The organism is Paenibacillus sp. JJ1683 (genome assembly GCF_053006485.1).
The window spans coordinates 5087501-5202843 of record NZ_CM129820.1; the positions used below are offsets into that span (position 1 = coordinate 5087501).

Genomic DNA, 115343 nt, shown 5'->3' on the forward strand with positions numbered 1-115343 from the left:
GCAAAATGAGAAATGCGGGCTACAATTTGGGGTTTACAACCTAACTTATTGTCACAAAATAAATGAGCGCCTCGCTGCTGCAGCGGAAACCCACAAGCTGGACAATGATCTGGAACCACAATTTCCTCTCCATCGTTCTCAGATGTTACTTTTCCCAAAATCTCAGGAATAACATCGTTTGAGCGACGAATAAACACACGTGCCCCCAAAGCAAACTTCAGGTTTTTACGCTCGATGTCACCAGCATTGTTCAGCGTACAATTTTGTACAGTGACTCCCGCCAGCTCTACCGGTTCTACCCTAGCCAGTGGAGTGATCTTCCCGGTTCTTCCTACATTCCACTCGACCGAGTTAAGGACCGTAGTCGTTTCCTCTGCTTCGAACTTATAGGCCACCGCCCAGCGTGGGAATTTATCAGTATATCCGAGAACCTCACGTGTGCGCATATCTGTAATTTTCAATACTGCCCCATCAATAAGATAGTCCAATCCCGCACGGGATTCTTCAATCTCAATCAGTTGCTCCATTACATCATCAAAATTATCAAAGTAAGTCAGGTATGGGTTCACCTTGAAATGATTTTCACGCAGGAAGGCCATCATCTCCTGGTGGCTGTTAAACTGGATACCGTCTGCATATCCCACGTTGTAGAAAAATGCATTCAGTCGGCGTTCTGCTGTCACTTTGGGATTCAAGTTGCGCAAAGCACCAGCTGCGGCGTTGCGTGCATTTTTAAGTGGGTCCGCGGCAGTCTCATTATATTTGGACAGTACAGAAAGATTCATGATTCCTTCTCCCTGCACTTCAATTGTTCCATTTCGAAAAGGAATTGTAAGTGGAACGGATTTAATCGTCTTGACCTGTGCCAGTATCCCCTCACCTACCACACCATTACCACGTGTGGAAGCCTGCACCAGTTGTCCATCCGTGTATGTCAGGTTCAGCGTCAGTCCATCAAATTTTAGTTCTATCGCATAGCCGGGGGATGGCAAAGGTTGCTCTGGGTTCTTGGTATTATAATCATTGACTAGCTTCACGACACGCGCATTCCATGCACGCAGCTGCTCCATATTCTGAGCTTTATCAAGGCTCCATAATGGAGCGAGATGGCGATGCGGTGTGAAGCCCTTGAGGATCTCCCCGCCCACACGCTGTGTTGGCGAATCCGGCAGTACAAGACCGCTTGTCTGTTCAAGAGCTACCAGTTCGTCATAAAGCACATCATATTCTTTGTCGCTGATCTGGGGATCATCCAATGTATAGTAGTGATAGTTATATGTGTTCAGTTCAGCAACAAGCTGCTCCATCCTGTGCATTGGGTTCATGCAGGCGTATCCCTCCGGGAACTTCATTAGGGCAGAGGCCTTAGCCAAGCTGCCCTATGAGGTTCGAGATTTAATAATATTTAAGATTATTCTACTTTTGTAATCGGTGCAAAGCCAGCTAACAGTCGTTTAACCCCTACTGGAGCCGGGAAAGCAATCTGAAGCTCCATATCATTGCCCGTTCCTTTTACAGCTACAATGGTTCCAATTCCCCACTTGCCATGCTGTACCTTGTCTCCGGCAGCAAAAATGGATGCCCCCCCTGTCGAAACAGACGGAGTTGGTTTTGCAGGTGAGGAAGTGGTCACTGTTACGCGGGGCGACGCGGAAGCAGACGAGCCACTACGGCTCATCGTATCAAACGAGCGCTCTCCACCAAAGTTGCTGCCACTGCTTTTGCCCAGTCCGCGACCACCATAAGATCCGCCTACATTGCCTGAACGACGGTAACGATCACGCTTGATGACCGTATCCTCTTTTAACTCATCCGGAATCTCTTCGAGAAAGCGGGAAGGCGGGTTAGCTGTGGTACGTCCAAACAGAGTGCGCATCTGAGCGCATGTGAGGAACAACTGCTCCTCAGCACGGGTAATCCCGACATACGCCAATCTACGCTCTTCCTCCAGCTCTTCATTATCCAAAAAGGCCCTGCTGTGAGGGAATACCCCTTCCTCCATACCAACGATAAATACGATAGGAAACTCCAGTCCTTTGGCGCTATGCATGGTCATTAATACAACCGCATCACTCTGCTCCTCTTCATCGTCATTCATGGAATCAATATCGGCAATGAGAGCAAGATCAGTCAGGAAGGAGACAAGCGACTTGTCTTCCGTCCCTTTTTCAAATTCCATAGTTACCGACAGAAACTCATCAATATTCTCCAAACGCGAGCGTGACTCGAGTGTATTCTCGTTTTGTAGTTCCAATCGATATTGGGTGGTTTCCAGCATTTTTTCGGTCAACTCAGTAACTGACAGGTAATCCACCATCCGACTTAAACCTTCAATCATATCGTAAAACTCTACAAGCGCATTGCGCGTGCGTCCAGCAAAGCCCAAATCATCAACCACTTGAAGCACACGGAAAATCGAAACCCCACGTTCCGCCGCGGCTGCCTGTAATTTGCCAACCGTTGTGTCGCCGATGCTTCGTTTGGGTACATTAATGATTCGGATCAGGCTGATATCGTCGTCAGGATTGGACAGTAGGCGAAGATACGCCAGCAAATCCTTAATCTCTTTACGATCATAGAACTTGATTCCGCCCACGATTTGGTAAGGGATATCCGATTTGATCAAAATTTCCTCGACCACCCGAGACTGGGCATTCGTACGGTACAAAATGGCATGATGGCTATAGGTTTTGCCCGCCTTAATATTCTTATGAATTTCTGAGGCGATAAAATAGCCTTCGTCATGCTCGGAGTCAGCACGATAAACCTTAATCTTGGCGCCGCCTTCTTTGTCGGTCCATAGTTTTTTTGGCTTGCGGCCTGTGTTTTGGCCAATGACTTCGTTAGCTGCATTAAGAATATTTGAAGTTGAGCGATAATTCTGCTCCAGCAAAATCGTGCGTGCTTCCGGGTAATCCTCTTCAAAGTTCAAAATGTTGCTAATATCCGCACCCCGCCACCGATAGATAGATTGGTCGCTGTCACCTACAACACATAGCCGATGATGCTTGTCAGCCAGCATTTTGCACAGCATGTACTGCGCGCGGTTCGTATCCTGATATTCATCAACATGAATGTATTGAAATTTCTTCTGGTAGAAATCAAGTACCTCGGGCACTTCTTTAAAGAGCTGAATCGTTGCCATAATCAAATCATCAAAATCAAGAGAGTTGTTGTTTCTGAGCCGTTGTTGGTACTTGGTATATACCTTCGCCACAATTCCTTCAAAATAATCGCCAATCTTGCGCTCATACATTTCGGGAGTGACCAGTTCATTTTTAGCCGTACTCATCATAGACTGAACCGCTTTGGGTTCAAACTTTTTGGTATCTATATTCAGGTCCTTCATACAGCTTCGGATGACAGACAATTGATCCGTAGAATCCAAGATGCTGAAATTGGAGGTAAATCCGATCCGCTCGATATCCCGGCGTAAAATACGCACACACATGGAGTGAAAGGTGGATACCCACACATCTTTCCCCTGCGGACCAATCAGCTTAGATACGCGATCCTGCATTTCACGCGCGGCCTTGTTCGTAAAGGTAATCGCCAAAATCCCCCATGGAGCCGTCTTGCGGGTCGCAATGAGGTAAGCTATTCGGTGCGTGAGCACCCGTGTCTTACCACTGCCTGCGCCAGCCATAATTAGCAGAGGACCATCTACCGCCTCCACGGCCTGACGCTGAGGCTGATTAAGGCGAGCTACCGCCTCGTGTATATCTATTGATTGCATGCGTGCATGCTCCTTTCCCTAAGCTTTCATATATTCACGCTCTATACTTCCAATTTCACAGCTATCGTCTCCAACGCTTTCGCCAAATCACGATAAATAATGTTTCCTACTACAATGGTGTCACAAACAGCTGCTGCTTGTAACGCGGTAGTTTTATCCACGATCCCTCCTCCGTATAAAACACGAGATCGCTCCGTACCGCGATGTATTTGTTGTACCAGTTCCATATCTCCAAAGACACCGCTATATTCCACATATACAATCGGTAGATGCATAAGCTTGTCAGCAATCTGTGCATATGAAGCGGCAGCAGAAGCACTCAGCGAAGTTTCCGCACTAGTAAGCTTAGCGACGGTGGAATCACCGTTCAAAACAATATATCCTTCCGTCACAAGCAAATCCCAAGGGATCATATAACCAAATTGCTCAATCGCACGTTGGTGCTGCCCCATAATCCAATTACTGTCAGCGGTATTCAGCACCATGGGAATCATATATAGATCAAACCCCGGCACCACAGCTTCCAGATCGGATACCTCAAGCACACACGGCACCTCATAACGCCGAACCCGCGACAGCAAATCCACCGTATTTTCATAGGTTACGCCTGATGAACCTCCCACCATAATAGCGTCTGTACCAGACATACACACGGCATCAAGCGCCTCATCATTCAGTTCCTTGTCAGGATCAAGCTTAAATACATGCCTCCATGATTGAATTGAATCTGCCAACACACATTCCTCCAGCATCCATTGCTTTTGTCATCATCCAGACGAGCCGAATTCCAATATCCAAAAGCGTTCTATGCTAAGTCTATGACAGTGCTTAAAAGGTGTCAATGTTCGTATCAAATGGGAACACCGAGTTCAGACAGCTCATGGTCTCAGCGCATACAACCAACTGCGTCTACGAAGTTCTTTTTCCGTTAAAACGTCAGTATAAAAACCTCTTACACCCATCTGTTCGTACTCAGTGGCGTCCTTCAACTCGTTAATCGTATTTACGTAGCACACTGCCCCTGCCTGACGCAAACTTTCCACTAAGGCACCACTCACGCGATTTTCTGGTAAAGTTACTGCTGTTATATCATGCTGTTGGACAAATTGAATGATCTGGTCATCCGTGTCTTCTGTAGCATATAGCGTATAAATGATGGATGTATAAGGATAGATACTCCGCAACGTTTGCAACATTTCTCCATTATAAATTTGAGGGACAATACGAGACAGAAGTTCGGGATTTTTCTCCTGAGCCTGATGGGTCAGTTGTGCAAATAACTGTTTGATTTGGGCAGGGTCCTGCTCTTTCGTATCGGTCACAATATAGGCATCCGGGTAGTTTTCCAATAAATCCAATACATCCTTCCAATCAAGTGGAGTATAAGAACCGTGTATGGGGGTGTTTTTAAACTGATGATAGCTCCAAGGCTTTCCGCCCTGCTCTGTAGCAACTGCGTATTCCTGTTGCATTTGTTTGGTAAAGGATTCTGTCCATTCATGGCGCGCCACCAAATGTCCATCCGAAGTAAACATCAGGTCGACCTCGAATACACGGCTACCTTTTTTGTAATTTTCCACAAACGCTTCACGCGCATTGGTATAGGCCAAACCATCAACGGCTCCCATGGCATGCGAAATCACACGGTGTGTGGTAAAGCCAGTATGTTCTTCAGTAGATTGTCCTTTGTAAGCCAGTAAAAATGTACCGATTATCATTAAAAGAATAACTGCAGCAATCACTCGTTTCATAGGGTGTCACATCCTTTTCGTACAGGTCAATACCCTACATACACCTACTCAAAACAGCCCTATATCAGTTGAACTAAAAAATCAGCTATATAGACACAAAAACACCCTCCGGCTAAGCCGAAGGGTGACTCTGGATTAATATGCGTTTTTGAAACCATTGCGAATCGTGCGAAAAATAATTTTAATATCGAATAAGAGCGACCAGTTCTCAATATAGAAGATGTCATGCTTAATCCGTTCCTCAATAGATGTATCTCCGCGCAAACCGTTACTCTGTGCCCAGCCTGTAATTCCAGGACGAACATGATGCTTCACCATGTATTTTGGAATTTCCTCACGGAACTGATCCACATAATAGGGCCGTTCCGGACGTGGGCCAACGACGCTCATATCACCCAACAGTACGTTGAAAAACTGTGGCAGCTCGTCGAGGCTTGTTTTACGAATAAACGTACCAAAACGTGTGCGTCTTGGGTCATTAGCAGTCGTCCAGCCCGTATCTTCTGTTCCAGGCGGCAGTACCTTCATGGAGCGAAATTTGTACATCCGGAAGGTGCGACGGTTCAAGCCTACTCGCTCCTGCTTAAAAATAATGGGGCCTCTCGACGTGACCTTCACACCAATCGCCACAGCTAGCATAATCGGAGAGGTCAGAATAATCGCAAATAAAGAAAATAAAATATCGAACAGACGCTTAAACAATCGATTCCCTGCTACATCCAGTGGAATATCCCGTACATTAATCATCGGCATACCTGCAAAGTTGTCAAAGTAAGGTCGTGCCGGCAAATAATCAAAGAAATCGGGAATAATAAGCGTGCGCACTCCAGCCTTTTCACACATGTTGATAATCTTGGGATACTTATCATGAGCATCCAGCGGCAGCGCCAGAATGACCTCATCAATCATCAGGCGCGACAGCGTTGCCTCCAACTGATCTAATCCTCCAAGAATCGGGCGAAAATGTGCCTCTTCCTCTTCACTCCAATGCCGTTTATCATCTAGAAATCCCACTACTTCATAGCCTAAATCAGGATACTGTCCAAGATTATGATAAAATCGTTGGCCCAAAGAACCCGCTCCAAGAATGAGCATGAATTGCTTATTGTATCCTTTTTGACGGAGGACTTTAAGAACTTGCTTCAAAAAATATCGATAAAACAAAATAATCAGTACATTACCAATCATATAGATCGCCAGGTAGGACCGCGAAATGTCGATTTGCTTCACGAAGAACATCACACTCAACAACACAAACAAGCCCACAATATGAATCTGTGTGACGCGAAACACGTCATCTGCAAACCTCTTTTTGCGTTTTGGTGAATAGAGCGAGAATAACATTCCCAGTACTACGGCAATCAGACCGTATATTAAGCTCCACCCTCCATATACTTGAATAGGAAGTGGCTCTTTATAAGTGATCCATTCACTTTCAAATTTGAAAAACCAAGCGATCAGAAAGGATAACTGAATGACCGCGAAATCCGCCACAATATATAATTGGGTTAAAAAACGCTGATTTCTGCGTATCATGCTTTCACCTCAGTACGAGATTGTTCTCCGCCGTCCGGCTTAACCGGTGCAGACAACTTATTTTTAAGAAAAGCCATTCCAAACTTCACCGTAATTCCCGCATATACAGCCATGTTGGTGAACCAGCTGTACTGCTGCTTATAATGCTTTCGATGGAATACCCACATAGCTCTATGAAACTCATAAATAATTTTCAAAGGACGACGGCGAGCGCTGCCTCCTTTGATATGAATAATATATGTGTGTGGGTAGTAGTAAATGCCCCAACCAGCTTGTTTAATCCGGTAACACCAGTCTATATCCTCACCATACATAAAAAAGGTTTCGTCCAATCCGCCAACCTGGTCAATCGTCTCCCGACGCACCAGCATAAAAGCCCCTACCAGCACATCTACAGGATACTCATCATCCGGGCTTAGATGCCCAAGCTGATATTGGTTGTACTTTGGGTTATCCGGGTAACGCTTCGACCAACCGAAAGCATAGTAAAAAGACGCAGACGGCGTTGGAAACCCTCGCTTACAAGCCTTGTCTAGCGAGCCATCTGGCAGGATGACCTTACAGCCCGATGCCCCCATCTCCGGGTGCGTATCCATAAATTGAATCATTGTATCCAGCGTATCCGGCTGCACCAACGTATCGGAGTTCAACAGCAATACATAACGCCCGCTAGCTACTTCCATGCCCTGGTTGTTCGCCTTGGCAAACCCTGTATTATCCTTATTGGCTATCAACATAATTTCCGGGTATGCAGCACGAATAGCCTCAACAGACCCGTCACTGGAGTGATTATCGATAACAATCACTTCATATCGATACTGCGTCTTTGACGCATACACCGACTGCAAACAATCCAGCGTCAATCGACATGTATTATAGTTGACGACCAGTATGCTTACATCCATATTTAAAACGCTCCTGACAAATTCAGTAATCTATTCTACTATCGCCTATTATAGCATACCGTGCAGACCACGGGGCGCAAAAAAGCACATAACTTGTAACCTTGCATAGTTAGTAGAATTTCGCAAAATTCGATTCCAACTGCTCCAAAGTGCAAATATAGACAAACGAAACCATTTGGAACTATATATTGTTCATTGGAAGTCGATTATTAGATTTTTGTAAAATCCTCGGTTGAGGTCTAAATTTCATCGTGGTAAGATATACATGGAAAAAGGGCTGGTGCCAGCCAGCCCCGCGCAACCAACGCTCCAAGAGCGGACGGTTTTGGAACAATCAGGCCGAAAATAGACCCTTCCTTGCGGGGGCGGTCTATTTTCGTTTGTTAAACTCTAACAGTGTGACGATTAACGCCCCGAACGTCAGCATTAAACTGAGCGCCTCAAACACTGTCACAGGCTTCACCCCCCTCCTCGGGAGAGTTAGCCGACCGCCCTTGTCAGCTCTATCGGTTGCACGTTTCAATTATACTATATATTTCCAAAAAAGAACACGCATTCGATGGGTTTTTAGTGAATTAAAGGTACTATGTGCATTAAACCTAATTTCGTTAACAATCTTTCAAATTTGTTCATCTTTTTGTAATACAGCGGGTGCTGTTACATAAAAGCCTGTTTCATTCGCTAAAGATCATTTAACAGTTAGTAGCCAAATAGCCCCTTCTCCATTTTATGAAGAAGGGGCTGGCCTATTTAAAGAATCTCAGTAATTATCCTGACTATCACGGTCGCTTGTCTTTCACTTTCGTCCTAAAGCCTCATTTTTTGGAAGGAACATACTTATCTCTTAATTTTAAAAAAGGAATTTCAATACAATAGTACAAAACAGTTGAAATTATAAGTGTTAAAATAAGAGAACAAAATAATAATAAAAATTTTACTACTATTGAATTATGGGATTCAAGCACAACAGACGAGAATTTAAATATAGGAAAATGCACTAGATATATAGAGTAACTTATTTTGCTTAAAAGTGTAATTGCCTTTCTAAAAACACTGGAACTAGTCCTATTTAATTTACTCTGTTCAAAATAAGCTATAATAACAGCACATGAAAGAGAAACGACAAAAAATAAAAAAGTTCTGCTATAAAACGAATTATTTATAATATTCCGGGTAATACCATCATAGACATATTGCATTCCAAAGTAATATAAGATAATTAGACTTGCTATTAGGTATATCTTGCCTCGAGCAACCTTTGTATAAAACTTTACCCAATAAAATTTTATATTGGCTAATAACACACCAATTAATAGGCTATCCAGCCTAATCGGTATTTGTTTTCTTACTCCTTGATCCCAAGATGGATCGTAATTAATGACGTAAACAATTCTCAATATATTAAAAAATAACAAAATAAAAATACTGGAAAATATCAAAACTTTTTTATTTGAATTACTTAGCTTAGAAATAAACAAAAAGACTATTGGACATAACAAGTAAAACCACTCTTCTATAGAAAGGCTCCATGAAACAGGAAAAAATAATAGCTTCCCCGCTTCAAAATTTTGTAAAAACAACATCGTTTCTAGGTTAAATTGACTTGAATCTAAGATGTATAAAATAAGAATAACGAAATAATATACAGGAATAGTTCTCAACCATCTTCTTACATAAAAGTTAGGGAGAGAGTTCCAACTTCCACTATGAAATATGTCTCTTATTAGAATCGAACCAATTAAAAAGCCACTTAAAACAAAGAATATTTCTACTCCTAAGTAACCGAATACATATAAGATTCCTAGTACATTATAATCCAGAAAAAACCAAGATAGACTATGACATATTAAAACCATTAAAATAGCCGTGACCCTTGATATATCTAAACCAAAATTCCTATTCATTAACTCTAACCTACCTAGCTTCATCAATTGTTGTCAAAATTAAAGTCAATGACCGGATCTCCCCAATTAGAAATTATATTAATACTATGATGAATTACTACCCTATCGTAAAGTTCTGCACAGAAATACTAGCATAGACTATAGAGTTGAAGTGACAAGAATGTACAATTTCACCCTACTAATTAATCTCATATTGACACTTCCTCTGAAGATTTCTTCGGCATTCCGAGTAAAGTTAACATTCAAACCATTCAAAAACAGAGCACATATTGAAATAAAAATTTAGTGGTTATAAAAGAAAAAAGAGGCGTAACCCAGCGCCTATCTCCTAATAAATTCAATTAAAACCTTAGTAAACAAGGAAAGTATGAAAAATAAAAGGACGCCCATTGCAATTCTAACAAAGCTGAAATTTCCCTCAATATTATCCCCAAATCCAGTTTTCAATACGGGGACGATGTAAGGATCACTTGAATTTGAATTTAGCCGGATTCCCTGATCAGTCGTATCCATATTCTTCATTTGATTGATTTGTGAATTATCAATCATATTTATTACTCTTTTAGTATTTGATTTTATTAACCTAACAGGGCCTAAATAAACCTGGCCTGGGTAGGAACCAAAATCAACTCGGAATCTTTCAATATGTGAGACTGGTAACTGAATAACTATTTTTTGAAAATTTTCATTACTATATACCTTTTGAAGTACTGAATTCCTTTCGTCAAACTCCGCTAGCTTTGTTGTATAGTAAATTTGCATATCTATTTCCTTTGATATTTTTGCATATAATTCTAATTTTATGCTATTATCCTTATAAAAATTAGGAAATAAGAATACAGATATTAAAATAATAATCACCGATATGATAAATTTAATCACTATTTGCTTGTAATTATACTTTATCTTATGGATAAGCTTACGAAGTGTAACAGAAATGAGAAGGAGATCAATAAAACCATCTTTAGCTTCTTCTTTAAAAAAGTTTCTGTACATATAATTTGAAAAAGAAACGCTTTTTTTATCTATCCATTTAGCATAAATAACAGATATAAAGAAAATGATTGGAATAGATATACTTATAGTAAAGACAAAACACCAAACATATGGAATTTCACGTTCCAAAAGGAGGTAATAAAAGACATTTTTTGAAAAGTAAAAAATAATCGCATTGTGTATAAGATACATAGAGAAGGATATTTCCCCAATAAAGTTCATAAATTTCGAAGAGAATATCGTTTTTAATGTGGATGAATTAAGCACGACTAAAAGGATAATAAATGCACCTATCGAATGATAAAATGAGTCGGCACCCTCTAACTTACTAAAGAAAGCATAGATTGTGTCATTCAACTTAATTGAATTATCCATTTTTTCTAATTGGTTAGGATAAGAACCTAAAAGCAATGCTAAGATAAGAAGTGTCCACTTTAAAAGTCTATTCTCAATTACACCTAATTTACTAGTATTGTTGTAATGAAAATCACATAATAATAAACCAAGTACAAAACCCAAATAGTATGTTTTCCAGAATAAGAGAATAAATAAGAAATAAAAAAAGATTCGGTTCCTGCTTTTCCCGAACAGTGCACAGAATAAAAATACAATAAAAGAGCCCATAAATTCAAAACTCATCGTCCACAAAACTACATTATAATTGGCAGTGTGAGAAAAAAAACTACCAATAAAACCTTCGTATAGAGCCTTGTAAATATTGGGTTCATCCTTTTCAAACATCCTGAAGCAAAAATAAAAGATCAACACTGAGAAAATCACCGGAATTACTAATCTAAAATATCTTTTTATAGCACTTTCTGTAACTGCACTTAAATCCTTTGTCTTAAAAAACTTAATACTTAATACAAAACCACTTAATACAAAGAAAATACAAACAGCAAAATTCCCATTGTACAAAACATTCAGGGGAGTGCTCACAAAAAGCAATTCTGATTTTGCTGGAGTGTTAATGTTGTTTAGGGTCCCATATATTGACGAGGGATAAAAAGTCCCTAAAAAATGAAATATTACCACGACAAATGCTGCAAATCCACGTAGTCCTTCTAAATACTTTAACTTCATAACTCCCCCTGAAAGTTTAAACAGTATATTCTGTGTTGTATATTCTTTATCTCTAAATCATTGCAATTTACAATGTTTACCTCTAAAATGCAATTAACTCCTTTAAAAATTGTTGCAATCCTTCTCTCCAAGGACGTAAATCGGTTAAACCATTAGCACGGATGCTCATATGATCTAATACAGAATTAAATGGGCGCGGGGCAGGCCTTGGGAACTGCTGGGTAGTGCAGGGTTCTAACTTTGAGGTCATTTTAATGCCTAGTATGTCTTCTGCATCCTTGAATATTGCCTGTGTAAACTCATACCATGAACATGATCCTTTATTTGAAGCATGATACACTCCGTATTTTTCAGTCTTAATTATTTCATTTAGAAAATCCACAAGATCTACCGTATATGTCGGACTGCCTATTTGATCATTCACAACCTGAAGCATAGGCTTCTCCCGCCCCAGTTCTAACATAGTCTTTACAAAATTGCTGCCGTTAATTCCGTACACCCATGAAGTCCTTACAATAAAATAGCGAGAAGATAACGATTGAACTAGTATTTCTCCCGCTCTTTTTGATTTACCATAAACAGTTTGGGGATTGGTATTGTCATATTCTTGATAAGGGAGCTTTGAAAAACCATCAAATACATAATCAGTGCTGATATATACTAACTTTGCTCCCACTTTTTCTGCAGCCAAGGCCATATTGCGGGTTCCGTATGCATTTATTTTATATGCTTTATCAATATCATTTTCTGCAGCATCCACTGCAGTGTACGCAGCACAGTGAATTATTACGTCTGGTTGATAATTCTTCGAAATTCCTATGGCCTGCTCCAAATTAGTAATGTCCAGCTTCTCTCGGTCACACGGCAAGACATCGTAAGCCTGCTGCTTTTGGAAAAACTCACAAACTTGACTACCTAATTGACCAGCTGCTCCCGTAACAAGGACCTTCATATTAAATGTCCTCCAGCCTATGCCCATATTGTTTTTTATAATATTCTTGATAAGCTCCCGATTGGATACGTGTCCACCAATCTTTGTTCTCCAGATACCAACGAATTGTTTCTTTAATTCCCGTTTCAAAAGAATGCTTAGGCTTCCAGCCGAGTTGATTCATCGTTTTGTTTGGGTCTATACCGTAGCGACGATCATGACCAAGACGATCTTCTACATAGCTAATAAGTGATTCCGGCTTACCGAGTTCCTCAAGCACGGTCTTGACAATGTGAATATTGGTTCGTTCATTATTGCCTCCGATATTATACACTTCACCTAATTCACCCTGATGAATAACCAGATCAATTGCACTACAATGATCTTCTACGTAGAGCCAGTCCCGAATATTCATTCCATCGCCATAGATTGGAAGCTGTTGTCCGTTCAATGCACGCGAAATCATTAGTGGTATCAACTTTTCTGGAAATTGATAAGGTCCATAATTGTTCGAACACCGTGTAATATTAACAGGCAGACCGAAGGTCTCATGATACGCACGAACAAGCAAATCACCGCCAGCTTTAGATGCTGAATACGGGCTATTAGGCTGAAGAGGAGTTTCTTCTGTAAATAAACCTGTTTCTCCGAGAGAACCATATACTTCATCTGTTGAAACCTGCACGAACTTAGAAACTCCATACTTTTTGGCAGCCTCCAGAAGCACTTGTGTCCCTACTACGTTTGTTTTCACAAAAATATCAGGTTCCAAAATACTACGGTCCACATGTGATTCAGCAGCAAAGTTAACAACAATATCGATTCCCTGCTGCATTAACCGGTCCATTGCATGTACATCAGTTATATCTGCCTTCACAAAAGTATGATTTTGATTTTTTTCGATTGATTTGAGATTCTCAAGATTCCCCGCATATGTTAGAGCATCTACATTTACTATATGATAATGTGGATATTGCTTCAGCATATACATAACAAAGTTACTACCAATAAATCCAGCTCCGCCAGTGACAAGAAGTTTCATAAAAACCCTCCAATTTTAATTTCCCTTAAATTTCAAAACAAATAAGCTTATCTTTAATTAAAATTTAAATCAGCCTCAGCAAGAACGGGATGTTTCTCATCTTTTTCAGAGAGTATTGCCTGTGAAATAGGCCAATTAATATCCAAAGCTGGGTCATTCCATAGAATCCCACGATCATGCTCTGGCGAGTAATATTCATCAACCTTATAAATTACCTGTGTATTAGGAGTAAGGGTGCAAAACCCATGTGCAAAACCCTTTGGAACCAATAATTGACGTTGATTGTATTCGCTCAAAATCACTCCTATCCATTTACCAAAAGTTGGCGAGCTATGACGGATATCTAAAGCAACGTCATAAATTGCTCCAGAAATAACACGGACTAGTTTAGTTTGGGCTTTAGGTTCAAGTTGATAATGCAACCCGCGTATCACGCCTGGTTCAGCAGATAAAGAATGATTATCTTGAACAAAGGTACAATCGATTCCCTTTTCTTTTAACAATTGCTCATTATAACTTTCCATAAAAAATCCTCTATGATCCCCATGAACTACGGGCTCTATAATTTTTACATCATGTAACTTTAAAGAGTTTACTATCATGAGTAATCCCCCACTTATTTATATTGTATAGATTCCATGCTTAGTTTTTTTATTATATGATACTGCTCAATAATTGTGTTTTTAGGCTTTGAACCATTTATATATGAATAATCATCCTTTTTAATTTATGAAAAGCATAATAGATTCCTTTAAATACAAGCCAGTATTGAATATAAATATAGCGACTGGCTTTTACATGTTGTGTTTTTCTTAGCTTTTTTCTTTCTTTAAGCCCTTCCTGCACTCCTTCAACATAATAATTGGCTAGGCCCTTTTTTTTAAAGAACATATATTTAAATAAGTGTCCTATTATCAAACAAGGCATATTAATAGCCAGTTGAAAAAAGGGCATGTTCTTATATATAAGATATATATTATTTCTCGCCGATAGTCTTACTTTAATAGGAGAGTACCCACCACCAGTAGTTGCACTACCGATATGATATATTTCAGCTGTTGCGCAAAATATATTTTTATAGCCCATCAGTTGTGCCCTGTACCCAATATCTACATCTTCAAGATATGCAAAAAAAGCCTCATCAAATAAACCAATCCTGTCAAACAACTCCCTCCGGTATATCGCAGCACCTGCACACGAACTAAAAACTTCAACATTTTTATTGAAGTGCTTGATTGATTGACCATTCCCTTCTTGGTAAGCCCATCCGAAAATAGTGTATGCGTCACCTGAATCATCTATCTTATCCTGATCATTATACATGATCATCTTACTCGAACAAGAAAAAGCAGTGGAATTCTCCTCCATACATGTAACCAAACATCCAAGCCAATTCTCTTTTGCTACTGTATCGTTATTAAGCAGTACAACAAATTCACCGTTAGCTTCTCGGATCCCAGCATTGACTGCCCGGCTAAACCCTGTATTTCCTTCCATACTAATTATTTGTATTTCATCGAACAATTCCCTTGCGACAGTAACACTATTATCTTCAGAATTGTTATCAACTAAAATCAGTTCATAATCAGTATAAAGTTGTTTTTTTAATGAATTAATACAGCCTGGAAGAAACTTAGCACCATTATAATTAGGAATAACAATTGATACTCTCATTAGATTTTCCTTCTTAAAAAGTTGTAAAGATCGTTTACTCCTTCTTGCAAGCTTACCTGAGCTTCAAAACCTAAGTAGCGTTTAGCTTTCGACGAATCTAGTATACTACTTTTGACATCGATACTTCGCTCACTTAGAAAATTAATATGCGCCTTGATTTTCGATACATTTTCAACTTCATAAATTATATCTAATAGCGATACTCCCACACCTGTACCTATATTAAATATGGGCTCTGTATCATAAGAATCAGGGCTATACTGCAAGGCAGATACGATTGCCTGGCAAACATCTGAAATTTGAATATAATCCCTGACAATTTCCCCATCTCCGTATATAGAAATAGGCTCTTGGTTTAAGACATGCTGCAAAAATATTGAAATAGCCCCTATCTTCTTTTCCGGATTTTGTCCCCTGCCATATGGATTAGCAACCCTAAGTATAATATTTTTCATACCAAATAGTTTATTATACATTAATAGGATTCTTTCTATAGTCAGTTTCATTATTCCATAATGATTCAAAGGTACACACGGCATATCTTCATTTAATAGTTCCGAAGAGTTATTACCATATACCGTTCCTCCTGAAGAAACAAAGACTATTTTTTGGATTCCTTCGTTTTTTGCAGCTTCAACCATTTCCAATGTTTTCACCACATCTTTTTGATAAGAATCTTCAATACTTACCATTGAAGAAAATGGAGTAACACTGCTTATCAAATGTATAATGGTATCATGTCCCTTTAGAATATTTCTGAAGTCAGTCTCTAAAAAAAAATCCCCTTCAATTATATTATAATTTTCATCAGGCAGTTTTTTGCTTTTTAAATTTCTATCATAAAGTGTGGTGCTCACGTTTTCTCTACAGAGTCTTTTAATCAGTTCTGTGCCTATAAACCCAGCTCCACCAAAAACTATCGTACTCATTAGGATTTTTCCTCTCTACATTTTTAAAGTCACCAGTACTACAACTGGTGACTTTAAAAAAAATTTAGAAAACATTGAAATATTCTCGGGCAAAGTTACGCATGCTGAATTGTTTAAAAAGCAGAGCAGTATTACTTTTTAATTCCTCATACTTTTGGGAATCATTTTGTAATGTTAACATTGAAGTGTATATATCATCCGTATTAACTATTCCTTCGTCGTTTAACTCAAGTAATATTCCCGCAAATTTATCAACCTTTTCCGAATAGATCATCTGTTTAATTTCACCAATATTCGTTGTAATGACAGGCTTGTTGTAAGCTAAATATTCTATAATAGAGTTAGGTAGACTCTCAGAGATGAAATAAGTTGGTAATAATGCAACATCAAAAATCTTAACCCAACCGATCCATTCAGAAGGCTCATGTAAATTCATTACAAAATGCAAATAATCAATATCTTTATATTTTTCTTTAAGCATTTTGGAGTATTCACTCTCGCCAACAAGAATAAGATGACTTCTAGATTGATTTTTGTTATTTAATTGAATAAGAGCTTTAATACTCTCTTCCCAGCCCTTCTCTTTAATGGCTCGGGACACTAGACCAAAAACAAATTCCCCTTCTCGTATACCAATACTTTCTTTATTTTTTGAAGGAATACTTTGTAGGTCATATCCATAGTACACTTTTTTGATTTTACTGCTATCACTTATGTTAACTTCACTAAAAATTTTCAAATTTTTATTCGTAGCATAAATGATATGATTTGCACGTTCTAATACATTAGGAACCAACTGCAAGAAGTCATTATCCCAATCAGGGTTCTGCAACAATGCCTCGTAACAACCATGCATAGATAACACCCAATTAATTGATGTCATCTCTTTAACAGCCAAGTAAGTAATTTTATCAGACCACCAAATATGAGAATTAATTGTAGTTATATTAAATTTTTCAATATATCCTCTTAGTTCTTCCGGGTCCCCTTTGCTTGGTAAAATTTCAACTGATGGAGAAACCATTTTTAATACACTTTCCTCCAACAACCAGGGTCTTGCATTATAAATGTATACCTTCTGAAAAGAAGCAAAAAAATTAGCAAGCCTTATAACTAGCATTTGTCCTCCACCAACTTCAAAATCGGGAGTTACAAACAATATTTTTTTCTGTTCACACAAATAATTTACTTGACTACTTTTTTGGAACGCTCTATCTTTCAAGGCTAAATACATTTCTGATAATTCATCATTATCGAGAATATTTTTGCTTCCATATCCTTTACAGCCTAGTCTTTCATAATCCTTAGCCACCTGTTCAACAAAACTTCCTACTATATCCAGAGGCAATTCGTAGTTATCAATAATAAAGTTTTTGATCCTTAATATCTCTTTATAAAGTTCTTGTGTTTGCTCATTTACACTAATTATACTTTGTGAGTGTCTACGATGATAGTTTAACACTTCAGGTGTGAAATAAATTTTACCTTGTCGTAGAAGATAGAGATAAGCAAACCAGTCTCCGCCAATTTTATAATCACTTAGTTTTTCTGAAATCCCCTGTAAAGCAGAAGCCCTCATTAACACTGCACTAGCATTGGGTATCGTATTCTTAATAGCAAGTCCTTGAACTAATTCATCTTTTCCATTAATACAATATGGTACTCGCCATTTTTCTACAGATAAGTCATCAGTATATTGTGTGTAATGATAATTCACTTTATTGGAATGCTCATCTATTATTTGTGACTGGGAATACGCCAAATTCACTTCCTGATCTGAAAATGACGGAAGTAATCTCTCCAAAAGAACAGGTTCGCACAGATCATCTGCCTCAGCAATCCAGATTATATCTCCTGAAGCCTCCTGAATGCCTCTAATCCATTGACCAAAGCATCCAATGTTCTCTTTATTAACGATAATCTTATGCTTTATTGAAGTTTGCTCTAACATTCTTTTAGCCAATTCTACGCTATTATCCTTAGAGACATCATCAAGGAAAATAATTTCATATGGAGTTACTGTCTGATTAATGATGGAACGGAGTCTCTCTTCAATAAAAGATTCATAGTTATAATTAGGTACTATTACCGATACTTTCAAATCAGGAATTCGATAAACCTCAGAGTTGATACTACTTAAAATATCACCAACATATTTAGTGAAATTAAATTTTTCTTCAATAACTTCATGTCCTTTTTGTACAATTGCGTCATAGATATCTTTATTCTTTAATATCCTCATAATCTCCTGAGCCATCAAATGAATATCAGAGTATGGAGTTGCTCTAACCCCTAATTCAGTTATAAGCTCGGCCATTCCACCATTGTTTTCAAAAGTAACTACAGGCGTTGCATTGTCTATTGCTTCTAAGGCTATGGATGGAAAAGGGTCTTCTCTAGATGTGAGAACAAACATATCTGCCGCTTCGAAGATAGGAAGTGGGTCCTTTTGGAATCCCATCATATGAATATTCTTTTCAATCTTCAGAGTCTGTGCATCATGCATTAACCATCTCTCTAATACTTGTTCTGTACCACCCATCCATACAAAATGAATATCTTTACAATTACAATTTAAAATCAACTCTCTAGCTAAGGAAAAAAATGAATCAAGACCTTTTCTCAAGTCACCATAACCACAGCCAAGTAGAATGGTTGAACTTGTACTAATCCCCAGTTCCTCGCATAATTTATCTTTTGCAGAGTTCTTGTTTAACCGATGTAACCTCTTCTTGTATATTCCCTGAGGCTTAATGAGTACTCTGTCTTCATGAAGATCAAAGTACTGTTGAAAGCTATTTTTAACAAATTGATTAGGGAATACAATTTTTGATGCATACCGTGCTGCATTGTTGGCAGCCTGCACAAAATTATAAGTTTGAATAGAAGTAGGAAGTTCATGAATAAGTGAGATGGTTTTAATTTCATTTTTCTCCAAAAGTTCAACAAGAATACTAGAAACCACAGAATTCGCAATACAATAAGTTACTCCACGTTTTCGAATAGACTTAATAATCCGGGATACTTCCGTTTCATTCTCCAAATTAGACAAAGAGTTTTGATGTAAGTTTATTACATCAGCTACATCTGAAAAGTCCTTCTCAAGCGGCCCTCCTTTAAGCAAAATTGCTATGACCTGCTTGTGATAGACCTCTTTTAATACTCGAATCATATTTAAAGAAAGTATAGAAGCTCCAGCATTTTGAGCATCGTGTACAATAAAAAGTATACTATTAGTGGAAGCATAGGATAAAGGACTAAGTATGAGTTCATTACCCATCACTATAATATTATCCTTGGGATCATTGTGATATAACTTCTGCTTAACCTTTTGCAAAGCTGGCTTTAGTCCTGCTGTTCTTATTTCTTGCACAAATTTTCCCCGCAAATGAGGTTGAAATTTCACAAGTCTATTTAATTTCAAAGAATATTGTTTTATTTTATTAAATTTGTATTCGCTCTTTGTGATTCCTATAAGTTCAAGCTGACTGATATTAAAAGTATATTCAGTAGAAATACTTATAATAATTTTTTTAATATTAAAATCTGTCTTCAAATAAAAGGAAATACTCTGTCCCGAAAAAGCTCCTACCTCAAATACCTGAGATTCCCCATTCGTTCCATAACAATTTAACACAATACTACCTTGGTCATTATCATTATATATATTATATATAAACTTCAAAAACTTAATATCTTTTTTCACTTCAAACGTTATTTCTGCAGCTTTATCAGCTTCATTGATATTTAAAGTAGCATCTGCATTAACATTTAAATTATCAACGTCACTGAGCTTAAATATGATGGAACTTCTTAGCATATTATTTTTAACTGTATTTCTATCAATTATAGAAGTTATAAGGTTGATCTTTTCACTCAGTAACATTAACGCACACCCAATTTCTTAATTTTAGAAATTAATTTCCAACTCCTAGAAGAGTGGATTTGATTTAATTGTAAAGACTGTTTTTCTATTTCTTTCTTCAACTCTTCAATTTGAAGAGACAGAGTATTAGTGAGTTTCACATGTTCATCCGCTCTCACTTTGCTCTCTTCATTTAAGAATCCCAGCTCGTCAACAAGATTTATATTTATTGCCTCTAAATTTTCAATTTCCCGCTTACATTGTTCGATTTCATTGATATATTCTTTTTTTTCATTTGATAAAGACGATATTAACCCTTGAGCGGATAGTAATTGATTTTCAACAATCTCTTTATCTTTTATTAAATTTGCTTGGTTATTTAATAATTCCGTAGTGTAATTATATTGGTCTATTTCAACATCTAGCATAGCAACATTCAAAATTAACTTTTCTATGTTAGAATTTCCTCTAGGCTTTTCAAAGATAAATTGAGAGTCTTCGTGAAAGAACAATAGAAAACCATTAAATTGATAGTCGGCGTTATTTTCATAACCTTCCACTTTTAGTACTGATCCATCGCTCATATGAAGTTCAACTCTATCTACTCTCAATGAACAACTCACATTCAATGGATCAAATCTTAGTTTTTTTATTTGCTCATAATCTTTAACATCAAACTCTATTACACCATTATATTGCTGTGTATTAATAATAGTTTGATTTTCACTGAAACCTGCCCCTGTGTCTATATATAACTGAGAATAATAGTAGTTACTTTTGGCGGAAATATTTTTAAAGAATGCTGTACCAGAATGAGTTCCCTTTTTACCCATTACAAAAATATACTGATAGACATCTCCTAAATGCCGATTTTTAAGATATGAAGCTACTGAATTAGGCAAGCCATCAAAGTAACTGCCGATTTCTGTTTCGCCCACTTTTTTTATAACAGCTTCTTCACTTACTGTCATCAGATTGCACTCATCAATCATTCCCAATAATGTATAATAGGTGAAAAAGCGGACATGTGTATCATCAAGAAGCCCAGTACTTCTGTATTTAAACTGATTTTTCATCATATCAATAATGACACTATTATGGGCAATATTTGGTATCGAAAGTAAAATCGCTCCATCATCTTTTAGCAGATTGACAGAAGCGCTAAGAACTCTCTTAGGGTCATACAAATGTTCCAGTACATCTGCAAAAATAATGTAGTCGAACTGGATTTCCCTAAATTTATCCAACCACTTCATTTCTTCAATATCTCCAACAATTCCATCTTTGGCATATTGAAGAGCTCTCTCAGCCGCATCTTGGTCAATTTCAACAATGTATACATCACATTCAAGCTTTTCTTTCATGTAACGGGTAAGACGCCCTGCGGCAGGGCCAAATTCCAATATAGTTGCATGCTTTCTGATCTTTTTTGAAATCAGTGCCAACGAATTATTCGAAGTCAGGTCCAATTCAAAATCATATTTCATTATGATTATCCTTTCGTACTCCAAGAATGGGGTAATACGCAAAGACCTTCAGCAATATAAGCAGCTTTAACAAAGAACTCACAGACCTGGGCCTTATAATCAATCGGAATATGAGCGTTTCTTTCAAATAAAGCTACATCAAAGTAGTAACTCCCTCCTAAAAGATTAAAATCAGTGTATTCTAAATATATGGTATTGTAACCTTTATTATATATAATATTTTCTTCATCCAACAAAGTATTTAAACCACAAACATATATGTTATCTATTGAATGTACTGCAACGCCTATCACAATATCCACTACATCATCATTCATTACATAATCTATTTTAAGGGTACATTTTTTTCCGTATGTTATATCTGATATTTCCTCTGCATTTTCATTTAACAATGTAACCTTTTCAATAAAACCAATTACATCTTTATTTAATACTCTTTCGTTAATATCGGCGCCAAAAACTTTGCCTTTCGCTCTGTCATCGCCATATTTTAAATAATCAGTGTATCGATCACATATGGTCTCCGTGTCACCTTGAGCTTCTATTTTACCTTCGTTTAACCATATTGCCCTGGTACAGTATCGTTTAATGCTATTAATGTCATGAGAAACAAATAGTATAGTTTTACCTCTTTCTCTAAACTCATTAAATTTATCCATACATTTTAATTGAAACTTTAAATCCCCAACCGCTAAAGCTTCATCGACAATCAAAATTTCCGGTTCAACATTAATAGCGACCGAAAATGCTAATCTTGCAAACATACCGCTCGAATAAGACTTTACAGGTTGATGAATAAAATCGCCTATATCAGCAAATTCAAGTATTTTATCAAGTTTTCTCTCCATTTCTTCTCTTGAAAAACCCATGATCATACCATTTAGAAACACATTCTCGATTCCAGTATACTCAGGATTAAAGCCTGTTCCCAATTCAAGCAAAGCGGAGATTTTTCCATCGACAGTAACTTCACCAATTGAGGGAGAGACTACTCCAGTGATAATTTTCAACAGAGTTGATTTTCCAGAGCCATTTTTCCCGACTAAACCAACAATTTCTCCCTTACTTACTGAAAGAGATACATCATTTAGTGCATAAAATTCTTTATGATACTTCTTTTTCCGTATACTTAAAGACTCCTTTAAACGGTTAATAGCAGCATCATATAATTTATAGACTTTTGATACGTTAGTAACTGAAATTACTGATTCACCCATAATTCAACACCATCCCTACAATACATCAGCAAAATGAGGCTTCAATTTTTTCATTATGAACACCCCTACTATGAACAACAAACAAGTAAGTGCCCAATAGTAAACTGACTGATTATACCTATCCCAAAACCAAACTTTATAAATCAGAGAGTCCCTATATCCTTCGGCAATATAATAAGCCGGGTTAATTTTCAAAATCCATCTGAATTGAGTCGGAAGCATATTCTCATTCCAGAGTATCGGTGTAAGCCACATCCCAAACTGCAAAACCAAACTAATAATCTGCCCCAGATCTTTAAAGAAAAGAATTAATGAACTTGTTATTAACGACATGCTATAAACTAAAGCGAATGCAGCTAATGAGTAATATAATAACTGTAAATAATATACATCCGGAAACAAACCGTACACTCCATATATAAGTACAATGATTAAAATGAAAAACAAATGTACGTAAGCACTTGATAGAATTTTCATAAAAGGAAGAACTCTTATCTGAAAAACAACCTTCTTCACAAGATAATTATATTCTAAAAGAGCATTAGTTGAATTACCTAATGATTCAGCAAAAAAGAACCATGGAACAATTCCAGCAATTAGCCAGAGGATATAAGGTACATTTTGAACAGGACCTGAACGAAATCCCACTTCAAATACAAACCAATAAATCAAGACTGTTATAATTGGCTGAACAAAGGCCCAAATAATCCCTAAATAAGAACCAGCATATCTAGTTTTAAAATCGTTCAGCGAAAGACGATAAATCAGTTCTTTGTTCTGATAGAGTTCCTTCAGAAGTCCAAACACTTCTTTTCTTATTTTCAAAAGCAAACATAACAGTATAGATAAAACAAGAGAAATGCCGAGGCAAATAAAGTGCTTTACCAATGTATTATCTTCTAATATCCTCTCCTTATTATTCGGAGGAAGCGAAACATAAACATACGGGTCATTGCCAGCTGTTTCAATTCTTACTGCTGAATCAAGGATATCATATCTAGAAATCTGGTTACTTTTCTTCGTTGAAATATTATTAATGCTAAACTCATAATTTTTAAGCAGTGAGGCTATTTTAAAATCAGACACCGTCAGTAAAGATGGTTTACTTCCTAAATCCAATCTAATCTTATTAATATCGGTATTTAAACGAAACTTCAACTCCTGACTTACACCAGGAGTTGAATAGAGCAATGACACCGAGTTATCTTCGCTTAATACAGAACCTTTTTTTGTATCCATTAGGTAAACTTGGAAACCATCTTCGATTTTGCTTTTAACCGACATCTTTAAGTACATAGTAGTGGGCGTCTGAATAAATAGATTTAGCAGAACGGAGAAGACCAGCATACTGATCACAAATACAAGACCCCACTTCACTTTCAAAGAGAACCGCAAGTAGATAACCCCTTTTTCAATTTTTCATCAGATTGACAATGTCATAAGCTAACTTTGCTACTCTCAGCTAAATCAAGCAGATACTTTCCATAATCAGTTTTCATAAGCGGTCTAGCTAAATCGGAAAGCTGACGATTGTTAATGTAGCCCATACGATAAGCTATTTCTTCAATGCTAGATATATATAATCCTTGTCTCTTTTGTATAGCTTCAACAAAATTGGAGGCTTCTAACAAAGATTCATGAGTACCAGTATCTAACCAAGCCATACCTCTTCCCATAAGCTCTACTTTCAGACTTCTATTATTTAAGTACTTATCTATAACAGAAGTTATTTCAAGCTCTCCACGTGCTGAAGGAGTGACTTGTTTAGCATAAGCCGCAACTTTACTATCGAAAAAATAAAGACCTGGAATAGCGTAATCAGATTTTGGATGCTCAGGCTTCTCTTCAATTGATAAAACGTTAAAATCATTGTCAAATTCTACAACTCCATATGCTCTTGGATCTTTCACATTGCATCCAAAAATTATGGCTCCCTCAGTGAGTTCGGATGCTCTTTGTAGCGTCTTACTAAAGTTTAGTCCATAAAAGATATTATCCCCAAGGACAAGAGCTACAGGATCCCCATCTATAAAAGATTCCCCAATAATAAACGCTTCAGCTAACCCGTTAGGCTTCTCTTGAACGCTGTATTCAATCGAAATGCCTAGTGCCCCGCCATCTCCGAGAAGCTCCTTGAAAAAGGGTATATCCCTAGGGGTAGATATAAGCAAGATTTCCTTTATACCCGCTAACATCAACACAGATAAAGGGTAGTAGATCATAGGCTTATCATAAATTGGAAGCATTTGTTTTGAAACGGCTCTAGTCAGAGGATAAAGCCTTGTTCCTGAACCTCCAGCAAGAATAATTCCTTTCATTAATAACTCTCCTTTTTTAAATTTTCACAACAAGATCCAGTAACATTCTCATTTACTCAACAACGCTTGAGCAAAAAGTACCTCAACTATCATATTTGTGCTAAAATATTGACGTATCTACAAGAAAAGGAGATTGTAAACCTTGTCGAATCCAGTATACGGGAAACAGGCCAAAACGTCGACCCGTGACGATAAAAGGCCGGCTATATTTTGGGTGTTAATTGTTGGCATGATTTTGTTCTTAGCTTGGGCCCCCTTCCAGGCTGCACTTTTTAATGGTCAAATGCTCGACTTTGAGAAGCCTCTGTATTGGGCTTTGATCATCAGCACGATTCTATTAATTTTAGGAATCGTAACCTATTATAAAAAATTCAAGCTAGAAGAGCAAAGGGATTGGCTAGCTGTACTAGTATTACTGCTTCCTCTGACCTATGTGCTCTCACTGACGTCAGCAGCTTCGCATTACCTGGCCATGAATATGGTGGTGGTACAATGCATATATGCTGCCCTGTTTATCATTTCAATCTATCTACTCCAGGATCGGTTAGGCAATAAGATTATTCACAACCTGATTATGACTGTTGCTTATATCATCGTAGGTTTTGGCTTCATTAACTGGTTCGGACAGTGGGTACTTGCCGGCAAGATGGTAGGCTGGTTTAGCCAATATGTGTATCAGTATCGCTATACCAATGCAGTTATGACAGATACAAATGGTCTCCGGCTGACATCGGTGTTCCAATATGCGAATACATATGCGGCCTTCCTAATGGCTTTCCTATTCGCTGCCGTTTTCTGTCTGATGAAATCAAAACTATGGTATGGCAAGGCTATTCATGGCTTTATGTTGGTGCCTATTCTGGTCTCGCTATTTCTGACTTTATCACGGGGCGGTCTGGTTATGCTGCCTGTCGTGTTCGTGCTGCTCTTGCTTTTCCTTAACCCTGCACGCCAAATTATATGGATTTTACATTGCGCCATTGCTGGTGTAGCATCAATATCTATCTTGGCGCCGATTACAAATATGGGATTACAGCTCAACAAGACCTACAACGGTGGAGAGGCGGCCAAAGGATGGGGATTACTTATTGGAGTCTCTCTGGCTGTAGCTGTCGTACTGTGGCTTGTTGAACGTTATCTGGCACCAAAGCTGGAAAATGCCCTCAAAGGGTGGAGCTCAAGGAAGTTATCCAACCTGTGGTTGCCTGTCGGGTCAGTTGTGGTGATTGGCTTGTTAGCTTTTCTGTTAATGGGAACTGGCTTGCGCAGCGTACTGCCGGAGAACGTTCAAGTTCGGTTAGAAAACATCAATTTCCGCCAGCATAGTGTGCTGGAACGACTTGTATTCTATCAGGATGCTGCCAAATCAATTAAAGATCACCCTATTATCGGAAGCGGTGGTGGCGGATGGGCTACTTTGTACGAAAAGTACCAGGATTATCCTTATAGCAGCCGTCAGGCCCATAACTTTTTCATGCAGTACCTGGTTGAAGTAGGCATCTTCGGTTTTATAATTTTAATGTCATTCATCATATATATTTTCTACAAATATATTCGCAGCTATATCAGGCAAAATGATGAAGAGCGGGATTCTCACTTTCTGTATCTTATTCTGGCACTCTCAATCTTACTTCACAGCTTGCTGGACTTTAATATGAGTTACGTGTTCATGGGCATACTGGTATTTGCGAGTCTAGGCGGTATGGCCGCTGCCATGGACAGCAAGCCGCTTAAACGTCTGTCTATGAGTGCTTCAGGATTCCGCATCCTGTATAGTGCAGTCATTGGCATTCTAAGCATCGTTGTGCTTTTTGCAGGGCTCCGCTTCGTGCAATCAGCCAATGCTGCCACAAATGCCAAACAGATTATGGCGGTAAGCACATCATTTGAGGAAATTCAAAGTGCTATTAATAAAGATTTGGAGCTTCGCCCTACACATCCAGATTCGGTAATAAGATTGGCTGCACTATACAAGAATGTGTATGATCAAACAAAAAAAGAGGAATTTTATAACGCAGCGATAGAGGTACTAAATACGGGCCTGAAGGCAGAACCGTATAATAAAATCATGTTAAACTCCAAAGTTAACCTTTTACAAGCAAAAGGTGAGAATGAACAGGCTTTCAGTATTTTGGATAATAATATTTCCAACTTTAACTGGGACAATGACTGGTACAATATGTTGATTACCCAAGCTTATACTATTGGTAATAAGTCACGTGAGCAAAAAGACACCGCAAAAGAACAGAGGTATTTCCAAGCAGGTCTTGCTGCTTATCAGCAGGTTTTGGATAGGGTAGCCCATCTTAAGACGATTCCACCTGAAATTGAGTTGCCACGTACTTTTGAAGTAACACCAGGCATTGCGCTCAGTACGGGCAAAATTGAGTTCATGTCAGGCAAGCCTGCTGAGGCTGCAAGCATCCTCAAAAACGGCCTGAAGGACGACCTGAGCGATTCTACAAATCGTGAGGTTGCTCGCTATTACGTGGCCGCCCTTCAAAAACAGGGCCAAAATGACGAAGCTTTATATAAGAAACTGATTCAAGCTGATCCGAAGGAGAAGGAGCAGATTGAACAGTTGAAATCGGAGAAATAGTAAGAAAAAAGAGACTGGCAGATGATTTTACATCACCTGCCAGTCTCTTTTTTTACATTGAGGAAGCATAGTTTGGTTTAGTGAGATGTTTATTTTTGTTCATCAATCTCTTGAATAACCTGTCTCATATAAGCCAGTACTTCATCCTTAATCTCGTTATGCTGTAGAGCATAATGAATGGTCGTTTCGATGAATCCCAGCTTCTCGCCAACGTCATGGCGATTGCCATCAAATTCATAAGCTAGAATAGGGCTTTTTTCTCCTAGCTTGGACAATGCATCTGTTAACTGAATCTCCCCGCCTACTCCTGCGGATTGCTGACCTAGGATATCGAAAATATCCGGCGTCAAGATATAACGTCCCATGATGGCCAAATTGGATTTAGCCTCTTCCTTCTTCGGCTTTTCCACTAATCGTTCTGCCTCAGAGATTTTGGAAGTAAGTGCATGACCTTCAACAATTCCGTAACGATGTACCTCGTTCCAATCGACTTGTTTTACACCTACAACAGAACGCTGATACTCATCGAACACATCAATCATTTGTTTGAGACATGGATTCTCAGATTCAACAATATCATCTCCTAAAAGTACGGCAAAAGGTTCGTCACCGATAAACTTACGTGCACACCAGATGGCATGTCCTAAGCCTTTAGGCTCCTTTTGACGAATATAGTGGATGTCGGCCATCTCTGATGGTTTACGCACTTCATTAAGCAGGTTCCATTTTTCCTTCGAGGTCAAATTATGCTCCAACTCAAAGGAGTAATCAAAGTGATCCTCAATCGCTCTTTTACCTTTACCTGTAACGATAATGATATCCTCTATGCCAGATGCAACAGCTTCTTCAATGATATATTGAATGGTTGGTTTATCTACAATAGGAAGCATCTCTTTGGGCATCGCTTTCGTAGCAGGAAGAAAACGGGTCCCTAATCCCGCAGCAGGGATAATTGCTTTACGGATTTTCATAGGTTAAAACTCCTTTGTCTTCAATATAACGGATAGGTATACTGTCTATGATTATAACAGGTAGATGGATAAATTTAATAGGTTAAAGAAGAAGACATCTTCTCTTAAAGAGAACATGTCTTCAATCTCTACTTACTATATGATTATATTATGTTTCTAAAATATATTTGGCTCCTGAACAAATATACAGTTATTCATATTTACTTCACCAGTTGCCCACGTGTAACCCCTAGCTGATTCGTCGCTTTCAGCGTCTTCCATACTTGTGTTCCGCTGATTTCACCGCGCAAAGCACGGTTATAGAGATCAATAACCTCATGAACTTGCTCTGGTGTCTCCTCCAAAAATTCCACGCGGTAACGGGACACGCCTAGTTCTAGGAAGTTAGACAGGTATTCCGCGCCTGATTGCTCAATCGCGTTGTACACCGTATTACGGCATCCTTCGTCCACACGAACCGGGTGAGACATCCCAATACGATCACGCAGGGATGCGCGATGATCCTCACATGGACGACCACAGTTGGTGTAGTCTGTGCCTTCACTCATAAAAGTACAATACACGCAGTGTTCGGTATGGAACATCGGTAAATGCTGCTGGATGACGATCTCCAGCTTGTCGGTACGTGTACGTCCCAGCATATCGACCATCTGTTGGATGTTCAAATCATATGACGGTGTCACCAGGTCGCAGCCGGAATCCAGGAACAGGTCAGCCGCTTTATGGTTGGCGATATTCAGCGAGAAGTCGCCAATCAATTGCGGATGATGTGCATCCGGGTTCTCCAAGCGGTGACGCATGTAAAAATACAATGCTCCCGGATTGCGTACCAGCACAGCATCCGGTTGCAGGCGCAGGATATTGTTGTGATATCCGTTTTCGCCTGGCATGTGAATACGCGGAGTCACCAGCGCAATTCGGCGCCCAGCGCCGTGCACAGCCTCTACGGCTGCCGGGAATTGCTTGATGAACTCGAAGTCGGCGTAGATGAACTCCACGCCGGCCTCAAGCGCAGCCTCCACCTGAGGGAGGCTGCGGCACAGCGCGGTCAGCTCTGCCTGACCACGTGCCACAGACGATGCCGGAGCTGCTGCATCGCCATACACCTCTACAGCCCGCTTCGTGTATACGGGCGGTTTGGGACGCTCGCCCGCGAGCAGTTCCACCGCCTGACGGCGGATGCTGTTCAGCTCGCGCATGGGTACGATGACGTCCCCATGCAGATGGACGTCCAACTCCTCCAGCTGGAACACGGTTCCGCCCAGTCGGCCGAACTGCTCTTCGAGCAGTTCGTGCGTCATCGGACGCTTCTGGGCGACTTCAAGTTCCAGCTCAGAGTCCACGCGGACCGTTGTGCCTTTCTGCACGTCGGTCCACCATGTTGACAGCGGCTGTCCTGGGGAGCCGCTGACCCGCACATGTACCGGGAAGACACGGTACGGCTTTTCGGTTTCGTATGACTGGCGCAAACGCTTGTCCAGCGCCGGGTCGTTGGTCTTCCAAATACGGTCGCCCACGTGCACACGGCGCAGATCCACATCGTTGCGTCCCGCTACGATGTCAACGATCCATCCTTCTCCAGCTTCGCCTTCAATCTTCACGCCCTTGCGGCGGATATCGTATACGCGTCCGCCTTCTTCTTTTTGCGTAGGATCTCCTGCATCGAATACAATACCATCGCCACGCTTGAGCGGGGCGTCGATACGGCATACTACACCATCACGTAGGATTTGCTCCACTCGGCCCAGATACACGCCCCGGCTTTTCGGGAACGTACCGTCCACCAGCTTTTTGTTATTCGTTCCTTCCAGAAACCCGTGTGTAAAGCCGCGTGAAAAGCTCTGCTGCAGCTCGCGGATATCTTCTTTGCTCGTCTTGGACGTATCGCCATCAAAATACTTGTCAATGGCTTTACGATATTTGCTAACCACATTCGCTACATATTCAGGCGTTTTCAGTCGCCCTTCGATTTTAAAGGAAACCACACCTGCATCGACCAGTTCTGGCATCAAATCAATGGCTGCCAGATCCTTGGGGGATAGCAGATATGTCACATCGGCCATCGGCTTTTGCTCTCCATCCACCATCAAATCGTAAGGCAAACGGCATGCCTGTGCACATTCACCACGGTTTGCAGAGCGTCCGCCCCACATTTCTGAAGTCAGGCATTGGCCTGAATAAGATACGCACAACGCTCCATGCACGAATACTTCCATCGGAAGCCTTGCTTGATCGCCAATTTTTTGAATCTGTTTTAGATTATTTTCACGCCCCAGCACAACCCGTTCCATGTTGTACGGCTTCGTGAATTCTACAGCCTCCGGCGAGGTAATCGTCATTTGAGTAGAACCATGGATCGGAAAATCCGGCGAAATGTCACGAATCATTTTCACCAAGCCCATATCCTGAACAATTAGGGCATCGACACCGGCATCAATACAGGCATCAACCAGCTCTTTAGCGTCCTCCAGCTCATTTTCAAATACTAGTATATTGAATGTCAAAAAGCCCTTAACTCCGTAGCTATGCAAAAAGGCCATAATTTCGGGCAATTCATCCATGCGAAAATTATTCGCCCGTGCCCGTGCATTGAACTTTTCCACTCCAAAAAAGATCGCATCGGCTCCGTTCGCTACCGCCGCACGCATACAATCCCAGTCACCTGCTGGTGCCAGAAGCTCGACATCTTCTCTTCGTACTGCTGATTTCATTATTGCCCTCCCTATATGCTGAAAACGAATGGTCCCTCATTGGAGCATCGTTGTTTTCAGGGCAGCTATGCTGCTTACTTGGTAATCTCATTAATGTTCCATCCACTCATTCCAAAGCTGGTTATGTTCAGTCAGGGATATGGAAACCTACTAAGAATCTTATTTCTTAAGCCTATCTGTCTCTATCATCTTGTCCGATCATTCACACGCTGAACCATCGGTCCCTTGCCTGAAACGCATCCAACTCAAAAAATCCGCATCACAAACATCTGCGGCAGAAATTATTCTTATCTTGTAACTAATCTAGTGTACCAGACTGCGCCCCAAGCTTCTACACTTTCCAAGCGATTCCTTTAAAAATATAATACTGAAATACAAAAACACCTCCAATCCCGGTCAGCGGTGCATTGGAGGTGCGTCATCATACCATTAACTAGGCAAAGCTATACTTCGCAAGCATTTCTCCCCAGGGTGATATTCCTTCCTCCCTGAAACCAGATTTTCTGTATAGCTTTCTAGCAAGTTCATTGTCTGGTTTATATCCAATCATGATCATATCAGTCCGATTACTGGCTTTCCTTATTTCGTCAATAACCAGCAACATTGCATGGTAACCATGGCCTTGGCCTTGAAATCTTTCGTCAATCATAAATCGGTAAATCCAGTAATTCCCGTCATCCGGGTCTAAACCAAACATCGTAAAACCAATCAATACGTCATTATTATAAATCGCTCTAGATAAAAACCCATCCAAAAACTGACATTCCGCAATTGAGTAAAGGTTAGATACCATAAACCTTTGTTGCTCAGGGCTCGGTTGAAGTTCAGCACATTCTTCCCAATTACTTTTGTCGACTGCCTTTAGCGTAATTATTTTCGGATTCCCCCTATACTTCGCCTTCCATTTTTTCTTATTACCAAAGCTTACTGACCTTGCCGCACGAAACAGCTGCATGTTAAAGCTAGGTCGTATTATAGCAAAAAGGCAGAATAAGCCTCGTAAAAGTAGCAGCCTTCGCACTTCCCTGCTTACTTCACTCTTTAAAAGATTAGGGATATTTGGCGGTGGCCAGCGAAGCGGGCCATTTGAATCCGAAGAAGCGCGAGCGTTCGCCTTTGACCTGGGATTCTTACTATTCAATCCTTACACAATCCAAGAATCCCGGGTCAACAGCGATCGTAGGATCAAATGGCACGCGTAGCCTCTTCCCACTACAACTCACTGATCTTTTACCCACACCTTCTTACTTCACAAAACTAAACGAATTCAACGTCGAATCCAGTGCGTTGGACTGTACACCCGTGTTGTTCGCATCGTTTAATGTAGTTGTTACGGTATATGTTTTACCGTTATGTTCCAGAACGATTTGGCGACCTGTATAACCGATGCCTTCCTCCACACGGTGGAATGTAAAGGACACTGCCGGAACTCCAGCAAACGTTACGTCCTTAACTTCCTCCACTTTGAGGTTTTTATAGTTTTTGGCTTGTTTATCATAGAAGTCTTTAAGCTGGGACACCGTTAATTCAAAGGTTTGGTCGTTGTCGATTTTGATAGAAAAACGTCCTCCGGTAAATTGATACTCTATATCGCCCAATTCAAATTGATCGCTAACCGCGGTCCAATACCGTGGGATATTTACTGTATATTCATATGCTTTAGACGTCTTTTTGATCGTTTTCGTTTTGTCCGCCAGATAGTCATCCTCTTCCAACTGTCCAAAGTTATTCGCTACCGTTTGGAAATCGATTTGAAGCGAAGAAATGAGCGCGTTGAACTGGTCATTTCCCTTGCTTACCTTTTCAGGCACTGCGTATTCAGCCAGGTAGCGATATCCATTTTGCTGAATCAGCACATTGTACTCCTTGACCCATCCATCCCCAAAATTATAGCGGTACTCCTGTACTAATCCCTGAACACCTGCAACCTCCAGCGGGTACGTCTTTTGTGCCTCGTATGCTGTGGACACAAATGAATCGCTCAGCCATTTTTGCAGTTGCTGACCCCAGTTTTCCAATTTTCCATCTGCTGGAGCAGAGGTGATTTTCATGTGGAAGCTTGATCCGTCATTGCTTTCATATTGCATCCGCTGGTCGTCCATTTTCCAGCCTGCAGGTATTTTAAGTGACACACCGTAGTCTGGATTCCCAGCCTCTCGTGTGCCTCCTACAACAGTGGACAAGTCTTTAATACTTTTATCCTGTGCATTAAAAGAGGTTTTAAAGGAGTTCAACAGTCCAGCATACTGGGCCAGATCTTTATAGTTCGTTGCTTTAGCATCGGAAAAATAAACGACATACAGTCGTCCGTTGTCATAGTACTGACGATTTTCCCACAGTACGCCGTCCCCATCCTTCGTAATAACACGAGCATAAGGCACTTTCGCTTTCGGGAAGGATTTTCGGTCCACTACAGTTTCTCCCGTTTCCTTGGCTGCCTGCACCAATTGTTGCAACAAATCGTCTGCATTCAGTGGAACCGGCTGTATTGCTGTGTGTACTTCCATATAGTATGCACTGTTCTCGTCCATAAATGTGGAAATACTCTCATCTCCACCCCCCTGACCGATGACGAGTCCTGTTGGATAGTTCATAGACCAATCGTAGTAACTATTCCCGATCTGCGTCTTGCCCTCATCATTATCAATGTTCGGTGATTCTTCTGCTACCGTGCCCGCCTCTTCTTGGGCTTCCATTCGAATGATGATTCCTGCGCCATTCTTCTCCATCTTACCGCCCAGTCCTTCTGCTACTTGACGCAAAGGCACCATGAGGATTCCTGACGACATTTCCGGTGGAGCCGGAAGTGTCACCTTGTGTCCTCTCACCCAGGCTGTACGACTACCGATTGTCAGCGATACAACGTGAGTGCCGCTGGTGATCTTAACCACATTATCTTCAGCTAGGCGAATTTTGCTGTTAAATGCCTTTTTAAACACACCAGCCGGAACCATCAGTGCTCCACTTTTGGAATAGGGTTTCGTAATATTCGCATTTTGGCCGTTCACGATGGCTGTATTGCTGCCGCTTTGCAGACGCAATTCCAATATGTTTTTATCTTGATCTGCTGCAACTGCTGGTAAAGCGGTAAGCAGAAGGGACAATGCGACAGCGCCGACCCCCAGCTTACGCATCATTTTTCTTTGCATATGCTTCACAGTAAATCTCCCTTTAGCTTTATTTTATAGATTGATGAGCCGTTATCGTTCACTTTCCCGTAGCTGAATCTGACGCTTCCTTCGAAGGCGCTATACCGTCATCTACAGCAGCTCCTGATTCATTCGAGTCTTCAAGATCTTCTCCAGACTGAATGGAATCATAAATTTCACCAGTATCCTGTGTCAATACCAGCTTGCGCTTCACAATATCACCGTCCGACTGCATAAGTACACTCACCGTTTGGCCCGGTTGATAGTTTTTAAGCAGCTCATTGACATCAATGGCGGAAGCTACACGCTTGCCGTTAATACTATACAACTCATCGCCTTCCTTGATTTTAACCTGTACGGCACTGGCTGAGGTGACTTTAGTGACTTTCAAAGGGTCCTCGGTAGGCAACCCCACGATAGCCGACCAGCTCTCTTCAAGCCCTAGACCAAGACTAGCACGTCGAACCTCACCATATTTGAAAAATTGATTGATGACATATTTCACTGTATCCGCCGGAATCGAAAAGCCCATATTTTCAATTCCGACCGCTGAGAACTTCATTGTATTGATCCCGATAACCTCGCCCTTGAGATTGACCAGCGGACCACCGCTGTTACCAGGGTTGATCGCGGTATCACTTTGAATGAGACGATACGCAGCGTTGACACCACGGTTCAGCCCGCTAACAACACCTGAGGTTGCCGAGTTACGAAGTGAAAAGGAGATCGGCGTACCGATAGCTACTACCTGCTCGCCTACCTGTAAACTATTCGTAGAAGCTGCAAAGGTAGCAGGTTTAAGACCGCTTGCCTTAATTTTAATCAACGCCAAGTCACTGATCGGATCGCTGTAGCTGTCGATAATTCCGTAAGATTTTCCGTCCGAGGTTACAACTACGGCATCACCTAATCCTTCGATTACATGCGCGTTCGTAACAATCCATCCATCTGCCCGAATGATGACACCCGTGCCGTGAGCCAGGTTGTATCGGTCTCCCCCTGCTACGGTCTCTCCTGTCGCAGAACGGCCAATGATGCCGACTACCGAAGGAGATACATTTTTAACGACCTGCGGCACACGATCGGCCGATAACGTATATGTACCATTTGCGCTGTTATACGCGCCACTGGTTCCTAATGCTTTATTCATATCACTTACGTTAACATAGACCCCGCCATTAATGACCTTGGCCTTCAACGCAGCTCCACTGCTGGCTGCACCTGCCGTTCCAGAAACACATAGAGCGCTGCCCAAAGCCAGCACAGCTACCCTTTTCCCCATCTTACGCATATACTCACCATTTCCTCTCTAACATGACCCTGTTCTATCAGTTAGTCCAAATCTACCATAGAGGGGACACGCATACAATCGCTTTAAGCCCTATCTTTTTCTAAAAAAGCGCCGTTTGCCACATCCCTATCCTCTCATACTATTTATATTATAAATTTTCCAAATCCTTATATCAAAAAAATAAGCAAAAACAATAAAAAATCGTTATACCCTTTGAACCATTCCTTCGTTTACGGGCATAACCAACTATGATACCATCACATTATATCTTAGTTATATTGTCGGAAATAAAAAATCGTGAGTTCTATATCCAAAATCTCAAGTATAAATAAGACACATGAAGGAGGTTAAAAAGATGGCCTATGAACCCATCTGGAATGCTCATCCCGATAAGCTTAACAAGTTTGAGTTAGTCAAGCTGGAAAAGGATGGTCTCGACGTTATACGTACCATCATCGAAAGCTATGCACACAAAGGGTATGACTCAATCTCTGCGGACGATATGGACCGATTCAAATGGGCTGGGGTTTACCAGCAAAAACCCAAGGATGGTCATTTCATGATGCGCGTCCGCATCAACACAGGGATCATGACTTCAGCCCAGGCACGTGCCTTAGCAGACATCTCCGCACTATACGGGCGTGGTCTTGTGGATGTCACCACCCGTCAGGCTATTCAATTTCACTGGCTGACCGTTGAAAGCTTGCCGGATATTTTCGAACGGCTGGAAAAGGTTGATTTGTATTCCTTTGAAGCCTGTGGGGACTGCCCGCGTACCATTGTCGGCAATCCTCTGGCTGGCATTGATCCTAATGAGCTGGTGGATACTCAGGAGATTGTAGATGAAGTAAACCGCTTTTTCTTATTGAATCGCGACTTTTCCAATCTTCCGCGCAAATACAAAATGTCCATCTCCAGTAATACGTACAATAATGCACAGGCCGAAATTAACGACCTGTCCTTCACACCGGCAACCAAGATCCTTAACGGAAAAGAAGTGGTTGGCTTCCATGTGATGGTTGGCGGAGGACTATCCGCCAAGCCGCATTTGGCACATCCGCTGGATTTGTTTGTCCGTCCTGAGGAAGTACTGAAGGTTGCTATTGCTGTCACCACCATCTTCCGTGATTACGGCTATCGGGAAAAACGGCACCATGCCCGTCTGAAATTCCTTGTTGCCGATTGGGGCCCAGACAAATTCCTGGCCAAGCTGACTGAGTACACTGGCGAAATGCCGGGACGAGGTGAAGATAAAACCATTGGCTGGCAAGCCGCCTATTTTGACGGTATACATCCCCAAGCCCAAGAAGGTCTGAACTATGTCGGTCTGAACGTACCTGTTGGTCGCCTCAGTGCTGACGAGTTGCATGAACTGGCCGACCTGGCTGACCGCTACGGTGATGGGCAGATTCGTACCACGATGTCGCAAAATATTTTGCTGAGCGGTGTGCCGGATGATCAAGTAGATGAGCTACTAAAAGCTCCCGTGCTGCAACGCCTGACACCACAGCCCAAGCATTTTATGAGCCGTACAGTATCTTGCACAGGAAATGAGTTTTGCAATCTGGCGATTGTGGAAACGAAAAAGCGAGCGATTGACGTTGCCGAGTATTTGGATCAGCACGTACAATTGGATGAAAAGGTGCGCATCCATTTTATTGGTTGCCCGAATTCCTGCGGTCAAAAGCATATTGCCGACATTGGACTGCAAGGCTCGCTCCTTAAGACACCTGAAGGCATGGTTGACGCGTTCGACATCGCTGTCGGCGGGGCACTTGGAGCAGATGCCCAGTTCAACAAGGCACTCAAAGGCCGCGTGCGTGGCGATCAGGTTGGTCCTGTATTGGCAGAGCTTATTCTGTTTTACAAAGAAAATAGGATTGCTGGCGAAAGCTTTTATGCGTATGTACAGCGTGTAGGCATTCCGTCTTTCCAAGAGAAGTTGTCTGCAATTTTACAGTCCAGCCACGTTGCATCCTAGACATAAAGCCCATTAACAGCCTGCTTGTATTTTATATACAAGCAGGCTGTTTCTTATGCCACACCACAGTGCCATACCTACTTGCTACTTCTTCGATTTCATAAAAAAAGACACCGGATTACTCCGGTATCAATATTTTCGCAAAATCGAGTACTATTGGCTTCTGAGCGCCTGTTGTAGATGTCACCACCGCGTAGCCTGAAGGAATCTTATATATCAATCCCGTATCATATCGGATGCCGAAGGAGTTATCTTCCTTATAATGAGTCTTCGTTTCCCACACCTTCGTGCCATTTCCTTTTAAGCCTGTGATAGTAATGCCATGCATCTTCGTGGTTTTACCCAGTGGATCATATTGATCACTGAACTGGACGTACAACTGCTCCTCAGGCAGATACACCCGGTCAGCGGCATAGTCCTCTGTATTACTAAACAATTGCAGACCATTACTTAACACCTGGGTACGCTTGCTGTTTCCTTTAAGCCCTGTTACAGCAATATGACCGCTGGACAACTCACGTACCGCCGCAATTTCCTTACCTGATCCTAAGTCTAGATGGACATCACGGATATTACGACCATACACATCGGCTTGTACTCCCACGGGACCATCTGAGCTGTTCAAAAGCGCATAATATCCATTGTGACTGCCAACCAGCCAACCTGAGGTCACCCCGGCCGTCGTTCGATTCCATTGTATGTCGCCATCTTCTGTGTATTTGAGTACAGTGAAGGACTGCTCCGCAAGGTTCAGTGAGGAGACTAGAAAACTGCCATCCTCAAGTGGCTCCAGTCCTACCCGAGAACCCTGCCCTTGAGATATCAAGCCATCAGTCGGTAATGTTTTGGACCACAAGGGGTTTCCATCCGCGTCCAATCGTGAAGCCTGCAAATCCCGCATTCCGTTCGGTTGGGTATAATCAATCAGAAACAACAACCCACCATCTGACGTCTCCCGCTGGACTCCCCTGCTACTTGTTCCCGGTTGTACGTTCAGGTCCTGCTGGTGTTTCCATACAGTCTCCAGAGAACTGTCCAGCTTGCCGTACGTGACGTGTACCACACTTGCTTCTGTAATGTCCTCGACGTTCAGCATTAAAAACCCACCCTTTGCTGCGGGCTGAATATAATTGTGAGCGTTTTCTGAATCTTTAATAGTTCCAATCGCTGCACTGGTTTCGATCTCGGCTTGTATGGGCGCATACGCCTCGGACACCTCGGAGGCATAGGACGGTGCAGCACTATAACCCAATAACCATGCCGCTATAGTGACTCCTGCTGCCCATGAGTATACACGTGTACGTAGAACTTTACTTTGCTTAATCTTCAAACGTTCCAGCTCCCTTCATGACTTCCTCAGAGATGTGGTATAAATCTTAGATGTGATATAACTATAGACGGTTTCGCTTCAACTAGTAATGGTTGTCACGGGGCACGGAACTTCGTATGATGCTAGATAATCATAAGTTATATATTAACCTCTTCAAGCCCGAGCCTAAACATCCAAAACTCCAAAAATTTAGAGATTACTCAGAGACTTTCTGTCGATGAATATACATATAGATTTATTATTCCAGCGCTTGGTAAACTATGTGTCACATGCTTTAACGCAGGAATTTGATAAAAGTTTTCTTTTTTTACAAAAAAAATAAACCCTGCCAACGGGAAAGCATAAATACGCTAATTCGTATTCTGCCTTCCTGCCTGTGCAGGGTTTCTAAAACATACACTAAATAGTATCTAAAGATCGACGGTCTGGAGCGCTTGGCTGCGCTGTGTATCCCGTTCAAGGATCGGCTTTAAGTATCGGCCTGTATAGGATTCTTCGACTTTTACGAGTTGTTCTGGTGTCCCGGTAGCCAAGATCGTTCCACCGCCGCTTCCGCCTTCAGGCCCCAGATCAATCAGGAAATCGGCTGTTTTAATTACATCTAGATTATGCTCAATAACCAGCACCGTTTCTCCCGAATCAACCAAACGATGCAGCACCGTCAACAATCGGTCAATATCGTGAACATGTAGACCCGTTGTCGGCTCATCCAAAATATAAATGGTTTTACCTGTGCTGCGACGATACAGTTCGGAAGCCAGCTTCACACGCTGTGCCTCACCACCGGACAAAGTAGTCGCTGGTTGACCCAACTTGATATACCCCAAACCTACATCCATCAGCGTCTGAATCTTGCGATGAATCTTCGGGATATTTTCAAAAAATGCTGTTGCATCCTCTACCGTCATCTCCAGCACATCAGCAATACTCTTCCCTTTATACTTAACCTCAAGGGTCTCCCGATTATAGCGTTTGCCTTTGCACACTTCGCAGGGTACGTACACATCGGGCAGAAAGTGCATCTCAATCTTGATGATGCCGTCGCCTCTGCAAGATTCACATCGGCCTCCCTTAACGTTAAAGCTAAACCGGCCTTTCTTGTAGCCTCGAACCTTAGCCTCGTTCGTCTGCGAGAATAAATCACGGATATCATCGAACACACCGGTATAAGTCGCAGGATTGGAACGCGGTGTACGGCCGATTGGCGATTGATCGATCTCAACCACCTTTTCGATATGCTCTAGCCCGCGAATTTCTTTATGTTGACCTGGACGTACTCTCGCACGGTTCAGATCACGCGCCAGCGTTTTGTACAAAATTTCGTTGACCAGCGTCGATTTCCCAGACCCGGATACACCAGTGACAGCCGTGAAAACACCCAATGGAATTTTGACATTCACATTTTTGAGATTGTTCTCCTTGGCTCCGCGAATCTCCAGCCACTTATCTGCAGGCTTGCGCCGCTCGGTATTGACCGGAATAAACTTACGCCCGCTCAAATATTGACCGGTCAGGGAATTCGGATCTTCCATAACTTCCTGTGGGGTTCCCTGTGACATGATCATCCCGCCATGGATTCCGGCTCCTGGCCCAATGTCAATGATATAGTCGGCCGCCATCATCGTATCTTCGTCATGCTCCACCACGATCAACGTATTGCCTAGATTACGCATATGTTCCAATGCACTAATCAGGCGGTCATTATCTCGCTGATGCAACCCGATACTTGGCTCGTCCAAAATATAAAGCACACCCATCAGACTGGAACCGATCTGTGTCGCCAATCGGATACGCTGTGCCTCCCCGCCGGACAACGTACCTGCTGCACGGCTTAAAGTCAGGTATTCCAGACCAACGTTAACGAGGAAACCCAGTCGGCTGTTAATTTCCTTTAAAATGAGGTTGGCGATCGACTGCTCTTTCTCACTCAGCTTCAGTGTATGGAAAAATTGAGAAGCCTCCCCGACAGACAAAGCTGTCACATAAGCGATATTACGCTCTTGAATCGTTACTGACAGGCTTTCTTTTTTCAGTCGGTGCCCCTTACAGGTGTTACATGGCTTTGCACTCATAAAGCCTTCAATAAATTCACGTATTCCCTCAGAAGCCGTATCACGGTAGCGACGCTCCAGGTTCGGGATAATGCCCTCAAAGGTCACATAGGCTTCCTTACGTTGACCAAAATCATTTTCATAGCGGAAACGGATCTTCTGGTCACCTGTTCCGTGCAAAATAAGATTCATTTGTTCTGACGTCAATTGGCTTACAGGAACGTCCTGCGGAATACCGTAGTGTTCGCATACGGACTGTAAAAATTGAGGATAATAAGTGGAAGTTCCTCCACTCCATGCCTGGAACGCCCCATCTTCTACACTTTTTTCTGGATCGGGTATGAGCAGATCAGGGTCAACCACCATTTTAACTCCTAGCCCATCACAATCTGGACAAGCACCAAACGGACTATTAAAGGAAAACATCCGTGGAGACAGCTCATCTATGCTAAAACCGCAAATCGGGCATGCAAAGTTGGAGCTAAATCGCAACTCCTCTTGCCCTATAATATCTACAAGCAACTGTCCGCCTGAAAGATTCAGTGCTGTCTCGATAGAGTCGGACAGACGCGCACGTACATCTTCCTTGACTACGATCCGGTCTACGACCACTTCAATCGAGTGCTTCTTGTTCTTCTCCAATTCAATCTTCTCGGACAATTCACGCAGTTCGCCATTCACACGTACCCGTACAAAGCCCTGCTTGGCTATATCAGTGAACAGTGTCTTATGCTCACCTTTGCGGCCGGATACCAATGGAGCCAGGATTTGTAGCCGTGTCTTTTCAGGATATTGCAAAATGCGGTCTACCATCTGTTCGACGGTCTGTGAAGTGATTTCAATGCCATGTTCAGGACAATGAGGATGACCTACTCGGGCAAATAACAACCGCAAGTAATCATAGATTTCTGTAACTGTTCCGACCGTAGAACGAGGATTCCGACTTGTCGTTTTTTGGTCAATGGAAATGGCAGGTGACAGGCCGTCAATCGAATCGACGTCCGGTTTCTCCATTTGCCCGAGGAATTGACGGGCATACGCAGATAATGATTCCACATACCGCCGCTGTCCTTCTGCATAGATCGTATCGAAAGCCAGTGATGATTTACCTGAGCCGCTAAGCCCTGTCAGGACGACGAACTTGTCCCGCGGAATCGTCACGTCAATATTTTTGAGATTATGCGCGCGTGCGCCTTTGATGATGATGCTTTCATTCGCCAAATGTTTCATCTCCTTAGCCGTAATTCACGTTATCCTATATCGCATTGGATGATCCGATGGAAGTGATATATCGCAAAGAGAACGACCACATTGGCCGTCCTCACTATTTCTTAAAAGCAATCAAACATTCTATTATCAATATGTTGTGCTTCTAGCTTATTCCCAATGTTTAATCAGCCCGCAATTCCAGCAAAGCATCACGCAACTCGGCAGCCCTTTCGAACTGTAGATTCTTGGCCGCATCCTTCATTTCTGCTTCTAGGCGCTGAATGAGGGATTGACGCTCCTTCTTGGAAAGTTTACCCGTCTCATTAGGAAGGTAATCATTCTTGGACTCTGCCGTCTTGGTTGCTTCAATGACATCACGTATCTTTTTACGGATGGTTTGCGGGGTAATCCCATGCTCTTCATTGTATTGAATTTGAATCGCACGGCGACGTTCCGTTTCCTTAATCGCTTTATCCATAGAATCGGTAATCTTATCGCCATACATAATAACACGTCCGTCACTATTCCGCGCTGCCCGTCCGATCGTCTGAATCAGAGAGCGCTCAGAACGCAGGAAGCCTTCTTTGTCCGCATCCAAAATCGCAACCAGCGATACTTCCGGCAAATCGAGACCTTCCCGCAACAAGTTGATCCCGATCAGCACATCGAAGGTTCCCAGACGAAGATCCCGCAAAATGGCCATCCGTTCCAAAGTCTTAATCTCGGAGTGCATATACCGAACCTTGATGCCCACTTCTTTTAAGTAGTCTGTCAAATCTTCAGCCATTTTCTTCGTGAGTGTGGTGACCAATACCCGTTCTTCACGTTCTATGCGCTGACGTATTTCATTAATGAGATCGTCAATCTGCCCTTTGCTCGGACGCACCTCAATAATAGGATCAAGGAGACCGGTAGGACGGATAATCTGCTGCACCATCGTATCGCATTTTTCCATCTCATACGGGCCTGGAGTAGCCGATACATAGATAATCTGATTCACTTTGTCCTCGAACTCCTCGAACTTCAGCGGACGGTTATCCAAGGCAGATGGCAAACGAAAACCATGTTCAACGAGAACATTTTTACGCGCCTGGTCCCCGTTATACATCGCACGAATCTGCGGCAATGTAACATGAGATTCGTCGATGACGATCAGCATATCATCTGGAAAATAATCCAACAGTGTATATGGTGTTGCTCCGCGCTCGCGGAATGTCAGTGGACCCGAGTAGTTTTCGACACCGGAACAAAAGCCAACCTCTCTCATCATCTCGATATCATAGCGGGTACGTTGCTCCAAACGTTGCGCCTCTAACAGCTTCCCTTGCTCCTTCAGCTCTGCTAAGCGCTCTTCCAGTTCACGTTCGATGTTGACCAGTGCTACCCTCATCGTATCCTCATGAGTAACGAAGTGAGATGCCGGGAAAATGGCGATATGCTCACGTTCACCGATCAATTCACCTGTAAGCACATTAATTTCGGTAATCCGTTCAATTTCATCTCCGAACAGTTCTACGCGTATCGCGTTTTCTCCATGGGAAGCCGGGAATATTTCAACAACATCCCCTCGTACACGGAAAGTACCCCGCACGAAGTTGATATCGTTCCGCTGATATTGAATATCGACCAAGCGGGACAAAATCTGATTGCGGGGTTTCTCCATGCCGACTCTAAGCGAGAGCAGCAAGCTTGAATATTCTTTCGGGGAACCCAAACCATAAATGCAAGAGACACTCGCTACAATAATAACGTCACGACGCTCAAACAGAGAGCTTGTGGCTGAGTGGCGAAGTTTATCAATCTCCTCATTGATGCTGGAATCCTTCTCAATATACGTATCGGAAGAAGGGATGTACGCTTCCGGTTGGTAGTAATCATAGTAGCTGACAAAATAATCGACTGAGTTGTTTGGAAAGAATTCTTTAAACTCACTTGCCAGTTGAGCAGCCAAAGTCTTGTTATGCGCAATAACCAGCGTAGGCCGATTCAGCTTGGCAATAGTCTGAGCGATGGTATACGTCTTACCTGTTCCCGTAGCACCCAATAGAGTTTGATGCTTCTTTCCTTCTGCAATTCCCTCTACCAATTCAAAAATGGCCTGGGGTTGATCGCCTTGAGGTTGGAATTCCGACTGAATTTCAAAAGTCTTATCGCTAACAACGATATCACTCATTGCCCTGCATCACCCTTATCGTCTAAAATGGAAACATCATGTTTTTACACCAATCGAGCTTTAACGTCTTTGCCTGTAATTCTATGTCGATATTTCCCGAGCAATGATACTTGGGAAATATGGTTGAATAAGAATGTTTGTTCCCGTATTATACCTCTTTCTTACCGTGGATGCAAACGATAAGTCTTGAATAGGAGTGAATTAAATTTTGGATATCACCATCGTATTGGGCATCATCGCCGGAATCATAGCATTAATCGGTGGCTTCTTATGGGAAGGCGGCGAATTCACAGGGCTGCTTCAAGGCACATCCGCTCTGATTGTATTTGGCGGAACTTTCGCCGCAGTTGTGATCAGTTACCCTGCCTCCAAGCTGAAGACGATACCCACCGCTCTGCGGATGGCTTTTAGTCGTGAGGACAATCCTACGGAACAATATATAGAAGATTTGGTTTCCATGGCCGCCACCTCCCGCCGATCCGGTGTGCTTGCGTTAGAACGTATATCATCGGAGCATCCTAATGCATTTTTGCGGGAAGGTCTTCAACTCGTTATTGACGGCACTGAACAGGAACAGATCAAACAAATTTTAGAACTGGAGTTAGATGCTATTGGGCACAAACATGAGGGGTACGCCAAAATATTTGAATCGGCAGGCGGCTATGCCCCTACGATGGGGATTATCGGTACGGTCATGGGTCTGATCCATGTACTAGGCAGCTTAACCGAACCTACTGCGCTCGGGCCGTCGATTGCTGTGGCTTTTATCGCAACACTATACGGCGTTGCTAGCGCCAATCTGATCTTTCTGCCGATCGCGTCCAAAATAAGAGCAGCCAGTGAAAGTGAAATTATCACAATGGATTTGCTGCTGCAAGGTATTCTGGCTATTCAAAACGGAGAGAACCCTAAGCTTGTACGCAAGAAGTTGGAGTTCTTTATCCGCTCAGAGCAAAATATAGATCGCAAACCGCCTCGTCGCTCACGTACAGAGAGCGCTACTCCAAAGGAGGACTTCCATGAGAGCGCGCGCTAAGCGCCGTGGGCGTCAAGGTGGCGGTGGAGACCAACGAGATCGATGGATGATTACCTATGCCGATCTGATCACCCTACTGCTCATTTTCTTCGTCGTGATGTATGCCATGAGCAGTCTGGATGCTAAGAAATACGATGTCGTTGTTCAATCCCTTCAGGATACGTTCCACAAGGGAGATTCTATTTTGGAGCAAGGCTCGGGCATTACGGGTACTGCCGATCGTTACACCAGCAAGAACCCACCCGCGACCAAGCAACCGGCCTCTAATAAAAAGGAAGCGGGATCAACCAAGCTCACCGAGCGTGAACAAGCTTTTCGCAAGCAGGAAAAAGAACTGCAAAACCTAATGGGAGTCATCCAGGAATATATTACAGACAACAAGCTACAAAACCAGATTTTCGTATCCGATCAACCGCGTGGCATTGTCATTACGCTGAATGACCGCTTTCTATTCGACCAAGGCAGAGCGGCACTCAAGCAGGGCTCTGCAAACACGCTATCCAAATTAGCCAGTCTGTTCCGAGATTTAAAAACACCGATTAGCATTGAGGGGCATACGGACAACATTCCATTCACCCGCTCCTCCAACTCATCGACCTATAAGGACAACTGGGAGCTTTCCGGCGCTCGTGCACTGTCTGTACTTCGGTTCTTTATCGACCGAGAGCAGTTATCCCCATCAGGATTCCAGTATGCGGGTTATGCAGATACCCGTCCGGTTGGTGACAATAGCACCGAAGCAGGGCGACAAAAAAACCGCCGTGTCGAAATCACTGTGCTGCGTCAGCTCCAGCAGTAAAACCCAAAAACCTCCCGATTCACGCCATAACGTGAATGGGGAGGTTTTTTTTGAGATGTATCCTCATGTTACATGGCTTCCGCTCTGATGTAGACGCAGAACAATAAACTGTACGAACAACGTGGATAAGGGCGGCGTACGAGATGTAATAGAGATTATTTTGTTTATGCTATATCTCACTATGTATAGAAGCCAAGGTGAAGTTAGGTTTTATCTTGTTATGATGCTTGATGTTAATAAGATAGGACGAGCTCGTGTTGCTTCTCTTGGATCTGTGAACTTTGGGGTACGCTCTGTTGTCTACGATAGCTATATTTCCAATCACTGTACTTATTAAGGAGCCGATCCAACTCCATAGACTTGGTCAACACCCGTCGATCCTTCAATCCCACCTCTTTCGCCAATTCATTTAATTCTTTTCGCTTTTCTTCGATGCACTCCTCCAATTGTTGCCATTTCACATCAATAAACCTCCTGTTCAGTGTGGTATTTACATTAGTTTACAGGCTGATACCTTCCCCACAGGTTAAAAATATAATAAAACCCATTTCATCCCTTTAACGGAATACATCAAAACAGCCAATTCAAAGGAATTGGCTTAGAAAGTACTAGCTCTGCTTTAAAAATCATATATAATCAACCCATACCATGATTAAACACTATAATCATATCAGAAGCTTCTACATTAATTGGATTGTAAAAAGGGAATATACTAAAGAATAGAATACCTAAGGCTAACACCATCAAATAACCTTTTTTCATAGATATTCACCTCCTTTATTATATTTTCATACCTTCTCTTTTGTTCACTAGTAGCAAACTCTCTGTAAACTTCAAACAACGCGACACATTGTTTAAAGTCACTATCGTTCCGACTAATTAATGAAAGAGCAAGACAATCCAGAACATAGTTTGTTCCTTTCTCAAAGCTACTATTTTTATACTCATAAATTGCCCGTTGGTATAAAAAACAACAATAATAATTTCTATTCTTTACATCGTCGAGAAACTTAAATTGGTCAATTTCTGCTGAAAAACTTTCAAGTACATAATCTACCGAGAAGTTATATTTGTTCGCTGATTCCAAGATAGTTAAAAGACCAGATAATTTTTCTTCCGGATGTTGATTGAGAAAAGTAATATATTCCACTAAAACGTCCCTTTTTCCTAGAAGCATATCAAGTGTATAAGAGTTTGCCTTTGCCCAGAGACTGAACATCTTTACATATTGCTCGCCTTCTGAATCTAGTCCTTTGAACCAGCTTAGATCTTCATAGTATTTAATATACGATTGTGCTTCCTCAAATTTCTCCATTTTTTGGAGAGCAGTAGATTTAGATAAATATCCGTATCCATAATAAAAAACAAGACTCTTCTCTGTTTTAAATTCGTCCCTAGCACGTCTTTTAGTGTTATTATTTTCATATCGATTTAAATAAACAGTTTTGGCGAGAGTATACAACTCATCTCCATACTTCTCAACGCTGTCCCATTTATGTAGATAAAAATATATGTTGATAATTTTTAAAAGCCCATCTAGCTGATAACTCTCTGGTAAGCGATTACGATAAGGAACAAATCTCAGAACATATTCCAAATTTTTTTCCAAATCTTGACCGACAGAAGCAACAAATAATTTATAATGACTGATCGCCAAACGTTCTGAGTGCTGATATTTTTCATTTTCAATTACACACTCATAGAAAGGAATTGCCTCCTGTAGCTTTCCCCCATCATATAGCTCCTCTGCCAAAGCAAAGATCGTCGGGATGTGATTAAGATCCTCCATTAAGCGTGAGAGCACTTTCTCCACGCATTGCAGGTTTCCTACTTCAACACAGCGTATAAGGAACGGCTTAACTCTTTTCCAATGTGGTCTTCCATCATAAAAACATTCATCCACATACAGGTCATACAACCAGTCTTCGGGATAATTAAGCGCTTTAGTGATCAAGTCCATTTGTCGTACGGAGATAGGCTTAGGCGGATTTCCGTTAAGCATAGCACTAAAAATGCCCCGATTAAGACCCGTAGCTTGTCCAAAACTATTAAAAGTATAGCCACCAAGTTTTAATTCTTTCTCAATTTCCGAACGAATCGTGGTTGCATTTTCCAATAAAAACACCCCCGGCGTATTCAGATGATTTTAAAAAATCACCCTCCTCGACAATCAATTACAATATACTAGAAATTATATGAATAAATTGGATGGGGGTCAACCCTTTATTCTACACCATTTCAATATATTATGGAATTTAATGTGTATAAAAATCCTCACAGCGGATATTCACTAATTTTTTTCAAACAATTTAGTCCAATAAACTAAAAGAGCTATGTGATCTTCTGCTTTAGGTACAGACACATAGCCCTTTTTGCTCTAAGAGGTCATTTGCCTCGTATTATATTCCACTGCTTTTATCGCTTTTTCATATTCTGTCCGTTGTTCTTCAGTCGAATGATCCTTATATTTCTCAAACAATAGCGTGATGGACTTGATATAATAAGTTTTATCGTTCAACTGAGAGGATGCTTCTAAACTAATCAGCATATTGTTTATTGCCTCGGTGTAGCTTCCCTTACTAAAAAAATATCGACTAAGTTCAAGAAAAAAACGAGAATATGTCAGCAGACTGTTGTTGGTATGATAATACGATATATTTGTACGTAGCTCCCTAAATTTATTAATATCCTCGGCGAAAAGGACCAAAGTATCATCTACTGAGTAACTGTAATTATTGGCCGATTCTATAATGGTTAATAGACCTAGTAATATTTCCTGTGGATTATCCCTAATAAGTTCAACATAGGCAGGCAGACTATCTTTATCCCCCATCAGAATTTGTAGATTCAATCGATTGGCTTTCCCCCATATTTCGAATTTCTCTGCTTCTATCATTCCAACCTCATCCAGGCCTTCAATCCGAGTTAGATTTTCATAGTAAGGTATGAACTTCATAGCTGCTTCATATAGTCCTTGTTTTTCTAAGGAATTTCCCTGCATTAAATAGGCTTGACCATAATAAACGATTAGATGTCTTTCTGTATTGAGACGTGTAACTTCACGATTTTTCGCCCTTGCTTGAGCCTGGTCCCAAAAAATACCTGTGACTAATACTTCAAGTTCTTTCGCATAATGTATAGCCATGTCATAATCATAAAATTGGAAATTTGTATTGGTCAACTTCAACAAAGCGTCTAGTTGATAATTTTCGGGAAGGTTCTTTGGAAACGGTGCAAACCTTATAGCTGCTTGCCGATTATTATCCAAATCAGAATTTAGAGAATAACAAAACAGCCTATACTGGCAGATTGCCAGCCGCTCCGAATGGTAATATCTTTCGTTCTCTACCACACACTCGTAAAAAGGGACAGCTTCATTTTTCTTTCCCACTTTATGCAGTTCTTCTGCAAACTCAAATACCGTTGACACATAGGACCAGTCTTCCGTTAATCTCGACAATACCTTTTGAATACAGTCCTTCCTTCCTAAATCTACACAACGCAATAAAAAAGGCTTGATCCGTTTCCAGTGTCCTTTCCCCTCGTGAAAGCATTCATCTATGTATAACTCATACAGCCAGCCATCGGGATATCCTAGTGCCTTGGTAATCAGGTCCATCTGCCGAACCGAAATCGGCTTGGGTGGATTACTGTTCAGCATGGTGCTAAATGTACCACGGTTAATTCCAGATATTTTACTGAAGCTGCTAAATGTATAGCCTCTCTGCTTGAGTTCGGTCTCTATCGTCGAGCGGATCGTAGGTGTATGTTCCATTTCAATCCCCCTCTTAACTAAAAAATATATTTTTCGTCTTTTCTAACATTATGAGGTAATTTTAGTTCGTGATTTCTTTAATCTGAATATAAAAGTCAAACATATCCCTTCCTTCATTATCCATTTTAAAGTTATAGAGGCTCTGTACAAAAAAAATGAGCAGAGGATACAATGCCCCTGCTCATTTCAGCAATGTTTTAGATCGAACATTTATCTTAATTAGCTGTCGGCTCGGTTCCCCAAACAAGTACGCCGTTATGATACAAGGTAACTTTAGGATGATCGGCATATGAGGTTTGCGTGCCTTTATACGAATAATCGTCACTTTCGTTATAGTTCGACCAGTCTGTCTTATGAATACGGGTTTGGATATCGCCCGTGCTTCCTTCAGGTGCTAACACGCCTGCATCCGAATTGAAGCTGACTTCCAAATAATAATCGGCACCCGTTGCAACCTTCTCCATTTTAACCAGTTTACCATTCAGCTTTGAGCAGCTCAGCGTCGCATAGTCGCAGTTGAAAGTCTGCTCACGGTCACCGTCGATTGTGTAGTAGTAGCGAATTTTCAACTCGTTGATCGGTACGGAGGTTGTGCCTTTGTTTACAATTTGGAATTGCGGATTGAGGTGATTATCGTTCACCTTACTATCTGCTGTGCGATATTGGAGCAGCAGTCCTGTCATCGGCTGCTGAGTATCCGCTTTCGGCATTGCGCTAGCCGTGTTCGACAGCGTCTGTCCTGCATCGTTCTTCGCTACCACCTGGTAGTAATACGTCGTGTCTGCTGTTACGGCTGTGTCGGCGTAGCTGCTTCCGTACACATCGCTCGCTACGGTGGCGAACGCGCCGTTTTCAGTCGCCGAACGCTTCACTTCATAGCTTTTCGCATTCGCCGATGCTGTCCAGCTTAGCGATACTTTCGCCGTTTCACCCGCAGCGTTCAGCGTGAAGCTGCCCGGTACGGGCGGCTGCTCAGTAATGCCATACGTTTTTAAGTTCGTTGGGAGCTCATCCAGCGTAATGACGTTCGGATGATTATACACTTTTTTCAGATGCTCAAGGCTGTTTTGTTTGCCGTCTCTCACAAAATCTCCATACCATGTAGCGAACCAGCTCCAATGAGCTTGATACGCCTTCATCAAATCAGGGTCCGGGATCGGTCCATTTTCGCTCATGGCAACTAGCTTTTTGTCCTTGCCCAATGCAACAAGGTCTTCGTATTTTGCAATTTGCGGGCTGTAATCACCGGCTTGCGGATAAGAGTCAAAGCTCAAAATATCCACATACTCGTCTCCCGGATACCAATCTGGAGCAACAGAATTCCATACCCAGATCAGATTGTTCAATTTGTGCACATTCGTCAAACGGTCGTGCATTAAAATATACAGTTTTTTAACAGGCTCAGGACCTTTGGCGCCCCACCAGAACCATTTGCCTTCCGCTTCGTGCAAAGGACGGAACAGGACAGGAACCTTCGCATCCTGCAACTTCTTCAATTGCCCTGCAATCACATCGATGTCGCGAATAAGTAATTTATAATCCTCAGACTCTGGATGATTCATCGCATATTCTATATCGAATGTGGTCGAATCGGCATAGAAGCCTCTCCACCATTCTTTTCCCTGCGTATCGATCAGACCTTTCGGTGCGTTCCAGTGCCATGCAAAGGTAACGATCCCCCCTTGCTTATCCCATGCAATCGCCTTTTCTGCCTCTGTGGAACTAAGACCGTGTTCCGCTCTGCTTGGCGAATAGTCGATCAGGTCAAGCGCTGCAATCGCCGGCTTTTTACCTACATTAGCTTGAAGCCAATCAATTTCATTTATTTCCTCTTGACCAGAGAGCATATTCTTCCCGTATTGATCAACCAGGTAGTTCATCAATGCTTTTGCTTCTACCGTCGCATTCGGATTAGTGAGCGTTTTGGTTACCGCATGGGGTGGGCGATCAGCAGCAGGCTCCAGCCTGACGTAGTCGATATCGTACCAGCCCCAGCCTGTTTCAAAACCGATCGTATTCGCGCCTGCATTCAACAGCACCTTGCCTCCGGAAGTTTCTTTAAAATCAGTCGTTTTCTTAAGCAACAGTTCGCCAAACGCTTTGCCGTTTAATGAGAAATTGGTGCGTTTGTCATCATGAGGAGAACGGTAGCCGATTGTAAGATTGTACAAGCCTGCCGTGGGAGCCTGAATCGTCATCGTCAGAGAATCCCCTGGATTGTGGAAATTCGTTACATAACCAGTACCGGAGTAGCCGGTCCCGCTGGATTCCACAATGGTTCCCTTCAGCGCGCCTTCTTCGGCTTCATAGCGAGCGGGACCGTTTACAGGCGTCTTCGGAACCGCTTTCAAAATATTAGATTCGCTCGATCCCTTATTGGTTTTGGCGGTTACTTTGTAATAGTATGAAGTACCGTTTGTTACGTTAGTATCCGTATAAGACGTTTCGACCAAGTTGGATGCTACAGCAGCGAAAGGGCCGTTTTCATCTGTTGCCCGCTGTACGCTGTAACCTACAATTCCGCCGGAAGCGTCCCAGGACAAATGGACTTTCCCATCACCAGCCTCAGCTTTCAGCTTAAAGCTTTCAGGACCTTCCACTGGAGACGTGTCATTGCCAGTAGTCAGCACAATGTGATATGCCGTCAAAGGCGGTACGGTATAAGTAAAACGGTTGCCTGAAATTTGCGTGATTGGCGCTGCTTCTTTAATTTGCGAGCTGTTTTTATCGAACCCCCATACTTTACCGGAACTGTAAGTCTTCGCGCCGGAAAGATCAAATTGGGCGTCGAATGCGCTGTCCATGCTTTTATTCATGACAACGAGGTGCAGTTCTTTGTCGGATGCATTCGTTACGGAAGCGTGGACCGAGCTATTGACAATATCCGATGTTTGCGCACTAACACTGGTATCACCGAAAGTAGAGTTTTTTCCGTCATAATTGCGATAAAGCTTGTAAGCGGCACTAACGTAGTTGTTGACACCATCCTTTAGCTTCCAGTAGTTTGCCATATAAACATCATTTTTGCCCAAGATACCGAGCACATCGGTCATCGCAATCCCGCCGGAAATATCATTTTCGCCGCCATAGCTATACTCGGTCATTGCCAGCTTGGTTCCCGGATAATATTTATCCACCGACTGCTTCAATCGAGGTAGTATGGGCAAAAACTCGCTGTTCCATTGAGCGATCCAACTATCTTCCTTATAGGTTGGGTCCCACAAGGTGCGAGGTGCCTGCATTCTGGCTTTCTTCGTTTCGTCATTGCCTACCTCATTCGTAATTCGTATGCCTCCGCCCATCGCTTCGGGATACCAGTGTACGTCGAATACATCCAGCAATCTCTTGCCTTCGGCTTGCGAGCTAAGGCGCATTTGATCCAGGTAATAGTCTACGAACCAGCTATAATTGCCTTTTACAGAGTCCCAATCAGGTGCAGTTTGAAGATCTTTATAGGCGCCAAATCCGTAAAGAACCGGCCCAAAAATTTCTGCACCTGCGTCAATCGCTTTCACAGCTTTGGATAAACTGACTGACCGGTCTACCAACTCTTTCGCTCCGACTTTTTCACCATGAATGCGTGGGTGCGTATGCGACCAGAGAGCGGGTTCATTGTCGAGGGCATATCCTTTCACACCCGCCTTTGTTGAAGCAGTGCCGTACTTGTTCACTAAAAAATGGACGAACTCATCCACATAGACCCGATTGTCATTCAGATCAGGCTGTAGTTGGAACGGTGCATTTTTGGCGTTTACGACCTGATTCCAACGAGCGGAAGGGGCCTTTTCGCTTTCCTGCACACTTCCGTTTCCATCCTTAGCCACATAACCGGCCATCGGCAACGTAACTAAAGAATAAGTGCCAAGCTTCAGCGATTGGTCATGAAACGAAGTCGTCACCGCTCCTGGCTTTTCACATTCGGCTTGTGTCAGGCCACCATTACTGCATAAATAGTTATCGCTAGATTGCTGCCAGTCACTTCCTGCATTGGACATATTGTTTTCCCAGTTGTATCCGGTCATTCGATTGCCACCAAGTCGTCTGGCAGCCATATTTTCATCGCCTGCCAAATCCTGATTTGTACCGTATATATAAGGGCTAATAGGCTTACGTTCCTTGGATGTATCTACTTTAATAGTAATAGTCTTTGCCGTTTGACCGTGAACCACAGCTGGAGCAGGTAAAGCCCCCCCTACTATCATCGTGCAGGCCATGACGACAGGCAGCCATTTGGAACGTTTGAACAGAATACTACTACTATTTTTCGCTCTCATACCACTTTCCTCCTTTACATTTGAAAAGAGCAGCCCCATACAAGTACCGCTCCGGCAGGTTTTAAGGCTCCTAAATCCAAACGGGTTTACCGCTCCGGAACAACATCGCCTTACTCTAATCCATAGATTCATTTTTTATAGATTCGTGCTTAAATTCCACCCATCGAAGCTCCAAGTATCTGGTTGATTACACTCTCCTCTCCGTCCGAAATTCAGAATTGCTCGGATCTTCAAATGTTGTAATACAGCTTTGCTATACGTTTTACCGATCAAATCTTCATATCGAACCATTTATGGGACGTAATGTCCATATTCTTAGATTATTCCAAATGGTTATATAGCAGAACATTGACTAGAGTTAACTTATTAAATAACTTTATAGCCTGAATATAAAAAAGCCCCTTAGCAAGGGGCTTTTTTATCTCTACCGTACTTTGTCCTTTTGAATAAGCTCATAGTAGATCCGTGCTGGCTCAGCATCTCCAGTAGATAAAATGTATTCTGCTAAAGGTGCACACAGCTTTTGGAGATAGAAGGAATACAGCAGTTCGGCTGTGTCAAAATGAATGTTCAACACTCGTTTCATCAGTTCTTCAAATTTGTTATAATCCAGTTCTTCCGGGCTAATATCAAAGGGGTATTCTGGAAAGGCTTTTTTTTGAATCTCAACAAATTGATCCTTAATTTTGGGTTGATTGCCTGATCGTGCAGCCGAAAAATTCATCATAAAAAAGGATACAAAATCTGTCTCACGGTCGCTTAACCCATAATACTCACACCAGCGCATGAACATCAGCGGTTTTACCATATATAAATCTCCTTTAACAAAAGTTCAGATTTATTATGAATCCTACAAAAGTCTAACAGGTTCCAACTTATGTAATATATAGGTTAAGCCCCATTTTAAAATATGATTCCTTAAATGAATTTTGCCATTTAACATATCCCTTATCTTATATTTCCATAAAAGTGGACAACAAAAAAGACCGTTTCAACATCTTAATGATGCTGACCCAATCTTCTCATAATCATCCGTATATGGATATTCGTATTTATTCTAATCTCCTACATAGCTGAAGGGTCACAGGCTGCAAGTAAACACATAGGCTGGCGGCACATTATAATTCACCTTTTTAATCTGGATATCTGCAAAGAAAGTACGGAAGAAATTGTGCTTAACTTTGCTATACTGGAACGTAATAAACTTGCCTTCTTGGCCTAACACCTCGGCCGTTTGTCCCAAAATGAGGCTGGATAACGCGGCGGGTAAGCTGGTGAAAGGAAGCCCCGATACGATATAATCCACCTTCGAGACTTGGTACTGTTCCATATACCGCGCTACATGCTCGGCTGATCCATGAATGATGTGTACCCTCTCCAGGTGACCATATTTGCTTTGTAATTTTTTATAAAACGATTCATTTGCCTCAATCACTAACAGTAGTGTATCTGGACGTTTGTTCAAAATCAGCTCCTGCGTAAACACACCGGTCCCTGCCCCATATTCAATAATGCACGAGGCTTTGTCAAAGTAAATCGGTGTCGCTATTTGCTTGGCCAGCTGTCTTGAACTGGGTATTACAGCGCCTACGCTGCGTGGGTGCCTGATGTACTCTCGAATAAAGTGAATCGCGTTCATCTTTTCCTCTCCCTGCTTGACACACATGATAGGCATTCGGTTCATCAATGTTTCCCATTACATTATTCATTGTATACCGATGAGAATATTCATTTCAAGCAGGCTGCTGTCGCCATATACAAAAGAGGGTAGCCTTATTCGATTCTAATCAAATAATGACCACCCTCTTGTTGTAATATCTATTGGTCCATGGTGTCCAAATGCGTACCCTCTGCCTTGGATGCTTGTCCCGCTTTGCGTCGTCGTGCACCTATGTGCATGGCCACAATTCGGTAGATGGAGGCCGGCTGTATGGATACGGCCCAGCCTGCGTCTGCATCCGGTGCAAGCACGACCCCTAACTGATGATGATCGCCATCGTACATGCCTCGCTGTACAAACTTGCTCTCCCCTTGCAGATTGCGTACCTCCAGCTTACAAAAAGCAGAGTTGATCCGCAAGGCCTGATGCAGCTCGGCACGGCTGTTCACAACCATGCCATTCACACGGTATATGGCCTCACCCGGCAGTATGCCCATAGCTGTCGCCGGACTATCTGGCAGCACAGCGAGAACACGCATCCCTTGCTCGGGATGTACAAACATCGGACTAAGACGGCTTTCCTCTATATTTCCGTACCAAATCAGCGCTTCATGGGCCAAGAAGGAGAATAACGCTGCCAGCAAGATTAGCGGACTCCACCAGGCCGCCAACAGGCTTAGCAGAAGCAAAGCCACACTGTACAGAAGCAATCGGTTCGAAGTAAGTACTGCCTTCTGTCGGGGTAGCTGGCCGAGCGTCACACTGCTAAAGCCCATCAGGACTGGCAGAGCTGCTAGCATATACCCTGTTCCGGCATCGCCGCCGAACAAAGGTGTCCAGGGAAGCATGAATCCTCCCTGAGCGGGTACCAGTAATAGCAACGGAATGGGCCAGAGATCCTCCATACGATAGCCACCAACCAATCTCCCCCGTTTGCCCTCGACGAACAGCGGAGTAGCTGCCTTTCCTCCTTGCCAGCGAACCAACAGCGCTTCAGCCACATGCAGTACAGCAACCAACACTAAGAGTGCTGGAATATCCAATCCACGGATAGCTGCTACCGATGTCCCGAGCACTCCCCCAGGCTGCCAGCCACTCGCTATGTTCAGAAAAAATTGAACTACACCTAGCAGACCAACCGAATAAGCAAGACACAGGTAACGGACGCGTACCAGCATGAGCAGTAATGTGGCTATCCACAGGCACACGATGGAAGTCGGGTTCAGATGCACGCTGATGAACATTCCTAGAACGGATAGTGCCATCCCGGCAAGCAAGCCACTCCATACGACACGCCAGGTCTCTGCAGCCCAGCTATGCATTCTAGTATGAAATAGCTTGCGCTCCAGTAGCATTTGCCGACGATAGCCAAGCGCGACAATGAGTATCGAGATATAATAAAACGGCTGCAAAAGCAGGTACAAGCAAGCATTCAAGACGCTCCATCCCCATTGTAATGCCCATTCCAAGTCCATTCACACTCCTTATGCCCCTGGTCCGCTGTATAGCGGAGCACGTACATTTCATATCCATTTATTTTATATGAAATTGCCAATGTAGGGAAGACAAACCGACGGACTGCAAATAAATCCCAATAAAAAAGGAGGCTGTTTCCAGCCCCCTTGTTGTAGCCTCACTATTATTTCGCTACGCCTGTCTTCATTTCCTTCCGAATCTCTTCAATCCCCTGCTTGAGTTGATTATCATTTTTCGGATCACGAATTTTTTCAATCAGCTTGGCTTCCATCGCTGATGCTGTCTTCGCATCAATGATGCCGTTAGCCGTCAGTTTCGCCTCTTTTTGGAAAGCCATAACAGAGCTTTCAGTCACTTTGTCAAAATAGCCGTCCTCGCGACCTGGTTTGTAGCCCAAGCCTTGCAGAATGATTTGTGCATTTTTCACATCGCTGCTATTCATATTGTATTTCAAGGACTTTTCCTTGTTCAGCGGTGCTGCCGTAAAGTATTCAGGCTGGTCCACCGCGATGTCCGGCTTAATCCCTTTTTTATGAATCCATGTTCCATTTGGCGTTAGCCATTTGGCAATCGTGATTTTGAGCAGGCTACCGTCACCCATTTGCTTGTCATAGCTGGTTTGTACAGTACCTTTACCAAAGGAGTTTTCTCCGATCAACACTGCGCCAGCGGATTGCTGGAGAGCACCTGCCAGAATTTCGGACGCACTTGCGCTACCTTTATTCATGAGCAAAGTCACCGGATAATTTTTGCGTGAACCTTTGGACTTCTCTTCCTCACGCTTCTGATTTTTGTCTTCCACTTGTACAATCGTTTTACCGGAAGGTACAAATTGCTGTGCAATATCAATGACAACAGAAAGTACCCCACCTGGGTTATTACGCACGTCAATAACGAGTCCCTTAAGCCCTTGTTTTTCCAGCTTGGCTAACTCTTCCTTGAAACGTTCTGCCGTATTTAAGGAGAACTGGGTGATCGTAATGACGCCTACTCCATCACTTTCCATATGAGCCGTTACAGTTTCCATATCAATGTTGTCACGGGTAATCGTGTATTCGAGTGGATCAGGAGAACCGTTACGCTGAATTTTGACTTTTGCCTGACTGCCCTTTGGTCCACGAATTTTGGAAACGGCCTTGTTCAGATCCAATCCGTCCAGTGTTTCACCGTTAACAGACAATATAATATCCTTAGCGCGTAGACCCGCCTTTTCAGCCGGAGAGCCTTTAATTGGTGTGACTACGACTACTTTCCCATTTTCAGCCGCTACTTCGGCTCCAATCCCGGTAAAAGAGCCTTCTATGGATTGCTCGAACTGTTGTGCAGTTTCTTTACCCATATAAGAGGAATACGGATCGCCAAGCGACTCCATCATTCCATTGATGGCGCCATCCACTAGCTTGGTGTGATCCACATCCTGATAATATTGTCCCTGGATTAGGTCCATCGCTGTCTCAATTTTGCGGATATCACTTCTGGAGGAGGAACTACTCCCCGTTACACTCGCCAGCAGTCCTTCGCCCAGAGCGCTATTCCCTACTGTGGTTGTTCCAGTATAAGCAAAAGTGAGCAGACTGCCGCCAAGCAGCCCGATCACCATCAAGAGTACCGCTGTACTTTTCTTCAACATCTAATCGTCCACCGCCTTCTCTTTATCTTGTATCCTATTTCCTCACAACGCATCCATTCACGAAGTATACGTTTAGCTTGTACGGAATATGTTAATTGTATCCTACTCCGTGTTTCAATGCACATGTTCTTCATTGGATATGAACCATTAAAGCAAAACCCTATCTACAACCGGATTGGTTACAAATAGGGCTTACCTTATCTATTATAAATAGTTCATCGGATTTACAGGTTTGTTATTCTCGCGCACTTCGAAATGACAGTGAGGTCCTGTGGAATTCCCCGTCGAACCCACTTCCGCAATTTTTTGACCGCGTTTCACGGTTTGCCCCGTATGAACCACCGTACCGCCGTTGCGAATATGTCCGTATAGGGTCCATAGTCCGTCTCCGTGGTCAATGACAACCGTGTTCCCATATCCGCTCCACCATTCAGCAACAATGACAACACCGTCCTCGGCTGCATGAATGTCGGTTCCCTGCGGAGCCGCCAGATCAATACCTGTATGGCCTTTAAGCTTGCCGGTTATCGGATGTACCCGCATGCCAAAAGTAGATGAGAGTCGGTAATGGGCTACAGGCGTAGCCAAAGTACCGGATCCGCCCGTATACGTACTGGCTGCCGTATGGCTGGAATTCGAGGCTGCGCCTGAGGATGAAGACGCAATTCGCTTGGCTGCAGCAGCACGTGCAGCTGCTCTAGCGCGTGCTGCTTTGGCAGCCTGCTCCGCTCTGAGCTTGTTCTTCTCCTGCACCAGCGCCACACGTTTGTTCGCGAGGGCTACCAGCATATCGTTTTGCTCTTCACTAATTTCATCCGATTCAGCAATATCATGATCGTAGTTGGCAATCAGTCTTTGCTTCTCTTTTTCCTTCGAATTCAATTGAGCTTTGGCGTCCTGCTTGAGCGCATACAGCTTCTTGGCATTTTTATATTCCGTATCAAGCTGCTTTTTCTTGCTAACGACCAGAGCCTTGTCCTTTTTATGCTCGTCCAACAGAATTTGGTCCTGCTCCACGATCGTTTTCAGGGAATCTACCCGACTGAGAAAATCACTAAAGCTGGTCGAAGACATAAGCACGTCCATATAGGAGACCGTTCCATCCGTATACATGAGACGCACACGAGTTTCCAGCATTTTTTCCCGCGAATTAATGCGATCAATTGCTTCGGCCAAATCTTTTTTAGTCGCACGCAGATTATCTTCCGTTTGATCGATCTGAACCGCTACACGAGTCAGCTGATCACTGACGCTGTTAATTTGAGCAAGTACCGTTTTCAGGTTTTGTACGGTTTTATTTTTGTAATGTTGAGCATACTGTTTATCTTGAGCAGCCTTTTGCTGCTGTTGCTTGGCAGATTTGGCTTGCTTTTCTAATTGGTTCAGTTGCGAATTGATCTCACTCACGCTTTTGGCATATCCGTCAGAAGGCTGGATTAGCAATGCAGCTACCAACGTAGCAGCCAACACAGATCCTATTTTTTTCAACTTGCACTCCCCATCCTTTATCGCAAAATAACACCGGGCTTCCCCGTTCTATTGAATGACTACGACGTTCCACCAAATGCTTCTTAGACTTTCAAGAACTTGCGCATGGACAGGGTACTGCCAATAATTCCGACCAGCATCCCCAAAATAACCAGCAATGCACTCAGCTGAATCCAAATGCCTTCAAGCGGCATAAGCTTCAACATATTGAGAGCGATATCTCCCTGAACGGCTGTCAGCAAACGCTGATAGCCTGTAAATAAAATACCTACAGTAATAAGAGAACCAATAAGACCAATAAGCGCGCCTTCGATAAAAAACGGCCATCGTATGAAAAAGTTGGTCGCACCGACCAGCTTCATAATGCTGATTTCTCTGCGTCGTGCCAATATCGTTACTCGAATGGTATTCGAGATCAAGAACATAGACATGATCGCCAGTCCGGCGACGAATATAAAACCAACATTGCGGATCAGCTTAGTAATGGTAAAGAGCGTCTCTACAGTGCCTTTGCCGTAACGAACCTTTAAGATCGGTTTTTCGGGATGCAATGTATTCAGCTTCTCAATCTTCTCGGCCACAAATGGAACCGTCGTTGGTTCAATAACCTCTACCACGATTTTGTCTGGCAGTGGATTGCTGTCCTTGTCAAAACCCTCCAGCAGATCCTTGCCACTGTCTCCCAAATCTTTGCGAAGCTCCTCCAAACCTTGAGCTTTCGTCACAAAGGTCGTTTTGCTGATCTCCGGCATTGCCGCGATTTCCTTTTGCAGTGTTTCACGCATGCTCTGATCGACATTGAGCTCCAGAAATACGTTAACTTCCACCTGACTATCTGCTTGATCAGCCAAGGAGTTGACGTTAAGCACCAGCATAATAAACACGCCCAGTATGAGCAGTGACACAATAATTGAGGTGACGGATGCTACGGACATCCAGCCATTGCGGAATATGTTTTTGAAACCTTCCCGCATATGACGCAAGAAGGTATTAAAAGTCATATCCGTACTCCCCTCTTACCTGGTCTCTTACGATATTGCCATTTTCGATGGCAATGACGCGTTTACGCATGGAGTTCACGATGTCCTTATTGTGTGTCGCCATCACAATGGTCGTACCCCGAAAATTAATTTCATCCAGCAGCTGCATGATCTCCCACGATGTTTCGGGGTCCAGATTCCCCGTCGGTTCATCAGCAATGATGACCGAGGGATTGTTCACGATGGCCCGTGCAATCGCTACACGCTGTTGCTCCCCACCAGAAAGCTGGGCAGGCTCACGATTCATTTTTTCTTTCAAGCCAACCAATTCGAGCACTTCTGGAACCCGCTTGCGGATCAGCTTCTTGGGAGCCTCTATAACTTCCATAGCAAAAGCCACATTTTCATAGGCTGTCAAACGCGGCAAAAGCCGGAAATCCTGAAAAATGACTCCGATGTTACGACGAACGTAGGGAATTTTGCGCTGCTTGAGCTTCCCAATATTAAAACCATTGACTGAAATTTGTCCCTTGGTCGGTACTTCTTCTCTATAAATAAGCTTCATAAAAGTCGATTTCCCCGCTCCAGACGGGCCGACTACGTATACGAATTCATTACGGTCAATTCTGACCGATACTCCTTGAAGTGCGTGGGTCCCGTTCGTATAGGTCTTCCACACATCCTGCATTTCAATCACTCGATCACTTCCCGCTGCTTAATCATGTTACATATAACCTATTATCCATTCGACATATTCCATGCATTTCCTTTAAAAACTTCTGTATTTCATCATACCGTTTATCATTGTAACAAATTTGTTACCTAAATAGTACCGAAAGTTTTCTGCTTTTGGCACATATATATGAATATTATGGCACACGAAATGCTATCAAGCTTATCAGACAGGAGACATCTGCATTATGAAAAAAATTCATTTATCTGTCATTTGGATATGGTCTGGTGTTCTGGCGCTGGCTATGCTGTGGGGAGGACTTCATCTGTACGCCGATAGACAAACACTACCAGAGGGAGTGCGGATCGGAGGAGTCAACGTAGGCGGCATGGATAAAACGGACGCTCTTCGACTGGTGGAGAAAAAACTGGATGCATTGAAGCAGCGCCCTCTGCTCTTCACGGACAGTGACAGCAGTGCACAGGATATAAAGCTAACACTCGGGGAAGCAGGGTTCAGTTATAAAGCGGAGGCATTCCGAAATGCGGTAAAGGCACTCAGCGCGAAGCATCTATGGACTCGCGTACAGACACGTTTTAGCTTCGAGAAGGAATGGTCTATCACACCTTTCCAGCAAGAGAAGATCTTAAAATCCCAATTTGGAGCTGATTGGGAGGAACAACGATACGGCATGCCTATCAATGCGGTGCGTCAGATTGATGCAAACGATCAGGTTCGTTATATTCCGGGGCGCTCTGCCCGGCGCTTGGATTGGCCCAAACTGGACGTCGTAATGAAGCAGGCACTCCCCAAGGATTTTACGGCTTTCGAGGAGCCGATCCGAGTGGAATTACCGTTCCACCAGTTGGAGCCGAAAATTACGGTCGACAGTCTGCGCAGCGAAGGTATAGAGCGTAAAATTACCCAATTTTCCACCAGTCTCGGCAGTAGCTCGGAAGGACGTGTGTATAACGTTAATTCGGCGGCAAGCACCGTTGATGGTTTAATTCTCAAACCAGGTGACATATTTGACTACGGCCAGGTGATTGCCAAGGCTGAGCGCACCCATGGTTTTCGTGAGGCTCCAGTAATCGTGAACGGACGGCTGGAGTCCGGCATTGGCGGTGGGATTTGTCAGGTATCCAGCACGGTCTATAATGCAGCGCTGCGAGTCGGCTTGGACATTGTCGAACGCCGCAACCATTCCCTGCCAGTCAGCTATCTGCCCAAAGGCCAGGATGCGACCTTTGCTACAGGATCCATTAATTTTCGTTTTAGAAATAATACCGGCAAACATTTGCTCCTACGTGCCGCGGTCCAAAATCGAACGCTTACCGTCAAAATTTTTGGTACATTCCCACCCAATATTTCGTATGAGCTTGAATCTCACACCGTTCGCGTACTCCCCATACCCGTAAAGAGAATACGTAACGACTCACTCCCCTCAGGCTTCTATCAAGTCATTCGGCAGGGGAAAGAAGGGTATGTGGTAGAGACCTTTCGAATAAAAAAGGTAGATGGAAAACCCGTCGAGCGCACCCGAATCAGCCGCGATACGTACCGGGCGCAGCAGCGCATTATAGCTAGTTATGGCGGTAGCACATCGTCTGAGCCACAAACACGCGAACTGGAGAAACCTATTGTGGAAGATGGCATAAGCGAATAAACGAAAAAATCCCCCTTCACTACTGGCTGGATTGGTTCCAGACAGAGTGAAAGGGGGTTTTTTTGTTTCTAAATTACTCGCTGCGTTTACTCAAAACCGAGATTTCTACAGGCTCACTTTCATGGCCGTCTGTATCTTTAGCTTTGATCACCAGTCTAACTGTCGCTTTTTGAGTAAGCACACTGATGCTAAATGTGCCGTCATCTTTGGCTACTGCACTGCCGATAGGCAGATCGTTGGAATAGGCAGTTACTGTGGAACCCGCTTTTGCTGTTCCTGTAATTGTACCTTCACCATCGTACACATCGTTGACTTTCAGTGCATTCGAAGTAGCATCCGCGTCAGTAGCTGTGTCTGTAGTCGTATCGGTATTTGTAGTTGTCTCTGTGCTTGTCTCTGTTGTTGTAGAGTTGTCCGTAGTAGTTGTACTATCTGTGCTAGTACTTGTGCTGCTATCTTCTGTTTCACTGCCAGAAGTAGTCGACGTATTACCATAAGTGGAATTTGTCACGTTACTGTATGTGGAATCCGTTACCGTTCCACCAGGAGTCGTCGTCAGATTATCAACAGGGCTCAGGTTATAACCGGATGCAGCATCCAGGATAGCAACCGCCTCTGCACGAGTCAGCGGCTTCAGTGGCTGGAATTTACCATCCGGATAACCGTTGATGATTTTTTGCTCCGCAACAGCCGCTACACTTTTCTTCGCCCAAGATCCGATTTTGTCGGAGTCAATGAATTTAGTAACATCTGCTGCGTTACCCGCAGTCAGCCCAATAGCTTTGCCAATAATCGCAGCTGCTTCCTGACGTGTTACCTTACCATTTGGTTTGAGCTTGTTATCTGCATAGCCGCTTATGTAGCCTGCATTTACGGCACTTGTCAGTTCGTTGTATGCCCAGTGGGATGCCGGAACATCTGTGAACGTTCTGCTTCCATTACCGTTGATTTTCACACCACCTGCATATGTTACGTCTGTCACTGCTGGAAGTTCCTGTGTGAACGTTCCCAAGCTGCGGTTCAGAAGAACGATAAATTCTGCGCGTGTGATCGCCGCATCCGGTTTTACCGCCCCATCCAATTGCCCTGTAGCTGACCAGCGTTGCACCTGATCTCCCGCCCAATGGCCGCTTGTAGTTTGAGGAGCAGCTGCCGCTGCGCTGAATGCGCTAAGAATAAGACCTGTACTCAGTACACCTGTAATTGTGGTTCTTAACTTTTTCCCCATGCTATAAATTCCTCCCTCAGATTGGATTCATCAATCTTTTTTAAACACTTTACCAGAAATCAAACCCAAATAACCCCTAAATTAAAAAAATCGTCCCATATAACCATACCCCCTCCTAATGTAGGATAAAAAAGAAACAGGACTTAATACCTAGCCATTCACTTGGATATGTATATTTGGACAGGTCACAGTATACTGGATGAATAATCAGTTGTATGCTGAAAAAGGTCAATGAGGTCACATCCCCTTAGGAAAAGAGGTTTTCTTATGGCTCTTATTCAATGTCAGTTTTATTCGGAAGTTCTTGGTCTGAGCACATCCATGAATGTTATTCTCCCGCAGACAACCCGATCACAGATTGGAATGGAGGGCAAGCAAGGAATAGGGCCACATCCGACACTGTATTTATTGCATGGCCTGTCAGACGATGATTCAACCTGGCTGCGTCGAACCTCTATTGAACGCTACGTCGCCTCCATGGGCCTAGCGGTCGTCATGCCTCAGGTACATCGGAGTTTCTATACGAATATGGAGCAAGGAGCAGCTTATTGGACTTTTATCAGTGAAGAATTGCCAGCTTTGGCACGTTCATTTTTTCCTCTGTCCGACAAGCGTGAAGACAATTTTGTAGCCGGGCTTTCTATGGGTGGTTACGGCGCCTTCAAACTGGCACTTCAGCATCCAGAGCGCTTTGCAGCCGCTGCCAGTCTTTCGGGGGTCATGGATTTACATGCATCACGCACCGATCCTAAGCAAAATGCTATGAGTCCAGCGGAATGGCTTAACATTTTTGGACCAGATGAAATACGCGGAACAGATCACGACTTGCTGGAGCTGCTACAACGTCATGCCACTGCGGGGACCTCACTCCCCCAACTCTATCAATGCTGCGGTACAGAGGATTTCTTATATAAGGGGAATCAGACTTTTCGTGAAACATGCACCTCTCTTGGAGTTCCGCTGACCTACGAAGAAGGTCCTGGAGCTCATGAATGGGGATATTGGGACGCTAAAATCCAGGACGTACTGGCGTGGCTACCGCTTAAAGGACACTAAAACAGGCAAAAAAATCCCCGGAGCCTTTCTCATCGAACCATGCGAAGGAATTAAGCTCCGGGGATTGTTGTTATACCCATCAGGGATTAGTCGTTGTCTCCGTCGTTAGAGATCCATTAGTTAATGACTTAGGCAGTACTTTATACAGGCGCCACTCGCCGTTAAACTCACGTTCAAGTTGAACCCATGGGGCACCATGTTCATATAAATTCGGATATACCATATTGATCTTACTCAGCGGCATGCCTGACATAATCTTAGGTACAAGGATATAGTCCACATGATTCTCCTGCGGATAACTTAATGCCTTATTGAACGCATAATCACTGGTGATCAGAAAACGTTTGGAATATTGGCTGTAGACGATCATTGTGTAGGCTGAAGCTGAATCAGTCATAATGGTAGACTTCGGCAGATGCTCATCCAGCCAAACGGCAATCTTGCGATCTGATTCCTGTCTCACATAGTTCACATTCCCTGTGCGTGTGAGAAAGCTATTCTCATCCGGTGCAATATCCGGGCGAGTCAACGCATAGGAGAGTAATCCAGCGGTAAGTAGCAGACTGACGGACACTAGACCAAAGGCCGCCCTCCGCCATCGTCCCTGAAGCTGACTCAACTCATAAGGCAACCAGGCTACGGTAATTGGGAATACATACATAAAGTAACGAAACCACCCGTACGAGGATTGTCTCATCATAAGTAAAAATTGCAAGCCCGGCACAGACAGGAACAATAACAAAATAATCAGGGTTCCCCACCGGAATAAGCGTCCACTCAACAGACGGATGAACAGAATAGCAAACAATGGTACAGAGTACCAGATGGTTTTGGAAGCAATAAACTTCAAGGCTACCAGTGGATTGGAGAAAATCTCTACAAATTTATCATCATTCAGCAACTCTGCCGATTGGGCCGTGTTTGAATACTCTGAATTCAGGAAATAAAAGGCATTCCCCATAATGAGATAGTTAAAGAAAATCCACAACAGCCCGGAAAAGACCACAGGAAGCAAAAGAAGTAACCAGGTTGCCTCGACTTTATGCAGCTTTTCCCGCAGGGCCAGCTCGCGTCTACCCAAGTTGCGATGAAGAAATAAGATCGCCAAGACTACGCCAACAGCCATTGCCACGCCTAGAGGCACCGCTTCATAACGAGTCCAGAACGCCATGGCAAGCGCTAATCCAGAAACAATCAGACTTGCCGTCATGCGGTCCTTGAGCCACAGCGCAAATTCAATCACTGTCATCATAATAAAATATATGTATAACGAATCGCTCAGACCGTTGGCACCAAACAGTAAAATAAACGGATTCAGTGCATACAACAAAGCCAACAGCAAGCTCATCCTAGAGCTAAGCCCTGTTCTGACACCTGCCCGATATAGCAACATTGCGGTCAAAGCAGAAAAGGTAGCACTCAGAATAACAGCAGCCAATCCATAGGAGGCTAATGCCGGAAAGATTGGATACAGCAATAGAATTACCATTTCCAGAAGACTGGGTAGTGGATTCCAGATAAATCCGATGGCGCCCAAATGCGGGTCACGGCTGTACAGCACATAAAATGCGTTAGCTACGCGACTGAGCGCGTCTGTGTGCATATATCCCAGAACATAGCTAAAATAGATGCCAGCAGACAGCTCCAATGCAAGTATAAACACAAACAGACCTATAGCCATCCATCTGCTTGCAGACATTTTTCGAAAGGACATTCCTCTCGTTCCCCCTCAAACTTCTTGCGGCGGTGCAGCTGTAGGGAAATTACGCCCGACAGCTGTATCCTTTCCTCCGCTACGATGCACTAACATACAATAAAATTATTGCAGTTCTTCATGCTCTATCTTGTACAATCGCCACTCCCCGTCAAAGTCATGCACCAACGAGGCCCATGGCGCCCCCTTTTCAAACAAATCAGGATAGTTCCGGTTCACCTGATCCAGCGGTACCCCTTCTACCAAGCGCGTAACCAAAACATAATCCACCTTGGAGGCAGGCAGATCCGTTAAAGATTTTCCAAAATCATAATCACTCGTGATCATAAACTTCTTCGGAATTTTACTGCTCAAAATGATCGGATAGGCCGTATAAGAATCAGTCAAAATGAGAGATGAGCCATAATGTTCATCCAGCCATGACCCTATTTTCCGTTCAACAATTTGCCGAGTATAGCTTTCATTGCCACTATGCGTCAGATAGCTATGCTCATCCGCCGCAATTGCGGGGTTCGTCAGTGCGTAGGATAACAAGCCTACTGTTACCAACATTCCTGCCGTTACCAGTGAGATTCCGATCCCCCGCATTTTCCCCTTCAACAGACTAAGCTCATACGGCAGCCAAGCAACCGTAATTGGGAATACATACATAAAATATCGGAACCAGCCAAACGAAGAATGCTTAAGCATCAGTAAAAGCTGAAGCCCGGGTACCGATAAAAAGATAGCCAGCAGCGTTAACGTGCTCCAACTCCACAGACGTTTGTCCAATAGGCGTATAAGCAAAATGGCAATTAACGGAGCCGCATACCATAAGGTTCGTTGCCCGACAAACTTTAGCATCAGCACAGGATGAGCAAACATTTCCACAAAGCGCTGATCCTCCAGCAAAGCCGCTGATTGTGTGGAATTGGAATACTGCGAACGTAAAAAGTAAAGCGGGTCGCCCATGATAATCCAGTTAAAAAAGAGCCACAGCAAACCGGAAAAGACAAGCGGCAGCAACAATAGAAGCCATGTCGCTTCTACCTTGTACAGGCGCTCTTTTAAAGACAATTGCGTTCTAACGCTCTCTCTGTTTGTACGCCACCGATGCAGAGAAAAAATCGTCAGTAATACGCCCAAAGCCAGCGCAACCCCCAGGGGAACTGCTTCGTAGCGAACCCAAAATGCCAATGCAAGCGCAAAACCGGATACGATCAAATTCGCCGCCTTGCGATCCTTAAGCCACATACAGAATCGACTCACTGTCAGCAGTATAAAAAAGATATATGGCGAGTCACTTAAGCCGTTGAAGCCAAACAGAAACATAAACGGATTCAGTGAAAATAACAGCGCAATCAGCAAACTGGTTGCACCGTGAAGCCCTAGTTCTTTTCCCGTCCCGTACAATAATGCTGCACTCGCCCCAGCAAACAGGCTGCTCACAATCACTGCTGCCAGCCCATGGGAAGCGAGTGCGGGAAATAAAGGATAGAACAACAGCACAATGAGTTCCATCAAACTCGGTAGCGGATTCCACACAAACCCAATAGCACCCAAATGCGGGTCACGACTATAGAGTACATAAAATGCATTAGCTACTCGACTGAGCGCATCGGTATGCATATAGCCAAGATGCCATGCAAAATAAACACCCACGGCTAATTCTAGAGCAGCAATACAAGCAAACAATGACAACAACTTTCCATGTTTCCTTACGATCATGAAACCTCTTTCTGACGCTGTTGCGGAACGGAGAAGATCCAATAGCGGTTCCAGATATAATTATGAACTGGCACGATGATGGTAGTTAAGACTTCACCGATCAGATATGACCAACCAATCCAGTGAATGGTTACGTACATCAGAGCGGCATTCAGGAGCAAGCCGCAGGTACAGACCAATAAATATTTAAGAAACTGAGTGCGGCTCCCTTCGCCGGTAGGCTCGAACGTCCAGTTACGATTCAGCACATACGAAACGAGCAGCGTAACGATAAAACCTATGGTAGTAGCCGTTACTGCAGGTATTGCAAACAACTCCACTAGCAGCACAAGCACACCGACGTGAATGCCTGTACCCAGCAGTCCGACAATACCGTATTTAATGATTGGATACTTTAGATACGAACGTCTGATCATGTTGATTAAACTCCCTATCCACCCACAATCGGTCAGCATTCGCCCGTTTGTCTGCAATTAGATAACGGGGTCTGGCTTTGACTTCGTGATATATGGCGGCAATATATTCTCCTACCACTCCAATCGACAGCATGAGTACACTGCCGATAATCAAAAGCAGTAAAATGACAGTGGTAAACCCGGTCACAGCGTCACCCGTTATTTTGTGCATTAAGGTTTGAATCCCCAACACGACCGAAATCAGCATGAAAATGAGACCCATTAAACTCACTACCCGCAAAGGTACCGTCGAGAAAGAAACGATCGCTTCCGCGGCCAATCGAAACAGCCCTAACGGACTCCAGCGGCTTGGACCCTCTTCTCGTGGAGCCACCCGGAATGTAATCTGGGTTTTACGAAAACCGAGCCAGGCGGTCATCCCGCGAAAAAACGGCATACGCTCTGGCATCGCCATCCAGGCATCCACCACTCGTCGATCCAGCAGCTTATAATCGGAGGCATCCTTGAGATTAAAGCCCGTCAAGCGATTCAAAGTCGCGTAGAACAAAGAAGCTCCGAGCTTTTTGCCTACAGACTCTTCTCCCCGAAATTCTTTCACACATTCAACTAAATCATAACCTTCGTTCTGCCACAAACGCACCATTTCCCCGATCATTTCAGGAGGATGCTGCAAATCACCGTCCATGACAATGATCGCATCGCCAGAAGCATTTTCCAAACCTGCGCACAATGCCAGCTCCTTACCAAAATTCCGACTCAGCCGGAGTGCGAGCAAAGAGGGCATACGACGGGACAATTCGGACAACTTGAGCCATGTATCATCTTTGGAACCATCATCTACAATAATGAGCTCATAACGTGAGGTGACAACAGACAGCACCCCATCAATCACCTTAAGAGAACGTTCGAGGTGTGAGCCTTCATTGTACATAGGAATGACGACGGATAAAAAAGGGTTTTTTGTCTCCATTCTTGCTCCTTCTTTCTTCATATTCAGGAGGACTGTGCCGGGGCATCATCCAAGTCATGCATATCGGTCAGACCATGCGTCGTTTTCTCCCAATAGAACGGCTTGGTTATAAGCTGCCAAGCTGCTTTTATCGCAGCTATACTCATAAGTACCCAATATAACGGTGAGAGTAGCCCATATTTGACCATCGCGTATGAAAATGTTCGTTCACCGCGCTCTTCCAGCTCACCGATGACCCAATACATGCCAGCCACATTACTGAATACGAACAGAAAGTTACCGATATAAAATTCCGCGCTGGCTAGGTAGTACACATAACCCGGGAACAGCTTGGGAATAAAGGACAACTCCCAGCCAAACCATAAAATAAGCAAGCCCCAAAAAATCGGGTTCAGCAACGGCAACATCGGAGTCGCCAGAATCATTACCTGAAAACCGAAAAAGCCCTTCCAGCCCACTTCGCGCACTAGCTTAACCGGATTGCGCATATGAACCAGCCATGTCTGCATATATCCCTTGATCCAACGTGAACGCTGACGAATCCAGTTGCCCACGCGGCTGTTCGCTTCCTCCCATGTGCGGGAATCAACAATGGCCGTTTTGTAACCACCTTTATACAGACGAATGCCCAGATCGGCATCCTCGGTTACATTATAGGGGTCCCACGCATTAATATCTTTCAATACAGATACCCGAAAATGATTGGACGTACCGCCCAACGGAATAGGGGTATCTAACTGCATAATTCCTGGCAGCAGCAATTCGAACCACATACTGTATTCTTGTGTGAACCAGCGGGTCAGCAAATTTTGTGTACTGTTAAAATAATTGAGCTTCGCTTGAATACACGCATAATTCTCAGGGAGTGAATCAAACGCTGCAATGACTTTTTTAAGTTGGTCAGCATCGGGACGATCCTCAGCATCGTAAATGACGACAAACTCGCCGCGGGCGCGAATAAGTCCATAATTACATGCCTTCGGCTTGGTTTTCGGCAAGCCATCAGGCACGACCAGTGTCGTGTAATAGGCAGGCAGCTTCATTTCACGCAGCAGCTCAATCGTCTCAATGTCGTCCTCTTCAATCAACAGCCGTACATCCAGTTTGGACTTTGGATAATCCAGCTGTTCCAAATTCCGTAACAACATCGGAAGCACGCCCGCTTCCTTATACATCGGTACAAGAATCGTATAGATCGGCAGTCTTTTTTCATCCATGGCGTCTACCTCTTCCTTCGTGAAGCGAAGCTGCGCCCCACGCCGGGAACCGAGATAGATAATACCAAATTTGAATAGCGTCATAGCAAAATAAAACAGCTGAATCATCATATTAATGATCAGCACCGTTTTCCAACTGTTCCAGAGGAGGCCAAGCAGTGTGATCATTCCCATAGCTGCAAACACCCAGAGCTGTCCCTTGGTAAAGGTGGTCCGCGCCGAATTATGCGGTTCTTTTTCCAATAGCCCGGTCGTGCTCTCTTGCATCATTTCCTCACCGTAGATTTTACCCCAGAGCTGCTCCATCTCTTCCTTCGTTGCAAGTACCTGCTCTACCGGCATACCCAGAATTTCTTCCAGCTTCAAGCGTCGCTCCTCTGGCAGTGGATCACTGACCGCTACAATATAGCGGTTCATATATTGGTGGATGACGACCACGCCATAAGCCATGGCCACTTGCTCGGGTAGCTTGTACGCCGCATCCAGCGCCAACTCCTCACCAATACGCCCGATTCGGTTCTGTGTAGCAATCGCGCGGTACAAATCCGCTGGCTCCAGCATTTGCAATGACAGCAAGATGTCGCCGAGCAGTCCGCCGCTCTTCGCCTGGAACTCGAGCGCACGCTCTAGCTGCTCCGGTGTAATATAGCCGGAACGAACCAGCATATCGCCCAGTCTCTCCTTGGACTCATCACCGTCAATTTGCTCTTGTAGCTGCTCAGCTGTAATGAAACCCATCTCTACAAGAATATCGCCCAGTCTGCCACCGTAACGCTTCTGGTTGCGGATAGCATCTGTCAGCTGATCCCGGGTAATCATCCCGTTCTCCACCAGCTGATCTCCCAGACGGGCCTTGCCGTTTCGTCCGGTCTGCGTTCCTGCTGCCGCCTCTCCGCCTTCTGCACCAGGGATACTGGAAGCAAGACCTATAGCTGCTCCTGCCGCTGCTTGTTCCTGCCCAGATGCATATTGGACTTGCGCCTCCTGCACCTGTCCATCCTGTATTCCTTCATCCAGCAATTGTTCCACAGCTGCTGCTGTATCATTGGCATTCTGTAAAGCCTGAATACGAAGTTCTGTATCCTGAAGTCGCCGTTCCAACTCTTCGATATGAAAATCAAGCTTGTACAGTATCGGGGCCTGCTCTGCACGCTGAGCCTCTAGCTGTTGTTGCAGTTGTTCGATTCGCTGACGCTCTTCTTTTATTCTTCTCTTGGTTTGGCGAATTGAAACTCCTCCAACCTGCCACCTAAGCTTGTCACCCATGAATTCCCGCCCTTTCAATCCAGCGCCGCTCTTCCGCAAGCGCGTCCGTAAGCAGCTGCTTTAACTCGGTATCCCGCTGCTTCTTCCGCTCCAGCGCCGCGTGGAAAAGCTCCCGCTCCTCACGTAGCAACTTCTCTGCCTGGATTCGCTCCTCATGCAATGAGGATACCAATCCATCGGCGTCAGAAGCGCGATAACCGATCCAAGCGCTCTTTAGCTGACGCGTCGTTCGTTTAGTTCTCATAATACCTCCCTGGATCGTCCCGACTCTGCCTTTTGCTATGTCGCTACTTCAATATTTTTAACGGCTATTCTTTCGAAACCAGGGCACACCTGTTTTCTCATTTAGGCTCTTCATTTACACATTTATGAAATTCCCCTGGTCGAAAAAGCCATTAAACACTTGACAATGATTTATCGCATATGCTTCTCGTTCTACTAAATTGGTAATTCAATGAAAAACTTAGTGCTATTCTACCATAATCCTAGTAGGCGTAGTATACAAAAATGTAAATTCTAGAAACTTTCACACTAATGTATGAATGGGTCTATAGAACTACGCGAGTCAAACATCGTAGACGATATACTTCCAATAATTCTATGTAGTTCATGATTATTCCGATCATAAATCTTTCAACCCTCTCGGAAAACACAAAAGACACCGCGAACGGTGCCTTTGAAAACATAGCTGGCAAATATTCTTAAAATCTGATTTTACACAGCATTCCGTTGCTGTGCAAGAGAATAATTTTCTTTACGGATTAATTTTTGGCTTATGATTTTCAAACCATGTTGACGTGTTCACTAGAAGCTGTTCACTACGTCCAATGGCTGCCTGCACCTGACCGGTGGCGGTTCCGCCATACACATTCCGAGCATTGACTACCGCTTCTGGTTGAAGCACCTCATAAATCCGCTCGTCGAACAGATCCGAAAACTGCTGGAATTCATCCAGTTTCAGATCAAGCAAATACTTGCCCTGCTGGATGCAATACAGCACCGTTTTGCCGATAACCTCATGGGCCTGACGGAACGGAAGCCCCTTGCCGACCAGGAAGTCCGCAATATCCGTTGCGTTGGAGAAATCCTGGTTGACCGCTTGACGCATGCGATCCTTGTTCACCTTCATGGTGGCGATCATCGGAGCGAACAATTGCAAGGCTCCCTCCAGCGTAGCAACCGTATCGAACATCCCTTCCTTGTCCTCCTGCATATCCTTGTTGTATGCCAGTGGCAAGGACTTTAGTACTGTCAGCAGACCAACGAGGTTTCCATAGACACGCCCGGTTTTGCCACGTACTAACTCCGGTACATCCGGGTTTTTCTTCTGTGGCATAATGCTGCTGCCTGTGCAGAAAGCATCATCCAGCTCGACAAAACCAAACTCCGTGCTGCTCCATAGCACCAGTTCTTCACTCAGACGGGACAAATGCGTCATAATCAGCGAGGCCCCGGCCAAAAACTCTACGATAAAGTCCCGATCACTAACAGCGTCCAGGCTATTTTCATAGACGCCATCAAAACCGAGCTGCTCAGCTACAAAATGACGATCAATCGGGAAAGTGGTTCCAGCCAAAGCGCCAGCCCCGAGCGGCAACACATTGATGCGCTTGTAGCTGTCCTTGAGTCGGTCAATATCACGCTCTAGCATAGACACATACGCTAGCAAGTGATGCGCGAACAAAATAGGCTGCGCACGCTGCAAGTGTGTGTATCCAGGCACTATTGTGTCCAGATTGTCCTTGGCCTGCCCAATTAATGCAACTTGTACATCATGCAGCATACCTACCAGCGATACCACACGTCCGCGCAAATACAAGTGCATATCCGTTGCCACCTGATCGTTACGACTGCGTCCAGTGTGGAGCTTACCGCCGACCGGACCAATGGCCTCGATCAGGTTTTTTTCAATATTCATGTGAATATCCTCATCCGAAATGGAAAATTCAATTTCCCCACGGCGGATACGCTCCAGAACGGTGTGCAGTCCCCCCTTGATCGTGTCTGCATCCTCCTGCGGAATAATACCGCATTTGCCCAGCATGGCCACATGAGCCAAACTACCTTGAATATCTTCTTCCGCCAACGCCTGATCAAACCCAATAGAAGCCGTATATTCCTCTACCAGCTTGTTCGTTTGCTTTGTAAACCGTCCGCCCCATAGCTTACTCATTGCATGATCCCCTCTCTGCAATAACAAGCCGCCCTCGTCGTTTGGACAAGAACGGCCCGCATTCCGTACAGTGTTAGATTACATCTTATTTATGATTTTGTGTTACGCCCGCATTTACCTTCAAACGCAAAGCATTCAAGCGGATAAAGCCTGTGGCATCGCCTTGGTCGTAGGCTTGCGTCGGATCAGCTTCCATGGTTGCAATGTCTGGGTTGTACAAGCTAACTGGACTTTTAACGCCTGCACCGATAATATTGCCCTTGTACAGCTTCACGCGCACCGTACCACTGACATTTTTCTGACTCTCATGAACCAGTGCCTGTAAAGCAACACGTTCCGGCGCGAACCAGAATCCATTGTACACCAAGGTAGCATAACGGGTAATCAGGCTATCACGCAGATTCATAACCTCGCGATCCATTGTGATGGACTCCATTTTGCGGTGAGCTGTGAACAGGATTGTACCACCTGGCGTCTCATAGACTCCGCGGCTCTTCATACCCACAAAACGGTTCTCTACCATATCTACGCGTCCGATTCCATGCTTACCGCCCAGTTCATTCAGCTTTTCCATCACTTGCAGCGGAGATAGCTGTTCACCGTTCAAAGCGACGCAATTGCCTGCTTTAAATTCCAGCTCCAAATATTCTGCTTCATCAGGCGCGTCCTCAGGCGCGTTACTAAGCAAGAACATTTCTTTATTTTCAGGAGCGCTCGGATCAAACCAAGGGTCCTCCAGCACGCCGCTTTCATAGCTGATATGCAGCAGGTTGCGGTCCATGGAGTACGGCTTGGCTGCAGAAGCGGTTACCGGAATACCGTGTTTTTCCGCATAGGCAATCATTTCTGCCCGGCCCGGGAACTGGTTGCGGAACTCTTCCAGCCGCCAAGGTGCAATGACTTGGATGTCCGGCGTTAGCGCCGCCGCGTTCAGCTCGAAGCGCACCTGATCGTTGCCTTTGCCTGTTGCGCCGTGGGCAATGGCTGTTGCTCCCTCGGCAATCGCAATATCGACCATCCGCTTAGCGATCAATGGACGTGCAATACTCGTTCCGAGCAAATATTGCCCTTCATATAAAGCACCCGCCTGAAACATCGGGTAAATAAAATCCTTGGCGAATTCATCACGCAGATCATCGATGTACACTTTGGAAGCTCCCGTAGCGAGTGCTTTTTCCTCCAAACCGTCCAGTTCTTCCTTTTGTCCGATATCTGCAGTAAATGCGATAATCTCAGCATCATAGGTTTCCTTGAGCCATTTCAGAATGACCGACGTATCCAGACCGCCGGAATATGCGAGTACGATTTTTTCTTTTGCCATTATTGAAGTCCTCCCCGAATGCTTATACCTCTATCTTCTTTACGATCAACTTTATCCCATTAAAGCAACTAGCAACGCTTTTTGTGCATGTAGACGGTTTTCCGCTTCATCAAAAATGACCGAATGGGGACCGTCGATTACTCCTGCACTCACTTCTTCCCCACGATGCGCAGGTAGACAGTGCAGGAATAAATAATCTGGCTTGGCGAGCTTAACCAGCTCCTCATTCACCTGGAAGTCGGCAAAAGCAAGCTCACGCTCCTTCTGCTCTTCCTCAAAGCCCATGCTTGCCCACACGTCTGTGTAGATCGCATCGGCATCTTTTACTGCTTCCTGCGGACTTTGCGTGATAACAATTTCACTCCCTGTCTGTTTGGCAATCTCTCGGGAAACCGCGACCACACTCGGGTCAGGCTCGTATCCAGCTGGACTTGCAATGGAGACATGCACTCCGAGCTTCGCTCCACCAATTAAGAGGGAATGCGCCATATTGTTGCCGTCTCCGATGTAAGCCAGTTTGAGTCCTTTCAGCTTACCCTTTTGCTCATATAAAGTTTGATAATCAGCCAGCACCTGACACGGATGCGCCAAATCGCTCAAACCATTAATCACAGGAACGGATGCATAACGCGCCAACTCTACGACATTATCGTGCCCAAAGGTACGAATCATAATGCCATCCAGATAACGTGACATCACTTGGGCCATGTCGCTAATCGGTTCACCGCGTCCCAGTTGAATGTCATTTTTGCTGAGGAAAAGGGCATGCCCGCCCAATTGATACATACCGACTTCAAAGGATACCCGTGTGCGTGTGGAGGACTTTTCGAAAATCAGTCCAAGTGTTTTCCCCTTCAGCGGCTGATAAGCTTCTCCGTTTTTGTGCTTACGCTTAATTTCAATGGCGAGATCAATTAAATACTGGATTTCCTCTGGCGAGTAATCGTCCAGCTCTAGAAAGTCCCGTCCTTTCAAATTCACCTGTTGCAGTGCGCCGCCCTGGCTCATGTGATCCTCTCCTTTTACGCTCTAATCTCGGATGCTTCTGTCTTTACACTAAGCTACGTGCTCCCGAATCAATTCAGCAATCCATGCTACAGCCTGATCTATTTCGTCTTTCGTTACATACAGGTTAGGCAACAAGCGAATCACGTTCGGTCCTGCTGTAATGAACAGAATGCCCTTCTTCTGTCCTGCCAAAACAAGCTCTGCTACCGGCTCCGCACACTCAATCCCGACCATCAGACCTTTTCCGCGGATATCCTGGACAAAAGGAATATCTGCAAGCTGCTTTTGCAGACTCTGGAAGAGATAATCTCCCATTTCGGCAGCGCGTTCTGGCAGCTTGTCATCAATAATCGTTTCAACGGTCGCTTGAACTGCTGCCATAGCAAGCGGTGTACCCCCGAACGTAGAACCATGACTGCCCGCTGTGAACGCTTCACGCAAATATTCTTTGCCTAGCATTGCACCGACCGAAAAGCCACTGCCCAGTCCTTTCGCCAATGTAAAAATATCCGGCTCAATCCCATAATGCTCAAAGGAAAACAGCTTACCTGTCCGTCCCATACCTGTTTGCACCTCGTCAATGATCAGCAGCAATCCATGTTCCTGGCACAGCTGGGTAATCACGTCTACGAAAGCAGGGTCTACCGGATACATGCCACCTTCGGCCTGCACCATTTCCAGCATAATTGCCGCTGTATTCTCATTGATCGCTGCTTCGAGCGCAGCCTGATCATGAAGCGGAACGCTTTTGAATCCGGCGGGAAGCGGTAAAAAGCCTTCTTTCACTTTGTCCTGACCCGTAGCAGTCAAGGTTGCCAGCGTCCGTCCGTGGAAGGATTGCGTGAACGTAATGATTTCATAGCGACCAGTCTGCTTCACCTTCTGGTGGTAACGACGCGCCAGCTTAATGGCAGCTTCGTTCGCTTCAGCTCCGCTGTTGCAGAAGAACACGGCATCTGCGCTACTATTAGCTGTCAGCAAGGCCGCGGCCCGCTCCTGCCCAGGAATATGAAACAGATTGGATACATGCCACAGTTCATCGATCTGCTTTTTCAACCGCTCCGCTACAGCTTGAGGCGCATGGCCTAGATTGGTAACAGCAATACCTGACATAAAATCCAGATAACGTTTGCCCTGATCATCCCACAGCCAGCTTCCTTGTCCTTTCACCAGTGTAAGCGGGTATCTTGCGTAGTTTGGAAAAAGAGAGCTATCTGCCTGCGTTTTTGCCGTCCCCTTTTGCGCTTGCGCTCCGCTTCCATTCGTACTTGGCATTTCCTCGCTCACCAGCGTATTCGGTTCCTTACTCATGTCGTTCACGCCCCTTTATCGTTTGGTTATATAGGTTGAGCATATATTGCAATTACTGCATGCGCACAATGCGTGTTCCAATTGATTCTCCGCTCAGCACACGGCTGAGTACCTGCGGTTCGCTGCCGTCAACGATGACGACTTCCTTCACTTTTCCGTGAATGCAGGCAATAGCCGCTCTCACTTTCGGGATCATACCACCGTAGATTTCACCCGTGCTGATCATATCTTCAATTTCCTGAATAGTGATCGATTCCAGCACCTTCTTCTCTACACCATTCTTTTTCAAAATACCGGGTACATCCGTCACAACAATCATTCGACTGACGCCGAGATGAGAAGCAACCGCGCCCGCCGCTGTATCGGCATTAATGTTATAACGCTGACCGGATCGATCAATGCCAATAGGCGCAATAACTGGCATATAGCTCATGTCCAGCACACCCGTAATAATCGATGCTTGAACAGATGTTACCTCTCCAACCCAACCGACCTCGGCAGCATTTGGCACAGGCTTTGCTTCAATTAAATAGCCATCACTGCCCGACAAGCCCAGCGCTCGCCCTCCGTGCATCCCTATTCGGCGAACAATCTGCTTGTTAATGCTGCCTGCCAGCACCATTTCCACGACATCCAACACGGGTTCAGTCGTTTTACGCAACCCGTGAATGAACTCCGTTTCGATTCCCAGCTTCGCCAAATTGTCAGAGATCGCAGGCCCGCCGCCATGTACAATGACTGGTTGAAGGCCTTCCGACTGCAGACGGGCCAAGTCGTCAAAAAAGGAATCAGGCAACGCAGCCAGCGTACTTCCTCCGCATTTCATCACAAAATTACGACGTGCCAGTCCCGCTTGTTTCGCTTGATCCGCGTGTCCCACTGCCGATTGCATATCATCTCTCCTTTTCTCCTCTGCACAATTCTGTGCGATTTTCAAATGATGCGAAAAACTATATCCGCTCGCTTCTTCTATTAACTATTAAATATCCATCTGTATTTAAATCTGGTATCTATGTCCGATAAGCCGCATTAATCCGCACATAATCGTAGGTTAGATCACAGCCCCATGCTGTAGCCATTCCGTTCCCGTGATGCAAGTCAACGATAATTTGCACCATATCTCCACGTAAATAGGAAAGTGCCTCGGCTTCATCAAAAGCAACTGGACTTGATTGGTTCAGCACGATAATGTCACCTAAGCGGATGTCTACCGTATCGGGATTCACCGGCTCTCCAGCACGTCCGACGGCTGCAATAATCCGTCCCCAGTTAGCGTCTGCGCCAAAAACGGCTGACTTCACCAGACTAGACCCAATTACGGTCTTGGCTATCGCCTGGGCAGAAGCATCGCTTACCGCTCCGCTTACGGACACCTCTACCAGCTTCGTAGCACCTTCCCCGTCACGGGCAATCGCCTTCGCCAGCTCCCGGCAAATATAAGTGAATGCCTCGGCAAAAGCCCCCCAATCAGGATGCTCTGCGTTCAACTCGCTGTTGCCTGCCAGTCCGCTTGCCATAGCGATTAGCATATCGTTCGTGCTGGTATCCCCATCGACCGTAATCATATTAAAGCTAGTATCCGTGGCCTGCTTTAATAGTTGATGAAGAGCCGTCTGCCCGATGACCGCATCACAAGTTATAAAAGCGAGCATGGTTGCCATATTCGGATGAATCATACCCGATCCTTTTGCCGCCCCGGCGATGTGCACGGTCACACCGTCCACTTCAACTGACACACATGCTTCCTTTTTAACCAAATCCGTTGTCAGAATGGCTTGGCTAAATTGCTCCGCTCCATCGTTTGCCTCGCTCATCCGCTTAGGTAGTGACGATATACCGCCAAGCACACGATCCATTTTCAGATGCTCGCCAATTACACCCGTCGAAGCAACAGCTACAGTGCTCTCTGCCACACCCAGTTCACGAGCAGCGGCCGAACGCATAGCGTAAGCGTCCTGCTCCCCTTGCTGTCCTGTACAGGCATTGGCGTTCCCGCTGTTCACTACTATCGCCTGCAATCGACCGTTTGTCAGGCTCTCGCGAGTCACCTTCAGCGGTGCAGCCTGAAACACATTAGTGGTATACACCGCAGCAGCTGTCGCCTCTACCTCACAGCGAATCGCGCCGATATCGTTGCGGTTCGTATTTTTCAATCCACAGTGCAATCCCCCGGCTGTAAAGCCACCCGGAGTTACGATGTTGCCCCCATGTACTACTGTAAATCCTAATTTACCCATAATTATGTGCCCTCGCCCGCATTATAAGGAATGAATGGCAGCCGGACGCTTGCGTTCTCAAACCTGCCCGCTGTCGTTCTCCTGTACCTGTTGCGTTTACGTGCTACTTACGGATATACCGGTATGAAGCCCAGTCCGAGGTTCTCCTCCCATCCCATCATCAAATTTAAATTCTGAATCGCCTGCCCAGCGGCACCCTTCACAACATTATCAATGACAGAAATAATCGTAAGACGCCCAGTACGGGCATCTGCTGCAAAACCGATGTCGCAGTAGTTCGAACCAAATACTTCTTTTGTTGCCGGCCATATACCTTCGCCACGTACACGGACAAAAGGATGGCCTTTATAATAATCCCGGTATAACCCGATAAGGTCCTGATCCGTATGATCACCTTTCAACGTGACATAAATTGTACTCATGATTCCTCGCGTCATAGGCACCAGCTGTGTCGTAAACGTAATTGTAACGTCCTCGCCCGCAACATCACCCAATACCTGTTCGATCTCAGGGATATGTTGGTGCTTATTCACCTTATAAGCCTTAAAATTCTCATTCATCTCCGCATAATGTGAAACAAGACTTGTTCCCCGACCGGAGCCGGATACCCCGGATTTAGCATCCACAATCAGTGACCGATGGTCAATCCAATCCGCCTTTAAGGCAGGAATAATTCCCAATAGTGTTGCCGTGGGATAGCAGCCTGGATTCGAAATAAAAGAAACTCCAGCAAGCTTTTCTGCATACACCTCGCTGAGTCCGTAAACGGCTTGCTTGAGATACTCGGGTGAAGCCGCAGGCTTTTTGTACCATGCTTCATACGCTTCCCCGCTTCGGAGCCTAAAGTCCCCGGAAAGGTCAATCACCTTCAGTCCGACATCCAGAAGCTGTGGCACTAATTTGGTGCTAACGCCTGATGGCGTAGCTGTGAAAACCAGATCAGCCTTGGCAGCAATTTCATGGATATCGACACCGTCCAAATCCTGTACCACAATATCCGTCAGATGTGGAAACCCATCACTAATCGGGACACCCGCGCTGGATGAAGAAATAACAGATACAATCTCCACCTGCGGATGATGAACCAAAAATCGAATCAGCTCCACTCCGCCATATCCAGTGGAACCGACAATTGCTACCTTTAGCTTGCTGCTCACAGACCTTCCTCCATTCCGTCCCTATGAAATATGTATTATTATACGACTCTATTCATATAAATACAACACCTCATGTCATGTTATTCCTCCAAATTTAAAATATGCACTCTTGCCCATTCTTTTGGCCGCCAAGCTGTACAGGCTACAATTAAGGAAAACAAAAAAGACAGACCCCCTTGCGAATCTAGTCTTCTATTTTGCATAAGAAAAGGAGCGTTCCCTTTATATATTATCTTGTATATTGGTATTCATCCGGTTTATACATTTGCTGCACTTATGTATTCGTTGGACATTGAATAGGGTATAAAGAGTGAGTATGTACGAAAATAAACCTATACGTTAGGGGTGCTACACATCAAAACATATACAGCGAATTTAGTGATAGATGCTAAAGCCAAATTAGGCGAGGGTCCCAGTTGGGATCATCAGTCGCAACGTTTATTTTGGGTCGATATTGAGGGTTTTCAATTACACATTTACGATCCATCTACAGGCACAGATCGTACCATAGATGTGGGTGAACATATTAGTGCAGTCGTCCCTTATCTTAAAAATAAAGTAATCGTGGCCATGATCAGCGGTCTATACTGTTTGGATATTGAAACAGGAGCCAAAGTATTGATCCACGATCCTGAGGAAGGTAGATCAGGAAATCGATTTAATGATGGTAAATGTGATCCTGCCGGACGTTTTTTGGCAGGAACCATGAGTTTAAATGGCGAACGCGCACAAGGAGCGTTGTATAGTCTGAGCACAAAAGGAAGCGTCTCCTTACTGGTTGATAAAGCTTCCATATCTAATGGCTTAGCCTGGAGCCCAGATCATCGTACCATGTACTATATTGATACTCCGACCTTGGAAGTGGTCTCCTTCGATTACGATGTGACACAGGGCACCATTAAGAATAAGCAAGTGGTAGCTAGATTGGATGAAAGTGAAGGATATCCAGATGGCATGACCATCGATGCAGAGGGCATGTTGTGGATCGCGCGTTGGGGCGGTAAACGTGTTTCTCGTATCCATCCTGCTCAGGGAGAAGTAATTGCTGAGGTTTCACTTCCAGTCAATTGTGTGACTTCATGTGCTTTTGGCGGTGAACATCTGGATGAGTTGTATATCACAACTGCTCAAGATGGCGATAATACCGACCAACCACTAGCAGGCGGTTTATTTATGGTCAAAACCGGAGTAAAAGGAGTACCGACCTCATATTTTAATCAAGGACAAGCAGCAGATTGGCTTGATCTGTTACCAAAAAAGGCTTGATAAAGCTGTTCTGAAAAGAGAAAAGCCCACTACATCAGTGGGCTCTCCTACATTGATTCAGTTAAGAGCAGCGTCCAGAAGGCTACATTATGCTAGCCTTCCCTTTTGAACCCTTCACCCAATACCTCACGTGTATTACTAATAATCACAAAAGCTTCCGGGTCTACCAAGCGAACGAGCGTTTTGAGGCGGGTTACCTCGTTTTGCCCGACTACAACCATAAGTACAGGACGTTCTTCGTTCGTGTAACCCCCCCGTCCTGCAAGCTCTGTCAAACCACGATCCAAATCCTGTAAAATAGTTTGCGTGATCTTTTCCTTTTGATTGGATATGATGTAAGCCACTTTGGAGTAACCCAATCCCATTTCTACAGCATCAATGACTTTGCCGGTCACAAACAAGCCAATCAATGCATACAGAGCTCGCTCCGGCGACAGGGCGAAACCAGCTAGCGTGATCACTGTGCCATCCATTAGCATGACACAAAGAGAAAGGCTAAAACCGGTATACTTTTGAATAATCTGTGCTAAAATAGCCAGTCCACCCGTCGAGCCTCTGCCCCGAAACACAGTGCCCAAGCCCAATCCTACTCCGATTCCACCATACAGCGAAGCCAGCAACGGATTGGTTGTGGGGACTGCCCAATCCTTCGTCACATAAACGAATAGTGGCAGCATGATGCTGCCCAGCAGGGAACGCAAGCCATACTTTTTTCCTAACAGCAGTACTCCTGCTATAAATAACGGAATATTCATTCCCCACTGCGTATAGGCCGGTTCCAGGCCAAACAGGTCCTCGCCCAAGATAGACAGGCCAGATACACCCCCGGATGCAATCCGGTTGGGAAGCAAGAACATGTTAAAGGTCAACGCTGTAATGAAGGAGCCGAGTATAATTAGCAAAACATCGGTCACGTTACGCGCTGGTCCACTGGCGGCAATCAGAGGCTTACGCCTTCTTCGGCGGGCAGTGGGAGGGTTCAATTGAGACATCATTCACGTTCTCCTTTAATAAAAATACCGTCACACAAAAATTCCTACAGGCCGCAGGCACGTAGACTGCGGTTCTGTAGGAAAACATACAGACAATTATTCTGCGTCCAGCTTAATTTGGCTGCGCAGGTAACCATCGATGAATGGATCGAGATCGCCGTCCATCACTGCCCCGACGTTGCCAGTTTCCACGCTGGTACGGTGATCCTTAACCATGCTATATGGATGGAACACGTAGGAGCGAATTTGGCTGCCCCATGCAATGTCGGACTGTTCACCACGGATTTCGTCCAATTGCTGCTGTTGTTCTTCGATCTTGCGTTCATAGAGCTTGGAACGAAGCATCGTCATTGCACGTTCACGGTTTTTGATCTGGGAACGTTCATTTTGACAAGTCACGACAATACCGGTAGGCAAATGCGTAATCCGAACAGCCGAGTCGGTCGTATTAATATGCTGACCACCTGCACCGCTGGCCCGGTACGTATCAATTTTAAGATCTTCCGTGCGGATCTCAATATCCACATCATCCGCAATTTCCGGTACTACATCACAAGACACGAACGATGTATGTCGACGACCGGAGGAATCAAATGGAGAGATGCGAACCAACCGATGTACGCCTTTCTCCGCCTTGAGATAACCGTAGGCATTATAGCCTTTGATCAACAGGGTTACACTCTTTATCCCTGCTTCATCACCCGCTAAGTAATCCAGAGTCTCCACCTTGAAGCCCCGTTTTTCTCCCCAACGTGTATACATGCGCAGCAGCATTTGACCCCAGTCCTGCGACTCGGTACCGCCTGCCCCCGGGTGCAGCTCCAGAATAGCATTAAGCTTGTCATAGGGCTGATTTAAAAGCAATTGCAGCTCAAATTCCTCCAGCTTGCTCAGCAGGGATTTGATACTGTTTTCAACTTCTCCAGCCAGCGCTTCATCGCCTTCCTCTTCAGCCAGCTCAACCATCATACCTGCATCTTCATATTCCTGACGCAGCTGTTCATAGCTGTCCACAGAAGATTTCACAGCATTCATTTCAGCAATTACGCCTTGGGCTTTTTCGTTATCATCCCAAAAATCAGGCGCTGCCATCTTTTCCTCAAAGTTCGCGATCATTTCCTGTTTGAGATCTAAGTCAAAGAGACCCCCTAAGGTTTGTTAGTTTCTTGCCTATTTCTCGTAAATCATGTTTTACACTTGGATCAATCATGGTGTCATTCTCCTTTTAATATAGGGTTAGGGGGAGTAAAGCGTTATGAGTTACGGCTGGTGGGTGGGCGCTGCGCGAATGATTTGATCTTACGATCGCTGACGCTTCTCCAGATTCAAATCCTTCGCTTCCCTACCGACCACCGTAAAGTCAAACTGCTTTTACATAACTGGCTCTGGTATGTGAGCCAGATCAACTGCAGAATTGACTGACAAATAAGCAGAGACTTGCTTATTTGTCATAATTGTTTAAAAAGAATTGAGAGCAATCTAGCCATTCATCAATGTTCAGACTGATCCTCCAACAGAAAAGCTATAAGTTGAAGACATCAGTGTCGTCCCCTGATGGCACAAAATGGCCGACGGTCAGTGGTTGAACTGCCGCCTGCCATTATATGCATTGCAGAGGATAGTGTATATCAAGACCTATCCCTTAATTTTAATCCGTTATTTTCTACGCGGACGCGAAGGAGCGGATTTCTTTTTGGGAGCCGCAGGTTCGCCACTCGTCGAGATTTTGTCTTCGTCGATGACAGCCTGACGCTCTTGGTTGGATTCGATTTGTGCTTTCATAATGTAGGTCGCAACTTCCTCTTGGATGCTGGCGATCATAGCATGGAACATTTCGAAGCCTTCAAATTGGTATTCACGCAATGGATCAGTACCACCATAAGCACGCAAGTGAATACCTTGACGCAATTGATCCATAGCATCAATATGATCCATCCATTTGCTGTCAACTGCACGCAATACGATAACCTTCTCGAACTCACGTACCATTTCTTCGCCGATCATCTCTTCACGGCTGTGGTATCTGTTGGTAACTTTTTCGAAGATCATATCGACCATCTCTTCTTTTTCCTTACCCCACAGATCGTCGCGCGAAAGTGTGTTTTCCTCAAGCAGGTTGTTGTTCACATACTCTGCAACTTCTTCCAGTTCCCAGTTTTCAGGGATATCATCACCACAGTGAGCTTCCACTACACGCTCAATGACAGGCTTGATCATGTCGAACACAATTTCCTTGATGTTCTCTGATTCCAGCACTTCACGGCGTTGTTTGTAAATAATAGCACGCTGCTGATTCATCACGTCATCATATTGAAGAACGACTTTACGCTGATCAAAGTTATTCCCTTCGACACGTTTTTGAGCTGATTCGATAGCACGTGAAATCATACGGCTCTCGATAGGTTGATCTTCTTCGAAGCCCAAGCGCTCCATCATATTCAGTACGTTGTCTGCACCAAAACGCTTCATTAACTCATCGCCCAGCGATAAGTAAAACTGCGTGGAGCCCGGATCACCCTGACGCCCTGCACGTCCGCGAAGCTGATTATCAATACGACGGGATTCATGACGTTCTGTACCGATGATGTGCAAACCACCGAGTTCTGCAACGCCTTCGCCCAGTACGATGTCAGTACCACGTCCAGCCATGTTAGTAGCGATGGTAACCGCGCCAGCTTCACCTGCACGGGAAATAATCTCAGCTTCTTCCGCATGATACTTGGCGTTAAGCACTTTGTGACGAACGCCTTTGCGTTTCAACATTTCAGAAAGAAGCTCCGAGTTTTCAATAGAAACCGTACCTACCAATATCGGCTGGTTCTTTTTGTTACGCTCCAGAATTTCGTCTACTACAGCATGGAATTTACCCTTCACGCTCTTGTACACTACGTCAGGCATATCTACACGCTGGTTAGGCTTGTTCGTCGGAATTTGGAGCACTTCCAGACCGTAGATTTTTTTGAATTCTTCTTCTTCTGTTTTAGCTGTACCCGTCATCCCCGCCAATTTGCGGTACATACGGAAATAGTTTTGGAATGTAATTGTCGCCAGTGTCATGCTTTCATTTTGGACAATGATGTTTTCCTTCGCTTCAATAGCTTGGTGCAAACCATCACTGTAACGACGTCCAGCCATCAGACGACCTGTAAACTCATCGACAATCAGGACCTCACCATCAGCCACGACATAGTCCACATCCAAACGCATAATAGCGTTAGCTTTCAAGGCTTGTACGATGTGGTGATTGATTGTAACACTTTCCTGATCGTACAGGTTTTCAAGACCAAAGAAATTTTCAGCCTTGGATACGCCGTTTTCGGTCAAAGCAACTGACTTCACCTTAATATCCAGCGTGTAGTCTTCTTCAACATTCAGACTCTTCACAAAACGATCAGCCGCAAAATACAGCTCGGTCGATTTTTGAGCTTGTCCTGAAATGATCAATGGTGTACGAGCTTCATCGACGAGAATGGAATCCACTTCATCAATGATACAGAAGTACAACGGACGCTGTACCATCTGTTCTTTGTAAAGCACCATATTATCGCGCAGATAATCGAACCCGAACTCATTGTTTGTACCATACGTAATATCACAAGCATAAGCTTCCTGTTTGGCAGCATGATCCATATTGGCCAGGTTCAGACCTACGCTCATTCCCAAGAAATTATAAATTTGTCCCATTTCTCCGCTGTCGCGTTGTGCCAAATAGTCATTGACTGTAACCACGTGCACACCTTTGCCCAACAGAGCGTTCAAATAAACCGGCAATGTTCCCACCAGTGTTTTACCTTCACCGGTTTTCATTTCTGCGATTTTTCCTTCGTGCAACGCAATACCGCCGAGCATCTGTACGTCATAGTGACGTTTGCCCAGCACCCGCTTGGACGCTTCACGAACCGTTGCAAAAGCTTCCGGCAGCACTTCTTCAGCCGTAGCACCTTGTTCAATCCGCTCTCTAAACTCCGCCGTCTTGGCTTTCAGTTCCTCATCCGAGAGCTTCTCAAAATCAGGCTCTATTTTATTGATCAGTTCAACCGTCTTCATTAAACGTTTGACGTCACGTTCATTTGTATCCCCAAAAATTTTTTTGACAATTCCTAGCATGGTTTACCCCTTTCGCGCAAAACAATTAATAGAATCAATTTCACAATAAGAAAGGGTCCATGATGAAATTGATTCCCGATATGTTTGACAGGCCCGGCTATACCAGCCCATCGTGCGATGTTCTTTGCATAAATTGTAACAGTTTGTAGGACATGCCGCAACACAAGCAGCCTCCAGATTTGCATCCGGTTAAAGATACCAAAACAATTGACGCACGAAATACACAATTGGTTACACCTGTCCAAGCTGAAATTTTCAATCATGTTTACAATAAACATATAAAAGAGCCCTATCCCGCCAGGTTCGCAAGGATAAGGCTCGTGTTATGATCATTTTCCTAATATCCATGAAGCATGCTTCAATCGAAAACATTCTATTCACTTTAAAATGTGATGAGTTTCTGCTTCACAGGCTATTCTCGTTCGATCAGACCGTATTTACCATCATTGCGTTTGTAAACTACGTTAACTTCCTCATTATCAATATTAGAAAATACAAAGAAATTATGTCCAACCATGTTCATTTGCAGAATAGCTTCTTCCACATCCATAGGTTTCAACAAGAAACGCTTGGTACGAACGACTTCCAGCTCATCCATTTCCGCATCCTCATCTTCGGCAACAGCCACGCTACCCGCTGGATCTTCCACAAAAAGAGTTTTCAAACTACCTTCCTGCCGGAATTTCCGGTTAAGCTTAGTTTTGTGCTTGCGAATTTGCCGTTCTAGCTTGTCTACCACGGCATCAATGGATGCATACATGTCATCGCTTTCGTCTTCGGCACGGAGTACAAGCCCCGGCAAAGGAATGGTTACTTCTACAGTGTGCAAATCTCTGGTTGTGCTTAACGTTACACTTCCATCAGACGTCGGGGGTGCATCGAAATACTTCTCAAGTCTGCTGAATTTCTTTTCAACGTAGTCCTTCAAAGCGTCGGTAACCTCGATCTGTTGACCTCGTACTGTTAAGTTCATAGGGCACGCCTCCTTTGCCTCTTCAGTATAACACATATGTTAACGCCAAGTAAAAAAACCTATCAACATTTCGACGGATTTTTACAAAATCCCTCATGATTCGATAAAACGCTTCCAATAACGCCATTCTATGAAAAGGGTCATGTTTAATTTTAGCTCGCATACATATGTGAATAATGAAGAGATATTTAAATAGCTACTCCGCTGGTGTCGTGACAGATCCACTATTTGGAGCTCATGCTAATCTATTTTATCGAAGGAGGAGGGGGGGCCATATCAAGCTGAATCAGGTATAGGAACTTATGCCGTATGCAAGACCTGATTATCATGCAGGCAATTTATACGAAAGGATCATTACACCCAGCCCAGCTGGCTCTTCCTCTACGAAACCCCCTAAGACAACTAATTAGGAAGAGATGGAAAGTAGGAAGTTAATCCATGGCTTTTATTCAGCGTTATGCAACGAACCAGACCGGGGCTATTACCTTTATAGGAAATACACTCGGGCTGGCACGTTCTACTTCGGTAGGGGTGCCGGGTACAGCGACCAGCATTGGTGCTTTCATCACAACCAATACATCCTCTCGCTTCGGCACATATCCATTTGGCACGACTTCTGCTTTTGCCAGTAACTCATCGACGGCATTCCTTGTGCTCCCTGCGGGCAGTACAGTGCTATATGCTGAGCTTATTTGGGGAGGAAGCTATGCCAACGGCAGTACCAATGTATTGTCCAGCGCCAGCAATCCGATCACATTTCAGACGCCTGCTTTATCTACTACAGTCAGCCCTGAATCTGCAACATCGGTCAACGTCACCAGTCTCAGTACCTATGTGAGAACCGCAAATGTAACAAATTTGGTCATTCAAGGCGGCGCAGGGGCATACACGGTCGGAAATGTAACGGGCACCATCACGGTCCCCGATTCTACCAACACCAACCACGCTGGATGGACACTGGCAGTGGTATACAATAACCCGTCTCTCCCCTTCCGTAACCTATCGCTGCGTGTAGGCGGTGAAGGGGTTAGCAGCGCTACTGGCTCGGTCAACGTGGTAGTGAGCGGGTTTGCCACGCCTGTACAGGGGACTTTGCGCGGCAGGGCGTTAATTAGCGCCCAAGAGGGTGACGTGGATATCACCGGGGATCGTGCGTTATTTGGACCTACCACATCCAGCTTAACTGCGCTGTCTGGGCCCAACAATTTTTCGACTAATTTTTTTGCGTCGCAAATTAACGGGGATGACGGCACATTGGTCACGACGGGGACCTTCGGTACCACTAATGCGGTGAATGGGACACCTGGGACGCAGGTCACGGGGGGACGGCAAGGCTGGGACATTACCAACGTCGATATCTCCTCCACACTGCTAAACAGTCAAACCAGCGGTGTCCTTCAACTAACCACTAATGGCGATATTTATACCGTTAATGCCAATGCCATTCAAATTGATATCAATGCTCCGCTGGTGACCCTAACCAAAACTGCTAGCTCTACGGGGTTGGTTATTGGCGATACAGTTACTTACACGGTTAACATTTCAAATACGGGGCTTGTCAGCGCGTCTAACACAGTACTTACCGATATCATCCCAGCCGGAGCTACCTTTGTACCCGGCAGCGTTATTGTCGCAGGCACTGCCCAGCCCACAGCCAATCCTGCAACAGGTATTACAGTGGGCAGCGTAGCTCCTTCTTCCACGGTAACCATTACATTCCGAGCAATAGTCACCTCGTTGCCAGCCAATGCGCAGCTAGGCAATCAGGCATCGGCAGCCTTTTCCTTTCAAACCGTGCCTGGCGGGCCTGTCATCTCTGGTAGCGTTCCGTCCAATACTGCGAGTACACCGATCTATCAACCCGTTATTGGGATTGTTAAAAGTGCCAATACATCGGCTGCTACAGTAGGAGACACCATTACGTACACGTTTCAAATATCCAACACGGGTAGCATTGCTGCGAATCTCAACTTTACAGAGAGCATCCCGGCGGGCTCATCCTTTGTTCCGGGCAGTGTGACCATTGGCGGTTCTTCCGTGCCTGCTGCCAATCCTGCTGCTGGCTTTTCAGTAGGAACGATTAATACGGGGTCTACTATACCGGTGACCTTCCAGACCCTCGTCAATGCTGTTCCTGCCTCTGGCAACTTGACAGATCAGGCGACTTACACATACACCTTTACGCCACCTGACGGACGTGTATTGAATGGAAACGGCACATCCAACACGCTCACCATTCCTGTATCCTCGCCGAATGTGACCGTGACCAAAGCCTCTTCCTTAGCGGCTGCTGCTGTTGGAGAAACCATTCAGTTTACGATAACCGCCACAAACAACGGCATTGCAAATGTAACCAATGTCGTGGTGACTGATCCGCTACCTAGCGGAGTTGCCTTCGTACCCGGCAGCGTCACTGTAAACGGAACACCAGCTACGACAGCTTCGCCTGTAAACGGGATTCCAATTGGCACTTTGGCTCCAGGCGCATCGGTAACAGTTGTTTTTCGAGCAGCCATTAATTCATTGCCTTCTCCCTCGCAAATCAACAATCGCGCAACTGTCAGCTTTACCTCCGGTGCCTTTACCGGATCATCGTTGTCCAATCTTGTAGCTATACCTGTCGTGATTGCAGCGCCAACGATTACTAAAAGCGCAAGCTCCAACCGTGCCAGCGTCGGTGGAACGATTACTTATTCATTTCTCATCGCCAACACCGGTACAGCCGTGTTAAATACGACCTTAACGGAAACTGTACCGGCAGGCTCCACCTTTATTCCAGGGAGCGTCATTGTTGGCGGATCTTCGGTTCCGGGGGCCAACCCCAATACCGGAATTCCAGTAGGCACAGTGAATCCTGGAGTACAAATTACAGTCTCGTTTCGCACCACAGTAGACTCTCTCCCACCCGGAGGTGGATTAAACGATCAGGGACAGCTCCAGTATTCCTATCAATTGCAAGACGGGAGAACCCTGTCGGGCACACTTCTTTCAAATATCGTTTCCGTATCCATATCGCTCCCCAACGTAGCAGTAACCAAGTCTGCCGGATTCACATCCGTTAGTGTAGGCGAAACGCTAACCTACAGTGTAAATGCCGTTAATAACGGAATTGATCCCATCACCAACGCCGTGATTACCGATCCGCTCCCTAGTAGTGTGTCATTTGTACCCGGGAGCGTAACCGTTGGCGGTTCACCTGTGAGCACGGCTGACCCCAGAAGCGGTATTCCTGTCGGCAACATCAGCGCAGGCGCATCTGTTCTAGTGTCCTATGCCGTGCTGGTCAATGCCGTCCCGTCCGTACAGCCACTGCAAAACACGGCCAGTGTCAGTTTTACCAGTGGCACCTTTACCGGAACCTCCCAGACGAATACGGTTGCTGTGCCCGTTTATCAGCCGCGTATCAGCGTCGCCAAATCTGCAAGTACAACAGCAGCTACGATTGGCGACACGATTTTGTATACCTTGTCGGTCACAAATAGCGGCAACTATAATGCTTCTGTCACGCTGACTGATGCTATTCCTTCCGGGTCTACTTTTATAGAGAACAGCGTGGTAATCAATGGTGTTAGTCAGCCGGGAGCCAGTCCAGCAGCAGGTATTTTTATCGGAACCGTGTCACCGCAAAGCCCGATCACACTGACATTTCAAACTGTAGTGACCACTCTTCCAACGCCATCTGTGCTGACAGACCAGGCCAACGCCGCCATTTCCTTTACGCTGCCTGATGGGCGGGTGCGAACAGATAGCTCATCATCCAACGTGTTATCCATTCCTGTGTCTGCGCCAAATGTGTCCATTTCAAAGACCGCAGACCGTTCCACTACCATTCCAGGCGATTCAGTGTTATACACGCTGACAGTACTCAACAACGGTATCCAGGCAGTGAACAATGTGGTCGTTTCCGATCCGATCCCGCCTGGCTCCCAATTCACTGCGGGCAGCGTAACACTGAATGGCATCGCAGTGGCTAACGGAGATCCGGCATTAGGTATCCCGGTTGGGAGCATTGCCCCAGGAGGAGGGGCGACGATCACGTTCAGGGTCACGGTATCCTCTCCATTGCCGAGCCCACCGCAGCTCACCAATCAAGCGCGTGTCAGCTATACCAGCGGCGCTTTTTCAGGTGTTTCAGTATCTAATCCGGTGACAGTAGCCGTCAATGCTCCAGTGCTAACTGTAAGTAAAATTGCTGATCCCATACGGGCAACGGTTGGCGATATCGTAACGTATTCTGTGGCAGTGACCAACAATGGAAACATTGCTGCTGCTGCCACATTAACAGACAATATCCCCACAGGCTCGGCACTGGTGCCGAACAGTGTGGTCGTTAACGGTACTCCTGCTCCGGGTGCCAGTCCCGCAACAGGTCTGTCTATTGGCTCCATTGCACCAGGAGCCACAACTCAAACAACTTTTCAGGTGGTGATTACTTCCGTGCCTTTACCTCCCCAACTCACCGACCAGGCGAATATCAGCTTTTCCTTTCAACCGCCCGATGGCCGGATTGTTAACGGCAATGTTTCGTCCAATATCGTCACAATTCCTGTTTCATCGCCCAATGTGCAGGTCAGTAAAAGCACCTCGGCAACTGATGCCGTTCCTGGTGATACGATAACCTATACTATTACAGCTACCAATAGTGGGATCGAAATCGTAACAGATGTCCGCGTGACTGATACCATTCCGACAGGCTCCTCTTTTGTTCCTGGCTCCGTTATCGTAAATGGAACAACGCTGCCGTCAGCCAGCCCCTTGACAGGGATTCCAATCGGTTCTATCGCTGCTGGGGCGTCAGCAACGGTCACCTTTTCCGTATCTGTTAACATCCTGCCTGAGCCACCCCAGCTTAGTGATCAGGCCACGGTTTCTTTTACCAGCGGCACACTGAATTTCACCTCACTCTCCAACACCGTTGTCGTTCCCGTTTACCAACCTATTATCAATCTCGTTAAAACTGCTAATATGAGTCAAGCAACCGTAGGCGATACCGTAGTCTATACACTGACCGCCCAAAATACAGGTAATTTAGCAGCAACAGCTACCTTTACCGATGCCATTCCATCAGGTTCCTCCTTTATACCCAACAGCGTCACTGTAAATGGTTTACCTGTTGCCGGGGCTAACCCCCAAACGGGTGTGGTGGTTGGAAATATTGCAGCGGGAGCCTCTGTCGCTTTAACCTTTCAAGTGGTCATTAATGCTGTCCCTACAGGCTTGGGGCTGTTAAATCAAGGTTCAGCCACATTCACTTTCCAGCCTCCAGACGGTCGAACATTAAATGGAAGCGTCCAATCCAATCCGGTGTTTATTCCTGTATCCAATCCAGATGTGACCGTGACCAAAACAGTCAATCAGACGTCTGTAGCCTTTGGAGACACCATAACGTACACCATTACCGCAGCAAACAATGGCATCACACCTGTGACAGGAACGGTCTTTATCGACCCGATTGCCGACGGCACTACTTTTGTACCTAACTCCGTACAAGTCAACGGTGTCACTATACCGGGAGCCAACATTGCCACGGGCGTGTCCGTGGGCACTGTCCCTTCTGCCAGCTCGGCAACGGTCTCCTTCCAGGCCACAGTAACTTCCTTGCCAGCATCAGGTTTGTCAACGGATCAGGCAACGGTCTCCTTTAATTCGGGGGCTTTCGCAGGCCAATCCGTCTCGAATCAAGTCAGCCTGCCTGTATTTCAGCCGATTTTGAATGTGACCAATACTCTGAGCGCAGATCGTGCAACCGTAGGGAATACGCTTGGTTTTGTCATCACTGTCACGAATACAGGCAATGCGCCCGCAGAGACAGTCGTGCTTGATCTGTTATCCAGCTCGCTTAGCCTGAATCAAAATAGCGTGTTGGTCAACGGTGCGCCTATTCCCGGGGCAGACCCGATTACAGGCATTAATATCGGCTCGGTCGCCCCAGGTGCGACGGTAACCGTCTCATTTAGCGCCGTGGTCATATCGGTACCACCTGGCTCTATACTAACCAACCAAGCCACTGTGAACTACACGTTCCAACTGCCGGATGGACGAACATTGACCGGCAGCGGTGCAGCCTTGCCCGTATCCATTCCGATCTCATCACCGAATGTTACAGTCACGAAGGCTGCTGATGTGGCAGTCGCTGTCGTAGGTGATTCGGTTCCCTACGTCATAACTGCGTTCAATAACGGACTCGATCCTGTTACTGGCGTAATCGTCACAGACACCATTCCTTTCGGAACCGTCTTTGTACCAGGCAGCGTTACAATCAATGGTACTCCTGCTGTTACGGCCAACCCGCAAAATGGTATTCCTGTCGGGACGCTTGGAGCTGGTGGCGGAGCCACTATTCGCTTCTTGCTTAGCGTACAATCGTTGCCGTCACCAGCGTCCATTACTAATGAAGCGACCGTCAGCTTTACTTCGGGTGCATTTAATGGATTTTCTGTATCTAATCCCGTTACCATCCCTGTGTACCAACCCATCGTCACTGTATCAAAAAGTGCAGGAACGGGAAGAGCTACGGTTGGAGATACTGTGACCTACACATTCTCTGTTACTAACTCTGGGAACATTGGCGCCGATACCGTCCTTACTGATCCGATTCCAGCCGGGGCTGCCTTTATCCCTAATAGTGTAGTGATCAACGGCACGGCCGCACCTGGCTCAGATCCAACCGTCGGGATTCCCTTAGGTATTATAGGCGCCGCTACGACCGTCGCACTGACCTTCCAGGCAGTTATTACCTCACTGCCCGCGTCAGGTACACTGGTCAATCAGGCGGCCGCTGCTTTCAGCTATCAGCCACCTGATGGCCGTGTCCTGACCGGAAGTGCAGTATCTCCGGCCGTGACCGTCTCCGTCTCTTCGCCGGATGTGGACGTTATCAAGACAGCCTCTGCCACAGTTGCCGTAGTCGGAGATACCATTACTTATACCGTGGTCGCTACGAATAACGGAATCAGCCCAGTCGTGAATGCCGTCGTATCTGATCCACTGCCGCCAGGCACCAGCTTTGTCCCCGGCAGTGTGACCGTGAATAGCACATCTGTGCCTGCTGCGTCACCAATCTCAGGTATCCCTGTAGGCACCATTGCAGTAGGTGGCTCAGCAGCCGTTACATTCCAGGTCTCCGTTGCCAGTCTGCCTCAGCCGCCGCAAATAACCAACCAAGCGACTGTCAGCTTTACTTCAGGCGCGTTGACCTCGTCTTCGCAATCCGATCCGGTGACCTTGCCCGTTTATCAGCCGATCATCGGCCTGACCAAAACCGCTAATACCATCAACACACAGATCGGATCGACATTGGTCTACACCTTGACGTTAACCAATACTGGAAATATCGCCGTTTTACCTGTTCTGTCGGATAACATTCCTGTAGGTTCTGAACTATTACCTAACAGCGTAGTCGTTAACGGCATCCTGGTGCCAGGAGCTTCGCCAGTTACAGGCATAACACTCGGATCACTGGCCCCTTCAGGCAGTATCACAGTAAGTTTCCAAACCATCGTCTCGTCTCTGCCAACTCCGCCTATACTGACCGACCAAGGGCAAGTGAACTTTACGTACTCACCACCGGATGGTAGAGTGCTGAGCGGTACTGTCACATCCAATACAGTTAATGTCGCTGTGTCTGCACCTAATATTCAGGTGACTAAAACATCCAGTCTGGCAGCCGCTGTAGTTGGAGATACGATCAGATATACACTGAGTATTACGAATAGCGGTGTGGATTCCGTCACAGATACTGTTGTAACCGATACAATCCCAGCAGGTACTTCATTCGTTCCGGGTAGTGTCCTTATCGACGGGGTACCTTTCCCTAACGCCTCGCCCATTGCTGGAATTGTCATTGGAAACGTCGCACCTGGAAATACATTTATCGTGAGTTTCCAAACTTCTGTCCAAAGCTTGCCGCAACCACCACTGCTCACGGATATTGCATCCGTCACATTTACCAGCGGAACGTTCACCGGCACTGCCTTTTCCGATCCACTCATCGTCCCTGTGTTCCAGCCGTTAATTACACTTACTAAAGCATCGAGCACTGTTAACGCCTCCGTCGGCGATACACTAACCTATACGATTACAGCTGTGAATAACGGTAATATTGCAGCTGCCCTTACGATCAGTGATAATATCCCTGCCGGATCATCATTCCTTGCCAACAGTGTCAGTATCGCTGGCAGTCCACAACCTGGTGTGTCCATCGAAACGGGCGTCCCGGTTGGATCTGTGCTGCCGGGCGGAACGGTATCCGTAACTTTCCAAACCGTTATCAATGCTCTGCCTAATCCACAGGTACTGGTCGATCAAGCATCAGGCTCATTCACTTTCCAACCGCCGGATGGCAGAACCGTATCAGGATCAGTTGTATCCAACACAGTTAGTATCTCTGTATCTTCGCCAGATGTGAGCATTGTCAAAGGAACAGCAGCTACAGACGCCATTGTCGGCGATATCATCACCTATACCTTGGCTGTCTCCAACAATGGAATCAGTACTGCCAATAATATAGTGGTTTCAGATATCATTGCGGCGGGAAGCTCCTTTGTGAATGGCAGTGTTACTATAAACGGAACCTCCTTCCCTGATGGAAATCCGGGATTCGGTATTGCCATCGGTACACTCATTCCTGGAGCCGTTACTACCGTTACATTCCAGGTTCGAGTTGATTTCTTGCCTACACCTGCACAATTAACCAATCAGGCATCAGTTAGCTTTACCAGCGGGGCATTTACCGGCAGCTCAACATCTAATGTGGTGACTATTCCAGTCTTCCAGCCGATCCTGACAGCAGTCAAAACAAGCAGCACCAACAATGCCACCATAGGTGACACCATCACCTACACGATTGTCGTATCCAACACCGGAAACATTGCTGCCTCAACTACGGTAAGTGACAATATTCCAGACGGCTCCGTATTTCTTCCAAATACAGTGACGATTAACGGCATCGCTGCTCCTGGTGCAAGCCCAGTTTCCGGCATCCCGACTCCAGCTATAGCACCAGGACAATCGGCAACCGTTACTTTCCAAGTGCTGGTATCCTCCATCCCTACAGCTGTACTACTGGTAGATCAGGCTGAGGTAGGCTATCGCTTTAATGCTCCAGATGGCCGAGAGGCTAGCGGATTCCATTTATCCAACATCGTTGAGGTTGCCGTGTCACCGCTAGATATCACCTTAAGTAAAAGCGTAAGCTCACCTTTCGCCACTACTGGCAATACCCTGACGTATGAACTCGTGATTCATAACGAGGATGCGGACACCGTGCAAAATGCCCGTTTGCTGGATACATTGCCAGAGGATATCGAGTTTATTACAGACTCAGTTCAGATTAACGGGTCTACCGTGGCTGGAATTGATCCTAGTGATGGCATACCGATGCCTTCATTAGAAGCGAATACCAAGACCCTTATATCCTTTGAAGTCCGTATCGCAGCTACCGAACAGCCGGGACCGCGTACCAACCAGGCCCGCTTGTTGCTCACAAATGGTGAAGAATCGAGTGCCATTTTATCCAATCCTGTGACGGTTGCTATACTCCAGCCTGTAGTGAACCTTACGAAATTAACCAATACAGAGATCGCACATCCGGGTCAAAGCGTCACCTATTCCATCATCGCGGAAAACACCGGAAATATTGGGGCCTTCGGCTTGTTGGCTGACTTATTGCCACCAGATCTCTCCTTTGTTCCCGGCTCTGTTTCGGTTAATAGAGTTGCTCAATATGGTGCCAGTCCAGAACAAGGTATTACGCTAGGCGCTATTGCACCAGGAGAAAAAACGACTACTGTCTTCTCCGCACTTGTCGTTCGTGTCCCTGAGTCGGGCTTACTAGAGAATCAAGCTTCGCTGACTTACTCCTACCAGTTACCAGATGGACGGAGCCTAGATCAGCAAACCACTTCGCCTTCCGTCTCGGTTAAAGTAGCCGCTGCCGATCAAGGAGCCTTGTCAGCTGTGCTGCACACGACGGTATCTACTGTCGCATTGGGTGATGCTGTGCCTTATCAGCTGACCCTTGTTAATGATGGAGGTTCCGTCGTTACCGACATCGTATTAGCCGATTACGTACCAAGTGGCACCATCATAAATCCGGACAGCTTGAAAATTAACGGTTCTCCATCTGCCTCTAGCAAGCCGGGTGAACCACTCTTTATCGGCAGCTTACAGGCGGGACAGACAATTAACGTATCCTTCACCGTAAATGTTCAATCTCTGCCGGTCGGAGGACGTCTAAATAATAATGTGCGACTTCAGTATGCTGATAGTGGCGGTGCGAGCGAGGTCACCAGCAATACCGTGACTGTAGCTGTTTTCGATCCGCAGCTTTCCGCAAACATCTCCACAGAAAATAAGGAGGCCCTAGCAGGAGAAACCCTGACCTACACGGTACTGCTCCATAACTTTGGCAACATTACTTCAGAAGTTATTCTGCAGAATTTTATTCCTGCCGGAACCATATACATTCCTGGCAGCATCCAGCTGGACGGTCAATCGTTGGCAGAAGCCGATCCTGCTGTCGGAGTTAGTCTAGGTTCTGTGGAACCTGGTCAGTCATTGACCCTGACTTATCAGGTAAACGTATCCGAGACACCACCATCTGGCTACATCGTAAATCAAGCTGCCTTTACCTACTCATTTACATTGCCTGGAGGAAGAATCGTACCAGGCACATTGACTACCAATACCGTGACGATCCCAGTGGTATTCCCACTGCTCGAATTAGTGAAACAGGTGAACACCCATGACGCCTCTGTAGGAGACACACTGACCTTCACCATTCAGATCACAAATAAAGGGGGAATCTCGGCGCAGTATCCGTTGTTCACGGACCCGTTGCCGCATGGACTTGTTTATGTACCCAACAGCCTGACTATCCAAGAAAAAGCACAGCCAGGCGCAAATCCTGGCACTGGTATTACGCTCCCGGATATTGCACCAGGAGAGACGCTCACCCTTACGCTCCAGGCACAAATCCGTGAAGCACCTGCAGATGGTACATTTAGCAACCAGGCCACCATCGAATATACCTCGCGTCGTAGTGGTGGAGAGACCCTGCAGGAAACCGCTCAAACCAACACTGTAGGCGTGGCCGTCATTGCAGCCATTCCTAAACTTACACTTAGCTCCAGCGCTCTGCGTGTCGGGCAAGAAGATACCCTGTCATTCACCGTCCAGGTGGAAAACATCGGCAACACTCCGCTGGAGGAGCTATTGCTCACAGCACCATTCTCAGCCGAAGATTTCCTTGTACTGAGAACCGTCACCGTGAACTCTGTGCCAATTCCGCATCCTAATCTGCTCCAAGGTATCCCGTTAGGCCAGCTTGATCCTGACCATAAAGCCGTCATCGTCTTCTCCTTCGATATCGAATCTGCACTCCGCGCGTACTTGATCGCCCAGGCCATCCTGCGCTATCAATTCCGTTATCCAGACGGACGCGTAGAGAAACAATCTGCCTCCTCCAATACCATTTTTGTGGAGATGGCTGACTTTGACGGTTCTCTAGAGTAAAGGTTCTGTTATGTTGAGCCCCTTACCACCGTGTAAGGGGCTCTTTTATGTATGTAGAAAACATAAAAAAGCCCTGGAATATATTCCAGGGCAGTTGCTAGCGCGTTATCCATTGCTAACCATCTTACCAATTATGTAGGTCGGCTATGCCGGGGATGATTATAATTTGGTTACGTTAGCGGCTTGTGGTCCACGTGCGCCTTCGACGATGTCGAACTCCACGTCTTGTCCTTCTTCAAGTGTTTTGAAGCCTTCTGTTTGAATTGCGGAAAAATGTACAAATACGTCGCCGCCGTCAGCCGTTTCGATGAAACCATAACCTTTTTCTGCGTTAAACCATTTTACTTTACCTTGCATGCACTAACATTCCCTTCGTCATCAAATGAAGTGAAGCTCTCGCCCACATTTTTGACTATACCACCCAAAGTTATCCATTGTCAATTGGAATTGATAATGTTTTCATGTATAGTTATTCCATATATAATACAATGGGTAAATAGTCAACAACTTTGTTCCTTGATCTTCAGAACTTGAACTAGAGCAGACTTACTAATCATGTTTTAAACTACATTTTAGAGTCTGAAACGATAAATTGATAGATCTTTTTGCTTTTGAGGGTTCTTTTCTTTATTTAGAAACTATTTAATTGTTGAAGAAGCTCTCGTCCACATAATAAAGCGTGTTAGACGAGAGCTTCTAGAATTTATTTTCTACGATCCATCAGAAAGCTATCAGGCGTATAGTTAGATTCATAAGCATTGCGTTGCGATTTGGCTATATTTCTTTGAACAAGCCAATTTTGGGCTTCCTGTTTTAACGATTGCATACGCTGATCAATTAACGCATCATAGCTTAGAATAGACTCTAACTTCATTTTTTGTTCTTCTGTCATCGGTGAATTTTCCAAGGCATTTACCAATTGATCCACCTTCATTTGACGAACTTCGACAAAAATCTCAACTTCCTCGTAATTTGTCTCATTCAGTCGAAGTATGAATTGTTGGGTTAGTTGCTCCAATTGGGATAAAACTTCATTGATCATAGCTTACTGTTCCGTTGACAATGACATACCTGCCGTTAGCTTGTTCACTGCAATCCAAGTTTCACGTAATTCTTGCAGATAACCCAGCACTTCTTCACCTGACTCAATCTTTTTCTTGATATTCGTTTGAATCAATAAATAGTTCATATACTCATATAAAGCATATAAATTTTTGGAAATATCATACGAGTAGTTTAAAGTAGACATTAACTCACTAATAATACTTTGTGCTTTGCCCAGGTTTATGTTTGCTTTAGCAATATCATTAGATGATATCCCTTCCAGACCTGCCTTTACAAAGCGAATAGCACCGTCATATAACATAATAATGAGCTGCCCTGGCGTAGAGGTCTGCACCGAAGACTGTTTATACTTTTCATAAGGAGATGAGATCAAACGAATCACCCTTTTCTAGACTATTGTAAAAAGCTTGTCAAACTGGACGACTGCGACTGGTACTTGCTCATAGCCTTTTCCATAGCCGAAAACTGCTTGTAATAGCGTGTTTCAGCATCAGCGAGTTTTTGGGTCATCTCTTTAATATCGCTGTTATAGTTCTTAAGCTGCTTTCCCATTATACTGTCAGCCTTTAAGGTCATACTAGCATTTGTATCGAATTTTGATGTACCTGCTTTTTTTACAAACATGTCTAACGTAGTATCAAGCTTACTTCTCAACTCGCTAAAGATGGGCTTGCTGTCTACATCAGCAGAGGACCCTTTGAATATATTCATAACCTTATCAGGATCTGTTGTCAAAGCTGCCTTCAGCTTCTCTTCATTAATTTGTAATTTCCCATTCTCGTAGTATTGGCCTGTTGTAATACCAACCGCACTCAAACCGCCTAATTTACTGGAAATAGTCATACGCATTGAAGAGACAGCAGAACTTAAAATTGAATCATTTTTGAGGAGACCACTTTTTGCCTTTTCTTCCCACTGCTTAATTTCATCTTCCTTCATGTCTTTCCTTTGATCGGCTGTCAGTGGAGGAAAATCGCGATACTTTTGTTCACTTAGTTTCGTATTAAATGTACTTAGTAGGTCATTATAAGTATCCACAAAAGATTTAATGGTCTCCATAGCTTTTGTTGGATCTGACTGGGTTGTGATTTTAGCTGGTCCAGTAGTTCCAGTAGTCTCTAACAGAGTCAGCGACACTCCATTAACGACAAGGGAATTGTTATCAGGATTATAAGTTTTGGAACTCGAATCTGCAGTATTCGTTACTATAACTTCCCCTTTTTCAGCCGCCTTTACATCTGTAGAACTAATTTGGAATAAATCCATAAGCGTACTGCTTTTAACCTGCTTATCAGCACCAGTTAATTTAATATTATTTTTATCCCCATAATCTTTAGCTGTAATGGAGAACTTACCACTGATTTCATCAAAAGTCGCTGTTACATTCGCCCCTTCTGAATTGATGCGGCCCATCACTGCAGATATTGTATCAGTTTTCAGAAACGTGATTGTTTTGTCATTAATATTTAACTCATAAGTATCAGACGCGCTGCCACCTGCAATTTGCTCCAATGTTGTATTTTTAGTAGCATCTGCTGTACTGCTGCCCGCTGTACGTAGACCTGTAGAGGTCTGCATATTGGACTTTGTTGCTAACTTGTTAACGACTACAGACATAGGTGTAGAGCTAGCATCAGCATTAGCCTCCGCTTTAATAGCCGTTGTATTACCAGTTAACGTTGCTTTCTGAGTGTTCATTGCCTCTGACTTACTCATGCTCGATAGTTTGTCTCTAAATTGAACAATTTTAGTATTTAATTCGCGGTAGCTATCACGCGTCCACTCTAATGTCTGCTTCTGCTGATTCAGCTTGTTTAACGGGGTTTTCTTGGCAGTCATTAAGGATGTAACCATGCTATCTATATCCATTCCTGAAAAGCCATTTATACGCATCTAATTGCCTCCTTATACCTTTTCATCTATGAGAATTCCTGCAATCTCCATCATCTTTGCTACTAAATCAAGCGTCTTTTCAGGAGGAATCTCCCGGATCAATTCTCCTGTGTCTTTATTGAGGACTTTGACCAATATCTGATGTGTTTTTTCATGCACACTCATTTCCAACGTAGTTGTAGGTCCCTGAAGAGCCTTAACTGCTTTATCTATTGCCTTAATAAGTTGCTCATCCCCCATGGAGAATGAAACTCCCTGCCTTTCAAGTTTGCTTAATTCTGATCCACTTCTTACGGCTTGTATTAGTTGGTTATCCTGATGAGCTACAGCCTCGCTATGTTGACTTATCCCGCTTGTATTACCACTCACCACATTTGTCGAAAGAGAGAATTGCAGATTCATCTTACAACCTCCGATGGGATTATTTATTATATTTATCGGTTCGCAATGCACGAGTTTGAATAGAATATTTAAAAATTGATGACCTCTATATATAAGGGTCATTGAAATTGCAAGCTTTCATTTTTAACATATATAAAATAAAAGGTAGAACCTTCAAAACTTTCCGCTTGAAAGCCCTACCTTATTCATATGATAACTAAAGGAATAACTTTCTGTTATCCACCCAAACAATCTGCTTCATAATCAGCAATCTGCTGCTCACACAGTTCCTTTATATCTCTGCCTTGCAAATAACCAACAACCCATTGAATAGTAGCATCCAATGCTCTATCCAATTGCCACCTTGGAGCCCAGTTAAGCTCTTTCAACGCCTTGGAGCAGTCCAGCTTAAGCATATTCGCTTCATGCATATGATCCTGTCTTATTACCTTATACCCAGGGTGTACATAAGGCCATCTGCTAAGCATTTGTTCGACTATCCATTCAACTGACCTAGCATCCCAGTCTCGCGGTCCAAAATTCCAAGCTTGCGCATATTCCTCGCCTTCCAGATATAGACGTTGACAAAGCATTAGATACCCAGATAACGGCTCCAGTACATGCTGCCAAGGACGAACAGCTTCGGGATTTCGGATTGAAATTTGTTCTCCATTCGTCAAAGCTCTGATTAAGTCAGGAATCAAACGATCTTCAGCCCAATCGCCTCCTCCAATCACATTTCCTGCTCGTGCTGTAGCTACTCTGATATCGGATGATTGAAAAAAGGATCGCCGATATGCTGACGTAATCAGTTCTGAGCACGCTTTACTGCTCGAATAAGGATCATATCCACCTAAAGGTTCATTCTCACGGTATCCCCAATGCCACTCTTGGTTTTCATAACATTTATCTGTTGTTACATTTAAAATCACCCGTACTGAACTACAGGTACGAGCTGCCTCCATTACATTTACCGTTCCCATCACATTTGTACTATAAGTCTGAACTGGATCTTCATATGACTTTCGGACCAAAGGTTGCGCTGCCATATGAATGATAATCTCTGGGTTTACCTTATGCAAAGACCGTCTTAGCATCTCCAAATCAGCCACATCACCGATAGTCGATTCCACCAGAACGTTCTCTACATTACCTAACTCATATAAAGCTGGGCTAGTGGGGGCTGGCAGAGAGTAACCTGTCACCTTTGCGCCCATGCTATGAAGCCACAGACTAAGCCAGCTCCCTTTAAATCCTGTATGTCCTGTAAGGAACACATTTTTCCCAACCCAAAAACTACGATCAACCATGCCTGATTTCATCATAGGTGCTCCTGACTTTTATAAAAATTCTTTTTGATTAAGCCTATTGTAAAGTAGCCTGATAGTCCATTTGATAGATTCCAAAAGTAGAGTGTAATAATGACTCCAAATATTTCGATTCTAATTCTCTGCCGCCAGTTAGAAACTTGGCCAAATCCTCTACGACTTGATTACTCTCAGAGCTGCGTTCTGGAGCAATATTGATAAAAGAGGTTGGTTCAAAACCATGAGTCCTCGCCTGCAAATAAAGCATATCCCGTATATAAATTTTGCGATTGTGTATGGAATTTGAAGAATTGAGCATTTCATATAGAGCCTCTATGCTTATGCTATTGTTAACCATAAAAATTAGCTTCCCATTAGTATTCATAATCTTGGAAAGATTACGGAAAATGGTATCCAAATCGTCAGAGTAACAATCAAGAGGCTTTTCAATATAGACTAAGTCAATCTTACCATCAAGCTCTTCTGGTAAATAACGCAAATTATCCAGCAAGAATACATTTTCTGAAATGGAACTCACATCTGCTTCGTACTTCTGTTCTGTTGTACATATGGATAGTTGTGGTTTAATACCATAAGTTGACCATATATGATTTTTAATTTGGAGCAAAGTAGCTCCGCATTTTACATCAACCCCGAGAATAGACTTCACACTGGACAAATGGCTGAAATCAAGCCTCATATAAGCCGCACTCATACGTGCATCCAACCAAGCGTCCAAACCATATTTATCTATAAAGGTTTGTCTTCCTTCTTCTAAGGAATTCGTCTGATGATCACTGGCGGTGGTTAAGCTCCCATAGTGGTGCGTCACTGTATCCGCACAATAAACGAGCTTGTATCCAGCGCGTCTGATTTTGAAACTGATGTCATCGTCTGAAAATTCACCACGGAAAAAGCGAGTGTCATAATAACCAATTCGATCCAAAAGTGCTGTGGGACAACATAAAACATTGGGCAACAGCACCACACGTTCTTCCCATTTTGTAGGGTCACTTACATTGTATTCTCTGGCTTTTTCTTGAAAATCCTCTTTGGATGAGAAGGGTATTGAAATTTGCTGCATATTGGATATGAAAGTAGCCCCTGGAGACACATAACCAATTTCAGGATCTGATTCAATACAAATCATCAAATTCTTCAACCAGTTTGGCGTAAAAATAAAATCGTTGCATACCGCAGCAGAATATTTACCTTCTGCCGCCATTAGACCTATATTGAAGCCTTTCACAACATGCAAGTTATACTTCAAATGGATGACCTTTGCACCAGGAATGGAATCAAAATACTCTTTTGTTCCATCTGTTGAGCCATTATCTACTAAAATTAATTCAAACTCTACATTGTCTGTGTTCATTAAAATGCTCTCCACACAATCGCGTGTATAATTGAGATTATTGTACGCGACCAAAACGACACTAACTTTACAGCCGGCTTTTTCCCCTAGTGCCGCAATATCACCATGATTAACGATTCCTACTTCTGGATAAAGACGCGGATAGTCCTGCTTGTCAACGAAATCCTCCACGATATAAGCAATTTCAAACTCCAAAATCCGGAACAGAGATCTAACATGAAAGCGAAAATCATATAAAAATGCCTCTACATTTTCATTGATTGCATTCTGTTTAAGATGTTCAATATAGAACATAATATTAGCTTTAATCTCTTTTACACGGTTAGGCACAGACACATTTGACGTGGCATTTTCGAGCGCATACAGCAACTCAACCATATTATCAAATATTATGATGTCAGATAGGTTTAGCTCTCCACGATGGATACAATCTTCCAAATAACAAATTGCCTCATGTCCAGACTGTAAAGTTTCAAGGATCTGTGTTGCCGTATAATTATTCATGTCCTACTCCCTCACACAAAATCATTCCATCGGTACTTATATTAAAGTCTTTCCACTGTTCATCCTTCGAGGAAATAATAAGCCCGTCCTTAAGAGGCCATTCTATTCCAAAGGCTTTATCATTCCAACGAACTCCAGACTCATGAGAAGGAGTATAGTACTCACTGACCATGTAATGAATGCTCGTGTTTTCCGTCAGCGTCTGGTAACCATGAGCAAAACCCTTCGGGACATATAAAGACAAACGGTTTTCCTCAGACAAAGTTAGTCCAAACCATTTTCCGAAGGTGGGGCTTTTACGGTTAAGGTCTATAATAACGTCGTAGATGGCTCCATGAAAGCAAGAGACGATCTTGTCCTCGCAGTAGGGAGGTAGCTGAAAATGCATTCCCCTTAGCGTATTAGGATATCGATTGAATGCCATATTGGATTGAACCATATCAAAATAAATTCCATGCTTAGAAAACGTTTTTTTGCAAAAGCTTCTGGCAAAATAACCGCGGCTGTCCTCAATAGGCTCCATTTCAATCACCGCTGCCTGATGCAAAGGTGCTGGCTGAACTAACATGTTTACTCTCCTTATTGCTTTAAATATTTTGAGAGACTCTACTCAATTTTCTATCTGATATATGATTTGATTGATCTTATTGTGCATTTCGTTCGACTCACTAAATCTGTAACTCTTCATTAGTCGGTTGATGTAAATGGGAATTTTTATGTTTTAATAGCTTGGGACTAACGTCATAACATATTTTAAAAGAAGTAGAGTTAAGTATTGAAGTATCTTTAACCGCCAGCATGTTAAAACCATGAGGAGGACCTTCAAGAAACACTCTATCTGGAGGAATGATTTCAATTGGTAAATCTGTCATATCAACATTTGAATTGTAATCTCTTATTGCGAAAACCGAATATCCAAATTTCTTAAGATATTTAATTATTTCACTGTTTTGAAGACCATTACTCCAATCTACATAGCTTCTGTGTACTTCGAAAACAATGGTTGGTGCCTCCGAATCAGGAAGATTCAATTGCTTTTCAGCTCCCTGTAAAACAGAATACTCTAACCCCTCGATATCGAGCATGATTAAATCAAGTTTTCGTATTTGTTCTCTCTCCAAGTAGTCACCAATCGAAACTGTAGAAAAGATATCTTTATTCACCTGCGTAGTTTCGTTCACAACAGATTCAGCATGAGCAAACGAATCTTCTCCTACAAGACGAAAGGAACTCTCACTATCTTTCCAAAGCCCCATTCTCCATGCTTTTAAGTTATTTAATCCATTGATCTTAGCATTATGATTTAACATATTGAATTGATCCAAATTCGGTTCAAATGCATGTACAACTCCATTGTTATTTTTAATTTCGTTAGCCAGCAATATAGCCTGATCACCGAAATAAGCCCCGCCAATTAGGACTTGTTTTAAATTTTTACTCAGCAGTAATAATAATTTCGTTGTTTGAGGTTCCCAAACATGATCAGGTACTTCAGGAGTTGACATTAAAAAGTCCCTTGCAATTTTAGTTCTGTAATAAAAATCAAATACCAACCCATTGGAAAGTTGCTTTCTAAAAATATTATTTTCATTATACATAGCATCTAAAATAGGACCTGTTATTTCATCCCTAATACTCCCTTGTGGGTAATGCAATAGTTCTTCTATTTCCTTAAACCAAGTCAGTGTTTTACTTCTTAATTCTTCATTTTGTCCAATTAGTAGGAGAGTTTGTTGTAATTTGTTTAATAATTCCATAAGTACCTTCCCTTTACTTTTTTATTTAATGATTTATTTAATAATATTCAGAATCTTCCCCATTCTCACCTGTTCTTACAATATCAATTGCAAAATAGTCTGATATATAGTTAAAATAATCTCTAATTATTCCATCATTCTTTGAATATTCTTGCCCCTTCTCTCATCGCAATGAATCTTAATAAAACATTTATCGGAAAACATTGTTCTTTCTATGAATTCCTTATAATGGGTATAATTATAACAGTAAAAATAAATCGCAACTCCGGGAAAATACCCAAGCCGAAGTTCAGCAAATCATAATTGCTATTTCCTTTCTGTTAATGCGCTAGAAGAACTTTAAGCATTTCATTCACAAATATCCCCATATCATCTGTGGGTAAAATTTCGGGATTATTATATAAACTTGTAAACTGAAATTTAACGGCTTGGCTATCTCCTTCTGGGCGAATGATTTGCACAGGAAGATTAAAGCTTTCCAACGCAACCTTTTGAACAAGGTGTGCATAATGCAAAACGCTCATAGTTTCTTTTCCATAAGCATGTAAAATTCGATTAACTGGTCGTTTTTCCAATATCCATAGTATTTTTTTCAACACATCAGAAATACCCACAAAGTTGCGAATCTGGCTCCCTGAAGTTAAAAGAGTTATTTTTTGCTGGTCAACCGCTTCCTTGCAAAATAGAAAAGGTATCAAATTCCATCTCTTGAATCTTTCAATACTTGCTGGGACTCCAAAAAGATTAGACGGACGAACTATCCATGCATTGATCTGTTTGTTGCGATCAAACATTCTAGCAGTCTGTTCAGCTGTATAATGTGCAAGTCCATAGTCATTACTTGGCGTGACGCAGGTATCCTCTCTTAATAGTCCACTTTGTTTTCCGAAGACATGAAAACTAGAAAGATATATAAAATCTCGAATGTTATTATTCTTACAAAAATCAATTGCTGCATGTATTCCAGCTGCATTTTCTGATAAGGCACGATAAGGATCGTGTCTGTAAAGTTCTTCATTTGGTGAAACAGTGTGTATCATCACATCAATACCAGAATAATTTAAGAGTGATACCTTTGATGGAACCGAAAAATCCATCATAATGTCCCCGTCTAAGTCTCGTGTGGCTGTGATAACTTTATAATTATTATTTTTCAGCAACTGTGCTATATGAAGGCCTATATAACCGTTAGCACCGCTGATTAAGACTGTCTTCACTCTCAAAGATCATCTCCATCTGGTATGATTGGAACATTGAAAAACGACTGGGCCCATGGTGTTTTAGCCCTTTTAATAGCATGCTGTCCTGTATCGATGTGGCGATAATAGAGCGATCTGCTATCCAGATTCCTATTTCTAAGTAAGGCTTGGTTTCCAATTGTAACTAGATCGCCCACAGTACAATCTCCGATAATCGATGACTGAGGAGCCAAAATAACTCCTTTCCCCAGCTTAGGATAAATTCCATTAATAGCCCCCACAGTACACCCTTGATAGCACACAAAAAAATCGCTGTAGGATGCTTTACCCAATACAACACCACCATGTAGGATGAGAAAAATGTTGGGCATATTTGCATCGTACATGCATACTACCCCGTTTAAAGCCTTATTTAGATAAAAAAGCTTGGATGCCAACTCAGAATCATCAAATCTCTTCCATACTGAATTAGACAAAAACCATAAAAATAGCGTGTATTGATCTGAATGTAGATGTGAGAAAAATGTATTACCTTGGTGATGGTAAGCTTGTAAGGCTATATGCTGAAAACAATACTCAGTACGTTCAAGCGCATGATCAAACGAATCTTTAAATAATTTATCTTTACTTAACAAGTCATTATCAGGATAAAAATTATTTAACTGGCGAAGAACATAATTATGCAGTTCATCCATCGTTAAAGTTAGTTTAAACATGCTACTTCACTCCATAGAACTTGTTTTACGAACTCGACCATACTTTCCAAGGAGCCTTTTGCTTCTCCCAAAGCTCATCAAGGATAATCTTTTCACGTATAGTGTCCATAGGCTGCCAGAAGCTATGGTGTCTAAAAACGTTCAATTCCCCATCGCGGGCTAAGTTTTGCAAAGGCTCCTGCTCTAAAATTGTTTTCTCCGTGTCTTGAATATAATTGAAAACTTGAGGCTGGCAAACCATGTACCCACCATTAATCCAGCCTCCATCTCCTTTTACTTTTTCAGTAAATCCTCTAACAGACTCACCTTCCAATTCAAGTCGACCAAATCTTCCATCTGGTTGTACTCCGGTAATGGTAGCCAATTTCCCACCTTCCCTGTGGCAATTCACCAGTTCTTCAATATTAATGTCTGCCAAGCCATCGCCATATGTAAGCATAAATGGGTTATTCCCTATATAAGGTTCAATACGCTTTATACGGCTACCAGTCATTGTATTTAAGCCTGTCTCGACCAAAGTGACTTTCCATGGTTCAACTGAATTTTGGTGAACTTCGACAGCGTTGCCAGAGGTGAAGTCGTAGGTAATTGCTTCTGACATATGGCGATAATAATTCGCAAAATACTCTTTAATAATGTATCCTTTGTAACCCAAACAGATAATGAATTCATTATAGCCATAATAAGAATAGGTCTTCATGATATGCCAAAGTATTGGGGCATCCCCTATTTCAATCATGGGTTTAGGTCTTAAATGGGATTCTTCGCTAATTCGTGTTCCCCGGCCTCCTGCTAAAATAACAACCTTCATCCCCGCTCACATCCTTACTTAGATTTCACCCTGTGCAATCTCACCAACTAGGTACACCAAATTACTTTTTTTCACTTTCAAGGAAACATTCCAACCATATATTGAAACTCTCGATAACTCTCGATTCCAGCACAAAAAGAGCTCGCGGAAAATCATTATTACACGTAATTTGAAAATCTAATAAAGCACTCTTTAGCTCATTCGTTTTAATTTTTAAGTCTTTATTATAAAGTTTCTCACAAAGCGGAATCATTACTTTCTCCAGCTGACTTGCTGCCTGTACCGTATCTGCAGTAAGAATTTGAAGCATATCTGATTTACCCTCTGTGATGTTTTTGTATATAAATTGAATTGCTTCCTTCATAGTATCAACCAATTCTAAAGTATCCTCTCGATCCACCGACTCCATTTTTAATAACAAATCTTTGTCTTCTTGAGTAATTCTCTTATACCAGACAAGACTTTGATTGAACCGATTATAGGATCTGCCAAAAATATCTTCCAAGGCTTTAATTACTCCTGTATGATAACCCTCTATACCGTCTAAATGCTTATTATTACCATGCAAAAGATGAGGAGGAAGTTCATCTGCATAGCACTCACAATCATGCCCTATTAATAGTCCGCCTACCTTAATTTTCCTTATTCCTTTGATTATATCCTGATAAACATAGTCATACGTATGGTTAGCGTCCACAAAAATAATATCAAAATAATCATCCTGCAGAATGTCCATACCCACCGTTGAATCACACACAATAGGTTTTATATTGTCGTAAACACCAGCATATCTCATTACACTTTTAAAATGTTCGAATGCATTCTCATAATTTGCAATATTATGGCTTGCTGTATCTGGACTACCTTGCCATGTATCCATACAAAATAGGAAATTACTATCTGAGAACGTTTTAAGACTATTGGCAAAGAAATAACTTGAACACCCGAACCAGCTTCCCACCTCTAAAGCCCTGATCTCCGAATGCTTTCCAGCCATTAATTCATTGTATACAAGGCTTGTAAGTGCCACGATATCAATCATGGTAGTTTCGCCGTAAGTGTACTTTTGTATAGTTGAATAGTTTTCCAGCATATGAATATATTCCTGTAGCAGCTTAGACGAACTTATCGTTGTAAAGTTATTATGAATCCCCCCGAAATGCAGAACAGTTTCCGAAGTGTTATTTTGTGTATTTACCAACTTAACTTCATCATTTTGGAATGTAATTTCGATCACTAGAGTTCCCCCATTAATTTAGATGTAATAAAAGGTCAAGCTTATCGCATATATTAGTCCAGTTAAAATTAGTTTCTGCGAAATTTTGAATTTCACAACACGTCTGCTCCAATCTTATACTGTCATTACAAACCTCAATTAGTAATTCAGACAATCTGTAATAATCATCTATGGGAAAAAGAGTTCCAAACGCGCTTTCATTAGTGATATCAAAAGCCGGGTCAAGTTCGGTCGAGACGATAAAGCACCCGTTTTTAGCAGCTTCCGTGAAAACCAAGGGGAATCCTTCGTATCTCGAAGTCAAACAAAAAATTTTAGCTTGTCTATATTCATTTTCAATAACCTTTCTATTTTCTATAGAGCCGACTAATTCAACCCTGTCTCTCAGCTCTGGATTTTCAGTGAAAAACTCATGTACATATTCGATAAAATGTTCCTCAACATTCCCAACAAGTTTAAGCTTCCAGTCAGGAATTTCTGAAGCTGCTAATTTAAATGCCTCTAACATAGTTTCATTAGCTTTTTGGTGAGTTCCAATTCTTCCAACCGTTAAAATAACATTTTCCTTTTCATTAAAACCCACACTTGGACTTGAATGGAAATTGTAAAATCCATTAGGAACATACTCTATTTTCAAGGGCCACTTTTTGTTTAAATAATGGTATAGTCTCTTGCTTTCAACGCTGATTACATCACATTTTTTAAGTGTCTCAAATAGATCCTCCGTTAAATCAATACTATTCATCCAATATATATTTGCGTCCAACTTTAAATAAATCTTTCCCTTTGGATTTATAGCTTTGTATTTCTCCATCCAACTCAGCGTAAATGGATAAATTCCCATTAAGAATAATATATCAATCTCTTTTGCTCGTTTTGTAAGATAATTATTACCATCAGTTAAGATATCTCCTCCATTTTCAACAGAATCAATCTTCAACCCCTTAACTTCTGCCTCTATATAAGGGAAATCCTCAATACCATAACATGCTATTGCAGAATCATAATTATGATATTTATGAAGAATAAACGGTATCATTCCAAGATCTTTAGTTAGATGGACATTTAAACATTCTGGCCACAGGGCTACCAGACGTGGTTTGTTTTTTACTGTGAAATTATTCATAATAAACTCCTTATTTCGAATATTATATTATCTATTGAAATTA

The 115343-nt window shown here is 43.9% G+C and carries 79 protein-coding genes (2 of these 79 running past the window's edge); 8 read left to right on the forward strand and 71 right to left on the reverse strand.

Going from position 1 to position 115343, the window contains the following annotated elements; translation table 11 throughout:
• The 19 genes from ligA to rfbA form a co-directional block, all read right to left on the reverse strand.
• Positions 1–1325, reverse strand: partial view of an NAD-dependent DNA ligase LigA gene (gene ligA, locus ACUC6J_RS21990; protein ID WP_447249413.1) — the 5' portion only. Its footprint begins 691 nt before the window's first position; only the first 1325 of its 2016 coding nucleotides appear in the window; the start codon lies at positions 1323–1325; its stop codon lies beyond the left edge, outside the window.
• 86 nt (positions 1326–1411) lie between these two features.
• Entirely contained in the window at positions 1412–3736 is a 2325-nt protein-coding gene (pcrA, locus tag ACUC6J_RS21995) for a DNA helicase PcrA (RefSeq protein WP_123797693.1), read from the reverse strand.
• A 41-nt stretch (positions 3737–3777) separates the two neighbouring features.
• Positions 3778–4488, reverse strand: coding sequence for a heptaprenylglyceryl phosphate synthase (locus tag ACUC6J_RS22000; RefSeq protein WP_340865704.1), 711 nt, complete (start codon positions 4486–4488; stop codon positions 3778–3780).
• Positions 4489–4614: 126 nt separating this feature from the next.
• Positions 4615–5487: a phosphatidylinositol-specific phospholipase C/glycerophosphodiester phosphodiesterase family protein gene (locus ACUC6J_RS22005; protein ID WP_447249414.1), complete on the reverse strand. Its 873-nt coding sequence runs from the start codon at positions 5485–5487 to the stop codon at positions 4615–4617.
• A gap of 135 nt (positions 5488–5622) precedes the next feature.
• Positions 5623–7023: an undecaprenyl-phosphate glucose phosphotransferase gene (locus ACUC6J_RS22010; protein WP_016822991.1), complete on the reverse strand. Its 1401-nt coding sequence runs from the start codon at positions 7021–7023 to the stop codon at positions 5623–5625.
• Positions 7020–7928, reverse strand: a complete 909-nt coding sequence (locus ACUC6J_RS22015; RefSeq protein WP_031462314.1) for a glycosyltransferase family 2 protein — start codon at positions 7926–7928, stop codon at positions 7020–7022. Before ACUC6J_RS22015 ends, ACUC6J_RS22010 begins: the two co-directional genes overlap by 4 nt.
• 370 nt (positions 7929–8298) lie before the next feature.
• Positions 8299–8391 (reverse strand): putative holin-like toxin, encoded by a 93-nt coding sequence (locus ACUC6J_RS22020; protein ID WP_219727884.1) that lies wholly within the window; start codon positions 8389–8391, stop codon positions 8299–8301.
• A 352-nt stretch (positions 8392–8743) separates the two neighbouring features.
• Positions 8744–9832, reverse strand: coding sequence for an acyltransferase family protein (locus tag ACUC6J_RS22025; protein ID WP_447249415.1), 1089 nt, complete (start codon positions 9830–9832; stop codon positions 8744–8746).
• Positions 9833–10153: 321 nt separating this feature from the next.
• Positions 10154–11911, reverse strand: coding sequence for an acyltransferase family protein (locus ACUC6J_RS22030; RefSeq protein ID WP_447249416.1), 1758 nt, complete (start codon positions 11909–11911; stop codon positions 10154–10156).
• 82 nt (positions 11912–11993) lie between these two features.
• Positions 11994–12863, reverse strand: coding sequence for a dTDP-4-dehydrorhamnose reductase (rfbD, locus tag ACUC6J_RS22035; protein ID WP_447249417.1), 870 nt, complete (start codon positions 12861–12863; stop codon positions 11994–11996).
• Between the two features lies 1 nt (position 12864).
• Positions 12865–13884, reverse strand: coding sequence for a dTDP-glucose 4,6-dehydratase (rfbB, locus tag ACUC6J_RS22040; protein ID WP_341040135.1), 1020 nt, complete (start codon positions 13882–13884; stop codon positions 12865–12867).
• A 53-nt stretch (positions 13885–13937) separates the two neighbouring features.
• Positions 13938–14486, reverse strand: a complete 549-nt coding sequence (gene rfbC / locus ACUC6J_RS22045) for a dTDP-4-dehydrorhamnose 3,5-epimerase (RefSeq protein ID WP_117290409.1) — start codon at positions 14484–14486, stop codon at positions 13938–13940.
• Between the two features lie 97 nt (positions 14487–14583).
• Positions 14584–15558, reverse strand: a complete 975-nt coding sequence (locus tag ACUC6J_RS22050; protein WP_117290408.1) for a glycosyltransferase family 2 protein — start codon at positions 15556–15558, stop codon at positions 14584–14586.
• On the reverse strand, positions 15558–16487 hold the full coding sequence (locus tag ACUC6J_RS22055) for an NAD-dependent epimerase/dehydratase family protein (protein WP_447249418.1): 930 nt from the start codon (positions 16485–16487) through the stop codon (positions 15558–15560). The genes ACUC6J_RS22050 and ACUC6J_RS22055 overlap by 1 nt, the downstream gene beginning before the upstream one ends.
• Before the next feature lie 64 nt (positions 16488–16551).
• The gene (locus ACUC6J_RS22060) at positions 16552–20373 is read right to left on the reverse strand and encodes a glycosyltransferase (protein ID WP_447249419.1); all 3822 of its coding nucleotides are present in this window, start codon (positions 20371–20373) and stop codon (positions 16552–16554) included.
• Positions 20373–21839, reverse strand: a complete 1467-nt coding sequence (locus tag ACUC6J_RS22065; protein WP_117290402.1) for a class I SAM-dependent methyltransferase — start codon at positions 21837–21839, stop codon at positions 20373–20375. Before ACUC6J_RS22065 ends, ACUC6J_RS22060 begins: the two co-directional genes overlap by 1 nt.
• Before the next feature lie 5 nt (positions 21840–21844).
• Positions 21845–23056, reverse strand: a complete 1212-nt coding sequence (locus ACUC6J_RS22070) for an ABC transporter ATP-binding protein (RefSeq protein ID WP_447249420.1) — start codon at positions 23054–23056, stop codon at positions 21845–21847.
• A 15-nt stretch (positions 23057–23071) separates the two neighbouring features.
• Positions 23072–24403 carry an ABC transporter permease gene (locus tag ACUC6J_RS22075; protein WP_447250314.1) on the reverse strand — a complete coding sequence of 444 codons (1332 nt, stop codon included), beginning with the start codon at positions 24401–24403 and terminating at the stop codon, positions 23072–23074.
• An 89-nt stretch (positions 24404–24492) separates the two neighbouring features.
• Positions 24493–25374, reverse strand: coding sequence for a glucose-1-phosphate thymidylyltransferase RfbA (rfbA, locus tag ACUC6J_RS22080; protein WP_117290398.1), 882 nt, complete (start codon positions 25372–25374; stop codon positions 24493–24495).
• Positions 25375–25516: 142 nt separating this feature from the next.
• On the opposite strand from rfbA, the gene ACUC6J_RS22085 reads away from it, so the two are divergent.
• On the forward strand, positions 25517–27973 hold the full coding sequence (locus tag ACUC6J_RS22085; protein WP_447249421.1) for an O-antigen ligase family protein: 2457 nt from the start codon (positions 25517–25519) through the stop codon (positions 27971–27973).
• Between the two features lie 89 nt (positions 27974–28062).
• Here the strand turns inward: ACUC6J_RS22085 and galU are convergent, their stop codons facing one another.
• From galU to ACUC6J_RS22110, 5 genes are all read right to left on the reverse strand, one after another.
• On the reverse strand, positions 28063–28944 hold the full coding sequence (gene galU / locus ACUC6J_RS22090; RefSeq protein WP_064797879.1) for a UTP--glucose-1-phosphate uridylyltransferase GalU: 882 nt from the start codon (positions 28942–28944) through the stop codon (positions 28063–28065).
• A gap of 200 nt (positions 28945–29144) precedes the next feature.
• Positions 29145–31655 carry a DUF3656 domain-containing U32 family peptidase gene (locus ACUC6J_RS22095; RefSeq protein WP_447249422.1) on the reverse strand — a complete coding sequence of 837 codons (2511 nt, stop codon included), beginning with the start codon at positions 31653–31655 and terminating at the stop codon, positions 29145–29147.
• A gap of 433 nt (positions 31656–32088) precedes the next feature.
• The gene (locus ACUC6J_RS22100; RefSeq protein WP_447249423.1) at positions 32089–32610 is read right to left on the reverse strand and encodes a GNAT family N-acetyltransferase; all 522 of its coding nucleotides are present in this window, start codon (positions 32608–32610) and stop codon (positions 32089–32091) included.
• A 289-nt stretch (positions 32611–32899) separates the two neighbouring features.
• Complete coding sequence (locus ACUC6J_RS22105; protein WP_242210392.1) at positions 32900–34813, reverse strand: stalk domain-containing protein; 1914 nt, start codon at positions 34811–34813, stop codon at positions 32900–32902.
• A 49-nt stretch (positions 34814–34862) separates the two neighbouring features.
• Complete coding sequence (locus ACUC6J_RS22110; protein WP_019688752.1) at positions 34863–36095, reverse strand: S1C family serine protease; 1233 nt, start codon at positions 36093–36095, stop codon at positions 34863–34865.
• Between the two features lie 355 nt (positions 36096–36450).
• Here ACUC6J_RS22110 and ACUC6J_RS22115 point away from each other — a divergent pair, with 355 nt between their 5' ends.
• A complete protein-coding gene (locus tag ACUC6J_RS22115) occupies positions 36451–38076 on the forward strand; it encodes a nitrite/sulfite reductase (RefSeq protein WP_031462327.1) in 1626 nt (541 codons plus the stop codon).
• Positions 38077–38194: 118 nt separating this feature from the next.
• Here ACUC6J_RS22115 and ACUC6J_RS22120 read toward each other — a convergent pair whose 3' ends face one another.
• The 3 genes from ACUC6J_RS22120 to uvrB all read right to left on the reverse strand — a co-directional run bounded on the left by ACUC6J_RS22120 (position 38195) and on the right by uvrB (position 44839).
• Positions 38195–39406, reverse strand: a complete 1212-nt coding sequence (locus ACUC6J_RS22120) for a hypothetical protein (RefSeq protein ID WP_447249424.1) — start codon at positions 39404–39406, stop codon at positions 38195–38197.
• A 410-nt stretch (positions 39407–39816) separates the two neighbouring features.
• Positions 39817–42678, reverse strand: a complete 2862-nt coding sequence (uvrA, locus tag ACUC6J_RS22125) for an excinuclease ABC subunit UvrA (RefSeq protein WP_016822963.1) — start codon at positions 42676–42678, stop codon at positions 39817–39819.
• A 169-nt stretch (positions 42679–42847) separates the two neighbouring features.
• The gene (gene uvrB, locus ACUC6J_RS22130; protein WP_013373322.1) at positions 42848–44839 is read right to left on the reverse strand and encodes an excinuclease ABC subunit UvrB; all 1992 of its coding nucleotides are present in this window, start codon (positions 44837–44839) and stop codon (positions 42848–42850) included.
• A 208-nt stretch (positions 44840–45047) separates the two neighbouring features.
• Here uvrB and ACUC6J_RS22135 point away from each other — a divergent pair, with 208 nt between their 5' ends.
• Together ACUC6J_RS22135 and ACUC6J_RS22140 are read left to right on the forward strand one after the other, a co-directional pair.
• Entirely contained in the window at positions 45048–45875 is an 828-nt protein-coding gene (locus ACUC6J_RS22135; RefSeq protein ID WP_016324776.1) for a flagellar motor protein, read from the forward strand.
• Positions 45859–46674 (forward strand): flagellar motor protein MotB, encoded by an 816-nt coding sequence (locus ACUC6J_RS22140; protein ID WP_013373324.1) that lies wholly within the window; start codon positions 45859–45861, stop codon positions 46672–46674. Before ACUC6J_RS22135 ends, ACUC6J_RS22140 begins: the two co-directional genes overlap by 17 nt.
• 233 nt (positions 46675–46907) lie before the next feature.
• On the opposite strand, the gene ACUC6J_RS22145 is transcribed toward ACUC6J_RS22140, so the two are convergent.
• The 11 genes from ACUC6J_RS22145 to ftsE all read right to left on the reverse strand — a co-directional run bounded on the left by ACUC6J_RS22145 (position 46908) and on the right by ftsE (position 62654).
• Complete coding sequence (locus ACUC6J_RS22145; RefSeq protein ID WP_045244620.1) at positions 46908–47135, reverse strand: aspartyl-phosphate phosphatase Spo0E family protein; 228 nt, start codon at positions 47133–47135, stop codon at positions 46908–46910.
• A gap of 251 nt (positions 47136–47386) precedes the next feature.
• Complete coding sequence (locus tag ACUC6J_RS22150; RefSeq protein ID WP_045244814.1) at positions 47387–48790, reverse strand: hypothetical protein; 1404 nt, start codon at positions 48788–48790, stop codon at positions 47387–47389.
• A gap of 261 nt (positions 48791–49051) precedes the next feature.
• Positions 49052–50449 carry a helix-turn-helix domain-containing protein gene (locus ACUC6J_RS22155; RefSeq protein WP_019688759.1) on the reverse strand — a complete coding sequence of 466 codons (1398 nt, stop codon included), beginning with the start codon at positions 50447–50449 and terminating at the stop codon, positions 49052–49054.
• A gap of 215 nt (positions 50450–50664) precedes the next feature.
• Positions 50665–54723, reverse strand: a complete 4059-nt coding sequence (locus ACUC6J_RS22160; protein WP_447249425.1) for a glycosyl hydrolase — start codon at positions 54721–54723, stop codon at positions 50665–50667.
• A 424-nt stretch (positions 54724–55147) separates the two neighbouring features.
• A complete protein-coding gene (locus ACUC6J_RS22165; RefSeq protein WP_447249426.1) occupies positions 55148–55531 on the reverse strand; it encodes a hypothetical protein in 384 nt (127 codons plus the stop codon).
• 273 nt (positions 55532–55804) lie between these two features.
• Complete coding sequence (locus ACUC6J_RS22170) at positions 55805–56362, reverse strand: class I SAM-dependent methyltransferase (protein ID WP_016822955.1); 558 nt, start codon at positions 56360–56362, stop codon at positions 55805–55807.
• A 179-nt stretch (positions 56363–56541) separates the two neighbouring features.
• Positions 56542–57858 (reverse strand): PDZ domain-containing protein, encoded by a 1317-nt coding sequence (locus ACUC6J_RS22175; RefSeq protein WP_017427073.1) that lies wholly within the window; start codon positions 57856–57858, stop codon positions 56542–56544.
• 164 nt (positions 57859–58022) lie between these two features.
• Positions 58023–59489, reverse strand: a complete 1467-nt coding sequence (locus ACUC6J_RS22180; RefSeq protein WP_447249427.1) for a S41 family peptidase — start codon at positions 59487–59489, stop codon at positions 58023–58025.
• Between the two features lie 204 nt (positions 59490–59693).
• A complete protein-coding gene (locus ACUC6J_RS22185) occupies positions 59694–60977 on the reverse strand; it encodes a murein hydrolase activator EnvC family protein (protein WP_016822952.1) in 1284 nt (427 codons plus the stop codon).
• Positions 60978–61060: 83 nt separating this feature from the next.
• The gene (ftsX, locus tag ACUC6J_RS22190) at positions 61061–61978 is read right to left on the reverse strand and encodes a permease-like cell division protein FtsX (RefSeq protein WP_016822951.1); all 918 of its coding nucleotides are present in this window, start codon (positions 61976–61978) and stop codon (positions 61061–61063) included.
• Positions 61968–62654 (reverse strand): cell division ATP-binding protein FtsE, encoded by a 687-nt coding sequence (gene ftsE / locus ACUC6J_RS22195; protein ID WP_007432660.1) that lies wholly within the window; start codon positions 62652–62654, stop codon positions 61968–61970. Before ftsE ends, ftsX begins: the two co-directional genes overlap by 11 nt.
• A 223-nt stretch (positions 62655–62877) precedes the next feature.
• Between ftsE and ACUC6J_RS22200 the strand changes: the two genes are divergently transcribed.
• The gene (locus tag ACUC6J_RS22200) at positions 62878–64296 is read left to right on the forward strand and encodes a VanW family protein (RefSeq protein ID WP_025365961.1); all 1419 of its coding nucleotides are present in this window, start codon (positions 62878–62880) and stop codon (positions 64294–64296) included.
• Between the two features lie 73 nt (positions 64297–64369).
• On the opposite strand, the gene ACUC6J_RS22205 is transcribed toward ACUC6J_RS22200, so the two are convergent.
• On the reverse strand, positions 64370–65524 hold the full coding sequence (locus ACUC6J_RS22205) for an S-layer homology domain-containing protein (RefSeq protein WP_025365962.1): 1155 nt from the start codon (positions 65522–65524) through the stop codon (positions 64370–64372).
• A 267-nt stretch (positions 65525–65791) separates the two neighbouring features.
• On the opposite strand from ACUC6J_RS22205, the gene ACUC6J_RS22210 reads away from it, so the two are divergent.
• Entirely contained in the window at positions 65792–66580 is a 789-nt protein-coding gene (locus tag ACUC6J_RS22210) for an alpha/beta hydrolase (protein WP_165079722.1), read from the forward strand.
• A gap of 79 nt (positions 66581–66659) precedes the next feature.
• On the opposite strand, the gene ACUC6J_RS22215 is transcribed toward ACUC6J_RS22210, so the two are convergent.
• The 13 genes from ACUC6J_RS22215 to argC form a co-directional block, all read right to left on the reverse strand.
• Entirely contained in the window at positions 66660–68294 is a 1635-nt protein-coding gene (locus ACUC6J_RS22215; protein WP_447249428.1) for a glycosyltransferase family 39 protein, read from the reverse strand.
• 105 nt (positions 68295–68399) lie between these two features.
• Positions 68400–70001: an ArnT family glycosyltransferase gene (locus ACUC6J_RS22220; RefSeq protein WP_058830182.1), complete on the reverse strand. Its 1602-nt coding sequence runs from the start codon at positions 69999–70001 to the stop codon at positions 68400–68402.
• Positions 69998–70417, reverse strand: a complete 420-nt coding sequence (locus ACUC6J_RS22225; protein WP_013373353.1) for a GtrA family protein — start codon at positions 70415–70417, stop codon at positions 69998–70000. The genes ACUC6J_RS22220 and ACUC6J_RS22225 overlap by 4 nt, the downstream gene beginning before the upstream one ends.
• A complete protein-coding gene (locus tag ACUC6J_RS22230; protein WP_017427078.1) occupies positions 70380–71387 on the reverse strand; it encodes a glycosyltransferase family 2 protein in 1008 nt (335 codons plus the stop codon). The genes ACUC6J_RS22225 and ACUC6J_RS22230 overlap by 38 nt, the downstream gene beginning before the upstream one ends.
• Before the next feature lie 23 nt (positions 71388–71410).
• Positions 71411–73870, reverse strand: coding sequence for a glycosyltransferase family 2 protein (locus ACUC6J_RS22235; protein WP_290409827.1), 2460 nt, complete (start codon positions 73868–73870; stop codon positions 71411–71413).
• The gene (locus ACUC6J_RS22240) at positions 73863–74114 is read right to left on the reverse strand and encodes a hypothetical protein (RefSeq protein ID WP_447249429.1); all 252 of its coding nucleotides are present in this window, start codon (positions 74112–74114) and stop codon (positions 73863–73865) included. Before ACUC6J_RS22240 ends, ACUC6J_RS22235 begins: the two co-directional genes overlap by 8 nt.
• Positions 74115–74624: 510 nt before the next feature.
• Positions 74625–76043 (reverse strand): argininosuccinate lyase, encoded by a 1419-nt coding sequence (gene argH / locus ACUC6J_RS22245; protein ID WP_447249430.1) that lies wholly within the window; start codon positions 76041–76043, stop codon positions 74625–74627.
• Between the two features lie 85 nt (positions 76044–76128).
• Positions 76129–77364: an argininosuccinate synthase gene (locus ACUC6J_RS22250; RefSeq protein ID WP_257126359.1), complete on the reverse strand. Its 1236-nt coding sequence runs from the start codon at positions 77362–77364 to the stop codon at positions 76129–76131.
• A 51-nt stretch (positions 77365–77415) separates the two neighbouring features.
• Positions 77416–78372 (reverse strand): ornithine carbamoyltransferase, encoded by a 957-nt coding sequence (gene argF, locus ACUC6J_RS22255; protein ID WP_318300731.1) that lies wholly within the window; start codon positions 78370–78372, stop codon positions 77416–77418.
• Positions 78373–78420: 48 nt separating this feature from the next.
• Positions 78421–79683, reverse strand: a complete 1263-nt coding sequence (locus tag ACUC6J_RS22260; protein WP_045244625.1) for an acetylornithine transaminase — start codon at positions 79681–79683, stop codon at positions 78421–78423.
• A 52-nt stretch (positions 79684–79735) separates the two neighbouring features.
• Positions 79736–80575 carry an acetylglutamate kinase gene (gene argB, locus ACUC6J_RS22265; RefSeq protein WP_016822940.1) on the reverse strand — a complete coding sequence of 280 codons (840 nt, stop codon included), beginning with the start codon at positions 80573–80575 and terminating at the stop codon, positions 79736–79738.
• A gap of 118 nt (positions 80576–80693) precedes the next feature.
• Complete coding sequence (gene argJ / locus ACUC6J_RS22270) at positions 80694–81920, reverse strand: bifunctional glutamate N-acetyltransferase/amino-acid acetyltransferase ArgJ (RefSeq protein ID WP_447249431.1); 1227 nt, start codon at positions 81918–81920, stop codon at positions 80694–80696.
• Between the two features lie 107 nt (positions 81921–82027).
• Complete coding sequence (argC, locus tag ACUC6J_RS22275) at positions 82028–83077, reverse strand: N-acetyl-gamma-glutamyl-phosphate reductase (protein ID WP_016822938.1); 1050 nt, start codon at positions 83075–83077, stop codon at positions 82028–82030.
• A gap of 378 nt (positions 83078–83455) precedes the next feature.
• Between argC and ACUC6J_RS22280 the strand changes: the two genes are divergently transcribed.
• Entirely contained in the window at positions 83456–84343 is an 888-nt protein-coding gene (locus ACUC6J_RS22280) for an SMP-30/gluconolactonase/LRE family protein (RefSeq protein WP_025365972.1), read from the forward strand.
• Between the two features lie 92 nt (positions 84344–84435).
• On the opposite strand, the gene ACUC6J_RS22285 is transcribed toward ACUC6J_RS22280, so the two are convergent.
• The 4 genes from ACUC6J_RS22285 to hpf all read right to left on the reverse strand — a co-directional run bounded on the left by ACUC6J_RS22285 (position 84436) and on the right by hpf (position 90415).
• Positions 84436–85335, reverse strand: coding sequence for a YitT family protein (locus ACUC6J_RS22285; protein WP_277508296.1), 900 nt, complete (start codon positions 85333–85335; stop codon positions 84436–84438).
• Between the two features lie 96 nt (positions 85336–85431).
• A protein-coding gene (gene prfB, locus ACUC6J_RS22290) for a peptide chain release factor 2 (RefSeq protein WP_100212693.1) occupies positions 85432–86545 on the reverse strand; the annotation gives its coding sequence in 2 pieces (ribosomal slippage) (positions 85432–86472 and positions 86474–86545; 1113 coding nt in all).
• A 446-nt stretch (positions 86546–86991) separates the two neighbouring features.
• Positions 86992–89442 carry a preprotein translocase subunit SecA gene (secA, locus tag ACUC6J_RS22295; protein WP_025365974.1) on the reverse strand — a complete coding sequence of 817 codons (2451 nt, stop codon included), beginning with the start codon at positions 89440–89442 and terminating at the stop codon, positions 86992–86994.
• Positions 89443–89854: 412 nt separating this feature from the next.
• Complete coding sequence (gene hpf / locus ACUC6J_RS22300) at positions 89855–90415, reverse strand: ribosome hibernation-promoting factor, HPF/YfiA family (RefSeq protein WP_016822933.1); 561 nt, start codon at positions 90413–90415, stop codon at positions 89855–89857.
• Positions 90416–90853: 438 nt separating this feature from the next.
• On the opposite strand from hpf, the gene ACUC6J_RS22305 reads away from it, so the two are divergent.
• Complete coding sequence (locus tag ACUC6J_RS22305; RefSeq protein WP_447249432.1) at positions 90854–101929, forward strand: DUF7507 domain-containing protein; 11076 nt, start codon at positions 90854–90856, stop codon at positions 101927–101929.
• A gap of 159 nt (positions 101930–102088) precedes the next feature.
• Here the strand turns inward: ACUC6J_RS22305 and ACUC6J_RS22310 are convergent, their stop codons facing one another.
• From ACUC6J_RS22310 to ACUC6J_RS22380, 15 genes are all read right to left on the reverse strand, one after another.
• Positions 102089–102286: a cold shock domain-containing protein gene (locus tag ACUC6J_RS22310; RefSeq protein ID WP_013373372.1), complete on the reverse strand. Its 198-nt coding sequence runs from the start codon at positions 102284–102286 to the stop codon at positions 102089–102091.
• A 346-nt stretch (positions 102287–102632) separates the two neighbouring features.
• A complete protein-coding gene (locus tag ACUC6J_RS22315) occupies positions 102633–102971 on the reverse strand; it encodes a hypothetical protein (protein WP_016822931.1) in 339 nt (112 codons plus the stop codon).
• A 3-nt stretch (positions 102972–102974) separates the two neighbouring features.
• The gene (gene fliS, locus ACUC6J_RS22320; RefSeq protein WP_447249433.1) at positions 102975–103367 is read right to left on the reverse strand and encodes a flagellar export chaperone FliS; all 393 of its coding nucleotides are present in this window, start codon (positions 103365–103367) and stop codon (positions 102975–102977) included.
• Between the two features lie 20 nt (positions 103368–103387).
• Positions 103388–104887 carry a flagellar filament capping protein FliD gene (gene fliD / locus ACUC6J_RS22325; protein ID WP_123797715.1) on the reverse strand — a complete coding sequence of 500 codons (1500 nt, stop codon included), beginning with the start codon at positions 104885–104887 and terminating at the stop codon, positions 103388–103390.
• A gap of 12 nt (positions 104888–104899) precedes the next feature.
• On the reverse strand, positions 104900–105289 hold the full coding sequence (locus ACUC6J_RS22330) for a flagellar protein FlaG (protein WP_025365979.1): 390 nt from the start codon (positions 105287–105289) through the stop codon (positions 104900–104902).
• 215 nt (positions 105290–105504) lie between these two features.
• A complete protein-coding gene (gene rfbG, locus ACUC6J_RS22335) occupies positions 105505–106590 on the reverse strand; it encodes a CDP-glucose 4,6-dehydratase (RefSeq protein ID WP_447249434.1) in 1086 nt (361 codons plus the stop codon).
• A 43-nt stretch (positions 106591–106633) separates the two neighbouring features.
• Positions 106634–108454 (reverse strand): glycosyltransferase family 2 protein, encoded by a 1821-nt coding sequence (locus tag ACUC6J_RS22340; RefSeq protein ID WP_447249435.1) that lies wholly within the window; start codon positions 108452–108454, stop codon positions 106634–106636.
• A complete protein-coding gene (gene rfbC / locus ACUC6J_RS22345; protein ID WP_430098312.1) occupies positions 108447–109022 on the reverse strand; it encodes a dTDP-4-dehydrorhamnose 3,5-epimerase in 576 nt (191 codons plus the stop codon). The genes ACUC6J_RS22340 and rfbC (ACUC6J_RS22345) overlap by 8 nt, the downstream gene beginning before the upstream one ends.
• 100 nt (positions 109023–109122) lie before the next feature.
• Entirely contained in the window at positions 109123–110211 is a 1089-nt protein-coding gene (locus tag ACUC6J_RS22350; protein ID WP_447249436.1) for an FkbM family methyltransferase, read from the reverse strand.
• A gap of 320 nt (positions 110212–110531) precedes the next feature.
• Complete coding sequence (locus tag ACUC6J_RS22355) at positions 110532–111428, reverse strand: NAD-dependent epimerase/dehydratase family protein (protein WP_447249437.1); 897 nt, start codon at positions 111426–111428, stop codon at positions 110532–110534.
• Positions 111429–111430: 2 nt separating this feature from the next.
• A complete protein-coding gene (locus ACUC6J_RS22360) occupies positions 111431–112126 on the reverse strand; it encodes a hypothetical protein (protein ID WP_250251357.1) in 696 nt (231 codons plus the stop codon).
• A gap of 25 nt (positions 112127–112151) precedes the next feature.
• Positions 112152–112937, reverse strand: coding sequence for a glucose-1-phosphate cytidylyltransferase (rfbF, locus tag ACUC6J_RS22365; RefSeq protein WP_447249438.1), 786 nt, complete (start codon positions 112935–112937; stop codon positions 112152–112154).
• Positions 112938–112998: 61 nt separating this feature from the next.
• A complete protein-coding gene (locus tag ACUC6J_RS22370; RefSeq protein WP_447249439.1) occupies positions 112999–114174 on the reverse strand; it encodes a class I SAM-dependent methyltransferase in 1176 nt (391 codons plus the stop codon).
• Positions 114175–114187: 13 nt separating this feature from the next.
• Entirely contained in the window at positions 114188–115300 is a 1113-nt protein-coding gene (locus ACUC6J_RS22375) for a glycosyltransferase (protein WP_447249440.1), read from the reverse strand.
• 27 nt (positions 115301–115327) lie between these two features.
• On the reverse strand, positions 115328–115343 hold the 3' portion of the coding sequence (locus ACUC6J_RS22380; protein ID WP_447249441.1) for a glycosyltransferase. It continues 1874 nt past the right edge of the window; 16 of the gene's 1890 nt are visible here — the last part of the coding sequence; its start codon lies beyond the right edge, outside the window; the stop codon is at positions 115328–115330.

Coding starts and splice junctions, on each gene's coding strand:
- ACUC6J_RS22310 (WP_013373372.1), bottom strand. CDS start 102,286: ATGCAAGGTAAAGTAAAATGGTTTAACGCAGAAAAAGGTTATGGTTTC.
- ACUC6J_RS22250 (WP_257126359.1), bottom strand. CDS start 77,364: ATGGCAAAAGAAAAAATCGTACTCGCATATTCCGGCGGTCTGGATACG.
- argJ (WP_447249431.1), bottom strand. CDS start 81,920: ATGGGTAAATTAGGATTTACAGTAGTACATGGGGGCAACATCGTAACT.
- ACUC6J_RS22350 (WP_447249436.1), bottom strand. CDS start 110,211: ATGGAATTATTAAACAAATTACAACAAACTCTCCTACTAATTGGACAA.
- ACUC6J_RS22100 (WP_447249423.1), bottom strand. CDS start 32,610: ATGCAGCTGTTTCGTGCGGCAAGGTCAGTAAGCTTTGGTAATAAGAAA.
- ACUC6J_RS22220 (WP_058830182.1), bottom strand. CDS start 70,001: ATGATCGTAAGGAAACATGGAAAGTTGTTGTCATTGTTTGCTTGTATT.
- ACUC6J_RS22075 (WP_447250314.1), bottom strand. CDS start 24,403: ATGCTGGTCTTCTCCGTTCTGCTAAATCTATTTATTCAGACGCCCACT.
- uvrB (WP_013373322.1), bottom strand. CDS start 44,839: ATGAGTGATATCGTTGTTAGCGATAAGACTTTTGAAATTCAGTCGGAA.
- ACUC6J_RS22050 (WP_117290408.1), bottom strand. CDS start 15,558: ATGAGAGTATCAATTGTTATTCCTAATTATAATGGTGCTAAGTTTCTT.
- rfbC (WP_430098312.1), bottom strand. CDS start 109,022: ATGTTAGTTCAGCCAGCACCTTTGCATCAGGCAGCGGTGATTGAAATG.
- argF (WP_318300731.1), bottom strand. CDS start 78,372: ATGAGCCAGGGCGGCGCACTGCAACAGGTGAATTTGAAAGGACGGGAC.
- galU (WP_064797879.1), bottom strand. CDS start 28,944: ATGAAAATCCGTAAAGCAATTATCCCTGCTGCGGGATTAGGGACCCGT.
- rfbG (WP_447249434.1), bottom strand. CDS start 106,590: ATGAAATCAGGCATGGTTGATCGTAGTTTTTGGGTTGGGAAAAATGTG.
- ACUC6J_RS22180 (WP_447249427.1), bottom strand. CDS start 59,489: ATGTTGAAGAAAAGTACAGCGGTACTCTTGATGGTGATCGGGCTGCTT.
- fliD (WP_123797715.1), bottom strand. CDS start 104,887: ATGCGTATAAATGGCTTTTCAGGAATGGATATAGATAGCATGGTTACA.
- hpf (WP_016822933.1), bottom strand. CDS start 90,415: ATGAACTTAACAGTACGAGGTCAACAGATCGAGGTTACCGACGCTTTG.
- pcrA (WP_123797693.1), bottom strand. CDS start 3,736: ATGCAATCAATAGATATACACGAGGCGGTAGCTCGCCTTAATCAGCCT.
- ACUC6J_RS22330 (WP_025365979.1), bottom strand. CDS start 105,289: ATGAATCTGCAATTCTCTCTTTCGACAAATGTGGTGAGTGGTAATACA.
- ACUC6J_RS22065 (WP_117290402.1), bottom strand. CDS start 21,839: ATGAAATATGATTTTGAATTGGACCTGACTTCGAATAATTCGTTGGCA.
- argB (WP_016822940.1), bottom strand. CDS start 80,575: ATGCAATCGGCAGTGGGACACGCGGATCAAGCGAAACAAGCGGGACTG.
- ACUC6J_RS22210 (WP_165079722.1), top strand. CDS start 65,792: ATGGCTCTTATTCAATGTCAGTTTTATTCGGAAGTTCTTGGTCTGAGC.
- ACUC6J_RS22000 (WP_340865704.1), bottom strand. CDS start 4,488: ATGCTGGAGGAATGTGTGTTGGCAGATTCAATTCAATCATGGAGGCAT.
- ACUC6J_RS22055 (WP_447249418.1), bottom strand. CDS start 16,487: ATGAGTACGATAGTTTTTGGTGGAGCTGGGTTTATAGGCACAGAACTG.
- ACUC6J_RS22205 (WP_025365962.1), bottom strand. CDS start 65,524: ATGGGGAAAAAGTTAAGAACCACAATTACAGGTGTACTGAGTACAGGT.
- ACUC6J_RS22005 (WP_447249414.1), bottom strand. CDS start 5,487: ATGAAACGAGTGATTGCTGCAGTTATTCTTTTAATGATAATCGGTACA.
- ACUC6J_RS22115 (WP_031462327.1), top strand. CDS start 36,451: ATGGCCTATGAACCCATCTGGAATGCTCATCCCGATAAGCTTAACAAG.
- ACUC6J_RS22285 (WP_277508296.1), bottom strand. CDS start 85,335: ATGTCTCAATTGAACCCTCCCACTGCCCGCCGAAGAAGGCGTAAGCCT.
- argH (WP_447249430.1), bottom strand. CDS start 76,043: ATGAGTAAGCTATGGGGCGGACGGTTTACAAAGCAAACGAACAAGCTG.
- ACUC6J_RS22315 (WP_016822931.1), bottom strand. CDS start 102,971: ATGATCAATGAAGTTTTATCCCAATTGGAGCAACTAACCCAACAATTC.
- ACUC6J_RS22015 (WP_031462314.1), bottom strand. CDS start 7,928: ATGGATGTAAGCATACTGGTCGTCAACTATAATACATGTCGATTGACG.
- ACUC6J_RS22360 (WP_250251357.1), bottom strand. CDS start 112,126: ATGTTTAAACTAACTTTAACGATGGATGAACTGCATAATTATGTTCTT.
- ACUC6J_RS22235 (WP_290409827.1), bottom strand. CDS start 73,870: ATGGGTGACAAGCTTAGGTGGCAGGTTGGAGGAGTTTCAATTCGCCAA.
- ACUC6J_RS22140 (WP_013373324.1), top strand. CDS start 45,859: ATGAGAGCGCGCGCTAAGCGCCGTGGGCGTCAAGGTGGCGGTGGAGAC.
- ACUC6J_RS22175 (WP_017427073.1), bottom strand. CDS start 57,858: ATGGACTTGGAATGGGCATTACAATGGGGATGGAGCGTCTTGAATGCT.
- ACUC6J_RS22240 (WP_447249429.1), bottom strand. CDS start 74,114: ATGAGAACTAAACGAACGACGCGTCAGCTAAAGAGCGCTTGGATCGGT.
- ACUC6J_RS22305 (WP_447249432.1), top strand. CDS start 90,854: ATGGCTTTTATTCAGCGTTATGCAACGAACCAGACCGGGGCTATTACC.
- ACUC6J_RS22200 (WP_025365961.1), top strand. CDS start 62,878: ATGAAAAAAATTCATTTATCTGTCATTTGGATATGGTCTGGTGTTCTG.
- ACUC6J_RS22155 (WP_019688759.1), bottom strand. CDS start 50,449: ATGGAACATACACCTACGATCCGCTCGACGATAGAGACCGAACTCAAG.
- ACUC6J_RS22025 (WP_447249415.1), bottom strand. CDS start 9,832: ATGAATAGGAATTTTGGTTTAGATATATCAAGGGTCACGGCTATTTTA.
- ACUC6J_RS22230 (WP_017427078.1), bottom strand. CDS start 71,387: ATGGAGACAAAAAACCCTTTTTTATCCGTCGTCATTCCTATGTACAAT.
- rfbD (WP_447249417.1), bottom strand. CDS start 12,863: ATGAAGGTCCTTGTTACGGGAGCAGCTGGTCAATTAGGTAGTCAAGTT.
- ACUC6J_RS22170 (WP_016822955.1), bottom strand. CDS start 56,362: ATGAACGCGATTCACTTTATTCGAGAGTACATCAGGCACCCACGCAGC.
- rfbC (WP_117290409.1), bottom strand. CDS start 14,486: ATGATAGTAAACTCTTTAAAGTTACATGATGTAAAAATTATAGAGCCC.
- ACUC6J_RS22030 (WP_447249416.1), bottom strand. CDS start 11,911: ATGAAGTTAAAGTATTTAGAAGGACTACGTGGATTTGCAGCATTTGTC.
- ACUC6J_RS22260 (WP_045244625.1), bottom strand. CDS start 79,683: ATGAGTAAGGAACCGAATACGCTGGTGAGCGAGGAAATGCCAAGTACG.
- ACUC6J_RS22225 (WP_013373353.1), bottom strand. CDS start 70,417: ATGATCAGACGTTCGTATCTAAAGTATCCAATCATTAAATACGGTATT.
- rfbB (WP_341040135.1), bottom strand. CDS start 13,884: ATGAAACTTCTTGTCACTGGCGGAGCTGGATTTATTGGTAGTAACTTT.
- rfbA (WP_117290398.1), bottom strand. CDS start 25,374: ATGAAAGGAATTATTCTTGCTGGAGGTTCAGGAACAAGGCTTTATCCT.
- rfbF (WP_447249438.1), bottom strand. CDS start 112,937: ATGAAGGTTGTTATTTTAGCAGGAGGCCGGGGAACACGAATTAGCGAA.
- ACUC6J_RS22070 (WP_447249420.1), bottom strand. CDS start 23,056: ATGGGTGAATCAGTAATTTCAGTTACTAACGTATCAAAAGTCTATAAA.
- ACUC6J_RS22095 (WP_447249422.1), bottom strand. CDS start 31,655: ATGAAATCAGCAGTACGAAGAGAAGATGTCGAGCTTCTGGCACCAGCA.
- ACUC6J_RS22110 (WP_019688752.1), bottom strand. CDS start 36,095: ATGCGTAAGATGGGGAAAAGGGTAGCTGTGCTGGCTTTGGGCAGCGCT.
- ACUC6J_RS22340 (WP_447249435.1), bottom strand. CDS start 108,454: ATGAATAATTATACGGCAACACAGATCCTTGAAACTTTACAGTCTGGA.
- ACUC6J_RS22215 (WP_447249428.1), bottom strand. CDS start 68,294: ATGTCCTTTCGAAAAATGTCTGCAAGCAGATGGATGGCTATAGGTCTG.
- ftsX (WP_016822951.1), bottom strand. CDS start 61,978: ATGACTTTTAATACCTTCTTGCGTCATATGCGGGAAGGTTTCAAAAAC.
- secA (WP_025365974.1), bottom strand. CDS start 89,442: ATGCTAGGAATTGTCAAAAAAATTTTTGGGGATACAAATGAACGTGAC.
- ACUC6J_RS22010 (WP_016822991.1), bottom strand. CDS start 7,023: ATGATACGCAGAAATCAGCGTTTTTTAACCCAATTATATATTGTGGCG.
- ACUC6J_RS22060 (WP_447249419.1), bottom strand. CDS start 20,373: ATGTTACTGAGTGAAAAGATCAACCTTATAACTTCTATAATTGATAGA.
- ACUC6J_RS22165 (WP_447249426.1), bottom strand. CDS start 55,531: ATGGTAAAACCGCTGATGTTCATGCGCTGGTGTGAGTATTATGGGTTA.
- ACUC6J_RS22160 (WP_447249425.1), bottom strand. CDS start 54,723: ATGAGAGCGAAAAATAGTAGTAGTATTCTGTTCAAACGTTCCAAATGG.
- ACUC6J_RS22375 (WP_447249440.1), bottom strand. CDS start 115,300: ATGAATAATTTCACAGTAAAAAACAAACCACGTCTGGTAGCCCTGTGG.